Origin of the sequence: Nocardioides alcanivorans (assembly GCF_021555175.1) — a bacterium.
Classification (GTDB): domain Bacteria; phylum Actinomycetota; class Actinomycetes; order Propionibacteriales; family Nocardioidaceae; genus Nocardioides; species Nocardioides alcanivorans.
Genome location: NZ_JAKGRW010000024.1, coordinates 1 through 113,589 on the forward strand (window position 1 = coordinate 1; position 113,589 = coordinate 113,589).

The following is a 113,589-nucleotide window of genomic DNA, read 5'->3' on the forward strand; positions in this document are numbered from 1 at the left end:
ATTTGCGACGGTGAAGTGCAGGTGGTCGAAGTGCCCTCCGGTGACCGCGGCGGGGTCGTGCATGCCGCCTCCGTCGTAGGTGCGCCACCCTTCTGCCGATCTCGCGACGGACCAGATCTTCCCTTGCCAGATGAGGTATTCGACGCCGAGTTTCTTCGCGTTGGTCTTCATCCAGTTGGTGACCGTCCAGCCCAGGTCGAGGGCAGAGCCGGTGGCCTTGGTGCCGATGGAGTTGCCGAACGTTCCGTCGCAGGCACGGCCGAGGGAGTGCTCGGAGGGTTGGCCGGGACGAGGGAGTAGCAGGACCAGGACGTGCTGGGGAACTGTTGACGGACCTGCGCGAGCACAGCCGCGGTGCGTTCGGTGATCTTCCCGTCGGTGGTGGGGTCATCGACCATGCCATTGGGATTCGTCCCGTCGTACGGCGTCGCATCACCCTTGGGCCCGCAGCCACCCTTCTTGCTGGGTGACCCATTCGTCAGGCCGACGGCTCCTTGCGCTGCGAGCCATGGCGCGGGATCGACCGGTGCCCCGCTCGCGCTGGCGGGGCGTAGCTCGAAGTGCAGGTGGGGCCCGGTGGCGTAGCCGGTGGCGCCGACCGAGGCGATCTGTTGACCAGCGGTGACCCGGTCGCCAGCCTTGACCATGATGCTTGCCGCAGCCATGTGGGCGTAACCCGTGTCCATGCGCTGACCAGCGACCGTGTGCTCGATGAGGATCAGGTTCCCGTAGCCTGCCGACGGTCCCGCCGAAGCGACACGTCCGTCCGCCGTAGCCAGAATCGGTGTCCCTGACGGGGCGGCGAAGTCGGTGCCGCTGTGCAGTTTGTAGACACCGGTGATGGGGTGTCGTCGCATCCCGAACGCGCTGGTTTGGATCCACGTGCCTTTCGGCAGAGGGAGCACAACACGCGAGGACTCCCCAACCGGGAGAGCGGTAGTCGTGTCATCGTCGGAGAAGAACGTGAAGTTCACCGACGTTGCCGGCAGACAGGACGCTTCTGCGGCGGGATTCAGGATCGCCGTCAGCGACAGGAGGACGGCGGCCGGGCCGAGGAACAGCATGACCAGCCCGCCGATGATGACCTTCGACATCACGGGACTCGCCTACTCCAGGGGCTCGTTGAGCAGCGACAGTCGCAGGAGGCGGCACGCGTCGTACGTCGGCGCACAGACGATGAAGACGGTGAAGGTCACGTCGTGGCGGCTGGCGACAGGTTTGCCGTCCCAGATGCCGTCGCGGTGGCGGATGCCGCTGATCGTGTACGCCGTAGTGCCCGGAGCAAGCGTTGCGCTGCCCTGTTCGAGCGCGGTGGCCCACTTGGTCGGCACCTCGACAGACTCGACCTCGATCCACTGACGGGTTTCGTATTCGCGCAGTTCGATCCAAGTGGTCTCCGGGGAAGGTAGGCATCGACGTCGCTGATCAGTCCCGGGGACTCCTCGCCGGTCGGGTCGGCAATGGTCGCGATGCGTTCTAGGTACGCCGCTCGCGGAGCCAACCCGGTGGTGTCCCAGTCGAAGATCGCGTGTGCCACCACCTCGGCAAACTCCGCTGGGTCAGTTACGGGTGGCAGCTCGGGCAAGGTGCCGTCGTCCGGGACGGAGTTCGGCCCCGTCGCTTGTTGGGGAGCGGTGAGCCGATCGGAAGTGTCCGGCGGCGCGGTGTGTCTGTCGGTACGGGCGAGCAGCGCGTAGGTGGTGGCCGAGATGAGAAGAAGGCCGGTGAGGATCGCGAGGACGATGAGGCGACGTCGTCGGAGGTCGGGGTCGTAGGTGGAGGAGCGGAGCATGATCAGGTTCCTCCTCACGCGTCCGCGAGCGCATCGGTCGGTTGGTTCTCGCGCGCCTCGCGCGCGGTATCCGCGAAGGCCACCGATTCGGTGAGAGTCTGCTGGAAGGAGTCCCACTGCTCTTCGGTCAGTTCACGGCCGACCTTGACCGGGTCGTACCGGTTGACCCACCCGGCCAAGTCGTCCCACATCAACGTGAAGGAGTGCACCGAACGACGGGCGGCCTCGGCGGCCGCTTCACGCTTGATCCGGTTCTCCCGGATGCGCCGTGCGCGATCTGCTTTGGCTTGAGCCAACGCCCGAGCGGCCAGTTCTTCCAGGTCCTCGGCCGCCTCATCGTCGTCGTGTGCTTGTTCAGCTGCGGTGATGGCGGCTCGGACCCGCTGATAGCTGGGGTCGACCGCACCGCCTTCACGGATCCGCTCGAGTTCCTCCTCCGCAACCTTGCGCACGGCCCTGGGCGTCGATTCGTCGGCGGCGATGCTTTCGATCTTGCATATTTGCTCCAACCGCGTGTGCGATGCCGAGTTCGTGATCGTTTGGGCTGCTTGGCGAGCCGCTTTGCCGGCACCCACCTGCGGTGGTCCCGAATCGGGACCACCGTCGCCTTCTTCCCCGTCATCGGCGCCGAACCGGGTGGCCCGCTGCCGACGGGCAGCGTCCTCGGCCAGGAGCGCCTTCAGTTCCCGATACAGCGCAGCAGCATCCATAGGCGACAGGGGCCGGTGCATCGTGTTCTCATCCTGCTCGGCGAGGAGCTGCGTGAGATGGTCTGAGACCCCGGTGCGGACCCAGACCCGCAGCGTTGTCCAGCCCAGTTCCTTCACGGCCGCCAGCCGGCGGTGTCCGCACACCAGTACGCCGTCGGGAGTGATCGTGACGGGCTGCAACAGCCCGAGGCGTTCGATCGACCGCATGAGTGGTGCCAGATCCCGTTCGGGGTCGGACCGGTGCCGTAGGCCCACCTTGATGGAGTCCACACGACGCTCCAACTCGATGTGCCCGTGCGCTTCAGACATGGGAGACCCCCTCATGGCTGGGCGCGGTCGCCTCGAAGACATCGGCGAAACACGGCACGCCACTGAGTTCGCCCGGCAGGTAGCCAAGTGCAAGTAGCTGCAGTAGCCCGCGGCCCTCCCGAGCTCGTTCATGCGTGGGGAGCTGATTGCCCAGGAGCGCCTGCAAGACGGCGATCCAGTGCGCGTGCGACAGGTCGAGCAGCGCCTCGGCATGGTGATCGCGGGTCAGGCGGGTGTACGCCGTGGCCCGATTGCCCGAGCGGATCAGCTGACTGCAGACGTACTCGACGCAACCCGTGGCCGTGGGTTGCGGCCAACCGTTGTCGACCATGATCGCGGCAGCGCGCTCGGCCGCGACCCACGCGTTCGTCGGCTCGTCGACACCCGTCGCCTCCATTGCGCAGTCGTCGTGCCCGTCATCGAACTGGTCGATGGCGTGGAACGCCGGGTGGTAGTCGGTCAGATCGGTCTCGCGTTCACAGAACCGTTCCGCGTCGTGGTGAGCTGCGACCTCGGGACGGCGTGCCTGGTGGTTCGAGCACAGCAGCCCTTGGGCTCGGGCTTCGTAGATCAAGGTGACCTGGACGGCCCGGGTGACCACCGCCCAGGGGTCGATCGCCGTCCGGACCGCGCGGGTCCGCATCGCTTCGAACGCGGCGTAGGCAGCATCCTCGGGAGCCAGGTCGTACTTGCGTGCCAGCGCGGCGTACTTCTGAGTCGCGAACTGGATCAGCTCGTGCGCGTCGGGATCTTGTTTCCAGGTGCCGGTCGGTGAGTAGTGCAGTCGTACGAGCAGGAGCCGTAAGCCCTGCGCGGTGGTGAACGGTGGTGTTTTCACAGTTCCACTCCTTCGTGCGCCGCGGTGGCGGTTGGTCGGGCGATCGCCGACCGGGTCGTGCGACGCCCGGCGCTGGCGATGGAGGACGGGACGCGCCGCGCCCGAGTGGCCAGCGCTGTTTGCAGGTCGATGCTGCGGCCGGCGACGGGCGATCCGACGCGCGTGGCGAGGTCGGTGGGGCGCACCCAGGCGATGCCGTGGGCTTCTTGTTGGCTCGACGCGACCGGTTGCTGGCAGGGATCGCGCCGCACGGCCAACGCGGGCGGTTCAGCCGTCTGAGTGGCCTCGGGGCGCGGCGCGGCTTCATCAGAACGTCGGTCGAGTCGGCGGTCGTAGGGTTCAGGTCCGTTCATGGAAGGTTCCTCGTGAGATCTGGGTGGGTCGGCAAGGTCCGATGAGCGTCAAAGGCGCACCTCTTCAGCCGCTCGGGAAGGGCCCAGGCGCTCACCCGCTACAGACGGAGGTCCTAGACGGTTGGCGATGCGGTAGGCCGAGCGGATCGTGGTCATCGCCTCGCGCTCGGTCAGACCAGCAGACTGGGCAGCCTCGCCCAGCACGGTGGCGGCGATGTCGAACCGTTCTCCCGACTCGGCCATGCGGCACGAGGCCCAGAAGAGGCCGCGGTTCCTCTCGCCCTCACCGCGCGTGGCAACCCAGGAGGCGAGTCTGTCCGGGCGAGCTCCGATGTTCGGCAGATCAGCCGGGGCACGGGCTGATCGAGCTGGCTCCAAGAACCGACGGAGCGCGTTCGCGTCGACAGCATCAGGTTGGCGAGTGGCAACGTTGACGACCCGGTACGGGTGGACCTCGCCGTCGGGCTGGACGACGGTGGACGGCGGCAGCACCACGTACCCGCCGTCGCCACGGAAGTCGACGTGTCGTCCGGGAACCTGCCATGACCGCTGCTCGACCGCCCCGGCCCGAAGGAAGCACGCGTGCATCCCGCCCGAGGGGGTCGAGACCACCCACGCAGGTGTGCCCAGGAGACCAGCGGACCGGGCCGGCTGCAGCGCGTCGAAGCCGCTGCCGGAGGCATGCACGTCGATGTCCACGACGTCGACGCCGGAAGCGAAGCCAGTGGGCATGGCCACGTTCGCGTCTGGCCACTGGCGCCACCACTCGGCCACAACGGACTCCTTGGTCGTGGCATCGTGGAACCCGTGCTCGGTGAGCGGGTTCTTCTGAAACGGAACGCACGGGAACACCGGCACACCCGCAGACGCGAGCACCGCCGCAGCGCTCGCAGGCGTCGCAGCCTGCTCCAGATCAGCGACCAGCGCTGGCGACCAGCGTGGGGAACTGGGGACGTGGCGTGTCGAGTCGGTCATGGGCTCGACGATCCTCAGGAGCCGTATCCGACTTCGTACCCCTTACCGGCCGGTAGGTGTGGGGTACGCCCGTACCTCTATGCGTTTGCGCAGGTCAAAGGGCGTACCCCCAATTGAAAGGCCAGAAAGTGAAAGGCCAGAAAGGCCAAAACGGCCAGATTGGCCGGGGCTCAGGCCAGCACGGAGGGTGAGAGATCGTGATCCGGGACGAGTTCGTGGATGAGGTCGCGGACGCGGGTATCGATGTCGGCGGATGATGCGGCGCACCGGTGGCGTCGTTGGTGGATGCCGGCATCGTCGAGCGAGAACAGCCTGGACGCTGGGCCCACTACCGACTCATCGGCGACACACTCGCCGCTCTCAGTGACGCATTGTGTCCTGAGGTTTCTCAGGATTCTTGGCTCCTGGCCGGGGTCAGCTGCTTGATTGCCTCTGCGATGAGGTTAGGCAGATCGACGGTCCCCAGATTGTCGTCAGATCAGCGATGACTGCCTCATCGAGGTACTCGCGGCATGGTCGACGCGGGCGACTACGTCGAAGGGCGCGGCGGCGGTTGCGATCTCCACCACCCTTGCCGCTCGGTCTAGATCGCCCGCCTGAATTGCAGTGGCTTCGACATCGTGTGCGACGTCCACGATCGCGTAAGCGAAGATCTCGTCGTCAATCACGGGACTCGGCGTCGAGCCAACTCCAGCCGGTTTCGCGGAGGTTGAAGAACGGGGAAATCTGGTGCGAGCGTCGTCGCCAATCCACCTACGGGCTACTCCTACGTCGCAGCGGACCCCGTTCCTCCTCATCGAGAACACCTCGGCGGCTTGGAAAACTCCAGACGCTGGGGGAGCGATGGCCAAGAGAATCGTCGGAACTGACCTCTACCTCAGGTTGGTGAGGAGGTCACGGCAGGCTTGCTCGCAGCGGCGGCAGACTTCGGCGCAGATGCGGCAGTGCTCGTGCATGTCAGCATGGCTCTCGCACTCGTCGCCGCACGCCTTGCAGGTGGTCGCGCAGGCCTCCAAGAGCGTCCGGGTCACGTTGGCGTCGTACCCGGTGTGTCGCGACAACGCGTTCCCGGTGGCCACGCAGATGTCGGCGCAGTCCAGGTCGGTGCGAATGCACTTGGTCAAGTCGGCGACCATGTCCTCCGACAGACACGCGTCGGCGCACGCGGTGCAGACTTGGGCGCACTCGAAACAGGCCGCGATGCACTCGGCCAACTTCTCCTTATCGATGTTCCCCAGGTCCTTTGGGTAAGCCTCCAGCATCTTGGTGTGAGCCACGATTCCTCCTCTGGTTACGGCGGCGGGTCATCCGGCTGATGACCCTGCATGGGTCGCTTCTTCTCCCTGTACCCACCACACGCTGGATCATCCGCATAGCCGCACGGGTGTTGGGTACCTATGCGCTGTGACCGACGACGAGTTTGTGCGCTCCCGGGATGATGAGCCGGTCCAGATCACCGGTCGCGGTGACCGGCACGAGCATCCGGTCGATCCGAGACGGGTTGCCATGGCCCGCGAGCGCCTGCCGACGGCAGAGGAGGAGGACCGGCTTACCAGCGTGCTCTCGTTGATGGCCGATCCCACTCGTGCGCGACTGCTGTACGCCCTCGACGTGGTCGAGGAGCTCTGTGTGGGCGACCTCGCCATTGCGTTGTCGGTGAGCGAGGACGCGGTCTCCTACGGCCTTCGGGTGCTGCGTACCGCCGGGCTGGTGACACGACGCAAGGAGGGCCGGATCGTGTACTACCGGCTCGCAGAGGGCTTTCCCGAGCCACTTCGACAGCACTGCCTACGTCAGCTCATCGAGATGTCTCGCGCTCCGATCGACGACGACAGCTGACGCCAAGGTGAGCGACACCAATCACCGCAACCCACCCCCATCCGGAAGGACGATCCCCATGTCATCGCATCACACGCAGGAGCCGTCCGGTGCCAGCGAGCCCAGCGACCGGGAGAAGGAACACGACCAGCAGAAGGGGCACAAGTCCCACGAGCGGCGGATGTACGTGCGGTTCGGGCTGATGATCGCCACTTCCACCGTGGTGATGTTCGTCTTGATGTACTCCAACGTCTTCGCCTTCGACCACGTGCGGTGGAGCGAGGAGCGCTTCTACATGGCGCTGCTGATGGGCGGGGCCATGGCGCTGGTGATGTTCGCGTTCATGCGCAGCATGATGTACAAGAATCGCGTCTACAACGTCGTGCTCGTGGCGGTGGCGGTGTTGCTCGGTGCAGGTGGGCTGTACCTTTCGCGTTCCCAGGTGTTGGTCGACGACCAGGCGTACATGAAGGGCATGATCCCGCACCACTCGATAGCCATCTTGACCAGTGAGCGGGCCGACATCGACGACGTACGAGTCCGTGAGCTCGCCGACGGGATCATCAGGGCCCAGCGCAAGGAAATCAAGGAGATGGACTGGCTGATCGACGATATTGAGAAAAACGGTCCGGCCACCACTCAGGAGGAAGCCGATCAGCGTCCCGTCCCGGACTTCGAGGGAAGCGCCGCCGAGAACCTCGAAGATGTCAGCGATGCCCTGGCCGTGCTGGCCCTGTTCGGCGTCGAGCCGCAACCGGCCGCGCCGTGAGAGTCGGCGCTCGCACGGGAGTGGCTCAGGCGCAGCGGCCCAGATCGGTATCAGTAGTGCAGTCGCAGTGTGGATCAGTCGGCCAAATGGATCGCGGAGCGATCGGGATGGCGTCGGGGTGATCTTGATGCTTCCGCGGCTCCGAAACTCAAGCTGATGATGCACGCGACCCGGCTACCCAGACGGTGGGCGTGAAGCCCCGACATTGCACGAGCACGATGCAATGGTGTGCCAAAGTCTCGCCGAGCCCACGCGCTAACCGCCCCACAACGCCTTCCGAGCTCGCCTCGACGGTAAACCCCAGGCGCCGTCGATGGCCGAGACCGAACAGGATGACGGTCAGATCAACGACGCTGTCGAGCTCGCCGGTGGAGGCTGTCGCGCCTTACCGCTTCAGTGGCCAGCCAGATCGACTCGAGCCGGCCAAGGGTTGGCGACACAGCCGTCTAAGCCCTTCGTCTGCTGCAACATCACCGGCGCCAACGCACCCGGGGCAGAGCAGCCAACATGCCCGTACCCAAGGGCATGGCCGGTCTCGTGGTTGACCACGTAACGGCGGTACGCCTCTAACTGGCCGGTGTAGCTGTCCGCGCCGAACTGCCACCGCCAAGCATTGATGACGACGTTGCTGCCGTTGCGACACGATAGACGGCCGCCGGTGTCCAGGGGCGCACAGAGTGAATCAGCGGTCTCTGGGCTGGCGATGACGATGCGTAGGTCCGAATCGCCCTCGACGCGAGCGAGTGCGTGCCTGGATGTCCAGCCCCGGTCGTCGACCAAGGTTGCCTCGACGAACGAGGCGACCTCATGGACATCGAAGGGTAGGTCTCGCTCGACTTCGACTCGGTAGGTGGTGGCGCCTGGGGGTGCACTCTCGGCGGCCGAAGCGGTGTCAAAGACGCCTGGTCCCTGCTCCGGAACCACGGCGGGCTCAGGCGCAGTGACCCGCGGTGCTGGCTTGCGCTTCGAGCGCTTGGCGACTACCCCTTGAGAGGGAGCCGGCTGGGGCATCGCAGAGTCGAGGACTCTGGTCGATCCGACGTCGGTGGTCTCCAGGGATGAGGTCGGGACCGGACGGGGATCCCGGTCGACAATGACCACCGCGACGATGGCCGACAGGGATGCTGCCAGAAGTGCGATGACCCCGGCCTTGCCACCTGCCCGCCCCGGTGGGGCGGCGCGGCGAGCGCCAGCACGCGGCCGCCGCGCGGCTCTATGTTTGCTCATTGCCCTACTTGTCCGCTGAGCACCGTCATAGTTGGCGTGCCGTCAACGATGCGGGGAAGGCTTGCGTCGACGGCACGCCCGATCATGGGGGCGACTCCGCCTCAGTGGTCGAATGCCTTCATGAACAGCCACATCGTGGCCAGCATCGCCATACAGCCCAGAACCCATAGGAGTCCGCTGAAGCCGGCAATACTTCCAGCGACGATCAGAGCGCCGATGACCAAGAACACGGGCAGCCACATTCGCGGCTGCGCCCAACGACTGCCGTGCCGGGTCAACGTGCTTCCGGGCGATTGCTCGGTCACAGCCTCACGCGCGGTGGCGACGGCATCGCGCGGGTGGGAGTCGTGTGCACTCATCACGCCAGTCTTGCCGGGGACCATGAAGCATTCGGACGGGTTCGATGAAGGTCTGATCAAGGTCTTCGGTCGGCGAGCACTCCCGCGATCACGTGGTGGATGGCATGCTTACCCTTGCCGCATGAGTCATCTGGTGAGTCGTCGAGTCCTGGTGATGGGGCTACTGGGCGTCGGGACGGTCACGTTGGTGTCGGGATGTGGTGCAGAGTCCAACTCGTCATCATCCGCTGGTTCGACCCAGCCCGCGCCGCCCACCGCGTTGCCGGAGAACGTTGACAGGTATGGCGTCGATCCTGCGCTGCTGGCGTTCACGGTCTTCAAGGACCCCTCGTGTGGTTGCTGCGGGGGATGGGTCGAGCATGCGGAAGCGAATGGCTTCTCGGTCGCGATCGAGCATCCCGACGTGCTGGGCGACGTCTTCGCCGATCACGACGTCGCAGTGGATCTCCAGTCGTGTCACCTGGCGTTGAGCGCCGGTGGCGCGGTGTTCGTCGGACATGTCCCGGTGCCGTTCATCTTGGAATATCTCAAGGATCCGCCGGCTGGTGCGCGTGGCCTGACGGTGCCGGCGATGCCGGTGGGCACGCCCGGGATGGAGATGGGGGATGAGTTCGATCCGTACGAGGTGCTCGTCCTCACCGTGGACGGGCCGCCGGAGGTGTTCGCGAAGGTGACGAAGGCGTCGCAACAGAGCGTCTGACTCCGGGTCACGTGAGTGGGATCGCGAACGTGACCTTGGTTCCGGCTCCGGGCCCGGGGCTTTCGACGGTGATCCGCCCGTGGTGGGCCTCGATGATCGCCTTGCTGATGGTGAGTCCGATGCCGGATCCGTGGCCGGTGTGGTGGCGTGCGGCGTCGCCGCGGTAGAACCGTTCGAAGACGTGGGTCAACTGTTCGGCCGGGATTCCTGTGCCGCGGTCGATCACGGAGACTTCGACCACCGGCCCATTGATGCGAGCGGCGAGGGTCACGGCCTGACCGGATTCACTGTGGTGCAGCGCGTTGTCCAGCAGGTTGGTGAGCACCTGCCCGAGCCGATGAGCATCGGCACGGATGGCGCACGACCTTGACGGTCCGTTCCGTACTAGCTCGACGCCAGCGCGTTCGTACGCCGTACGGCTGGCGGCTACCGCGGATCGCAACAGCTCCCCGACATCAAGGGTTTCGAGATCTAGGGTGGTGCGTCCTTCCTCGGCGGCGGAGACGTCGGCAACGTCGGTGGCGAGCATGCTCAGTCGGGCGACCTGGTCGTGGAGGATGTCGCGGGTTTCCTCGTCCCAGACGCGGACGCCGTCGTCGATGGATTCCAGATACGCCCGCACCGTGCTGAGGGGGTCCTCATCTCGTGACCCAGGTCGCTGAGCAGCCGTCGCCTGGTGTCCTCGGTGTGTTCGAGCTGTTCGGCCATCGTGTTGAAGGCCGTGGTCACGGCGTCGAGTTCAGGGCCTGCCCCTGTGGCGGGTAGACGTACGTCGTAGCGACCGCCGGCCATGTCGGCCACTGCTTCCGCCAGTTCGCTGAGCGGACCTTGGATACGGCGGGCGAGGTACCAGCTCACAAGCAGCGAACAGGCGATGGCGACAATGACGGCAAAACCGAGCGCAACCAGATTCGCTTCTCGGTACGCCATTTCGATGTGGGCCAGTTCGGGTGAGTTCTCGGCATGGCCGGTCTCAAGGAGGTGCTGATGGAACAGGGACGGGCCGACGATCGCGGCAACGGCAGCGGCGGTGCTGATGCTCGCGACCAACACGAGGGCCTGCGCGGTGAGCAGGCGCGTGCCGATGGTGCGCCCCGCCGCTGGTCGCCTCTGTTCCTTCATCCCCTGCCCAATCGGTAGCCCACGCCGCGCACGGTTTCGATGAACCGAGGCGAGGCGGGGTCGTCGTTCAGCTTTCGACGGATGTGTCCGACGTGGACGTCGACCACATGCTCATCGCCCACCCATGACGGCCCCCATGCCGACTGCAGGATCTGCAGACGCCCAAACGCCATACGTGGCTGCGCTGCGAGCGCGGCCAAGACATCGAACTCGGTGCGGGTGAGGTCGATGACAGTTCCATCGAGCAGCACCTCCCGAACGTGGAGATCGATGCTCAACGGCCCGACTCGGACCGGGTCGGGAAGATCTGCTGCCGGAGCCGGTGCGCCGGCACGGGGGCGACGCATCAGCACCTGGACCCGTGCCACGAGCTCGCGCGGGCTGAAGGGTTTGGTCATGTAGTCGTCAGCGCCCACCGAGAGCCCGATCAGCTTGTCGAGCTCTTCACTGCGAGCGGTCAACATCAGGATGTAGCAATCCGATCGAGTCCGGATCTGACGGCAGACCTCGACGCCATCCAGGCCGGGCAGCCCCAGATCGAGGATGACGACGTCGGGATCCTGGGCGACCATCGCGACTGCATCGGGGCCAGTGTGCGCAAGTCGTACCGAAAAGTCAGCGGCCTCAAGATAGGAGGCCACCACCCGGGCGAGGGGCTCCTCATCGTCGACGACCAAGACATCGCCGGCGGTGGGCGCAGTGTCTGCAGGCGGGTGAGTCATGGGACCAGTCTCCCGGGTGAGCTGCCGCCACCCACGGCTCAGGGCAGGAATCTTGATCGGATCTTCGTCAAACGGGGATCCCTCCGTCAGAGGCGAGCGCGATAGTTGTCTCAGGTCAGGAACGAAGGGAGCCAAACCAAGATGTGGCACGACAACTACGGCATGGGCTGGCCGATGTGGGCGGTGATGATCTTGGGTTTGATCGCCCTGTGGGTCCTGGTGGCCCTGCTGGTGCGGCACTCCTTCAACGGAAGGCGCCCCGGGTCCTTCCCCTCGCGCAGTGCTTTGGCTGAACTCGACGCCCGCTTGGCGCGTGGGGACATCAGCACGGATGACTACACCGCCGCGCGGCGTCTCATCAGCGACGGCCACTGAAAGTCATCGGACATCGGCACCCGGAAGGAGTTCCACAGACTTGAATGCCAGCCGAGCCATTTCGCAGCCCGCTGCGTCGCGCCGTGCGTTCCTGCTCGGCGGTCTCGCCACCGCCGGCACGATGGTACTCGCGGGGTGCTCGAATGACCCGAGCCCCGCGGCCAGACCGATTGGCGCTACGCCCTCGCTGACTCCGTCCGCGGGTCAGAGGGTGGTCTCCCAGTCGCTGGTCGCCAAGCCGACCACCCTTGACCTGGGCGGGGTCACGGTCGATACCTGGGCCTATGGTGACACCGCGCCGGGCCCACTGCTGCGCGCGAAGGCCGGCGACATGCTTCGGGTCACCGTGGACAACCAATTGCCCGACGACACGACGATCCATTGGCACGGCATCCGACTGCGCAACGTCGCCGACGGTGTTCCCGGGCAAACGCAGGACCCGATCAAGCCAGGGACGTCGTACACCTATGAGTTCACCGCGCCTGATCCCGGCACCTACTTCTTCCATCCCCATGTCGGGGTGCAACTCGATCGCGGACTATATGCCCCGCTGATCATCGACGACCCGTCTGAACCCGGCCGCTATGACGCCGAATGGGTCGTCGTACTCGATGACTGGATCGACGGCACCGGCACCACTCCCGACGAGGTGTTCACCAAGCTCACCGGTGGACAAGGCGGCGGCATGGACCATGGAAGCATGGAGGGGATGGACCATGGGGCCATGCGAGGCATGGCAAGGGACGGCGCGCAGCCCTTCGGCGACGCTGGTGACGTCGCCTACCCCCACTACGTGATCAACGGCCGCGCCCCGGCTGATCCCGACGTGTTGCGCGCGAAGCCCGGCCAGCGAGTGCGGATGAGAGTCATCAACGCCGGTTCCGACACCATCTTTGCCGTCGCCATGGGTGGACACCAGATGACCGTCACCGCCACGGACGGGTGGCCAGTGGAGCCAGTCACGACGGACGCGTTCTACATCGGCATGGGGGAGCGGTACGACGTCGAGGTGACCCTGGACGACGGAGTGTTCCCGCTCGTCGCGACCCCGGTCGGAAAGAAGGGTATTGCCCGCGCCCTCGTCCGCACCGGCCCCGGACGAGCGCCCGCGGACGACACGACTCCACGCGAGCTCAGCGGACAGGTGCTGATGGGCACCGACCTCCGGCCCGCTGAATCCTCACGCCTGGACCCCAAGGATCCCGACGACCAACAGATGCTCCACCTCTCAGGCCAGATGCAGCCCTACTCGTGGGCGGTCAACGGCAAGCCCTTCGGGCAGAACACTCCGATCTCCCTCACGCGGGGAAACCGGGTGCGGCTCCGGATGATGAACATGACGACGATGACCCATCCCATGCACCTGCACGGCCACACCTTCGCCCTACCCAACGGGCTGCGCAAGGACACCGTCCTCATCGCGCCGATGCGCAGCATCGATGTCGACCTCGACGCCGACAATCCCGGCGACTGGATGGCCCACTGCCACAACATCTACCACGCCGAGGCCGGAATGATGATCGCTCTCAATTACGTGAAATAGCCAGGCACACATCAACCGGCCGGCAACAACTTGGCGTCCGATCCCACCAGAAGGAAGTTCATGATCAAGAAGCTCATGGCGCTGCTCATCGCGCTCACCACCGCATTCACCCTCGCCGCCTGCGGCAACGACAACAGCCAAGACGGCCACGGCGGCTCGGCCTCGAAGATCGCCGAGAACGAGGATTTCAATCAGGCCGACGTGGACTTCGCCACTGAGATGATCCAGCACCACGCGCAGGCGCTGAGCATGGTCGACCTGATTGAGGGGAAGCAGGTCTCACCCGAGTTGACGGCCCTTGCTGAGCAGATCCGCATGGCTCAAGGGCCCGAGATCGAGACGTTGGTCGACTGGCTCCAGGACTGGTCCCAGCCGGTTCCCGAGACGATGCGTGACCACGCAAACGCTCACGGTGACGGTGACATGGAGATGGATTCCGACATGCCGGGAATGATGAGCGCCGAGGAGATGGAGGCCCTTGGGGCCGCACAAGGGCCTGCGTTCGAACGAATGTGGCTGGAGATGATGATCGAGCACCATGAGGGCGCGATCGAGATGGCCAAGGCCGAGAAGGATGACGGCGAGTTTGCTGACGCGGTCGAACTGGCCGACACGATCATCACTGCACAGGACGATGAGATTGGCCAGATGAAGACGATGCTCGGCTCCTGACTCCGCCCGTAGCCGAAGGCTGGCGACCCGACCGTTGAGGTCCGGTCACCAGCCTTTCGTCATTCCAAGGGCCAGGCGCCCGCCGGGGGCCGGGTCAGCTCAGCCCGTAACCGGCTGCTTCGACGGCGGCAGCGACGCTGGCGCGCTCGACCGGCGTGGTCGCGTGAACTGTGAGCGATGAGGAAGCGACGTCGACCTCGGCGCGGTCGACGCCGTCCACCTTGGAGACTGCCTCGGTGACCTTGCCGGCGCAGCCGCCGCAGGTCACGCCGGTGAGGCTGAACTTCTCTGACCAGGTCTGAGTTGCCGCAGACGTGGCGATGTCGATGGATTGCGTTCCGGCGGTGGAGCAGTTGCAGGAGGTGCACATGGTGGTTCCTTTCAGTGGTTGCCGACCGGGAGATCAGGCGTTGCTGTCCTGGTGGGTGGTGGGAGAGAGGCGCCCGGGTACCAGGTCCAGGCGCCGCAGCAACTGGGCGTTGAGTGCCACGACCACGGTGGAGGCGGACATCAGGACCGCTCCGACCGACATCGGGAGCACGAACCCGATGGGGGCGAGCACGCCGGCGGCAAGTGGTACGGCGGCAAGGTTGTAGCCCGCGCCCCACGCCAGGTTCTGGATGCTCTTGCGGTAGGTCGCCTTGGACAGTTCGATGATCGACAAGACGGCGCGGGGATCGTCGGAGGCCAAGATGATGCCGGCCGACCCGATGGCGACGTCGGTTCCGGCTCCGATGGCGATGCCGACATCGGCCTGGGCCAGGGCCGGTGCGTCGTTCACGCCGTCGCCGACCATGGCGACGGTGCGTCCTTCGGACTGGAGTTCGGCGACCTTGGACGCCTTGTCCTCGGGGCGTACGCCGGCGTAGACCCTGTCGATGCCGAGCTCGGCCGCCACGGTGGTGGCGACTGCTTCGGCGTCCCCGGTGATCATGACGACCTCGATGCCCCGCTCGTGCAGGGCATTGATCGCGGCGCGGGACTCCTCGCGGATCTCGTCAGCCAGGCTCAGTCCGCCGACGACGGCGCCATCAACCACGACGTGCAGGATGATCGCGCCGTGCCGGCGCCATTCGTCCGCAACCGGCAGTTCGGTGACGCCCTCGCGAGTGAGGAGCGCCGGGCCGCCGACGTGCACGGTCATTCCGTCCACGACCGCAGTGACGCCTTCGGCGGGGTGTGATGAGAAGTCACTGGAGGAAGGTAGGGCCAGGCCCTTCTTCTCGGCGGCTCGGACGATGGCTCGGGCCAGCGGGTGTTCGGAGTCCGCCTCGGCCGCGGCCGCCAGGCGCAGTACCTCATCGGAGTTGAGTGTGGTGTCGGGGGCGGGCTCAATCGCGGTGACCGTCGGCTGTCCCTTGGTCAGGGTGCCGGTCTTGTCGAACAGGACGGAGTCGACGGTGCGCATCGACTCCATCTCGAGGCGATCCTTGACCAGTACGCCGGCCTTGGCCGCGCGTTCAGTCGAGATCGAGATCACCAGCGGAATCGCCAGTCCAAGTGCGTGGGGGCAGGCAATGACCAGCACCGTGATGGTGCGGATCAGCCCATCCTCGGGCAGACCGATCAGCGCCCAGACCAGGAAGGTCACCACGGCGGAGGCCAGTGCGAACCAGAACAGCCACCCCGCCGCCTTGTCGGCCAGGCGTTGGGCGCGCGATGTCGACGCCTGCGCGTCGGCGACCAGTCTCTGGATCCCTGCCAGAGCGGTCTGTTCGCCTACTGCGGTGACCTCGACGCGCAGGCCGGAGTCGGTGGCGATGGTACCGGCCACGACGGTGGCGCCCGCCTCACGGCGTACGGGTAGGGATTCGCCGGTGATCATCGACTCGTCCATCGACGCCGAGCCGCTCACCACCCGTCCGTCTGCGGCCACGCTGCCGCCGGGGCGGATCACGATGACATCGCCGACCGAGAGGTCAGCGGGGGAGACGACGACGATCTCGTCGCCCTCGACCCTCTCGGCCTCGTCGGGCAACAGTGTGGCCAGCGAGTCCAGGGCCGAGGTCGTGCGGACCAGTGAGCGCATCTCAATCCAGTGGCCCAGCAGCATGATTACCACCAGCAGTGCCAGCTCCCACCAGAAGTCGAGATGGTGGGGGAGCAACTCGAGGGTGGCGCCCCATGAGGCGACGAAGGCTACGGTGATGGCGAGAGCGACAAGCAGCATCATGCCGGGCTGGCGCGAACGGATCTCGGAGACGGCGCCGGTCAGGAAGGGGCGACCGAACCAGAAGTAGAGCACCGTCCCCAGAATCGGCGGCAGCCAGAAAACGCCGGGGAGGCCGGGCACCTGATAGCCGACGAGGTCGGCGAACATCTGCGATAGCAGAACCGTCGGGACAGCCAGCACGAGCGAGCCCCAGAACAAGCGACGGAACATGCCGACATGATCGCCATGCCCCGCGTGCCCTCCATGCTCCCCGTGGCCGCCATGTTCGGCGTGTGGGCCGTGACCCACATGTTCGAGGCCACCATGCCCACCGTGCGCGTGTTCGGCGGCTGTCTCGCCGTGGGCGCCGGCGTGGTGGTGATCGGCATCGCTGCCCGGTGCGGCCCGCCCGGCGTCAGGACCGGCGCCGTGGCCGTGCTGGTGAGACGTGCCCATGGTTGATCCCCTTCCATTGAACTGCTGCTTCTCCTCACTCACAACCATACCCCCAGGGGGTAATGTTCCGGCGGTTAAATAGTTGCTCCTACGAGTTGAGCAGTGGCTCGACACACTATCGACGGTTTCGAGGTCTTGACGTTTCGTCAAGCCGCCTCGCTGGCCTGTCTTGGAATCACTGCAGGACCATCGCAACGGACGCGGGCGCCGGAACGACAATGAACACCGTGCCTAGCGACGCTCCGAATCCGTGAAAGGTAGGGAGATCGCCGACGAATGCATGCAACCCGAGGACGACCGGATTGGCTTGAGCCCAATTCGCACTGGCGTGCTCGCCCATCGCGCGGTCGCGCGGTGATGCGTGGATCGGTTCACCCGTTCCCGTTGGACCGTCTGCCAGCCATTCGCTTGGCCAGGATCTCGGCGGTTCGTGCGGGGACATCGATTGGTCCCAGGTGATCGTCGGACCGGTTGTGGACGGCGGCGATGAGAAACTCGCGCGCCATGTCCTCATGTCCCTGCGCCACGAGGACAGCGGCGCAGTCCACCCGCGCAACCTCGTCGTAGGGCGACGCCCGCCGAGCTATCTCGACTGCACGCTCGGCTTGATTGAGATCGTCTGCGGAGAGGGCGGCGGCAACGACGTCGTGGGCGACGTCGACGATGGCACAGGCCAGAATCTCGTCCTCACGCGAGTCGGCATCCAGCAACCAGCTCCAGCCGGTTTCGCGGAGTTCGGAGAACGGCGCTGCTTCGACAAGCCGTAGCGCGGTGTCGAAGTCTTGTCGGCCTTCCTCACCCCGAGCCTGGCCCCTGGCGCGGAGACGGCGGAAGAGATCAGCATCGACGAGAACGTCATCGACTTGGTACGTCCAGACTCCTACTTCATTGGCAGCGCGGGTCTGTGCGGCAGGCGGCAGGTGAGGGCGTCCCGTGCGAGCGTTATCGCCAAGCCACTTTCGGACCACTCCCATGTCGATGCGTACCCTGTCCTTGCTCATCGAGAACGCCTCGGCCACTTGCCGGGAGGACACGCCTTCTGGGTGCAACGCCAAGTAGGTGAGGAGCTCGACGTAATGCGGCTTGCGGCGGGCGACTGCTGAAGGGTTGCCGTGAGCAGTCGCCCGCACGGGTCCCAGCAGATGAAGCTTGGGCACGCGACTGGTCGCGTCGAACCACTCGGCGACGTCGCCATCAAGGGTGGGATCGAGAACCTCCACAGCTTCCTGCAGCGAGGTATCAGTCTCTTCCTCAGGTTCTGATGCGCCGTCGTCGGCGCAACCGATCACCGTCACGGTCTCCTCGACGGCAGGAGGAGCGTCGGCGTACGCCGTGACGAGGCGACCCGAGCGGTCTGTAACGGCACGCCATGCCGGCTCTTGCGCGTGGTTGGCGGGTGGGGGTGCGGGTGCAGCATCGCGGGTGACCGCGACGATAGCTGCGGTCGCTGCGGCCTCGGCGACTGTGAGGCCGGCAGTTGCGAGGTCGAGACCGAGATCCGGGATGTGCAGTCTGCCGTCACTGGTCAGACGGAACGAGACACCGTCGGCGCCGGGGAGTGGTTCGCGGTCACGACGGTGGCGCCGAGTCGCTCGATGCTGTCTGTGATGACTCGGATGATCGGTTCGGCCGCATCGGCGTCGGTCGTGATGAGAGCGTGGAACACCTCAGGTTCGTTGTCGCCTCGGTTGGCGAGATCAGCTGCCAGGTGGTCGAGGAAGTCGAGATCGTTCGGCTCGTGGTGGCGGTGTCGCACCGGGTCGAGGTCGGCGAGTTCGGAGGCGATTCCGACGGTGTCGATGTCGGTGAGCATGCTCCACGGGCTGAGCGTGAGTTCTGCGGTCATGGAGCGCGCGAGCGCAGTCGCTGCCTCCGGGTCACCGGTGAGTGCGATGGTGCCGAGTTCTTCGAGGTTGGGAAGCACCAGGTGTCCGTCGTCGGTGGCGCCGATGGTGCACAGCAGCGGCCAGGGCGCCGGACTTTCGGGGTCGGGAAGTGGCTGGTCGCGCTCGAAGGTCCAAGCGTCGTCCGTGCCACCCCATCCGGGCGGGGGCGCGGCCGGTTCGGCGAGGTGGAGGGTCACCCGATGGTCGGCGAGTTCGATGTGCTGGAGGCGAGGCCGCGGCTGACGAGTCAACTCCAGCCCATCGGCGAGGTGCCGCAGCAGACGGTCGAGTTCCTGGAGTCGCGGCACGGTGCCGGCGCTGAGGCGTGCGGTCTTCTCGACAGCGACCAGCTCCTGAGGAGGTGGCTCGAGCACTTCGCCGGGGCTTCGGAAGCGCAGTTGGGTACGGCGGTGGGCACGCAGGACGAGAAAGAGAGATCCTGCGAGGACGGTGCCGGCGCCGGTGAGGCCGGGCAGCAGCCAGGTCGGTGTATTGCCGCTCTGGTCGACGTCGCTGGATTGCGCCTCGGCGGCCGTGTCTGTCGGTGCTTCGACATCGAGGGGCGGGGAGTGGGTGTGGCTTCCGGAGGGGCGGTCGGGGCAGTCTCCGACGGTGGTTCCGGGGTCGAGTCCTTGGGTGTGGTCTCGTGCGGCCTCATCTCGACCGGCGCGTCGTCGGGGATCTCGAGTTCCCAACCCGGGTAAATCAGATCGGGATCGGTCAGCGTCTGGCCATCGGGTTGGACGATGTCGTCCGAGGCTCCGAAGATCTCTTCGTATCGGGTCGAGTCGCCGAGCTCCTCGTCGGCGATGTCCCACAACGTGTCGCCGGGCTCGACCACGTAGGGGCTGTCCTCGGGATCGACGGCTGCGGTTGATTCGTTCGCCGGGAGTTGCAGCACCGTTCCCGCGGTGAGGAATCCCGGTCCGTCGGGGAACAGATCGGGGTTGAGGTCGACGATCTCGGTGAACCGAGTGCCATCGCCGAGGTGCGCTTCGGCGATCTTCCACAGGCTGTCATGGGCCCGGGTGGTGTACAGCTCTGTCGCAGGTGCGGGCTTCGCGTGCAGGACCAGCGACGGGGTTGCTTCAGCGATTGGTTCCGCAAGGGATGCAGCAGGAGGGGTGGTCTGGGCTGCGGTGATGTTGTCGGCGTGCGCTGGCGCTGCGGCGAGGGCGATGCTGAGGGGCTGCGCGACGGCGAACAGGACCGCGGCCGAAGCCACCAGCTGAGATGCCAGCTGCTGCCCAGCTCCGAGACCTCGCAATTGTGGGGCGCGCACACCACGGACCGCAGCGACGATCTCGGTGAGTAGGCAGAAGGCCATCACAGCCCACGCGATCCACGCGGTGGCGCCGATGATGATCAGAGCGACGCTGCCGTCGTCCGGGCTCAACAGCCTGAGCCGCAGATCGGCCAGGTCGACGGTCCACGGAGTGGCGCCGAGGGCGACGAGCAGCACCGGCACGCCGGCGAGCGCGGCCACGATCAGGAGGGCGGCAACAAGGCCTCGGGCACGGGACTGGGTGCGATTCATCGCTCGGCTCCTCCAGTTGTTCTGATCAGACGTGCTGACGCGTCACCGGTCGCCGTGAGATCTCCGATGCCGACCATCGAGAGGAAGGTCGGCTCGTAGGTGTCGGTGACGCGGACGATCAGGGTGGTGCCGCCGGTGATCGTGACGGTTCCCTTGACTCCGGCGGCTGCTAGGTACTGCTCGGCGGCGCGTTGGGCAGCGGCGGTGTCGAGGGCGACGTACCGGCCTTGCACCGCCGGGGCTGCCTCCACCTGCTGTCCACCGGCGCGGGCTGCTTGGGCGGCGACGTCGTGAGCGCGCTGCTGCGCGTGGACCTGACCGCCGAGGTCGACGGCCAGGCCGACCAGCGTCATCATCACGATGGTCGCGGTGACGACCCAGATGCTGATTGAGCCGCGTTCGTTGTGGCGTCGTGTCATGGTGACCGCTCCCGCCACGTGTCGATCGGGCTGGTCATCGTGGCCGAGATGGTCCGGGTGCCAGGTACTCCGGGGACGGACAGATCTGAGAGGTCGAGAAGGCACGACACGGTCACGTCGACTTGTGCTGGTGTGCCGACATCGTGGGAGAACTGTTGGGTGTCGATGTCGACGTCAATGCGGAGGCAGTTGATGCCTTGGTTGGCGAGGTTGGTGACGGCCGCGTCCTTGGCTGCTTTCTTGGCGTCGGCCTCGACGCGCAGGATGGAGGCCGAACGGGCTGCGTCCGCGGCGGCCGACTCCACGGAGTGACGCACGACGGCGGTGCGGCCGCCGAAGATGATGAGTCCCACGAACAGTGCGAAGGCCGGTACGACGATGGCGGCCTCGACCGACGCCGATCCCCGGTCGCCTCGGCGGTTCATGGTGCGGTCACCCGCTCGACGGGAACGGTGGCGCTCTGGCGGATCACCGGATTCCAGCCGGGGATGACGCTCAGGCTGCGCGCCTCGACAACCACGGTGGCGGTGGTCGCCGTACGTTCGGCTTGAGCGACGGCGTGTTGGAGTACGTCGTTTCCGATGTCGCCGATGAACGCGTTGGCAGCGTCGACACCGCGAGATTCGCTCCCGGTCTTCGCGCCGGCGGCTCGCGCGCCCTCTTGTGCGGCCGCGATCGCGACCGTTCGGGCGTGGTAGTAGAGCGCGGCCTGCATCCCGAGGAAGAGGACTGCGAACAGAGCCGGCAGCAGGATCACGAGTTCGACCGAGACCGAACCACGCTGATCCCGTCGTCGCTCAGTTGATCTTGCCGGCCTGGATCTCGACAAAGGTCTTCACCGCCGCGACCACGATCCCAACGATGGCGATCACCGCCACCGCCCACAAGACGTGCTCAGTGGTGACCGAGCCCCGCTCGTCACGTTTCAGCCGGTCCTCCCAGACGAGCATCAGCGTCGTGACCGCCGCCATCAATCGCTTCATGGTGTGCTTCCTTCCTTCTCACATTCAGGTGCCGCTGAACATCCGCAGCAGGGACGGCGCCACGAGCAGCGCCATGAAGATGACTCCGAGCAGGGAGCCGGGGATCGTCATCCGTTCGCCGACCACGTTGGCCTGGGCGACTTCGGCGTTGAGCATCGCCGTGCGCATGGCGGCAGACCGGGCACGCAGGTTGCCGTAGACCGCGGCACCCTCCTCGCCGGAGAGCCGCATGATGTCGGCGAAGTCCTCCAACTCGGGCAATCCGAGCTCCTCAGCCAACGCATGCAACGCATCCCAGGGCGGAAGGCCCGACCAGCGGGAGCGGCCGAGCTCCTCACTGAGCCGCCGGAAGACCCACGAGTCCGCGACCTCGGCAGCGGACTCCATCGCCTGGCGGACGCCGGAGCCGTTGTGGCGCTCCAGGGCAACCAGGTCGATGTAGGCACCAAGCGCCCGTGCGAACTCCACCCGCGCCCGCTTCGCGTCGTCGACGGCGTTGTAGTTCGGAATGAAGAAGCACACCGCCGCCAGCGCGACCGAGGCGAACGCCGGCACCATCACCGGCAGCCCGATGCCCAAGACCTCGAAGAAGGCGCCGAGCAGCGGCGGTGCCACCAGCCCGAGTGCGGCGAACGTGAGCTTGTCGCCATAGAACTTCGCCAACGGGATCCGCAGCAGCGCCAATTCCCGAGTCGGCGTGCGCACCCACATCCCGGGAGGAAGCACCCGGATCGCCCAGACCCCGAGGCGCTCCTTGCCTGAGGTCGACTCCGCAATGGAAGTGACATCGGTGTGCCGGGAGGGTGTGAGACGTCCGAGTGCTTCGGCGAGATCCACCTGAGCAGGCAGCAACCGGGCAACCAGCAGGACGCCGCCGAGCATCAACAGCGCGCCGGCCACCATCGCCAAGGGCAGCCCCGCGATCACGACGCCCGCCCCACAGGCCCCGGCGCACCGACGAGAAAGCGTGCCAACGGCTTGCCGACCGCCATCCGCTTCATCCACACCAACGTCGCGACGTACGCAGTCAACAGCGTCACCAAGATGACTTGGCCGAGCGGACTGCGGTAGGGCTCGACGTACGTCCCGGAGATCGCAAGGATCACCAGCACACCGACGCTGATGATCGTCACCCAGCGGGCAGTGGCGCGAGGCTTGGCCCGGTCGGCCTCGATCTGCCGCCGAGCCCGCACGTCGGCAGAGACCGACTCGGCCAGACTTTCCAGCACCTGCGCCAGCCCGACGCCCCGACGTCTCGCCGCGAGGATCAGATTCGCAGCCACCAGATCTCCGGTCGCATCGTCCAGTTCGTCAGCGAACGACCGGATCGCCTCCTCGGTGTTCCACCGCGAACGCAAACGCGCGACCAGTCGCTGTACCTCCGGCCGGATCGCACTCGGAGTCGACCGTTCAGTGGCCACCAGCGCCTGCTCCAGGCCGATGCCGACAGTCAGCACACCGGACAGCGACCGCGTCCATTCCTCCATGGCTTCGAGCCGGTCAATCCTTGCCGCGGCGCCGGAGTTGGACAACAGCATCGGCACGCCCACGCATGCCAGCGGAACGGCGATCAGCGCGAGGGCCCAACCCGTCACCAACCACGCCAAGCACCCGCCGACCACGCCCACCAGCAGCAGCCGCTTCGTGGCAGCGCTTATCGGCTTGCGCCGAACCGGACGAGACCGCGACGGACGCACCGGCGCCGGTTTCAGGCCGACGACCACCCCGATGATCCCGGCGACGATCAGGGATCCCGCAACGGCCGGTACCAAGGCGATCACGACAACACCTGCTGCTCGCTGAGGAAGCTGCCGAGGTCGAATCCGAAGGATGCCAGTGCCCGGTACTCCTCGGGAAGGATCGCGGGCCGTGCGGTGCCGGAGGCGTCGGGGGAGAACAGGTGTGTCGTGGCGTAGCCGGTCTCGCGTTCGCCCGACGCGACTGCGATCACTTCACGCACGCAGCGGCGCCGCTGGAACCCATCCGGCGCGCGCTCGGTGGTGAGATCCAGTTGCACGATCAGGTCGATGGTCGAGGCGAGCTTGCTCGTTGCCAGTTCGTGTGTGACGTGTGGGCCGGCCTCCATCGCGCACGTGACGAGCTTGCGGATCGCGGCAACGGCATCAGAGGCGTGGGTGGTGGAGATGGATCCGGTGCCGGACTCCATCGCCTTGATCATCGCCCAGATCTCCTGGCCGCGGACTTCGCCGACGATCTGGCGCGACAGGTTGAACCGGAACGAGTCGATCAGCGCCTCGTCGAGGTTGAACTCGCCGGCCAGGCGACCGTCGGCACCGCGCTCGCCGGAGCCGGGGCGTGCTTCCCAGGCATGCACGATCTTGTGACGGCCCAGTTCGTTGAGGTGGAGTTCGTACTCGGTCTCGAAGGTGCCGATCGCCTCGTGCTCATCGATCTCGCTGCACAGGGCACGCACCAGTGTCGTCTTCCCGGCACCTTGGCAGCCTGAGATCACGATGCTCTTGCGGGCACGGACGGCTGCACGCAGGAACGAGGCCAGCAGGGGTGAGAGCATTCCGCGCTCGACGAGGTCCTCCAGTGTCACCTGCATCAGCCGGTGTCGTCTGATCACGACCGATGGTCGGGGCGTTACCCACGCCGCAGCCGCCAATCGCGAGCCACCGTCAAGTCGCAGGTGTAGGCGAGGTTGTGCTTCGGAGAACCCGCGGGCGTTCACCTCGCTGCGTGAAGCGAGGAAGACCAGGAAGTCGATCAGTTCGGCATCGGAGTCGGCGACGGGTGGTCCCTCGATGAGCGATCCGTCGATGAGTTCGAGCATGACGTTGTCGTGGCCGGCGATGATGATGTTCTCGACCCGGTCGTCGTCGACCAGCGGCTGTAGCCTTCCCAGACGGAACAGGGAATCGAACACCGCCTGGGCGAGAGCGGCCTGGGCTGCTGAGCTCCACGCGCCGCGTCCGTCGTTGACTCGATCGGCCATCGTCGACTCGATCAGATCCAGCACGATGGCGCGGCCCAACTCGGTCTGCGCCGTCTTGTCCAGACGAGAAGATTCGGCGCTCACTGCTTGGCTCAACTGCTTTGAGGCGAGGGTGCGAAGTGAGGCGACGATGCCCCAGTCGATGTCCACGTCGTCGTACGACGACGCAAGCGGCGGTTCGGGCGGTCGCGTGGGAGTCGCAGCGGAGGTGCTGGGCAGCGGTTGGCCGAACAACGGTAGGTCGATCAGCCGCGGGTCTGCGTTGGTGGGGCGAACGAGGTGGTCACTGGACATCGGAGAGCACCTCCGCGCCGAGGCCATTGCGCCGGACGTTTATTGCGGCGTGGATCGCGGAGATCGCCGCTTGTAGGCTGCGCAGCAACGGACTGCGATCGAACCGGTCGGGGATCCTCACGCCGCGGTGCAAGACCGCTGCGGACTGAGGATCGTCGGCGACGACTGCATGGACCGGCAGCCCGAGGACGCTGTTGACCTCCTTGGCCGAATACGGCTGCCCCTCGCCCACGAGCATCACGCCGGGGTTCGCCCACGCAGGGTGCCCACGCTGGATGGCTTCGGCCCACGACCGGGTGGCTGCGATGGCAGGCAGGTGCGTTCGACACAGGATCAGCGAGAGATCTGACTCGGCGAGCACGGGCTCGGGCCATCCGACGAGCCCGAGTCGACCACAGTCGACGATGACGTCCTGGCCGGTCGTTTCGAGATCCTGGAGCGCCGTCATCAACGGACCCCAGAGTCCGGTGAGCGCCGGGGCCTGGGTGTGGGCCCGTGGGCCCGGGATGAACGCAGCGGTTGAGGAGCCGATCGGGTGGGCGATCCGGGGCAGCAGGTCGGCTACGTCGTCAGCTGAGAGGGCCAGCTCGACCAGGCCCTGGTCGTAGGATTTGATGCCGCGGAAGTAGCCCGCCAAGATCCCAGACCCGCCCGTGGCGTCCGCTTCGACCAGCAGTACCGGGCGGGGCCACAACAACGCCATCCCTAGGGCGGTCGTCGTGACCCCGGGCGAGCCGGACGCAGAGCAGAGCGCAATGACAGCCATGTCCTCACCGCGCCCTGGAGTCCAGCACGATCGCGACGTTCCCTGTCGCGATCTGGGCGGCCAGGGTGGCTGCCTCGGCATGGGGGACCAGGAGATCCACGACGAGTCGACCGGTGCCATCAGAGACTCGAACGCCGACCACCTCGGCCTCGCTGAACGAGGGAACCCCGGTCGGCGCATCGCTGCCCTCAGCCGGTGTCGCGACCACGCGCACTCGATCACCCGTCTGCAGATTCATCCCGGGTGCCTGTGACGACGTCAGGGCGACACCGACGACCGACAGGTTTTCGGCGGGAACCACCGAGTCGGCGTACGACGAGGGCGTCAGCAGCGAACCGGCTGCGATGTCGACGGCGGCTCGTTGTCCGACCACCGAGTCCAAAGAACTCGCACCGACGGGCTTCAAGGCGGGGTCGCTGGTGACCCGGACCCGGGTCAGGTCGTCGGCCTCGATGATCGCCCCGCGCTCGATGTCGGCACGTGCGGCGAGGACTTCCTGGGTGTTGGTCGTGGCGGTCCATGCCCAACCGCCGAGGATCGCGCCCAGACAGATCGCCACCACCGCGGCAGCGATGAGGGCCGGACGTCGCCGCAGCTTCGGAGGTGGAGGCAACGGTGGCTCGGCAGAGGACGGAGGGGGACCTGCGATCGTTCATACCGTGTCGCGGTGTTGCTCATCTTCGTCTGCCCTCTCGTCGCTGCCCGTTACTCCACGAGCACCTGTGCCTCTCCGACGGTGATCTCGACTGACCTCTGCAGGCCGTCGAGGCGGATGGTTCCGGTCTGTCCGGCGCCCTCCCACGTGATCACCCACGACGACGTCGCCGTCACCGTGTAGGTGCCACCGGGCTCTCCGGCGCTCGACTTCGTGTAGACGTGACCGCAGTCCGGTGACGGCTTCTTGCCGTAGGCGGCCTTGTACGGCGTCCCTGGCGTGCGGCACTCGACGGTGGTGCCGTCGCCCATCTGCCAGGCCACATTCTGGACGTTCGCTGTCGCGGTGATCGTGATGCCACCCGCGCTGGCCGTTGCGGTGATCGGCCCATAGGTGTGCTCGTCAGGATTCGCCGCCCACATCCATACCGGCATCCCGACCAACCCGATCCGGTTCGCCCCGGGCTGCGGGGTGATGCCGACGTCGATCGCACGTAGAGCCATGTCGTCGATGGCGAGTTGGGCGACGTCGCGGGGGTTCGGGCCGGCGCCCGAGTTCTCCGGGGGATTGTCAGCCCAGATGTGGATCAGCAGATCGGTCTGTGGCTGGTAGCAGTCGTAGACCGCCCCATCGCCAGGTTCATGCCCTTTCCATGCGGGATCACCGGCGGGCGGTTGAGGATCGAGGAGTCGGATGTAGCAGCGGTAGCTGTTCGACCAGTAGCCATACTCCGACGTGCAGGGCACGGGTCCCGGTGGCGGCTTGCTGATGCCCTGCTTCGTGCCGTCCCAGTAGCAGCTCTGACCGGAACCGGTGTCCTTCGGGCCGTCGTCGACGTTCTCGCTGCCCGGCACCTCGACGACCACCCACACCAGGCACTTGCCAGTGGTCGGGTGCGTCTGCTGACAGACGGTCTTGGAGTCGGCGACGGCCGGTGAAGCAGCGATGCCGATCAGGCACCCGACGAGGAGGGGCAGTAGCGCGAGGATCCGCGTACTCACCCGGCGCACGGGGTCTTCTCCAGGTCTTCGCCGCCGGCGACGCGCCAGCCAGTGTCGGGATCGGTGTCCCAGGTGTAGTTCGCGACGGTCAACCGTGTCCATCCGCGGTCAGCTCGGTCAGCGGGAACCATCGACTTGCCGGAGGCATCGACAACATTGACGTCACTGACGTCCCAGCAGACATCGATCGTCACCGACGGGACGCGTCCGGCATTCGGTTCCGAGTTGTCCAAGCTGACCGACTGCACCTTGGCCTCGACGATCTCCGTGTCACCACGCTGCTGGGTTCCGGTAGCTCGCTCGCTCGTCAGGAAGTTCTTCTGGGCCGAGAGCTGGGTACTGATCGCGACCTCCTCCAGGCGGTCGAGAGCGACCGCGTCGTCCTGGAGCAACAGATCGGTGAGCGCGTAGTAGTCACCAACGGTGACTTCGGCCGCAGCGGCTGCGGACTCCTCTGGAGTTCCTGGTGTCGAGGGTGCAGCGCTGGTCGGAGAAGACGCACTGGGGGTCGGCTTCGGCGCTGGCTCGGCGTCGGAGTCCGAGCCGCAGGCAGCCACCGCGGCGAGCAGAAAAACTGCCGTCGCGACCGAGAACGTTCCGGAGAATTTCGTCATGGCCGAGTCCGTCCGCCCCACCGGGAAGGTCCCGGGAGAGCAGTCGACGGCGCCCCGATAGCGGTCCCATCGAGATCACCGCCTGCAACTATTGAGCCAGTCAAATGTGATCTGCGCAACATTTGTTCCTCCTGTGTGCACCTCATCGACCAGGTGCACAGCCATTGCCTAACCGCCCGCATTCGCTTGGAATCGACTGCTTCGCAGCCTCCCGCTCAATCCGGTCACACCTCTGGCACAGCGAGGGGAACAGCCGGCGCACCTTGTGTTCGAGGAGGTGAACCGCGTGACGGTTTCGATGCGGAAAATGAGGCGCTCCTGACATACCTGTGGGTGCTTGAGCGCGTCTGAGAGAGCCGCACGCCGCTTCCTGTCTAGGTTTCTGAGTTGTCTAGAAACAGCAACCAGGCGCAGGAGAGCGGCGTGCGTGATGTCAGCCTATGGCGGAGTCTTCTTGGCGTCGAGAAGACGGTCATTGAGCGGGTCGAGTTCGACGAGGATGCCGACGCTTTGGTGGCGCACGTGCGGCCGGCGAGCCGGTATCGGGGACGGTGCGGACAGTGCCGACGACCGTGCTGCAGGTACGACGCTGGTCCGGGCCGGCGTCGGTGGCGGGCGCTGGATCTGGGCACCACGATCGCGTTCCTCGAGGCGGACAGCCCACGCGTGAAGTGCCCTGCCCATGGCGTGGTGGTCGCGCACGTCCCCTGGGCTCGGCACGACGCCGGACACACCCTGGCCTTCGACGACCAGGTCGCCTGGCTGGCTACCCGGGCATCGAAGACGACCGCTACGCAGTTTATGCGGATCGCGTGGCGCACCGTCGGAGCGATCATCTCGCGGGTGTGGGCCGACATCGACGCCCAGCACGACCGTTTGGCCGGGCTACGGCGGATCGGGATCGACGAGATCAGCTACAAGAAGGGCCACAAGTACCTGATGGTCGTGGTCGACCACGACACCCGACGACTGGTGTGGGCTGCGCCGGGCCGCAACTCGGCCACGGTGCGAGAGTTCTTCACCCTGCTCGGGGAGGAACGCTGTGCCCAGATCACCCACGTGTCGGCGGATGGCGCTGATTTCATCGACTCGATGGTGGCCCAGATGTGCCCCAACGCGGTGCGCGTCGCCGATCCCTTCCACATCGTGAAGTGGGCAACCAACGCCCTCGACGAAGTGCGCCGTGAGGCGTGGAACGACGCCCGTCGTCAAGCCCGCTCCGAACCCAAGCGCGGACGCGGCAGGCCGCCAGCAGACGCGCCACCACGCCCAGGCAGTGAACGGGCCAAATCGCTGAAGGGTGCCCGGTATGCGTTGTGGAAGAACCCCGAGGACCTCACCGAGAATCAACAGTTCCTGCTGTCCTGGATCGCGACCAGTGACCCGAAGCTGTACCGGGCCTACCTACTCAAGGAAGGCCTGCGTACCGTGTTCCGACTGCCTCACAAGGCCGCCGTCATCGCGTTGGACCGGTGGATCGCCTGGGCCCGTCGCTGCCGGATCCCGGCGTTCGTGAAACTCGCCAAGAGCATCGTCAAACACCGGCCCCGGATCCTCGCCGCCATCGAGCACAACCTGTCCAACGGGCTCATCGAATCAACCAACACCAAGATCCGACTCATCACCCGGATGGCCTACGGATTCCACTCCGCCGACGCCCTCATCGCCCTGGCCATGCTCAAACCTCGGCGGCCACCGACCCGCCCTCCCAGGCCGCAACTGACCCACAGAAGAGTCAGGAGAGCCGAAAATGACCCCTGGCCACGGCTGCAACTACCTGCTCAAGAGCGTCGTCGTCGGCGACGGCAACCGCTCGCTGAGAACTCCGATGACCCGCTACTACGCCGAGGCGGGCACACCGCCAGGCGAGTGGATGGGCTCCGGCGTGACCGAGTTCGGCAACGGCCAACTCGCGTCAGGGGCCGAGGTGACGCCCGCGCAGTTGGAGCTCCTGCTAGTCCACGGCCGTGACCCAGTGACGGGGGAGCAGCTAGGGCGGGCGTACCCGACGTACCCCTCTATTCAGGAGCGGATCGCCAAGCGACTTGGGGCCATCGACAGTTCGTTCACCAGTGAAGCGCGCGCGACAGAGGTTGCCCGGATCACCCACGAAGAGGAAGCCCGCGGGCCGAAGACCGCGGTCTCCGGATTCGACCTCACCTTCAGCGTCCCGAAGTCAGTGTCTGTGCTGTGGGGCCTCGCCGACGCAGACACCCAGAAACGACTCGTCGAAGCCCACCACGAGGCGGTCGCCGAGGTGCTCGCATTCTTCGAACGCGAGGTCGCAGTCACCCGTGCAGGAGCCAACGCACGCAACGGAGCCGTCGCCCAACACGAAGTCGCTGGCGTCGCCGCCACCGCCTACGACCACTGGGATTCCCGCTGTGGCGACCCGCAACTCCACACCCACGTCGTGGTGTCCAACAAGGTCCGCACCGTCTACGACCAGAAGTGGCGCAGCCTCGACAGCATCCCGATCCACCGCAGCGTCGTCGCGATCTCCGAGCACTACAACGCAGTCCTCGCCGACATCCTGACCCAACGATTCGGAGTGCAGTGGAACAGGCGTGACCGCGGCGCCGACCGCAACCAGGCACTGGAGATCACCGGTGTCAGCGAAGAACTGCTCGCTGAGTTCTCCAACCGCTCCCGCGAGATCGACATCGAGACCGACCGCCTCATCGAGGAGTACGCCGTGACCTACGGTCGCCGGCCATCGCCGAAGACCATCGTCGAACTCCGGGCGACCGCCACCATCGCCACCCGACCTGAGAAGGAACTGCATTCACTCGCCGAGCTCACCGACGGCTGGCGCCAACGGGCCGAAGCCCTTCTGGATGCGGGATCGACAGAGTGGGCACGTGGCATCACGACTGGAGCCTCCGCCCCAACCCTCCGTGCCGAGGATGTGCCTCTCGACCTGGTGGCGAGGATTGGCACGCAGGTCGTCGGGGTCGTGGGGAGAAGCGCTCCACCTGGCGGCATTGGAATCTATGGGCAGAAGCATCCCGGCAGACGATGGAGTGGCGCTTCACCACACCACGGGACCGTGAAGCCGTTGTGGGCATGGTCGTCGACGCAGCAACCAAGGCCTCACTGCGCCTGACGCCACCCGAGCTGGCCACTAGCCCCGACGCGTTCCGCCGGGCCGACGGCTGCAGCCGGTTCCGGCCCCAACACTCCACAGTGTTCAGTTCGGCCGACCTGCTTGCAGCCGAAGACCGGTTGCTCGTGCGGGCAAACACCCGAACAGCCCCCACCCTCAAGCCGTCGCTGATCAAGGCCGCCGTCAGCCGAGGCGTCCTCGGTCACCGGCTCACCGAAGGACAAGCCCAAGCACTAACAAAGATCGCCGGATCCGGCCGACAGGTCGACCTCCTCGTCGGACCAGCCGGCGCCGGCAAAACCACAGCCATGCGCGCCCTCCACACAGCCTGGACTTCCGCCCACGGCTCCAGATCAGTGGTCGGCCTAGCTCCGTCCGCCGCGGCTGCGCAGGTGCTGGCCGACGACCTCGGCACCGCATGCGACAACACCGCGAAGTGGCTCCACGAACACGACCACGGACGAGCCGAGTTCAAACCGGGTCAGCTCGTGATCATCGACGAAGCAACACTCGCCGGCACCCACACTCTGGACAAAATCACCGGACTCGCCACCGAGGCAGGCGCGAAAGTCCTGCTGGTGGGGGACTGGGCACAACTGCAATCCGTTGATGCAGGTGGAGCGTTCTCGATGCTGGCCGAGGCAAGCGACGACACCCCCGAACTCGTCGGGATCCTGCGCTTCGACCACGACTGGGAAGCAGACGCCACCGCCGCACTACGGCAAGGAGACACCGACGTCATCGGCACCTACGTCCGCAACGACAGAGTCCGCGAAGGCGACACCGACGCCATGACCGACGCCGCGTACGACGCCTGGCGACACGACATCCAAGCTGGGCTCGCCAGCGTGCTGGTCACCGAAGCTAAGGCCACTGTCGACAAGCTCAACCAGCGAGCCAGAGCTGAACGAATCCTCGCTGGCGAGACCGAACCAGGACGAGAGGTGGAGTTGGCTGACGGCAACCGCGCCTCAACCGGCGACCTGATCGTCACCCGCCGTAACCAACGGCACCTGCGTTCGCTCCGCGGTGGCTGGGTCCACAACGGCGACCGCTGGCGAATCACCGACGTCACGCCAGACGGCTCGGTGATCGCTGCACGCATCGATCAGAAGATCGCGGGGACGGTGGTGCTGCCCGCCGGTTACGTACGCGAACATATCGACCTCGGCTACGCCATCACCGCCCACCGAGCCCAAGGATCCACGGTGGACACCGCCCACGTCGTCGCGTCCGGTGTGACCAACCGCGAGAACCTTTACGTTTCCATGACGCGAGGACGGAAGGCCAACACCGTTTACGTGGCCCTCGACGACCCCGACGACACCCACACCCCGCCACAAGAAGGCGACGTGACCGGTCGGACGGTGCTGTACGGCATCCTCCAGCGCTCCGGAGCCGAGTTGTCCGCCCACCAGACGATCAAAGCAGAGCAGGACCAGTGGTCTTCCATCCAACAACTCGCGGCTGAATACGAGACCATCGCCGCCGAAGCCCAGTACGACCGCTGGCTTGACCTGGTCAGCGATTGCGGCCTCGGCGAAGCGGACGTCGAACGAGCTGTTGCGTCCGAGTCCTTCGGTCCGCTGACCGCCGAGTTCCGAAAAGCCGAAGCCAACGGCTACGACCTCGACACGTTGCTACCCAAGTTGGTGGCGAACCGTGGGCTCGCGGACGCAGTTGACGTCGGGGCGGTCCTGATCAGTCGATTGCACCACGCGACCGCACTGCCGCGAAGGAGTGGCCGACGCCGGATCGAGCCTAAACTCATCGTCGGACTCGTCCCAGTCGCAACTGGCCCGATGGACGCGGTGGACCGACGAGCCCTCGGCGAACGCCAGCGCCAGATGGAACAGCGTGCCGTCGCGCTTGCCGATCAAGCCGTCCAGAGCAGCGAGTCCTGGCTGCGCGGCCTCGGTTCCCGTCCAGAGAGTCCAGCGGACGCCAATCACTGGATTTCCGAGGTGATGGTCGTCGCCGCCTACCGCGACCGCTACCGCATCCTCGGATCCAGTCCGCTCGGTCCGCGCCCTGTCGACGAAAGCCAGAGGTCCGACCGAGACCGGGCGCAAGCCGCATGGCGTCGTGCCGTGGAGCTCGTTCGTGTTGGCGAAGTATCTTCGCGCTCCGCGGCACCGACTGTGGGACCAAGCATCGGCCACTGAGGTTTCCACAGCGGCGCGCGGGTCACGGTTGTCCCCAGGTATCGAACTTGGAGAGCGCAGCGGACTGAATCCCGACTACGCCTGAGGAACAGGCACCACCCGAGGTGCCGTTCCTCGAAAGGTCGATCGTCATGATCCTCGCGCTCTCGTTCCGCCTCGCCGGAAGCATTCACCGGTACCTCTTCGCGTACGCGCCCAGCAACGTTCTGATCCGCTATCTGCGGAGCGCAACCGGTCGGAGGTGGGCATTCCCAATCTCGGCTGTACTCACCGCGGGCTACCTCGCGGCCACAGCCGGACTCACCACGATCCTCGAGGCCGGTGGCCCGGGCTGGTTCAGTCTGGTCGCGCTCACCTGCGCCTGGAACGCCATCAAGTTCGCCTGGGTTGGGGTCGCTGCGTTGGCGGCGGCGACGAGTTCAAGGGTTCGCGCTCTACTCGGACGTACCCGTCGTGCGAGGTTCGCGGATCACTCGTCGGCTGATGTCAGCGGACCCGACAAAACCGGGATCACCTTCGGTTAGGCTGGTCCATACCCAGTTAAATCCGGTTTCGCTGATGCGAGAGGTCGCGCCGACATGTCTGAACCTTGGTTGTCCGCCGACGACATCGCTGCCCATCTGGGTGTCACGAAAGACACGGTCTACGCGTGGATCTCTGACAAGGCGATGCCAGCTCACAAAGTTGGGCGCTTGTGGAAGTTTCAGGCCAGCGAGATCGACGAGTGGGTCCGGCGTGGCGGAGCAGCGGCGCCGGAGTCGAGCTCATGAGACAGGTCTTGTCGGTGGTCTCTGCTCTGATGAGCTTCATGGAAGTAGGAAACTCATGGGTAAGTTGAGCCTGAAGGCCGTCGAGGACCGTGTCGCGCCCCTTGCGGGCCGCGACATTTACGATCGCGAGTTCATCTTCGATCTGCTTCTGGCCTACGGGAAGCCGCAGGGCAACGTCACCCGGCTACGTAACGGATCACTCAGCGTCGCCGTCGACCCGAGCACCGAGGTGGCGCAGAAGAACGTCGTCTACTTCAAGGAAACTACCGGCGACCCTCTCGCTGTAGCCGACGAGTTGAAGACCTCGCCCGCGGTGGTGCGCTACAGCACCAGGTTCGTGATCGTCACCGACTATGCCGAGGTCGTCGCCACCGACACGAAGACCGGGGAGACGATCGGGTTTCCGATCCACGAGATCGACCAGCACTTCACGTTTTTCCTGCCTTGGGCAGGCATGGAGAAGGCGCAGTATGTCGCCGAGGCCCATGCAGACGTCAAGGCGGCCGAGCGCATGGGCAAACTCTTCGACGAACTCCTCGGCGCGAACCCGGGAATGCTCGATACGGCGGGTGGCCGTCACGCGCTGAACATCTTCTTCACCCGGCTGCTGTTCTGCTTCTTCGCCGAGGACACCGGCATCTTCGCCGACAACCAGTTCACCAACGCCGTCGGTTCCCACACTCAGACAGATGGATCGGATGTTGCCGAGTTCCTCACTGACCTATTCACCTCGCTCGACACGGAACGCGTTGAGGATAAGCCCAAGCACCTGACAGCGTTTCCCTACGTGAATGGTCGCCTGTTCACGATGTCGGCGGAGCATGTCGTACCGCGATTCACGAAGAAGGCTCGCGAACTGCTGGTCGAGTCGGGGACACTGATCTGGCGCGAGATCAACCCCGACATTTTTGGGTCGATGTTCCAGGCCATCGTCACTCCGGGCAGGCGTTCTGATCTGGGACAGCATTACACATCGGTGCCGAACATCCTGAAGACGATCGAGCCCCTCTTTCTCGACGGGCTGAAGGACCAGTTCGGCGCCGGGTTCGGCTCCGCCAAGAAACTTGAAGCCCTGCTGACGCGGATTAGCGAGATCAAAGTTTTTGACCCAGCATGTGGATCAGGCAATTTCCTCGTCATCGCGTACAAAGAGCTGCGTCGCTTGGAGCACGCGATCCTGGAACGTCTCGCCGACCTTGATCAGAGACATCAGGTGCTCTACGCCGAGTCGAAAATCAGCATTGAAAACTTCTTTGGTATCGAAATCGACGACTTCGCCGTCGAGGTCGCGATTCTCTCGTTGTGGATTGCTAAGCATCAGATGAACAGTGAGTTCAAGGACAAGTTTGGCGTCTCTATCCCGCTGATCCCGCTGAAGGAGACCGGGCAGATCCAGCAGGGCAACGCCATTACAAGCGATTGGTTTGTGGCCTGCTCGAACGGAATTTCCGACGAGACATACGTACTCGGAAACCCGCCTTACCTAGCCCGGATTGTTCACGGCGCTCGGGTGTGATCGGCGCGTAGAAGCACGGAAGTGCCTGCCCAGCAGGGGAAACTTGTGATTGCGACGTCCCAAGTTCTCCGAGTTGGAAGGCACTCCGTAGGTGAAGCGTACTTCGTGGTCTGCCGGTCTGTCGGTGTCCGCTGATGGTGTCGGCGTGGTGGCCCACGCGGGCAGCGTCGCGACTCGGCTCCTGGCCGACCGGACCGGCCTGACGGGCGAGTTGTCCAAGGTGATGATCCGCCGCAACTTCAACCCTGGTCATGACCGCGGCCGGGTGCTGGCCGATGTCGCGGTGATGCTGGCCGATGGTGGTGAGGCGATCGCCGACATTGACGTGCTGCGCCACCAGGCCGGCGTGCTGGGCCCGGTCGCGTCGCCGCCGACGGTGTGGCGGACGCTGGACGAGGTCACCCCGGGTCGGTTGACGAAGATCCAGAAGGCGCGAGCCCGGGCCCGCCGCCACGTCTGGACGCAGTTGCCCGGCGGCGTGCCGGCCAGCCGGGTCGCCGGGAGCGATCTGGCTGAGGACCTGATCGTGCTCGATGTCGACGCCACGATCGTGGTCAGTCACAGCGAGAAGGAGAGCGCGGCGGCCACGTTCAAGCGGACCTTCGGATTCCACCCGCTCGGGGTGTGGTGCGACAACACAGAGGAGTTCCTCGCCGCCAAGCTCCGTGCGGGGAACGCTGGGTCGAACACCGCGGCCGACCACATCGAGGTGCTCACCGAGGCAATCGCCCAGGTCCCCGGCAGCCACCGCCGCAAGCTGCTGATCCGTTCCGACGGCGCTGGTGCATCACACAAGCTGCTGGACTGGCTCACCGAGCAGAATCAGGTCCGCGGCCGCAGCGTGGAATACAGCGTGGGGTTCGCGATCACCGAGAAGCTCCGCGACGCGATCGACCTGGTCCCGAAGAAGGTCTGGGCCCCGGCGCTCGATGCCGACGGCGCGATCCGTGAGGGCGGCGATGTTGCCGAACTCACCGGCCTGCTCGACCTCACGAAGTGGCCGACCGGGATGCGCGTCATCGTCCGCCGCGAACGCCCGCACCCGGGTGCGCAGCTGTCGCTGTTCGAGGAGCGCGACGGCTGGCGATACCAAGCCTTCGTCACCAACACCACGACCGGGCAGCTCGCCTTCCTCGAAGCCCGCCACCGCGCCCATGCCCGGGTCGAGGACAGGATCCGGCACGCCAAGGACTCCGGCCTGGGGCGGTTCCCGTCAAGGAAGTTCGACATCAACGAGGTCTGGCTTCTGCTGGTCCAGATTGCCGCGGACCTGACCGCCTGGACCAGGTTGCTCGCACTGACCGGCGACGCGAAGGTCCTCGCGGCGTGTGAGCCGAAGGCGCTGCGCTACCGCTTCCTGCACGTGCCCGCCCGGCTCACCCACGGCGCTCGTCGACGACGGCTCCGGATCCCGGACTCGTGGCCGTGGGCGACTGCGATCGTCGCTGTCTTCGCGAACATCGCTGCGATCCCACAACCCGCCTGACCAGACCCTCCCGACCACGACATCACCACCCGGAGAACCGCAGACCGGCCGCGCCAGCCGGACCGTCGTCGTACCTGCGGACCATCACCGACTCACCTCACGCAGCGATGCCGTGGCCGCCGGCGCCATGAAAGACCGGGGCTAGGGAGTCGCAACCAATCCGCCGAGCAGAAGCGTGACCTTGCCACTGTCACCCCGAAGTATAAGAGCCTCGATTATGTATCTGCATGGCTGATCAAGGGTGCTGATTACATACGAGGCACTGCTGCGAAACTGGCGTTTGTAACTACGAACTCGATCACTCAAGGCGAGCAGGTCGGGATCCTCTGGCCGCAGGTTCTCGGCGAAGAACTAGAGATCGGCTATGCCTACACATCCTTCAAATGGTCGAACCATGCCAAGAACGCGGCCGGTGTTACCTGTGTGGTTCTGGGCCTACGGAATGCATCGGCAGACCCGAAGCATATCTTCAGCGACGACATCCGACTCGATGCAAAGCGCATCAACCCGTACCTGGCCGATGGCCCAGACATCTGGATCGGGCGACGCAGTAGCCCGTTGTCGGCCCTACCTAAGCTGGGATTTGGCTCGATGCCCAACGATGGTGGCAATTTGATCCTGAGCGACGCCGAGAAGGATGATCTGATGGCGGAAGCACCACAACTTAAGTCATACGTTCGCGGTTTGAGTGGTTCAGATGAGTTCATCAAGGGCAAGACGCGCTGGTGTCTTGTGATCCCCGATGAGGGCCTCGCCGAAGCAACGAAAGTTGCTGTAATTGAGCGACGTCTCGAAGGCGTCCGCGCACACCGAGAGAATAGCACCGAGAAGTCGACGCAAGCGATGGCTTCGACTCCGAATCGCTTCTACTTCTGGGCCCACGAGGAAGCAGAATCCCTCATTGTCCCCGCGACTTCCTCGGAACGTCGCGAATATATCCCGATCGGCTATCTCGGTCCCGAAACCGTGATTTCCAACTCCGCGAACGCTGCTTATGGGGTTGAACCATGGGTTTTCTCTGTCATCACGTCTAGAAGTCACATGGTCTGGATGAAAGCTGTGGGCGGGAAGATGAAGACTGACTACCGTTACTCGGGGACGATTATCTACAACAACTTCCCTGTCCCGCCACTTACTGAGGCGGTGAAGGAGCAGCTGGTGGTCGCGGCGCTGAGGGTACTCGATGTGCGTGAGTACCACTGCGAGAAAACGCTCGCTGAGTTATACGATCCCGACCTCATGCCAGCCGATCTTCGTGCCGCGCACGCCATGGTCGACGAGCTTGTCGATTCGATCTATTCGAGGCGAGGATATGAGACCGATGAGCAGCGGCTCTCTGACCTGTTCGCAATGTACGAACGCATGACCGCTGAGGAAGCCGCGAAGGCTCCGGCGAAGAAGAGCAGGAGCACGAAAAAATGAATGCGATCAAGAAGCCGGTCAACATCGTTGATGTGACCTACGCTCGCACGAAGGCTTCGGTTAACACCGATTCGATGGGTATGCGCGAGATGCAGCAGCGCGTCTTCGCCAAGCGCGACTCACAGCACCTCCTCGTGAAGGCCCCACCCGCCTCAGGCAAATCGCGGGCGCTCATGTTCGTCGCTCTAGACAAGCTCTACAACCAAGGTCGCAAGAAGGTGATCGTCGCCGTCCCGGAACGCTCAATCGGAGCATCGTTCTCCTCGACGAACCTCACCAAGTTTGGATTTTTCACCGACTGGGAAGTCAAGGACAGACACAATCTATGCGACCCCGGCTCCTCGCAGGGGAAGGTGGGTGCGTTCATCGAATTCCTGAACGACTCCTCTGCCACGACGTTGGTGTGCACGCACGCAACATTGCGGTTCGCATTCGAAAAGCTTGCTCCCGAAGCGTTCGACGGCACGGTGCTTGCGATTGACGAGTTCCACCATGTCTCTGCCGATATTGAAGCCAACCGGCTTGGTGCGCTGTTGCGTGAGGTGATGAATGGCTCCGACGTGCACATCGTCGCGATGACCGGCTCTTACTTCCGTGGCGATTCGGTGCCGGTGCTCTCGGCCGAGGAGGAGGCACGTTTCACTCCGGTCACGTTCAACTATTACGACCAGCTCAACGGGTACGAGTATCTGCACTCGCTCGGTATCGGCCACCACTTCTATCAGGGCCGCTACACGGACGCGATTGGCGAAGTGTTCGACCTCGACAAAAAGACGATCGTGCACATCCCGAATGTGAACTCAGGCGAGTCCACCAAGGACAAGATTGAAGAGGTCGGGTTCATCATCGACTCGATCGGTGTCGTCGACCACGTCGATCCTGATACCGGGATCATCGCCATCCGTCGCCCCGACACGGGGCAGCTGGTGCGAGTTGCTGATCTTGTGGACGACACGGACCAGAAGAAGCGCGCCGACACCCTGCACTACCTCTCCACGGTCGCTTCCAAGGACCGCGATGCAGTAGACGTGATCCTTGCGCTGGGCATGGCGAAGGAAGGGTTCGACTGGCCGTTCGCTGAGCATGCCCTCACCGTTGGCTACCGGGCATCGCTGACCGAAGTAGTTCAGATCATCGGTCGTGTCACCCGCGACTCTCCGGGCAAGGAACATGCTCAGTTCACGAACTTGATTGCTGAGCCCGACGCATCCCAGGGAGAGGTGAAGGTTTCGGTGAACAACATGCTGAAGGCCATCACCGCGTCGCTGCTGATGGAACAGGTGCTCGCGCAGAACTTCACCTTCAAGACCAAGCGCACAGGCGACGATACGCAGGCTCCAGGTGTGATCAAGATCAAGGGATTCAAGGAGCCCTCGACCGAGCGGGTTAAGCAGATTGTCGAGACAGACCTTAACGACCTGAAGGCGACAATTCTCCAGGATGACACCTTCACGAAGGCCGCTGCCGGTTCGATAGATGCGGAGACAACGAACAAGGTGCTGATCCCGAAGATCATCCGAGAGCGGTATCCCGACCTGGACGAATCGCAGATTGAGGAGCTGCGACAGCAGGTGGTGGTGGACTCAGTGATCAAGAATGGCGAGGTTCGTCAGGTTGGCGACAAACGGTTCATCAAGATGGCCGAGAAGTTCGTCAACATCGACGACATCAACATCAACTTGATTGACTCGGTCAACCCGTTCCAGCGCGCGTTTGAAGTGCTGTCGAAGTCGGTGACGCCGAGCGTGCTGCGGATCATTCAGGACTCGATCACCGCGACCCGGCTCGAGATCACCGAGGACGAAGCTGTCGCGGCGTGGCCGAAGATCCAGCAGTGGGCCAAGCTCAACGGTCGACCTAATGTGCGGTCGGAGGACCCGACCGAGAAGCGGTACGCCGAGATCCTGCTGTGGCTTCAGCGCCAGAAGCAACAGCGCGCCGCCGAGGCGCGTGCTAATGAGATGGCGGATGAAGCATGAGCAACCCCGATGCAAGCGGTGTAGGTCCAATCGACTTCGCGTTCCCTGCAGGCTTGGACGCCATCTTCGATTCCGATGATGACGGACTCCTAGATGCGCCGGAGAAGACCAGGAAGGTCACCAGTTCCGACAGGCTGGAGCGAGCGTTCCTGGAGATCGTCGAGTTTCGCCGTGCACATGGCCGGACCCCTGACCCGCAGACTCGTGAGATTGCCGAGCGCAAGCTAGGCGCCCGGCTCGACGGCATTCTCGGCAACGACGAGAAGTTGAACGCGCTGAAGCCTCTCGACACTGAGTTCGGCTTGCTGGAACCTCCAGACGCGCCGGCGTCGCTCGACGACCTGCTCGGTGGAGACGATCTGGACCTGTTGGCGGATGAGACCGGGCTGCTGGATGTCTCTGACCTGCCTGTGCGAAATACACCGAACGAGATTGACTCGGTGGCGAAGCGCAAGAAGTGCGAAGACTTCGACCAGTTCGAGCACCTGTTCAGAGCTAAGCACGCGGAGTTGGCGCAGAGTGGCGTGCAGCTTGCGCCGTTCAAGGGGCTCAAGACTGTTGCCGAGGGCCGGTTCTTCGTTCTCAACGGGGTGATGCTCTTTGTCGCGGAGGTTGGGGAGAACCGCGAGATGGTCGTGGGAGGAAAGCCGGAGCAGAAGCAGCGACTACGGGTGATCTTCGAGAACGGCACCGAGTCAGCGATGTACCGCCAGTCCCTCTCAATCCGGCTGTTTGAGCAGGACGGTCAAGCCGTCGTCCAGACCGGGTTGCCTGACGATGAGATTCTCGACGGCAACGACATCGCTAGCGGGTACATCTACGTCCTTCGTTCACGCAGCGATGATCCCCAGATCGAGCAGCTGAAGGATCTCCACAAAATTGGGTTTTCCCGTGGCCCGGTCGAGAAGCGAATCCAGAACGCAGAGAAGTCACCGACGTATCTAATGGCGCCGGTCGAGGTTGTCGCGAACTATCAGACGTTCAATCTCAACGTCGTGAAGTTTGAGAACCTTCTACACCGTGTCTTTGCTGAAGTCCGACTCGACCTCACACAGATCGATCGCAAGGGTCGCGACTACGACCCCTCCGAATGGTTTGTTGTCCCACGGAACGTAATTGACCAGGCCGTTGACTTGATCGTTTCTGGCGAGATCGTGAACTACGTCTATGACGTGCAGGCGCAGCGGCTCGTCGGGCGTAAATCCGGGACCTGAGAGAACCGCTGATAGCTTGGCTTCATTGAAGGCCTCGGCGTGGACGAACGTGGCGAGCCGTCGTGATTCGTTGTGCTGGTCAGGCAGAGTTCGCCATCACTGTGCCAAGACTGATCAGAAGGCGCCGGGCAGTGCATCCCTGGGCCTGCGGCCAACATGCCGATACTGACGTCCTCGGCCACTAGCCAGTTCTATCTCGAGATCGTCTACCGTCCGAGCATGATGTCGACTGCTCGCGCTGGGCTGAGGCGCACTGTGTCCTGCGGCATCGAGGGCACCTCGACCTGCACCTCGTAGACCTCGATCCGCTGTCCGGGCAGGCAGACCCGTGCAAGGCGGTCACGTTCAGCGCTAGAAGCCGCGAACAGCGTCAGCGGGGCAAGCCGGGCTCGGACTGATCCGTTGATCCGGCTAGCGACAGGTGCGATGACACCTTGCGGCATGTCGTGGACGAAAAGCGGGATACCCATTGCCCAGTCTGGTGAACGGTCGCGTACGCCCACGTACCCACGCGCCTCATGACTGATCAACTCGACAGCATGCGGGGTCAACGCCTCTTGGCGGGCTTCCAGTGCAGCAATCGCGGCAAGATGCCCTTGCTCCTCTTCGCGCCCTGCTTCACGTTGGGTTTTCCGCCCTTCTTCACGGCCTGCGGCGACCGCTGTTGCGTCGAGCTGTTCCTGTTCAGCGTGCCAGTGCGGCCGGGTTGTCCACAGCACGTTCCCAGGCTCGTGCCGTCCCAATGCTTGGGGCGGGCGGGTTCGGACATCGTGTCGCCGTACAGTGCCGGCCAGCACGTGGCGGACGAACTGTGCGAGGGCCAGCACCACAGTAGGGCGACCCCATGAGCCATGTCCGCTGCAGGGTCCCTCATCACGCCCGTAGAGGCCGTGCTGGGCGCAGATGGTGCATGCGCTTCGCGGATCACACCAGTCGGATTGGAAGGCGCCGATGCCGTCGATCACCGTCGGTTCCGCGGACCGTTGACCTGACGACGGCCCTGAGTTGTCCGAGTCGTCGGTACGGATCCGGATGCTTGGAACATGCCCGAGAAATGGCCTGTCCTTGTCGGTTATCCAGCACACCGAGACGCCATCACGCGCCATTGCCGCTGTTCGTTCGTCAAGGTCGGCGCTGGTGGCTGCGGCGAGTTGTGCCTCCCACGCCATTCGTATTCCACTGGTCGGACAGGTCGCCAACACATCGGCACGCCATCCATGCCCTGGGATTTCCAGTTCGGCGTGCCAACCGGCGCTGCGAATGGCGGACGCCAGCTCCATCTTCAGCAGCCGGTGGGCCACGCTCTCGCCAGCCGAGCCACACGCAGGCGCGCCTGCATCGTGCGCGAAGAACCGCATGCCGCCTCGTGAGACTTTCGCGTGGACTCCGTGCCCGCACTCACGACAGGTCAGGGGCGCTCGCGGACGCACCTTGTGCAAGGCTGCCCAGGAGAGTTCGTCCTCTGTACTGGAGCCTCCAGTAAGCATCTGACTGGTGAGGTCAAGGAACCCTGCAGTCCGGTGGAGGGCTGTCAACGGCATAGGGCCCATCGTGCCCTGCGGCACCGACGCTGTCAGCGGAATTGAGCCGCAAAGCTAAGGCACACCGCGGGCGATCTGTTCTAGGAAGGCTGTCGATGCGTTCCGCTCCGCCGGAGAGTCATGACCGATAGGCTTCAGTTCTTGACACTCAACCGGGAACGGACTTGTACCGTGAAGCTGAGCTCCAGCGACAGTGACGTCGTCGTCGGTGCCGCTATCGAGGACGTGTTCTGGCACGCCGATTTCCCGGCTGGCCCTGAGCGGGTTCGTGGTGGGCGTGTCTGACAGGGTTGCGCTGATCGACTTTCGAATCCATGTAATCCGAACTGGGAGCGACGAAGGTGGTCGCACTGACTTCCATCGGATGCTCTCGGCCCTAGTCGGGCAGGTTCATCCGACCGCAACGGACGTTCGCGCCGATCCGGGAGATTGGGGTATCGACGTCTTTGTCGGCAGTCTCGTAGACAAGGTCTCGATCTGGCAGTCGAAGTACTTCTACACCGAGATCGGGAAGTCACAGAAGGCCCAGATCCGGGAATCGTTCGCTTCAGCCATGAAGCACGCCGAAGCCGAGGGTTACGACGTCGAGTCCTGGACGCTGTGCGTTGCCTGTGAACTCAGCGCCCCGGAACGGAGGTGGTGGGACACGAAGAAGCGCGAGTGGGAAAGGCTCCATCCCCACCTGAACATCGATCTTTGGGATGCCCCCGTCCTTCGGCGGCGGCTAATGGCACCTGAGGCCGCCCCGGTTGTGGCGTCGTTCTACGCTGAGAACGGTGCTCAGCACTCGGGCACGACTATTTCGTCCCGGCCCCTTCCGGTCTCCTTTGAGGAGCCCCCGGGTTATGAATCGGCGTTATTTGTGCGTCAGATGCGATCTGCAGGGATCAGCGAGCTAGACGGCCAACGTGCCGCGTACTTCAATGCCGATCTGCTGGTCCGCGACGTTGCAGCACGGAAGGTGCCCGCCGAACTGGCGGCTGTTCGAGAAATCGACGTGACCCTGGTCGGGCACTGGGAAGACTCGGTCGCCGATCCAGCGACGTCTCCGAGTGTTGAAGAGTACGAGATTTCTGCCCGCCGCCTATTCGCTCACGTGATGGGCGCAACGCATAAGCAGTCGCCGCCAGTCGAGCTCCCTGTGCGCCCGCTCCACCTGCGCGGCTTCATGCATCGGGTTGTAGAGGACTCGCGCGCTGGCTGGGTCCACGACTGGCGGGACATCGCGCGTGAGCACGCTAGCGAACGCGAAATCGAAATGCCTGCTCAGACGGAGATCGAACCTGAAGCACACATCTATGACGGCACAGACGAACATCCCTCGAACGAGGGCCTCGCCGCTGACGGTTCCTCGACTAGTCATGACGCAGAAGGAGAGTTCGTATGACCGCGGGAAACGACTACGCTGCCGGGTGGTCGGCAGCCCAGTCCCGCGCCCCCGAAGAGCACACCACTTTCCGGCTCACCCAACTCGTCATCCTCCTTGGTGAGGTCGCTCCTGCCAACGGACGGACTATCGACCTCGAAACGCTCGGGTACTACGACTTCTTCGCTGCCAACCCGTTCGTAATAGTTCAGCGGGAAGACGCCCGCGATCGAGCGAGGCTCCACCAGGCAGCGTTCGACGAGCGCCAACTCACTTACGCTTCGTCGGGGTCCAGGTTCGCGAATCGGCGAAAGCGGCTACAGCACGACTGCGCACTCCTGGTCGCATACGGTCTCGGGGAACGGCTGGCTGACGGGTACGCACAAACTGACCGCGGCGCCGAGTTCGTCGAGGGTCTGACCGCCCTGTATGTCGACCAGTACCGCGAGTCGGTCACTGTCGTTCATGCCCGCCTGAAATCGCTGAGCGCGCCTGCGCTCGCTCGCAAAGCACGCGAGTGGCTGAGTACGCCGTCGCTCGTCTTGGACTTGTATGGCTCGACCGAGCAGCCCGACCCCGGAGAAGCCCAATGAGCAGTGACGTCACACCGACCCCCTCTTCGCAAGACCATGACGACACACCGACTGGCGCCAGTCCAACGGGCAGTGTGAGCGCCCTTCCGGGTATCGACCGTGGCCTCCGCATTCGCCGCCTGCTTCTCCTCGGCCCTGGTGGTCCCTTCAATGTCGATTTTGCCGAGTACCCCGAACCTGTCGCTGGTGACGCCGAGTCCGAAGGCGATGGTGCTGAGACAGGACGGATGCCCGCAGAGGTTTGGCCGCTTAGCGTCATCGCAGGCCGCACGAATACTGGCAAGACAAGCATCCTGCGATTTATCGAGTACGTCTTGGGCGCCAAGGACTTCCCAAGCCACCGTGAGGTCCTTCGACAGGTCCGCTCGGCGGTACTCGAGGTACACACCCCCGACGGTCTCTTCACAATAGAACGTGCACTTGAGGCGAACCGAGTTCATGTCTATCCCGGTGGCTACGACAGCATCGATCCGCTCTCTGCGACCTCGCTCATTGTCGAACCGACCAGCGACCCCGAGTCGATCTCGCAGTTCGTGCTTTCAACCGTCGGCCTCCAGGACGTCGACCTCAAGGAAGCACCGACACAGGACGAGTCGGGGGTGGACCGGCTGAGCTTCCGCGACCTGATCTGGACCTGCCTGTACCTCAACGAACGCGTCGGCAGTCAGCAGCTTCTCCACGCCGGCAACGTAATGAAGAACCTTAAGATTCGCCAGGTCGTCGATGCCATCTTCGGGGTTCATGACAATGAGCGAGCGGACCTAGCCCGACGAGTCAAGGACGCCGCCGCGAACCTTGAGGCTCAGCGGCGTGCTCTCGAACACCTCACCGAGTTCGTCTCACAACAGGAACCGAAGAATGCCGAACAGCTTGCCGTCGAAGCCCGAGAACTCGGCTTCGAGCTGGATCAGGTTGTGGACCAAATCAACGAGCTCGAAGCGCGCGAACGCGCAGCATCGAATTTCGCCAGCGAGATGCGCGCCTTCCGCGCGACGCTCGCCACACGCGCAACCAGATCGACTGCCCGGGTCCGCGATCGCGTCAGCCAGCTCGACCGCTTCGGTTCCCTACGTGCCCAGTACGCCGATGACATACGCAAACTCACGATGTTGGTCGAGGCTGAGAATCTGTTCGATCAGCTCTCCGTCACCGTGTGCCCCGCATGCTTCAGTAATCTGACCGAGGCTCCTTACCTCGCGGGCGGTGTGTGCAGTCTCTGTCACACCGATACTCGACCCGCGACAGCAAAAGGGGACGACACTGCTTCGGGAACCCCGACCGCGGCAGCCGCACAGGTTGGCTCAGTCGCGACGGCGGCAAAGGAACTCCGGGCCGCGAAGCGCCGCTACAAGGAGCTCGACGAGTATTGGCGACGCCTGTCTGGCGAACTCGCCGCGTTGCGTGAGATTGCGGAAGCTGATGTGGCCGCGGAAGCTGATGCGGCCGCGAGACTCGACGCTGCTACTAAAGACGCACTGAGCCCGTTTATTGCCGAACGCACTGAACTCGGCAGGCGGCGTCAAGCGGCCTTGGTCCAACGCTCCCAAGTGTCTCAAGGCATCAAGCTCCATACCGGACTCGAAGCTCGCCAAACGACGTATGTGCGTGCCGACAAGCACCTCGGAGCTCTGCGTAAGCAGCAACGCGACGCAAAACATCGTCCCGATCGTGACCGCGTCATCTCCGACATCTCGGCCCGTTACCGATTCATCCTGGAAACCATTCAATATCCGAAGGTCAATGAGGTCGGCACGCTCCCGCCCTACATCGACAGCAACCTGGTGCCCTACGTGCGTGGACAGCACTTCAAGGAGGCCAGCAGCGGTGGACAAGTCCTCGTTACCCTCGCCTGGGCGCTTGCTATCTTCGAGGTTGCCTACGAAACAGGTGCAGCCCACCCCGGTGTCCTGATGATCGACACGCCGCAGAAGAACCTTGGCGGACAGGCAGACGACACCGAGTTCGCCGACATCCACCTCGTCGAGGGGATTTACGATCACGTCCTGCAGTGGCTCGACAACGCCGGGAGTGGTGCGCAGGTCATCATCGTCGATAACACGCCCCCAGCGAACGCAGATGACCACATCCGGGTTCGATACACCCGTGACCCGAACAAGCCGCCGTTCGGTCTCATTGCCAACGAGGTTGGGTACAGCGATGAAGCCCACGACGGCACCCCGGACGCAACAGTGGACTCCAGCGCCGAGCCGGAAGCGGCTCCGTAGCCTCGCTGCAGTGCGCGCATGTCCGCCGCTTCGTCCGGGTCTGCTCAAGCTGACCAGACCTTGCGACGGTGCGCTGGCGAATATCTCTCGTCCGACGTTGGGGCGGTGTTGAGCGCGCCGAAATCGAGACCCTTCAACTGGGCTTTCCCCATCGTTGTGATGAACCAAGCCGGCCAGGGCCGATCAACCTTCCGTGCTGACGGATCTTGTGCTTCGGTTCACGTTAAGTTGACGGATCTTAAGATCGAACACGCCGATCAATGACTGAATCGGGCACAGAACTGAAGCATGTGGCATGATGGGCACCTCAACGAAGGTGAGGAACGCCCGTGAGTGATTGTCAAGGGCCAGTAGGAATTGCCCAGGGGCGGTCATGAAACCTGCCCGGTGACGGTCACGAGATCTGCCCGGTGGTGGCCATGGGATCTGCCCATAGGGGCTGGGTGGCCACCACCGACCAGGGGACTCAGCTCAACGGGCTCACCCCTTGTCCGGCGAGTGCTTGGGTGAGTCGTACGGAGTCGCCGGTGGTTTGGCAGACGTGGGCGTGGTGCAGCAGCCGGTCGACGGTGGCGGTGGCCAGCGTTTTGGGCATCAGTTCATCGAATCCGGCGGGGTGCAGGTTCGAGCTGATCGCTATCGACCGCTTCTCGTACGCGGCATCGACGAGGCGGTACAGCCCTTCGGCCGCGTCGGCGGCCACCGGAAGGAGGCCGATGTCGTCAACGACCACGAGGTCGGCGCGCAGGATCCGGGCGATGGCCTTCGACACGGTGTCGTCGGCGCGGTGACGACGCAGCATGACGCCGAGGTCTTCCAGGGTGAACCAGGCGACCTTCAGCCCTTCCTCGACGGCCTGTTGGCCGAGCGCTTCGAGTAGGAACGTCTTTCCGGTGCCTGATGGCCCACACAGCACGAGGTTCTCGCGGCGATGCACCCACTCAAGGGTCCGTAGTGCTTGCTGGGTCGGTGCCGGGATCGAGGACGCCTCGGGCTGCCAGGCGTCGAACGTCTTCCCGGTGGGGAACCCGGCTGCCGCACGGCGGGTGGCGAGTGCGGAGCGTTCCCGGCCGGCGACTTCCTCGGCGAACAGGGCCTTCAACACCTCGGCGGGTTCCCAGCGTTGGGCCTTCGCGGTCGCGACCACTTCGGGTGCGTGACGACGGATGTGCGGCAGCCGCAACCGCCGTAACAGGTCCTCCAACTCGTCCGGCAGTGGTGGTGCGGTGGGGGTCTTCATTCGTCTGCCTCCTCGTCGTTGCCTGATGGGTTCACCGGCTGGCCCAGGCGTGCCCACGCTGCGGTGCCTTGAGTCAGTGAGGACTGCTCGCCGGCACGGTGCTCACCGGCGGCTGGGCGGGTGGCGTGATGGTCCAGGATCGAGGCCAGGTCTGCTTCGGCGAACCGACTGTGCACAGCGGCATGTCCCAGCGCCCAGTCGACCTCGACGGGGTCGAACAGCTTCGCCAACGCCAGTGCTTCTGCCATCTTGACCCGCATCTTCGTGATCCCTGCCGCGGCCGCCTCGACGAGCCACAACGCTGCGCCTTCGCCCAGATCAAGAAACTCCGACTCGGCCGCGCTTTTTGCCCGCGGCCGACGCTCCAACGCCCCCGGTGGCTGGGGTGGGAAGTGGTCGTCGTTGATCTTCGGGCTGCCCGGTGTGGCCCGAGCGTGGCGAGCCATCTCAACGGGCCCGTCGTCGCCGACGTGGACGATGACGACCTGCTCGGCCTCACCAACACCTTGAGTACGGACCCACACCGTTTCGCCGAGCAACTGGTGTGGGACCGAGTACTGGCCCGATTCGAACATCACCATCGGCGTGTTCGCCGGCACCACCCGGGTGGTGCCGAACGCCACCGTGTGCGGCAACGCCGGAACCGGGTGAAGCCGCAGACGCTCCTCGGCGAGCATCTCGACTGGCGGCCGCTTCGTGGTCCGGTGAGGTCGGGTGTTGACCTTCTCGCAGAACGCAGCACATGCCTGCTCGAGGTCGGCGAACGAGGCGTACTCCTCCAACAGGTTCGTGTCCTTGGGCACCAGGTCCGCCTTGCTGATCTTCACCGATGCCTCAGTGCCGCCCTTCGACGCCGGGTCCACCGGGACACAGGTGTGCACCACCACCGAATAGTGCTCGGCGAACCCCACCAGTTGGCCGTTGCGGACCGCGATCCCGGCGATGTGCTCGGTCGTGACGGTCTTCTCGTTGTCGGTCAACACATACGTGGGGACCCCACCCAACCGTCGGAACGTCTGGTCCAACGCGGCGAACACCGAGGGCATGGTCTTGTCCCGCAACGCGATCACCACCCGGAACCGCGACCACGCCAGCCACGCCACGAACAGCACCGTCTTGATGCCGTCGATCCTGGGTCCGTCGCCGTAGTCGTACTGCAACCACATGCCCGGCTCAGTCACCCACGGCCGGTGCACGCGCACGTTGCCGGCCCGGTACGACTTCTTCACCGCCGCGACCCCCGCCGCGTGGTGCGCTCCGACCCCGTGTAGCCCAACGCGAGCAGCTTCTCGTGGGCGACATCGGCACGGACCTTTCCCTTCGAGCGTTCCACCCACTCCTCGACCTTGTCCAGGTAGGCATCGATCAACTGCGGCCGCGGCGCGGCCCGGTCCAGCACACCAGCCGCAGCACGCCGCTCGACGTAGTGCTTGACGGTGTGGTGAGAGCAGCCGGCCAACTCACCGGCATCACGCAACGACCCGGTCAGGTCGTAGGCATCCAAGATTTTCATGATCTCCTCGGCAGACTTCACATGTCCCTCCTCAGGACGACGGGCGCTTCAGCACCGCCGATCGCACCTGAGGAGGGGCCTCAACCTGGGAACCGGTGAGGCAGACGACGTCGTGTCGGGCAGATCCCATGACCGCTACCGGGCAGGTTTCATGACCGCCAGCGGGCAACTTCGTGGCCGTCTACGGGCAGAATTTCATGGCCGCCAACAGTGATTTCATGCAGGACTTCTTCGGAGAGCGCGCGGCAGAAGCCGAGGTTGCGCTCGTCGACATTGCGAGGTCGGCCCACAGGAAGTCCGTCCTGGCTCACGAAGCTGCAGAGTCAGACACCAATGATGTGTTCGGAACCTCGTTCTGGGGCGCATTACACCGGCACAGCATCGCCCGCATGTGTGATGCTGTGCCCGGGGCGACTCTGACGAAGCTCACTGGTTTCCGCTATCAACTGGTGACCTGGAAGAACCAACTGATCGTCCCCGTCAAGATCAAAGACATCGTTGACCTCCAACCCGGCACCATTCGGGTGGGCGCCTCCGACTTCCGCCGTCATCTCGGGGACCTTGGGGCACCTTTATTCGTGGAGGTCGACCTTTTTGATGACGCGCAGGAGTTGGAGTCTGAGCAGGTAGCCATGCAACGTGCACGGGACCGCGCGGAGTTGGCTCAGAGCCTGCTGAACACCAACGCCAGCGGCGTCGTGTTCGTTGCGGTCTTGGCATCCGTGACCGGTGGAGTCCGACTCATCCATGTTGGAGAGGGAAAGCTCGACCAAGACGGATTCATAGTGTGGGGTCCCAGCGAGACTCTGAACCTCCGCGCTGAGGTCACTCAGAATCCGGGTCTGGTCACCGCTTCGACGTCGTTCGCCGACACGCCCACCCCGATGCCCGCTCTCTCTTGTGCGCAAGGACAAGACGAACGAGGGCGACAAATGATGCAGGACTCGCGTACCGCTGTTGGGCGGGCGTGAGTATGTTTGCGTTCCAACCCGATCGCTTGCGTCAGGCGCGTCAACTCGCCCTATTGACGAAGACCGAGGTCGCCAAGCTGAGTGGAGTCACGCCCACCGCCGTCGGTCAGTACGAATCCGGCGTCTCGGTGCCGCGTCCCGACACGTTGGCCAAGCTAGCCATGGCATTGGACGTAGACGAGGAGTTCTTCGCGGCTGGACGTCCTCTGCTGAGGTTGGAGGTCGGCGACACGTATTTCGAGAGCTTGCGTGCCACCACTGCGAAGCAGCGTCTTCACGCGACGGCGTTCGCTGAACAGCTGTGGGAAATTTCTCATGCGCTGGAGACGTACGTTCGCTTCCCAGACGTGCGCCTCCCCGAGACACCACTCGGTTCGAGCGGTCCCGAACGCGCCCAGCGAGCAGCACAAGCGGTCCGCGCTGCCTGGGGTCTGGGGGTCGAACCGATGGGGCACCTCGTCTCCCACATCGAGTCCAACGGGATCGTCGCCGCACTCGCACCCCGAACGGAGCAAACCAAGGCACGGATCGACGCCTACTCGACTCTGACGTTCGGACGTCCGTTGATGGTGCTGACCCCAGATCGAGCAGACGACGTGTTCCGGCACCGGTTCAGTGCCGCGCACGAACTAGGGCACCTGGTCCTGCACAACGGCGAGTTGACGGGCGACGTGTGGTTGGAGAAGGAGGCCGACGCCTTCGCCGCTGAGTTCCTGACCCCTTCTGCTGTCATGGCTGGGGTGTTGCCGCGGCGACTGAACTTCGCTCAGTTGACAGAACTAAGTGAGCGGTGGGGTGTTTCGGTGAAGATGCTCGTCTTCCGAAGCCAGGAACTCGGATTGATCAGCGAGAGCACGGCACGCCGGGCCTATATTCGGCTCGCGCAGAACCCGGTCCAGCATCGCCCGATCCGCCTGTATGAAGGCGAGGTGCCGTCCATGTTGAAGGCTGCCTTCGATCTCGCTGAAACCGGAGGGCTCACTCAGGTTGGACTCGCCAAACAATTGGGGTGGAAGCCTCGACGTGTCCGGCAGATCCTTGGTGATGACGACTCCCGACCCCGGCTGGTCGTCATTAGGTGACGCGATTGGGATAGGAAAGCGGTCGGCCTCACCGGCTATGAATCGCGATTTCCAGCAGCAGGGGCGCCATTGGCTGCTACTCGAGCTGCGATTACACGCAAACCACGGAAGCTCGAAGCGAATTCGAGTCGATCTTGGGTTGAGGAAGGCGAACCATTCGAGGGGTGCCGGGGACTGCTACGCGATCAGATGGGAGTTGCCCCCATACTATCCGCAAACGGCTGATTTGCTGAGCAAATGCGGTACCGCCCCGCGATCGGTTGCACAGACTCTTGACGGTTTCATGTTCCCGAGCACGAGGAGGTTTGTGAATCATCGGTCCAAGCGGTGAGGTTTGGAATGCTTTGGTCGGTGATGAAGGCGACGCTGTGCCTGGCACGGGTGACACCGATGTAGAGGGCGCAGGCGGCTAGGCCCTCGAGCTGGATGCCAACGGTAAGGAACTTGAGTGCCTTCGCGGTCGGGTAGATCACCACGTGGTCGACGGTGCGGCCTTTGGCTACGCCGAAAGTGAGGAAGGGAAGGTCCAGATGCTTGGCAACTGCCTTGCTGTGACGGAGGCAGAGCGCCGCGTGCCTTTGGGTGTACTCGACGGCGTCGGATTCCCGGACGGTGAAGAGCCCGGCGTGCGGATGCGTGTCTGTTGATGCCGAGACGGTCGGTGCGTAACCGAGAGCCGGATCGAAGATGGAGTCCGACAGAGTCGCTATGATCTGGCTTGAGCGGTAGGTCGTTGGTGCCTGTGTGATCTTGAGAAGCTTCCTGCTTTCCATCAACTGGAACCAAGCAAAGATCTTATCTTTGCGGTATTTCGCGTTCTTGGGGTCTCTGACGTTGGTGGACAGCAGTGCCTGCCGCATGTCGCCGACCATCGTGATGGTCAACCTTGACCGCAAAAGGGCTTCCACGACGTCAAGATCCCACCCGCCAAGATCTTGCACCTCGTCGATGTAGATCTCGTCGTAGATGTTTTCCAAGCGGTCAATCGCGGCGCTGTTGCTGGCTGCCATGACGTCGTGGGCGAGCTTGGCTAGATGAAGTTTGTAGGCACGGTTGCTGGCATCAAGGAACCGCACTTCGCCCTTCGCATAGCGTCCGGGATCACCATCGAAGTTGAGTCCGGCTAATCGACGATCTGGGTAGAGGAGGGGAGGTAGGGGCGGACTAGGTGTTGGAGGAGGAAGGCGAACCAACCCATCACCTCTATCCGCCGGCCATCGGCGCCGGCCGCCCTGATGCGAGTCGCGAGCTCGTCTTGGCTTGCTGTGGTGTAGCCGAGCACCAGGATACGGCGGTCGTCTGGACACGACTTGCAGTCGTCGACGATCGACTGGGTCTTACGTCCGCCAGCGACAGCCAAGATCGCGCGGTTCATGCGAAGTGCTCGATCGCCTGCTTGATGTAGTTCGGCATCACCACTGCCTCCTGTGACTCAAGGATTCGCAGGGCGCCTTCGGTCTTGTGGTTCGGCATCCATGTCTCTGGATTGTCCTGCTTGCGCAGCCCAAGCACCGTCCGCATGTGTTCGACGCCGTTAGCTGTGATCAGCTGTGGTTCAAGTGTCTTGCCGAGCGAAGGGTCGCCGACGAACATCCGTCGGATATCCGACATGTGCTCGGTGAGTTCCTGAAGGATCTCGGAAACTGGGCTCCCATCGTTGTCCTGGAGAGCTACGACGTCGCGGTCGAGGCGAGCGCAGAGTTCAAGTGCCCGCTTGAAGGTAATCCCGTTCATGGAGATAACGTCGATGCCATCCGACTCGGGAGACTTCTGGAACCGGTCGAAGTAGCCCCGCTTGAAGATCATCTCGTCGGACGGGCCCTCAACGAGAACTAGCCGGGTAGCTAAAGCGAGACGCAGAGTGTCGTAGCCCGATAAGTGCTTGAAGTAGGAGACGGTTCCATCGTCCAGGTCGCTGATGCGGGTTGGGTCGTCGCCGCGTAGGCAGATCAACTTGTTGAGGCCAAGACGGTTGAGGACGAAGGAGCTATGAGTGGTCACGAACAGTTGCTGGCTCTCGCCTGCGAGGGTCTCGACCCGGTCGATTAACTTGTGGAGGCGGCTGTAGGCAAGATGAGTTTCGGGTTCCTCGATCAGCACTGTGCGGGCAGATTCGGCGCGCCGTTTCATCGCTAACGCCACCTTGATCGAAGCCTGCTGGCCCTGCCCGGACATGGCGAACGGAATGTCGTCTACCGCAGGGACTACCCCGGCCTCCCAGGACGCGCGAGCGGACTGGTCCATCGTCAAGCCGAGTGGGGCATCGTGAAGTTTCTCAGACCCCTCACGCACCTTCTCATTGAGGCCTTTGAGGGCTGAAGAAGTCAACTCGTAGCGTGACTTGCGATGGGCCACCGAGATCGCCGCCCGCTCCTTCGGCTCGAGGAACGAGCTGAGTATCTCTCGTGTGTGGTAGTCGACTCCTGCCTTCGACCGGATCGTGCGTGAGTCGATCACCGACAGTCCCAGGGCGGTCGGGCGCCGGCGCAGCGGCATGTCGTTGAAGTCCTTCCACAATGCCTCGAAGTACTCAGTCGGCAGGACATCCGGTCGGTCAGGATCCGCCATGTAGGCCGCGAACTCCTCGTCATAGTCAGGGTTGAGGACGACCTCAAGTTTGGTCCCAGGAAAGTCAAGTCGAAGGGAGTTGTGGACCCCGCGCATCCGCTGAACGTCGGAGTCCAAGGAGTCGAAGTAGAGTTCGATGCAGATCGTCGGCGCGGGCACCTGCGAGTCCTTCGCGTAGGCATCGAGGTAGTCGCGCACCGCATCGGCGTTGAACCAGTACGGATTGAGCTCCTCGTTTGCCCAACGGCCGTCGATCCGTCCGCTGAGAGCCAAGGTGATTGCCTCTAGCAAGGTCGACTTACCGGTCTCGTTGTCGCCGACGATGATGTTCGTCGTTGGATCGGGCGTGATGGCGAACTGACGGAACTTGCGGTAGCCGTGAATAACAACCTTTGAGATCATGATGGCTCTATTCTCGGAGGTTCCTAGCGCCCTGAGCGTGTGCCACGCCGCGACCTCAGTTCTGGACGACGAGCCCTGAGCAGCGCACTTTAAGCCTGCCTGAGCTCCAGGTCGACGTCGGGGACGAGGTCGAGTCGGGTGGCTGGTGATGCGGAAAGATGTCGCCGCGCCACGAGACGCGCGAGTGCGCGCTCCAAGAGGCTTACGGGTGGCCGACGGCGGTAGGGGATGTTCATGACGTCAACTCACATTCCCATCGCTGGGCGTGTGGTGCCGTGCTCTGCTGACGCCTGAGGCGCCACGAACGCCTCCGCTGCTCGCTCCGTCGAGAGCGACTTCGACGGCTCCCACTGATGCGGATGCATGCCGGTCTGGACGGCTGCGGCCACGAGATTGGCGAGGGCGTACGAGCTGTCTTGGGGGACTTGGTCGAGGGCGCACCAAGCCAGGGCGCCGTTTCCATTTTGCCAGGCCGCGAAGCCCAGCAGCGAGGCGGGAGCAGCGCGGACTTCATCGGGCGCCCTGCTGGTCAGATCTGTCCACAGTGCGGTGTGAATCGCACTGGGTTTCGTTCCGCTTGATCAGTCAGGATGGGAACGATGGCCAGGTATACGAACGAGATGCGTGAGCGGGCAGTGCGGATGGTCGCTGAGGTCCGCCCGGAGCACCCGCACGAGACGGCAGCGTTGCGGCACGTCGCGGGGTTGCTGGGGATGAACGTCGAGACCCTGCGGCTGTGGGTCCACCGTGCTGAGGTCGACGCCGGGAAGCGGCCCGGGACCACGACGGATGAGGCGGAGGAGATCAAGCGCCTCAAGCGTGAGGTAGCCGAGCTCCGCAGGGCGAACGAGATCTTGAAGTCCGCCTCAGTGTTTTTCGCCAAGGAACTCGACCGCCCCACGACGAGATGATCCGCTACATCGACGAGCACAAGGATCAGTTCGGGGTCGAGGCCATCTGCCGGGTGCTGCGTCCGGCAGTTCGTGGGTTCATCACCTCCCGTGGCTACCGGGCCGCGAAGACCAGAGCCCCGTCGGCGCGGTCGTTGAAGGACGAGTTGCTGGTGCCGGAGATCGCCCGGTTGCACGTCGAGAACTACGGCGTCTACGGGGTCCGGAAGATGCACGCCCTGATGCGACGCCAGGGCTGGGAGATCGGTCGCGATCAGACCGCTCGGCTGATGAAACTCGCCGACGTTCGTGGGGTGAAGCGGTCGAAGAAGGTGTTCACCACGAAGCCGGATCCGGCGGCGGTGAAGCCGGCCGACTTGGTCCAACGGCGCTTCCACGCGCCCGCGCCGCGGCGGCTATGGGTTGCCGACATCACCTACGTCGCGACCTGGTCGGGGTTCGCCTACGTGGCGTTCGTGACCGACGTCTACTCACGCCGGATCGTCGGGTGGAACGTCGCCGCGACGTTGAAGGCCGACATCCTCCCTTGCAGGCGCTCGACATGGCCGCGTGGGACGCAAAGCGCGAGGGCGCGGTCGATCTGACCGGGCTGGTCCATCACGCCGACCACGGCTCGAACTACCTCTCGATCGTCTACACCGACCGAATCGGCGAACTCGGCGCGAAGCCCTCCACGGGCACCGTCGGCGACTCCTTCGATAACGCGCTGGCCGAGGCCGTCAACGGGCTCTACAAGACCGAACTCATCAGACGGCGCGGGCCGTGGCGCACGATCGAGCAGGTCGAGCTCGCGACGCTGGAGTACGTGTGGTGGTGGAACAACCAACGCCTTCACGGGGAGCTCGACATGCGCACCCCGCTCGAGGTCGAGGCCGCGTACTACGCTGCCCAAGAATCATCCCGGCCAGCACTCGCTGTCCAAGGGAACGCATAGGAACGAAACCCAGTGCGATTCAGTGTGCGAGCCGGCGTTGTCGCGGCCGATGTCGTTCCAGAGGGCGTCTCGGATGGGGATGGATTCGGCTGCGACAAGGAGACGGGCCGCGTCACGGTCGGTGAGTCGGATGCCGTCCGCGTGGAATTGTTGGAGCCGCCCAAGGGCCCACTGCCCTTCCCTGTTTTGCGTGCTCTGAGCGGACTCCGCCCGTGTCTCGGGCATGAGGTTCGCTACCGGCTCGCGGTCGCGAACCAACGAGGCGGCGATGGCGTCACGATTGCTCACTGGCTGCGCTCGCCCGGCCAGCACGGTGGTGGCGGCCAGTTGATCGCGAGCTGATTCCGTCTGTAGGCCGGAGTCGTCGCTGTCGAGGTCGTACCAGCGGGTGTCATCGGCCGACAGCTTCAGCGGCGTGTCGATGCCGATGCCAGCGAGTCGGACGGCGAGGTCGTGGCCAATGAGTTCGGCGGCCTGCTGGTCGTGGGTCATGCAGACGATGGCGACACTGGCGCCGGGTTGGACGTACCGACTGAAGGCGCCGCGGATGGCACCCCAGACTTCATCGCGTTGGCGGGCGGTGGTGGGCAGATCGACTCGGGCGAGAGGCAGGTCGGGACGCAGTGGTACGAACACGATCGACTCCTCGGCTTTGAATCCGAGCAGGTGCGGGACGGCGGCGATCAGCTCATCGGGGGAATGAATGGAGAGGGTCATGCCTGTCAGGTGCGCGCCACGTTCCGTGCCATGCGAGCACTCTCTGGGGCCGCAGTGGGGCCGCAGGCCACCGAAAAACGGCCCCTGACGCTGACAGACGCCGAAAGACGTTTGTGCAGTTCAGGGGCCGTTTTTGACAACTACTGACAGAGGGTGAAAACCCCTAAATCAGATGTCGTAATAGAGCTCGATCTGGCCCTCTCAGGTCAGCGTCCCCGGTGTCGGCGCAGAGTCCGAGGCGGCGTCCGTCCTCGTCATCGAGGTGCGAGTCGCATCGTAGGCAGGCGACACCCCTGAACAGGATGCTCGGCTGATCTCGATCTGCCTGAACCGGTGCTGACTCATAGATGTCACCGAACCGCGTTGTCAGATGTGTGTGGCGCCGGCCGAGCATGCAATGCACCTTCGCCTCGGTGCGCGGCGGATTCTTGGCAACCCCCGCGAGCAGGCTGACGCCTTCTTTATACGCGTACTCCGTGAACCGCAATGCCATGAAGTAGTCCGGGTTGACCGCGCTCATCTCGCTCGCGGCCAAGTCCTCGAAAGCGAAGTCGTCGACGTCGATCGTGATCAGATACCGCGCTCCAGCCCGGACCGAATCCGCCACGACCTGACGAAGTTCAATCGAGACCGTCACCAGTCCCTCCGTGCTGGCCGCGGACGGCGACAACTCCATGCCCAGGATGTCGGCTCGCACCGTCGAGATCCGTGACGCCGCAACTCGCGCGTGACGGTCCGCCTCCGCCTCGACGTGAGCCGACCAGGCGACCCGGAATCCGTCGGCGCGGGCACCAGCGACCACAAGGGTCCGGGTGACCGGTGAGGCGAGTGTGTTCGCGTCCAGGGAACAGGACCGCGGACTCACTCACCGAACAGCTCGGCCTCGATGTCCGTGGCCTTTGCCTCGGCCATCTGTCGCATCAACTTGTGGCTGTATCGCTCGAACTCGGCCAAGGAGATGCGGTGGTGCGTGCCGACCTTCGTTGCAGCCAGGTCGCCCTCGGCAATACGTCGCAGCACCGTCGACCGGGACATGCCCAATTGCTTGGCGACCTCGGCGGGAGAGAGCAACTCGACCCGAGCCGAGACGTCGACGACCTCGCCGCGTGACTTGGCTGACTCCACAAAGGCCCGCAGTGCCGCCCAGTCCGAGTCCGACAGGTGCGCCGGATTGATCGTCATCGACTCGCTCATGAGAGCCATGATAGCCCAACGCTGGTCACTTGGCATCGCTTAAGTGACCACGCTTGCGACGTGCTCCACGAGCGCCAAGGTCGCGTCGTGCCACGCTGGGCGAAGGCGAAACCCCGGCGATGTAACCGAGGCCAGTGATGGTTCCGGGGTCTTCATGGAACACGCTACCGGCGTCACCACAAATTCGCCCTTTATCCGAGCACTGCGGGTCAGACAGGGTTCTCTCCTGTTGGAAGCCATGCGGAACACGCCGAAAGGTTGTGCGAGAGCATCTCGCCCCGGTCTTCCACGTTTCCGACCAGGTGCGCGCTCGACACCACTCAACGGGTCTCGACCCGGCTCGTGCACTGAGCGAACTCGTCCATCCTGTTCCCGGCCTGGAGCCAGAGTTTGCGGTGTCGGAGCCCGCTGCCCATCTGGGCGTCCCGATCGAGACCGTCCAGATGGTCTGTCGGCATGACGCCGCCGATCCTGACCTGCGCCACACTGGGTGCGGGCGCCTCGGCATCCATGTCGCGCGCGATCTCCGGTTCCGGCTCTCGGGAGTCAGCTGAGGATGACCAACAACTCGCCGAGTGCGAGCAACGTGATCGCGACGGTCAGCGTGAGGGCGGCCCGTCCACCGCGCCCACGGGGCCGCATCGTCCGGCCGGTGGAGTGGCGGTAACGCGCGGAACTCTCAACGACGACCCATAGCCCGAGCACTGCGGCCAAAACCAGCATGATCAGGACGAGGGTGCCGGCGTCGTCCGCGGTCAACCGGGCCACGATCGCTGCACCGGCCACCAACGATAAGGCGGTCCGTTGCCAGGCCAGGGCTGTGCGTTCGTTCGCGAGGCCTGGATCGTGCTTGGACAATTCAGCGCAACCCGGTCATCGCGATCACCGCAACGACGGCCACGTGCGCGGCGAACGCACCTGCAAGCCCGAAGGACGGCAGCGGTTCGTGTCGTCGCATTGCCCGCTCCGCCCAGGCCCAGCGCCCCCAGGAGGCGCCCGCGGTCAGCAGGCCGGCCACGACTAGAAGCACCGCCAGCAGACGCTGAACTGAATCGTTCAGGGTCAGGTCGACGACGTCGACGGCAACACCGGCCGCGAGGAGGGCGAGAGAGGTACGTATCCATGCGAGGAACGTGCGTTCGTTGGCGAACGAGAACCGGTAGTCCGGCTCCTCGCCCTCGTCGTACACAAACCGGGGCCACCGGTGGCCATTACTCATCGCGCGCTCCCGTCGTCGAGACGATATTGAGCGTCGCCCGGTGCCGGGACGCCCGTCATATTGGACTCGCCCAGATCAGGCCTCCTGGTAGATCACCTTGCGGGCCGGGGCCGGGTCGGTGCGAATGCGGTACCAGCGTTGACCGCCCCATTGCGCGGCGATATAGCGCTCCAATTCGCGCATCCGCCCACGCCTACAACTAGGCGCTTGCCGCAAACGCCTGACAGATCGCCACAGTGGGCGAGACGCTGAGTGAAGAACCCTGCGTCCCACTCGCGTGCTCAAACCCTCCGCTACCGTTCTGCGCCTGTGCTGGAAGGAAGTCGTTCGAAGATGCTTTCCTCGCTCATCGGCCCGCGTAGTTGCTTCATCAAGGCGATGTTCGCTCGAATGGCGCCGGCGGGGTATGCCCCCAGATGAGCGGCGACTTGACGGGCGGTGGCGAGTACGTCGCCGTCCGGTACTGATTGGGAGGCCACGGCGAGCCGACGTAAGTCTTCGCCGAACCAAGGTTTGCCTTCCAGTATCAGCTGCATGGCTGTTGAGCTGCCGTAGCGGCTAGCGAGCCAAGCCAGATTCATCGGGATTCGCAGCCCCATCGACAGTTCGAAGATGCGCAGGAACGACGTCTCGCCGGCGATCACCAGGTCACCGGCCAAGGCGAGCGCTGCGCCGCCGTTGATGGCTGCCTTCTCAAGTGCCACGACGATGGCTTGGTCGGTCCGAGCCAACTGCGCGTGGACCGACAACAGGGCTGGATAGATCAGCTCGTCCGGTGCCTGTTGGGGGTCGATCGAGGAGAGGTCGAGCCCCGAGCAGAAGCAGCCGCCGGCGCCACGCAAGAGGATGACCTCCACCGATGAGTCGGCAGTGATCTCCTGGAGTCGGTCCCGGAGCATTGCGATCATCTCCAACGAGAGTGCGTTGCGTTGGCGTGGCCGGTTGAGTACCACCTCGGCAACCGCAGGGCTGGGCCGTTCGACCAGCACAGTCGGTTCGTCGGGGTATGCGATCGCAGGGGAGGTGTTCTGGCTCGTCGGCATGCTCATCGTGACCTCGGCAGACTGTCGTTGGGTTCGGTTTCGTCGCTGAACTCGTTGCCACTTTGAGAATTCTCAGCACCTGAAGTTCGGTGGTTGGAAGGCGAAGGGACCTCGGTCGCCTCGGGGCGCACCATCCTGGCAGCGGCACCGTCGACGGAACCTTGTGAGATCAACTCGGCAGGTTCACCGGCAGCACCGCGGCGCCACGGGACGAAGCGCAGGAGTACTGCCAGGACGGTGATGACGAGAATGGTCATGGCAATCGGACGGCCCAGCAGGTAGGTGCTATCGCCAGCCGAGAACGCCATGGTCTGGCGCATCGAGAGCTCGAGGGTGGGGGCGAGTACGACGGCCAGCACGAAGCCGGTCATCACGAAGCCGGAGCGACGGAGCAGGAAGCCGATCAGGCCGGATGCCAGCAGGACGCCGACGTCGAACATCGAGTTGTTCTCGGCGTAGACACCGACCATGCACAACCCGATGATCATCGGCATCAGCAGCTGCGGCGGAATCGCAAGCAGCCGGGTGAACAGGCCCACCAACGGCAGGTTGAGCACCAGCAGCATCACGTTGCCCATGTACATCGCAGCAATGACGATCCAGAAGAGCTCCGGCTGGTCGGCGATGAAGGTCGGCCCGGGCACGATGCCGTTGAGCAGCAGGGCGGCCAGGACCAGCGCCATGGTCGGAGCGAACGGGATGCCGAGCACGAGCAGCGGCACGAAGGCGGCTCCGGCGGCCGCGTTGTTGGCCGCTTCGGGGCCGGCCACGCCTTCGACGGCACCCTTGCCGAACTCTTCGGGGTGCTTGGAGAGCTTGCGTTCGGTGAGGTAGGAGGCGAACGTCGACAGCACCGAGGACGGTCCGGGGAGCAGACCGAACAGGAAGCCGAGCACGGAGCCGCGCAGCGCGGGGGAGGGCGCGGCGTCCTTCCTCCTTGGTGGGGAGCAGCTCGCGCATGGTCGGTGCCTTGACCTTCTCGGGGTGCCACTTGCGGGCGGCGATGGTCAGCGCTTCGGAGACGCCGAAGACTCCCATCACCAGGGCCATGAAGCTGAAACCCTGGGCGAGGTTGGTGGAGCCGAAGGTGAAGCGCAGCGACCCGGAAGTGGGGTCGATGCCGACGGTGGCGATGGCGAGTCCGGCAGCGACCATGGCCACCGACTTGGAGGTGGACCCGGTGGACAGGGCCACCAGCAGCACCAGACCGGCGATGCAGAGGGCCATGTACTCGGGCGGGCCGAGTTTGACGGCCAGGTCGCCGAGGATCGGGGCGAAGAACATCAGCATGACCACGGCCATGGTCCCAGCGATGAAGGACGACACGGCAGCGATGGTGAGTGCCGCGCCGGCTCGCCCCTTCTTGGTCATCGCATGACCGTCGATGGCGGTGACGACCGACGTCGCTTCGCCGGGGACGTTCATCAGGATGGAGGTCGTCGAGCCGCCGTACGTCGAGCCGAAGTAGATGCCGGCGAACAGGACGAGCGAACCTTCCGCGCCGACCTGGGTCGTGACGCCGAGCAGGACGGACATGGCACCGATCGGGCCGATGCCGGGCAGTACGCCGACCAGGGTGCCGAGGGTGACGCCGGCGAGGGCGAGCAAGAGCAAGGTCGGGTCGGTGAAGGCACCGAAACCTGCCCCCAAGTTTCCGAAGATGTCTGTCATCGGATTCTCCTAACGCGAGACATGGGAGGTCAGACCGTTCCGAAGAGGCCGACGGGGAGCGGGATGAACAGCCAGTAGACGAAGACGAGCCAGGAAACGACCCCGAAGGAGACGGCCAGGATCAGCGGACGCCGCCAGCCAGTGACGCCGGCAACCTTGGCCATCGCGAACAGGCCAATCGAGATGCCGGTGATGAACCCGGTGATCGAAGCGAGCGCGGCGACGACGGCGGCGACGGCGACGACTCCGATGACGCGACTCCAGTTGGCCGAACCGCCGAACTCCTCGTCCTCGTCCGACAGTTGGGTGGCGGAGTTGCGGAGGTCCTCGAAGACACTGCCGAGGGAGGCAAGGACCAGGACGACACCAACCACGAGTGGGAAGAAGCCCGACTCCGGTGCATCCATCGACCCGATGCCCTCTTTGCGGGCCGCGATGACGAACGCCACGCCGGAAGCAAGGAGCACGCACGAGGTGATGAGGTCCACGACCCGAACCCCGTGGCCAGCCTGGTCGCTCGGACCGGCCACGGGGGTGTTGCTGGGTGAGGTGGTCACTTCAGGTACTCCGCGGCAAGGTCGTACTTCTCCTTGACAGCGGCAGCTGCTTCGGCGCCGGTGCTGGCGGATGCGGTCATGCCCATGTCGCCAGCGGCCTTGACGAACTTGTCACTCTTGACTGCGTTGGTGAAGGCCTCAGTGAGCTTGTCGTGGATGTCGTCGGGCAGGCCGGCCGGCGCTGCGACCACGTAGAACGCGGCCCACTTGAGGTCGAATCCCTGGGAGGCGAAGGTCGGGATCTCCGGGGCGAGAGGATTCGCTTCGGGCGACATGATGCCGAGCGCCCGCAACTTGCCGGCCTTCAGGTGGGGCAGCGCGCCGGCCAACTGCATCATCGATGCGTCGAGGTTCTTGCCCAGCAGCGCAGTGACCGACGAGCCGTCACCGTCGACCGGGATCGACTTGAAATCGACATCGACCGTGCGCTCGATCATGTTGAGCGGGACCGTGTAGTTGAGCGGACCCTCGCCCATGGTGAGCTTCCCGGGGTTGGCCTTCGCGGCGGCGAACAGGTCGTCGAGCGACTTGTACGGCGCGCTGGCGGGGACGACGATCATCACCGATGACTCGACGACGGTGGTGAGCAGGTCCAGCTTGTCGGGGTCGAAGGAAAGCTTCTCGACGTGGGGAACCAGGGTCAGCGGCCCGTCTGGGAGCATGCCGATGGTGTAGCCGTTCGCCTTGGCATTGGCGACGGCGCTGGTGCCGACCGTGCCGTTGCCGCCATCCCGGTTGACGACCTGGATCTTCTCGCCAAGATCGCCCTCGGCGTTCACGGTCTCGGCGATCAGCCGGGAGACGGTGTCGGTGCCGGAACCGGCCGGGTAGGGGATCACCATCTCGATCGGACGGTTCGGGAAGCTGGAGGCGCTGTCCTCCCGGGCGCAGCCGGTGAGAGCCAGCGCGGAGATGAGCGCGAGCGCGGCGCCCGACTTGAACAGACCGGACTTCAGCAGTGGGGTGCGTGACATGGAATGCCTCCTCAGGCGGGGATGAGCGTGTTGTTGTGAGCGACGAACTCGGTCATGAGCCCGGCCGCAGGTGGGTGCGGGGTGTAGACGCTGGCGCGGGTGATCAGATCGCCGTATCGGTCGTTGACGGCTGTGGCGACCTCGGTGGGAGTGCCGAGCGCGGCGAAGGTGTGCAGCATTTCCTCGGTGATCAGGTCACCCATCTCGTCCCACTTGCCTTCCTTCGACAGTGCGTTGAGAGCCGGCTGCAGGTCGCCCCAGTCATGGGCCTCCAGGACACCGACGTAGGACGGCGTCGAGGCGTAGAACGCGATCTGCTTGCGCAGAGCGGCAGCAGACTTGGCGTACTCCTCATCGGTTTCGGCCAGGCCGATCATCATCATGCCGGTGCATTCGAACGAACTCAGGTCGCGGTTGCCGCGCGCTGCGCCCTCGGCCAGGGCAGGAAGGGTCACGGCTCGTAGGTAGTCGGGGCTGGTGAAGGGGTGACAGATCACGCCATCGGCGAGTTCGCCGGCCACCCGGGTCATCGACCCACCGACCGCGGCAAGCCGCACCCGCGGGGCGCCGTACTCGTGCCGAGGTGGGGTGAACATCGGCGTCATCAGCGTGTGCGTGTAGTACTCGCTGCGGAAGTCGAGCTTGGTGCCGTTCTCCCACGCCGACCAGATCGCATTCAGGGCTTGCAGCATCTCGCGCATCCGGCTGGCCGGCTTGCCCCACGGCATGCTGTAGCGCTTCTCGACGTGAGGCTTGATCTGAGAGCCGAGGCCGAGGACGAATCGTCCTCGGCTGATCCGCTGCAGGTCGTAACCGATGTTGGCCAGGGTCATCGGAGTCCGGGCAAACGCGATGGCGATCGCCGTTGCGAGTTCGATCTTCTCGGTGGTGGCCGCGGCCTGGACCAGGGGGAAGAACGGGTCGTGCTTGGTCTCCGAGACCACGAATCCGGCATAGCCGTCGCGTTCGGCCACGCGGGCCTGGTCGGCCGCGGAGTCCACGTCGTCCATCTCGAGGGCAACGTCAATGAGCATGGGGAGCCTCCTCAGGCGTCGAGCAGTTGGTGGGCGAGACGAGCACGGTGCGTTTCGGGGCGCCCCAGCAACTGCATGGAGGCGTGGGCCCGACGTACGTGGAGGTGGCAGTCGACCTCGACGGTGAAACCGATGCCGCCATGCACCTGCAACGAGGTATGGGCAGCAGCCGTGTAGGTCTCGCTGGCGACGACCTGCAACAGCGCGGTCATCTCGACGGCCTCCGCAGCATTGGCTCCGACCAGGTCGGCGGTACGGCGCAGCGCGATCTCGGCGCTGTGCAGTTGCTGGAGGGTGTCGGCCAATCGGTGCTTGATCGCCTGGAAGGATCCGACGGCGCGGCCGAACTGGTAGCGGTTCTTGGCGTAGTCGACCGCGTCCTGGAGGCAGCGGGCGGCGCCCCGAGTTGGCTGGCGGCCAGGAGCACTGCGGCCACCGGCTCGATAGCGGCGAACAGCTCGGGGTTGCCGAGGGCACGGGCCGGAGCGTTGGCCAGGTCCACACGCACTTCGGGACGGCGCAGGTCGAGGCCGGTCTGTGCGGTGACCTGCAGGCCGGGGGCACCCGCCGCCACGGCCAGGATCGCGACGCCATCGGGGCCGTCGACCGGGACCAGGAAGACGGACGCGTCCGCATCACCGAGCACACCGGCCGCGGTGCCGGTCGCCGTGCCGGAAGTCGGGTCGAACTGGATGCTCGCGGGGCGAGGTGACCAGGCAATGACGGCGTCGCCAGCGAGAGCCTGGGCGAGGAGATCGCTGCCCGACTCACCTGCGCCGAGCAGCAGACGCAGCCCGATCACGTGCGGCAGCAGCCGGTCCTGGGCCACGGCTCGGCCGAGCTCGGTGAAGACGATGGACAGGTCGGCGAGACTGCCGCCGGCGCCGCCGTGCTCCTCGTGGATCCCGATGCCGGCAACGCCGAGGTCCTGACTCAGTGCACGCCACACGGTGGCGTCGTCGGACCCGTCGACCAGGACGTCGCGCAGCGCCTCGGCGAGGCTCGTCTGTTCGAAAGTGGGAAGCAGATTCATGGAGGTCACCTCAGGAAGTCGTGGTGCCGACGCGAAGGTCGCGGAAGGGCACCTGGTCGTTGGAGAACGGGTCACGGGGAGGCCGAGCACCTGCTCGGCCAAGCCGTTCTTCATCACCTCGTCCGTGCCACCGCCGATGGACAGCGCACAGGAGTCGAGGACTGCGAAGGTCCACTGATCACGGTCATCGCCGGGGCTCCACGAAGTGCCGCCGGCGTAGGCAACCCGGGAGACCAACGAGGTGGCGCGGCGGCCGTTCTCGGAGCGCCACAGTTTGCCCATCGAGGTGCGTGCTCCGAGCGGCTCGCCGGCGTGGACCAACTGGGCCTGGTGCTCGTCGAAGAGGTTGGCCAGCCGCTGGCCGATCCAGCAGTCGGCCAACTGGGCACGGACCGCCGGGTCGTCACGCAGGTCGCTGGTGTCGACCAGATCCAGCAGTGCCGGGAAGGCGACCGGCTGACGCCCGCCACCGCTGCCGATCGACTGCCGCTCCTTCATCAGCAGGGCGACCGCCACGCGCCAGCCGGCGTCCACTTCGCCCACCACGTGGTCAGCCGGAACCAGAGCGTTGTCGAGGAAGATCTCGTTGAACTCGCTGACGCCGGTGATCTGCTGGATCGGACGGATGGTGACACCAGGCTGCTCGAGGGGCAGCACGAACATGGTGATGCCCTTGTGCTTGGGCACATCCGGGTTGGTGCGCGCCAGGCAGATCGCGAACTGGGACTCAACTGCTCGCGACGTCCACACCTTCTGACCGTTGAGGACCCAGCCTTCGTCGGTGCGGGTGGCCCGCGTCTGCATGCCGGCCAGATCGGAGCCGGCACCCGGCTCGGAGTACATCTGGCACCAGATCTCCTCGCCGCGCAGGGCGGGCTCGACGTACCGCTTCTTCAGTTCCTCCGAGCCGTGGTCCAGCACGGTGGGAATGGCCATCCCGAGGCCGATCAAGAACAGGTCCGCCTCGGGCGGCAGTTTGCCCCGGGTGAGGGAGCTGAAGGTGGCCACTGCGGCACCGTCCAGGCCGGCGCCGCCGTACTCGGTGGGTACGTCGAGTCCGGCGAGTCCGGCCGTGTGAAGGGCGGTGCGGTAGGCCTTCGCCCGCGGAACCAGACCGTCGACCCCGTCAAGGGCAGCGGGAATGGTGTCGAGGAAGGTGTTGATCCGCGCGACGAGTTCGTCGTGGTTCACGGTGATTCTCCTGAGGGTCAGCGGCTGCGATAGCCGGTGTACTGCGGCTGCCGGCGTTCCAGGATCGAGCTCCTGGCTTCGCGGCAGTCGGCGGTGTGAAGGGCGAGCATTTGGGTGCGCATCTCCAGCAACATCGCCTGGTCGAGGCTGGTGGCGTCCTGGTTGGCGCGGGCCACCTGCTTCGTCATGGCGACGGAGAAGGGCGAGTGTGCGGCGATCGAGGTGGCCAGGTCGAGGGCGGTGGTTTCCAGTTCGTCGTCGGCCACCACCGAGGTGACCAGACCGATCCGTTCGGCCTCGTCGGCGTCGACCATCCGGCCGGTGAGCATCAGCTCCATCGCCCGACCGTTGCCGACGAAGCGGGGAGCAGGAACGAGGTGCCGAGCTCGCAGCCGGAGAGGCCGTTGCGGATGTAGGCGTCGGCGAACCGGGCGCTGGCACCGGCGACCCGGATGTCCGCGAGCAAGGCCAGCGAGAGCCCGCCGCCGACGGCGATCCCGTTGACTGCGGCGATCACCGGCAGGCTGGAGTTGCGCACCGACATCAGGGCGGCCGTGACGAACTCGCCCCATTCGGTGCGTCCCTCAATCGGGTCGCGATCGTCGAGGAACGGCTCGAATCCGGGCGTCTTCAGGTCGACGCCGGCACAGAACCCGCGGCCGGCCCCGGTCACCACCAGTGCGCGGCAGTCGCGGTCCCGGTTGGCCTCGGTCACCGCGTCGGTGAACTCGGCGAGCAGGTCCAGCGTGAAGGCGTTCATCGAGTCGGGCCGGTTCAGCGTGATCCGGCGGACGTGGGGACGCGGGTGATCCACCAGGATGTTCATCGGGCCACCTCCACGGTTCCGTCGGCGACCAGTTGATCGATGTCGGCATCGGTCAGGCCGATGCCGGTCAAGGCCTCATGGGTGTGCCCGCCAGCCTTCGGCGAGTTCGCCGAGTCGAAGGCGCGTCCGTCGAAGCGGTACGGCATCCGTGGCAGTGGAGTGCTGACGCCGCGGCCGTCCTGGGTGTCCGCGAACATGTCGGCTTCGTGGACCGCCGGAGTGGCGAGTACGTCGGCCAACGTGTTGATCGGTGCGGCCACGATGCCGTTGCTGCGCAGCATCGCTAGCGTTGCGGTGCGATCGGTGGGGCCGAGGGTGGCTTGCAACTCGGACCGCATCGCAGCCCGGTTGGCTACTCGGTCGGAGTTGGTCGCGAAGCGCAGATCTGACTCGAGTTCGGGTCGGCCGATGCTCTGGCACAGCCGGCGCCAGTGCTCCACGGTGTAGGCCGAGAGCACGATGTCGCCGCCCTGGAGGGTGAAGACATCGGCAGCCGGCGCGACGGTGGCCTGGCCGTTTCCCGAGCGGCTCGGGAGCACGCCGGTGCCGGCGTACTCGGCCCAGCTGGCGCCCTGGAGGTGGATCGCCACCTCGAGCAGCGAGAGCTGGACGTGGGCGCCTTCGCCGGTGCGCTCCTTGCGGAACAGTGCTGCGAGGATTCCCTGGGCGAGGAGGTCGGCGGTGGCGGCATCCACGACGGGGAAGCCGACCCGCTGCGGTTCGCGGTCAGCGGTGCCGGTCAGCGACATCATCCCGCTCTCGGCCTGGGCGGCGATGTCGAGCCCGACCCGATCGGCCGAGGCGGTCCCGGCGGGGTAGCCGCTGACGGAGGCGTAGACGAGGCCGGGAAACTCCGCTCGCAACTCCTCGGCGCCGAGGCCGAGCTTGTCCATCCCACCCGGTCGCATGTTCTGGACCAGCACGTCACTGGTGGCAACCAGTCGCTTGGCGAGGGCGCGGCCTTCAGCCGAGCGAAGGTTCAGGCAGACCGACTGCTTGCCGCGGTTGTAGGTCCGGCCGATGGCAGCGCCGTACGGGCCCATGTGGTGTGCGGACTCGCCGCCGATCGGCTCGATCTTGACCACGGTGGCGCCCAGCGCGGCCAGCGCGTTGCTGGCGCCAGGCGCCGCGATGAGCTGGCCGAACTCGACCACGCGAACACCCGCCAGCGGACCCTGGCCGGGCCGTTCTGTGGAGTTCGGGTGGGTGGCGTGCTCAGACATTTCTCGGTCCTCCTGAGGGACGTACTGCCCGGGCGGGAATCGGTGCACGGGCTCTCTGGGTGTGAAGTAGAACACCAACGAGTGGGAGAAATCAAGCCCTAAGTTAGTTTGTCTTCGGTCTTGACAAAGTGCCCACGGAGCGGGCTAAGTAAGTACATATTCGTTGGAAGTGAGGAATTATGTCCGGAGATGTACGTGTGGTCGGCGTCGGGATGGTGCCGTTCGCCAAGCCTGGGAAGTCGGAGTCCTATGACGCGATGGCAAGTACCGCGTTGCGGGCTGCTCTGAGCGATGCGGGGGTGCCGTGGAGCGCGGTCGGGCAGGTCTATGCCGGCTACGTTTATGGCGACTCGACGTCGGGTCAGCGGCCGGTCTACGAGGTCGGCCTGAGCGGCATACCGATCGTCAACGTCAACAACAACTGCGCGACCGGATCGTCGGCGTTGTGGTTGGCACGGCAGGCCGTCGAGAGCGGTGTCGTGGAGTGCGCGGTGGCGCTCGGTTTCGAGCAGATGGTCCCCGGTGCCTTGGCCTCGGTCTGGGGGGATCGGCCAGACCCACTGGGTCGTTTTCTGGCGGTTGTCGATGACGTGATGGGGCCGAGCGACGCCCCGATGGCGGCGCGGCTGTTCGGTGGTGCCGGGCAGACGTACGTCGACCGTTATGGTGTCGATCCGTCGATCTTCGCCAAGGTGTCGGTGAAGGCTCGCCAGCATGCGGCCAACAACCCGTTTGCGGTGTTCCGCGACGCGGTGACCGAGCAGCGGGTGTTGGAGTCACCAGCGATCTTCGGGCCGTTGACGCGGCTGCAGTGCTGCCCGCCGACGTGCGGTGCGGCCGCCGCGGTGGTGTGTACGGCTGAGTTCGCGCAGCGCCATGGTCTGGACGGTCGGGTGCGGATCGCCGGCCAGTCGCTGGTCACTGACACTCCGGCGACGTTCGAGTCGGGTGATCTGATGCGGGTGGTCGGCTACGACATGACGGTCGAGGCGATCCGTCAGGTCCAGGAGCAGAGCGGCATCCGGGCCGACGAGGTCTCGGTGGTCGAGTTGCACGACTGCTTCACCACCAACGAAGTCTTGACCTACGAGGCGCTGGGCCTGACCCCGGAGGGCACGGCGGAGAAGTTCATCCTCGCTGGTGACAACACCTACGGCGGTCGGGTGGTCACGAACCCGTCGGGTGGCCTGCTGTCCAAGGGGCACCCGCTCGGCGCCACCGGTTTGGCGCAGTGCGCCGAACTGGTCTGGCAGTTGCGTGGTCAGGCTGGTCCGCGGCAGGTTGAGGGTGCGCGGGTGGCGTTGCAGCACAACCTCGGCCTCGGCGGTGCGTGTGTGGTCACGGCGTACGAGGCGGTGGACCGTTGACCGCGGTTGGAGCTGGTCTCGCTGTCGGGCAGGTCCTGCCCGCTCGGACCCGGCCGATGGCGGTCGAGCGTGGTCGGTTGCGGTTCTTCGCCACGGCGATCGGGGAGACCGCCCCACGTTGGTCTGACCTGAACGCCGCTCGTGCGGCAGGTCATCCGGATCTGCCAGCACCGCCGACGTTCCTGTTCGGGCTTGAGTTGGAGAGTTTCGACTTCTTCGGCGAGCTGGAGGCGGCCGGTGTGGACATCGCCAAGATCCTGCACGGCGGCCAGAGGTTCGATCACCTGTTGCCGGTCCATGCCGGTGACGAGATTTCCTTCGAGGGCGAGGTCACCGGTGTCGAGTCCAAGCGCGGCGGTGCGCTGACCTTCATCACCCGGCGTACCCGCGCGTTTCGTGGCGATGACGTCGTCGCCGTCCTGACCAACACTCTGGTGGTGACCGCATGACCTCGATCGGCACTGGCACCGATCCCCGGATTGTCACGTGGCAGCCGTTGCGTCCGGGCCGGATCAGCCGCACCACGCTGGCCCTGTTCGGTGGCGCCTCGGGGGACCACAACCCGATTCACCTCGACCTCGACTTCGCCCGTGCGAACGGCCGCGATGACGTGTTCGCGCACGGCATGTTGTCGATGGCCTATCTCGGTCGGCTGCTGACCGATCATGTCGAACCGGGCGACATCGAGTCGTTCCAGGTCAGGTTTTCTGCGATCACCGAGGTCAACGCCGAGCCGGTCTGCACCGCCGAGGTGCGGGCGGTGGAGGACGGCATCGCCGAGCTCGAACTCAAGGTCGAGGTCGACGGGGTCGTCACCCTGATCGGTGATGCGCGGGTCCGCGTGCCCGCCGCCGGCTGATTGCTGGTTCCACACCCATCCACGCGCGGCCCACCACCACAGACAGAGCACAGAGAGCGATCACCTGATGAAGAAGTTGGACGGACGTACGGCACTGGTCACCGGCTCGGGACGTGGCATCGGTCAGGCGGTGGCCTCAAGTTCGCCCAAGAGGGTGCCCGGGTGGTGGTCAACGACCTCGACGAGGCGCCTGCGCTGGAGACCGTGGAGCTGATCAAGGACCTCGGCGGTTCGGCCGTGGCCTGTGTCGGCAGCGTCACCGACGGCGACTTCGCGGACCGCTTCGTGCAGGCGGGCGTGGACTCGTTCGGTGGTGTCGACATCGTCGTGAACAACGCTGGCTACACCTGGGACTCGGTGATCCAGAAGATGAGCGACGAGCAGTGGGATGCGATCCTCGACATCCACCTCAAGGCGCCATTTCGGATCCTGCGAGCCGCCCAGCCGTGGTTCAAGAAGCTCCCGGTCGACCACCACCGCAAGGTGGTCAACGTGTCTTCGATCGCAGGCCTCAACGGAAACGCTGGGCAGGTCAACTACTCTGCGGCCAAGGCGGGAATCGTCGGGATGACCAAGACCTTGGCCAAGGAGTTCGGGCGGTACAACGTGAACGTGAACGCAGTGGCCTTCGGCCTGATCAGCACCCGCCTGACCGAGGCGCCTGCCGGCGACGGCAGCATCGACATCGACGGGCGCTCCATCAAGGTCGGCGTGAACCCCGACCTACTGGCGGCCTTCGAGCGCGGTATTCCGCTCGGCCGGGCCGGACGTCCCGACGAGGCCGCCGGTGCGGTCTACTCGCTGTGCATCCCCGAAACCGACTACGTCAGCGGCCAAACCCTCGTGTGCGACGGCGGTGGCATGTGACCGCGGCCCCGGGAGTGGACCCTGGAGGCGGTGTGGAACGTCAGATCGTGCGGCGTCCCAAGAACCGACGTGCCCAGATCAAGCAGGTGGCGTCCGCCCAGTTCTACAAGTCGGGCTACCACGACGTCACGATGGAGTCGATCGCGAAAGAGGTGGGGATCACGGTTCCCGGTCTCTACCGACACTTCGACAGCAAGCAAGCCCTTCTCGACGAGGTCGTGCACGACGAAGGTGCTGACTACCGGCAGACGGCCGTGGGTTCGGACGCATTGCCGCTGGCCGAACTTGCCGGACGGATGATCGACCGTTCCGTTGATCGTCATGGTGTGGCTGCCCTGGCCTACACCCACCTGCGGGAGTGCTCGCCAGCGATGGCCGAACAGATCAGGGCGGCAGTCGTCGACAACAGTCGGAACCTGGGCGCGGCACTACACCGCGAGCGTCCGGAGCTTTCGGCTGACGACATCCGACTTCTCGGGCGGTCGATGTTGACGGTCTGTGACAGCCCGGCTCGCTACCGGACCCGGGTCGGTGCGGCACGTCAGGCTCGGGTGGTTCGGGCAGCGGTCGATCGCATGTCCCGTCTGGAGCTGAGCCAGGCAAGGCGGGCGGGACAGGCCGAGCCCGCCGTCGCCGACCTGCCGCAGGTGTTCGGCGACGGGCGGCGCGAGCAGATCCTCTCCGCCATGGTGACCCTGACCAGAGCACGGGGGTTCCACGGGGTCACCATGGAGTTGCTGGCCTCGACTCTCTCGATGGCTCCGTCCAGCCTCTACAACCATTTCGATTCGAAGGAGGGCGTGCTGAAGGCTGCCCTGAGTCGGATCGCGGGTCGGATGCGGCGGGACCTGGACGACGCCATCGAGAACTCGCCGGCCGATGCCGTCGAGGTGACGATGCGCAACTACGTGCGCTTGGCGCTCGCCCCAGACAGCCCGGTGCCACTCCTGATCTCCGAAGGCAAGGTGCTGCCTCGTGAGTCTCGACGGGAGCAGGTCGACCATGTCACGAAGTGGATCGAGATCCTGCCTGGTGACCCGAGTGAGTCTCAACTGCGGCTGCACGCTGCCCTCGGCATTGTCAACGTGATCGCCCAGGTGGAGTCGATGCGGACGAGACCACACATCATTGATGACACCGTGACGATGGCACTTGCCGTGCTCGACGTACCGCGCTCCGACAACGCTCCAGGAATCGTTTCCGCGGAGGCCTGACCAGGCGGCATCCGCTGACGATGCCCCATCCCATCACCGACCCTTGAGACTTCGGCATTCCCGGAGACTCTGCGAGGAGGACCCATCATGACCGGACCGCTGACCGGAATCAGTGTGATCGAGCTCGGGGGCATCGGCCCCACCCCATTCGCCGGCATGATGCTGGCAGACCTGGGCGCGACCGTGACGCGGGTCGACCGACCCGAACGTGCCGGACAGTTGGGCCACCCCGTGCTCACTCGGGGCAAGCGGAGCATCACCGCGGACCTGAAGAATCCCGATGACGTGGCAGCGATCCGTCAATTGGTGCAGGACGCAGACGTGCTGATCGAGGGCTTCCGGCCGGGGGTCGCCGAGCGCCTCGGGCTGGGGCCGGAGGACCTTGCCGCGGTGAATCCCAGGTTGGTCTACGGCCGGATGACCGGCTGGGGCCAGGACGGACCTCTTGCTGCCGAGCCAGGCCACGACATCAACTACATCGCAGTCGCCGGTGTGTTGGGCACCATGGGGAGCCCGACCGCGAGCCGACGGTGCCGCTCAACTTGATCGGCGACTTCGGCGGAGGAGCGATGTTCCTCGCGCTCGGTGTCGTGTCTGCGGTGCTGGAGGCCCGGACGAGTGGGCAGGGTCAGATCGTCGATGCGGCCATGGTCGACGGTGCCGGCATGCTGATGGCGATGCAGTATGGATTCCTGGCACAGGGGCGTTGGCAGGACCGTCGCGGCGTGAACATCCTCGACGGTGCCGCCCCGTTCTACCGGACCTACCGGACCAGTGACGATGGGTTCATGGCGGTCGGCTGCGTCGAACCCCAGTTCTGGGAGGCCATGCTGGGCACGCTGGAGCTTACCGATGATCCCGTGCTCGCCGCACAGAACGATCAAGCCCAGTGGCCGGCGATGTCTGCTCGTCTGGCCGAGGTCTTTGCCGCGCGCGCGAGGGCGGAGTGGACCGAGACGTTCGCCGGGGTGCCTGCCTGTGTGACACCGGTGCTGTCGATGCGCGAAGCAGCGGACCACCCACTCAGCACGGAGCGTGGCGCGCACCTGCCGCTTGCCGACGGTCACGTGCAACCGGCGCCGGCACCGCGGTTCTCACGCACCGCTCTGCAGGACGACCGGACCCCGCCCGTGATCGGGAGCGACAACGATCTGGTCCGCCTTCCAAGCTGAACCCGGCGACATACGCGACGGTCAGGGATTCCATCGCGCCACCACTGCGACTGAAGGCCGTCCGTCACAGCCATACGCCAAGACAGGGGCTGTGAAGGAAGTCGATTCAGAAAAATCGGACACCTGGTCCGTCAGCAGCGGGAAACCCGATGGGACGCCGGGCTGGGCGGTCGGCGAGGACCCAGTCTTGACGCTACCTATAATCGGGAGATATCTTCTGGTTATGCGTAGTGATGGGCCCGCTCTGATGCCGGTGTTCCGGTCGCAGCACCAGGCGGAACTGCTGATGTGGCTCATGCTGCACCCTGAGCAGGAGTACGGCGTGAGCGACCTCGCCACGCGCTTGGATGTCCCGCTATCCACCCTTCATCGCGAGGTAGTGCGGCTCGATGAGGCGGGTTTGATCATGAGCCGCACGCTCGGCCGTAACCGCCTGCTGCGTGCGAACCCCAGCCACCCCGCTGCGGGCGCCCTCGCTCAGTTGCTGGAGGTCACGTTCGGACCGAGGGTCGTGATCGGCGAGGAGTTCGTCATTCCCGGCGCCGAGCAGGTAGTGATCTTCGGGTCGTGGGCCGCTCGGTACGCTGGCGAGGCGGGACCCCCGCCTCGTGACATCGATGTCCTTGTGGTCGGCAAGGTTGACCGCGCCGACCTCTACGATGCAGCGGACCGGGCACATGTCCGTCTCGGCATCGAGGTCAACCCCGTCGTCCGAACCACCGAGCAATGGAGTGACCCGTCCGATGCACTCGTCGCTCAGATCACGGCATCGGCACACGCCGTTGTGTTCGACGCTCATGGGTTGGTGACCTCCTGATGGCGCGCTGGAAGCTTGGCGAATCCGACATCGAAGCCCTCATTGCATCCGGTGAACTACAAAAGCTCACCGGCGACGCTGCGAACGGCGAGCGCTTGTTGAAGAAAGCCGCCGTCACGCTGGAGACAGCACGCTCCGCGATCGATCGAGACCCGGATTCCGCGTTCGTCCTTGCCTACGACGCCGCACGGCAGGCGGTGACGGCGCTGCTTGCACACCAGGGTCTCCGGCCCACGACCAAAGGTGGACACTATGCGGTCGAGCGAGCCGTACGCGCGCAATTCGGCCAAGGCTTCCGGCAGTTCGGCGCGTTGCGCCGGCGACGTAACGAACTGGAATATCCCGAGCGACCCGGTGACGATGCCAGCGTGGCGGAGGCCGCAGAGGCCGTTGACCACGGTGGGGCCATCGTCACTGCGGCCGAAGGTTTGATCGAACAACTTGGTCTGTTCTGATCAACCGCGCGCTCACCACCTATTAACCACTTATTCGGGCAAATGGGCGCGTACAGGGGCATATGCAGTCCAAGCCAGGGCGGACTCCGAGTGTATCGGCGCAGGTCAGAGCGTGTTTGGGCAAGATCGAGCAAAGTCGCCGGGGAGGCGTTCTAGAACAAGGGGTCGCAGGTTCAAATCCTGTCAGCCCGACAGGTAAAGATGCAGGTCAGAGGCCGTTTCCGCTCGTAGCGGGGACGGCCTCTTCCTGATTTCGACTCGTTGTGTGTGCACTGTGTGTGCACCCGCCTCGTCGGGAAGTTTCTCGGGGCGATCTGGTCAGAGATACGGGCGCCCAACTGTCGGGGTGCTTGCTGCGAGGGAACGCTGCACGGTCGCGCTCGCATGTCTCCTCTGATAAGTACGGTACATACTTAGATTCATGGTGGACTTAGGCGGGCCAAATCGGGCTAATCATGCTGCGGTGTTTCCGGGGCCGTGGGTGCGGGCGCTGTTGCCGACAGCCGTGTTGGCGTGCGTGGATGCTGGTCCGCTGCATGGGTATGCCATCGCCCAAGCCTTGGGAGAGCTGGGGTTCGGTGTGCCGAAGGGAGGGTCGCTCTATCCGGCATTGGCACGGTTGGAGGAGGACGGTGCGCTCGAAGCAGCGTGGGTGCCGGGGCCGTCAGGGCCGGCGCGTCGTGAGTACACGCTGACCGCTCAAGGCTACGAGAGGCTCGAAGGAGAGCGGGCTTTGCTTGCGATGTTTACTGCTCGCCTGGACGCCTCTGTCAATCGACACGACGGCGTAACCCAGACCGCCGTTGTCGTGACAGGGAGCGCGTTGCGGAAGGGAGCGAGCGATGTCCGATGAGAGTGCCGATGCTTTACGGAAGGATCGCCCGGCGGGACCGGAGCTGGCCCGGATACACGAGGTGTTCTTCCAAGCGCGCGGGCGCGAGTCCGACATCGATTGGGCGGATGCGGTGTTCATCCGGCTGGTGATGGACGATGTGCGCATCGATGTCGCCGAGCAAGTGCTCATCGATGCGGCCGAGACGGTCCGTGACTCGCAGGTCGATCCCGGGGAAGCCTATGGCCCGCCGCAGGAGTGGGCGCGGGAGCGGGTCGCCGAGTTGTACGAGGCGGGGCTGGACGTCTTCGACGATGCGTTGATACTTGATGTGCGTGAGAGCGTTGTGTCGGCACTCGAGGTGGCAGCCGGTCTGAGCCTGTTGTTGTTCGGAAGTCAGCTGCTTTCGTTCCTGCCGTTCGCCGACCCTGCCACAGAGCTCACCGTGGGGATGGCCCTTATGCCAGTGCTGGTGGGCGCGATGATCATGACCCTGATCGCGGTCTACAAGCGTGCAGGTGCGCGGTGGGCATTCGGCATCACCGTGGGTATCTCCGGGTTGACTGTCATCGTCGGAAGCGTGGCGATCGCGGGACTGATCGTGTCGCTCGGACAGGTCGGCCCACGGGTCAGCGGCTTCTGGTCGCTGGCCCTCGTACCGGTGTACGGAGTGGCCGCGTGGACAGTGGCGCAGCTGTGGCGTCCACGCCACGTTGATCCGCCCGCGTTGACCGTCGAGTCGATCCTGCGCAGCGCAACCGTGGACGATGAGTCCTGGCTTGAGGGTGCACGAGTTGCACTCCGTCGACGCGGAGACCTGACCGAGGTCCGAATCGAGGCGGTGCTGAAGGAGGCCGCCGCGCACACCCGCGACACCGGGCTCGATCTGGCGCGCGAGTTCGGATCACCGGAAGGCTACGCACAAGCACTACCGAGAGATCCGCGCACCGTTCCTCGCCGCTTGACGCTCCTGTGCTGCGCACTGTCCGCGACATGGGCGGGCCTCGGTCTCGGCCATGCGATCAGCACCGGCGACTTGTTCGCGTGGACCGTCTTGGTGCACGCGGTCCTGACGATCCTCTCCGCCGGCACAGCGATCCATTACGCCAGCCGCTGGCGCAGAGCTACACGTCCGTAGCGGACCAGGCGCAGCATCTGCTCCGATCCGCGCACACACCGAAGCGAATGACATCCGGCCCCGAACCGCTGCCCTCGCCCCACCGAACGATCACTACGCTCCCAGCCGGCCATGCTGGTGGAGGCCGAGTGCGACGATCTCGGTTTGTGGTTCAACCCGGCGGCCCCCAGATGAGGGGCCAAGGTAGGCCTACGTTGCGACTCGTATCGGTGCGACCAGTCGTACTAGGTGAGTCGTGGCTGCTGCACGTGGCGGACGTTTGGCTGATGGGCTGTCATCCTGTCGGGAACGGATCGATGGTCCAGTTCGGCGACGTGGTGTCCCCGTCGTACTCGGCCCATCCGTCGTGGTCCCATGGGGCTCCGGCGGGAGGGTCGGCGTCATCCCAGCGCCATTGTCGCCAGTCGAGCGGCAGCCCGGAGCCGTACCGTCGTGCTGCGGCCCCCAGATGGTGGCCAGCGGGCGTCCGGTAGGACCACCAGTAGGAGGCTGCGTCTGCGCCACCCCAGGTGAAGCAGCGGCGGCTGAGCATCCGCTGTTCGATGAGCTCGTGGGCCTTCCCAGGCCATCCTTCTGGCAGTACGGAGGGCAATATCGCTTGGGAGAGGATATGGCTGTCAAGGTCAGCGGCGAGGAAGTAGAGCTGGTCGAGGTGCCGATCATCGTTCAGTCTTCCATGGCCGTCTACGCCCGTCTGCTGCGGTGCTTCGATCTCGCACTGCCTGCGGTACTTCCGGGCGGCCTTCGCGGCACGTGCTTCGAGGTATTCCACCAGGGCTCCCATCAACACGAGGCTCTTCGTTGAGGTGACCTTCGTGCCGAACGACAGGTCCCGACCGTGCGCAGCGCCGTGCCGGGAGAGCTTGCCGTAGAAGCCGGTCGAATCGACCGTCTCCCTGAATGGTTCTCGCACGGTTGGCAAGTTCGTAGCGATACCGGCCAGCGTTGAGTCATCGAGGTAGGGATCGTTCGTTGCGTTGGAGAAGAAAGTGGCACCCGTGATGTCTCGTGTGAGCCCGTCGATCTGCGCGAGCGTGAGAAGCGTCGCGGCCGCATAGTTGCCGGCCTTGTGGCACTTCACGGCCTGGTCGATGAGGTTCCCACGTTGGAACTGGAGCCGTTGGAACTGGTGATCGATGTCCTTGCCGTACCGGCGAAGGGGGACCGCGACGTTCCGAAGGAACACTTCGCTCTCAGTGTGCCACTGCTCGGTGACCAGAGCGTCAATCTCGGCGGGGTCAGCGCCGCGGCGAGCGGACTCCACGATCTGTTGAGTGCCGCGCTGATGCCACAGCCCATATGACGCCCACCCCAGCGGTGCGAGCACCTCGACCGCACGCCCGAGCAAGGCTTCCCGAGACAGCGCGAAGTACGTCATCCATCGATTGTCCCAACTCACACGACCCGGGCCGACAACGACGCCCTGACGTGCACTACCCATGGCCGTTCGCTCGTGGCGTATCCCGTGAGCTTCCCGGGAGGCGTGCGCAATCGCTCCTGCCATGAGTGCTGCGCAACGTGCTTCGCGGTCGCACCGAGTTTTCTCAAGGACCAATCAAGTGCGTGCGCGATGTCGTTCTGGGTCGTGACCGAGACACGAGGCTCGGGCTTCACAGCTTGGGCGTGCCTTGAGACAGCCGGGGCTCAGCCAGTTGATGAAGGAGGGCTGATCTTCAGCTGGGACTGTTGACGTGACCCGTCCCTTGTCCAGGTCATCCAGCCCAGCCTGAACGGGGTCACGGAAGGCCTCGGCCTTGGCCTCGTGTGTCCGACGGTTTGCTTCGGTCTTGCGTAGTGCAAAGTCGGCGACCTCAGCGGCATCCTTGGCTTCGCTGTCCTCTACGGTGGCAGGGACGTACTCATGACCGTGTTCGGTGAGCGGGATGTCCTCGTCACGCCAATAGACCATGGGGCGGTAGGCCCAGGGTGTCGTCAGCCGCGGGGCAGGTTGCGCATGTTGCTGCGCACCATGCTGACCGCTTCACCGGCACCACGATTGAGCACCACCTTGGACATCGCGGTGGCAAAGCCGAAGACCTGCTCCCCGGTGATCTTCGGGGGATCGAGAGTGCGTTGGGATCGGTGATGACCTCGACCAGCGCGGGACCGGCGTGCTGGAAGGCGGCGCGATATGCCGACTCCAGATCCTTGGGATCGGAGACCCGCTGCGCGTGGAAACCGATCGCTTCTGCAATCGCAGCGTAGTGCGTGTCTGGTACGTCGACACCGAAGTCGGGCAGCCCGTCGACGAGCATCTCCAGCTTGACCATCGCGAGTGTGGAGTTGTTGAAGACCACCACCTTGACGGGCAAGCCTTGGGTGGCCACCGTGATCAACTCGCCGAGAAGCATGGACAGACCCCCGTCGCCCGAGACGGAGACGACCTGCCGGTCGGGGAAGGCCAGTTGGGCACCGATCGCGTGGGGGAGAGCATTGGCCATCGACCCGTGCAGGTAGGAGCCGATCAGTCGCCGGCTGCCCAACGGGCGGATGTAGCGCGCCGTCCACACGTTGCACATCCCGGTGTCGGCAGTGAAGACCGCGTCGTCGGCGGCCACCTCATCGAGCACGGAGGCGGCGTACTCCGGGTGGATCGGCACCAGCTTGTCGGCCTTGCGGGTGTAGGCCCCAACGGACTTGTTCATCAACTTGTCGTGCTTCTTGAGCATCCGCTCAAGGAAACGGTCGTCGCTCTTCTCCTCGACCAGAGGCAGCAGGACGCGCAGTGTTGGGAGAACCTCGCCGTGGACCGGGAACTCCACGTGGGTACGCCGGCCGATCCGCTCGGGCGCGCGATCCACTTGGGCTGTGCGCGCGTCGGGCAGGAACTGGTCGTAGGGGAAGTCGGTGCCGAGCAGGATGAGCAGGTCGGCGTCCTCGATTCCCTCCGCAGCCGCTCCGTAGCCGAGCAGGCCGGTCATGCCGATGTCGTAGGGATTGTCGTACTGGATGAAGTCCTTGCCACGCAGCGAGTGGCCGATCGGCGCCTTGGCGCGCGCCGCAAGGGCGATGACCTCGTCATGGGCACCCTCGACGCCCGCTCCGGCGAAGATGGCGACCTTCGACGCGGCATTGATCGCATCGGCGAGCCGCTGCACCGAGCTCGGGGACGGGGTGAGCTCGCCCGGCTCGATCGGCCTGCAATCCGGTGTCGGGGCCGTCGCCTCCAGATCGGCGATGTCTCCCGGCAGCGTCACCACCGCCACACCCCGCCGGCCGAGAGCGTGGCGGATCGCCGCCTGGACGACGCGCGGCGCCTGGTCGGTGGTGCTCACCAACTCGGAGTAGACCGAGCACTCGGTGAAGATCCGATCAGGATGGGTCTCCTGGAAGTAGCCGCTGCCGATCTGGCGACTGGGGATGTGTGAGGCCAGGGCAAGGACTGGAGCGCCCGAGCGGTTGGCGTCGTAGAGGCCGTTGATCAGGTGCAGGTTGCCAGGACCGCAGGATCCGGCACAGACAGCGAGTCGCCCGGTGAGTTGGGCCTCCGCGGCGGCGGCGAAAGCGGCGGTCTCCTCGTGGCGGACGTGCACCCAGTCGATTCCGCCCCGGGCCGCGCCACCGGTGCGTCGTACGGCGTCAACGATCGGGTTGAGGCTGTCGCCCACGATGCCGTAGATGCGTTGCACCCCGGCTGCCTGCAACTGCTCCACGAACTGGCTGGCGAGTTCCTTGGCCACGGCAGGTCCTTTCGCTGGATGCCCACCACTCAACCACAGGTGGTCCGAGGGGAGGAGGGGAAAGCTCCGGCAGTTGGCGACGCCGCCGATGGCGTGAGAGACCGTCGCGCCATGACTCGGCGTGAGCTTCCTTGACCCATCCGTCAGGGTTGAACCATGACCTCCGCCGAGAGCACCTTCCTGACCGTCGCTGGCCCGAGCCAACTCCAGCAGGGGCGTGAGACCCTCACCGACCCGGGGCCTGGCCGTGTCTTCGTCGACATCACCTACACCGGGGTCTGCGGTACTGACGTGCACGGCTACACGGACGGATCGATGCTGCCACCGGCCGTCTTCGGCCACGAATGGACCGGCACGGTCAGCGCCATTGGCACCGGCGTCACCACCGTAGCCGTGGGACAGCGCGTCGTCGGGGGCGTGGGACCCGCCTGTGGACACTGCGCCCAATGCGTCGCGGGTCACGCCCGACAGTGCGACACCGTCTTCGCCGAGGCCAACGGGGTCGACCCCGAAGCACCTGCCCACGGCGCCTTCAGCACCCGCGTCGACGTGTCGCAACGGCGTGTCATCCCGGTTCCCGACGAGGTCACCGACATCGAGGCCGCCTTGGTGGAGCCGACTGCGGTGACCTTCCACGCCGTACGTCGGACCGCGGCCGAGCACGGTGCCGTCGTCGTGGTCCAGGGTGCCGGACCGATCGGCCTGCTCACCGCGCAGCACGCCCGTAACGCCGGTGCTGGGCATCTCATCGTCTCCGAACCCTCTGCTGCGCGGCGCGAGGTCGCCACCGGCCTCGGGTTCGCTGACGTCGTCGCCCCTCGCGACCTGCGCACCCGACTCGGCGTCGTCTCCAACGGCCTCGGGGCGGACGTCTTCTACGAGTGCGCCGGTGTCGCCTCCCTGCTGCAGCCCTCCGCCGAGTTCGTACGTCGAGGCGGCACCTTGGCGCTGCTCGGCTTCCCACTCACCGAATCGACCGTCAGCTATGGCGACTGGCAGCAGCGGGAGCTGCGGGTGGTCAGCTCGTTGGCCTACAACCACGAGGACTTCGTCGGCGCCATCCGTTCGATCGCCTCCGGTCGCGTCGATGTGACACCCCTGCACACCGGCACCTTCGCGCTCGATGACCTCGCCACCATCCTTGATGAACTCGACAGTGGGAAGAGCAACCACGCCAAGGTGCTGATCGATCCGCGACGCTGATCGGCAATCGACGGGTGGGATGGTCGCGCCGACGCCTTGGCGGGCGCCGGAGGGACCAGACCGACAGTGCTCAGTGGTGGGACGGCGCGGCGCCAGCACCTGGGACCTCGAACAGGAGGTCATCGGCGTAGCACCACCACCAGTCTTCCCCGGGTTCGAAGGAGCGCACGAGGGGATGGGAGGCGTTGCTGTGCCAGTGCGCGGTCGCGTGTCGGTTCGGTGAGCTGTCGCAACACCCGACGTGGCCACACGTCATGCACATCCGCAGATGCACCCACGTGTCCCCGCTGCGCAGGCAGTCCTCGCACCCGTTCGCGGATGGGGTCGTGTCCCTGACCAGCTCGAGATGTTCGCACGGGGTGCCCATGGGCTCTCCTCCACTGGTCGACGGATCTCGACAGTAGCGCGGAACGGCCGACGGGAACCACCGTCCTTCGTCGCGATCATCCTGCCTGGGCGAGGTTCTGTTCGGCCCGGAACGACCCGGTGACCAGCCCGACCGGGGTTGTCGGTACGCCGGTCTGCCAGCGCACCAGTGGTCCACCTCGGGGCCGACGACATGCGCAACGAGCGCGCAGGCGCGCTTGCGAGGTGACGCTTTCGCGACAAGACCGGGTGCAGTGAGGCTCAGCGACCTGCGAAGTGCAGGAAGACTGCCGCTACCCAGAGCCATCCGGGAACGATGAAGGCCCGTTGGATGAGACCGGTCCTTGGCGCGTCCCGTTCCCAGGCCTTGCCAAAGGCATCGAACGCGAACACCAAGGCGGCGGCAACGATTGCTGAGAGGGCCGTCCATGCCAGCCCTGGCATCACGAACGCTGCGACTGCCGCCGCAGCGGGGAGCGAGAGGAACACCACCGCCCCTGCGTGGTCGTGCAGCTGGTGCTTCGTGGATAGGTCCACCGGGTCACCGTCGGCCGTGCCTGGCGGGTAGCCGCGCATCGGATCCATCCGGAACAGCCCCGAGGCCACCAGCGCGATGCCGAATATCGCCAAGATCGCGCCCAGCAACCAGCTTCGACCCGAAACGGCGACGGCAGCGCCACCGGCAGCGATCGCGCCACCGCAGAGGACAAAGTTCAGTGTCTGGATCCAGCCTCGACGGCTGAGGGCCAAGGCGCTGACCGGGTGCCGCAGCGGTGAGTAGCCGGACCGCGTCAGCCCGTCAACAAGGAAGATCAGCACGAAGAGCAGCGCGCCGCCGGCGCCGACGAAGTAGACCATTGGTGCTCCGTTTGCTCTTGGTCAACCTCTTTGCGGGTCAGGACCGGGGCTGCGCTCGTTCCAGGGTCTTCGTAGGAGATCCTACAGATGAAGCCGGACGAGCCCCGCGCCGTGCCGTGAGTCAGGTGGACAACCCGGCGACCATGAACGACAAGACGTCGCCCATGAGGTCGCGACTGGGCAGACCCAGCAGGAATGGCGTGGGCTGGCCGTCACTGAGGCGCGGCCCAATGCGCTGAGCTACGTCGTGAAAGCCAGTGGTGCTCCTCGGGCGACATCCGCGGGTGGTCCCTACTCAGCAGGACCGCCCGCCGGCGGGCCATCGGGGAGTCCTTCGCCGTTGGGGCGTTGGCCGGCCGGGTCGCCACCGGGACCACCCATGCCCATGCCGGCCACGGCCTCGCCCGCCGTGGTGGTGCCGACGGTGGTGAGTCCGTCGGTCGATCCTCCGGTCGACAACCCGGTCTCGTCGCCGGGGTCGCCGGACATCACCTCGTAGTCCTCGCCGTTGGTGATCTCGTCGCTGGACACGATGACAGCCGATGCAGCGCTGTCGACGACGTACCGCACGACGACGGTGCCGTCGGCGCCCACCACGGCGATCTGCTGGCCTGCGGCGACGCTGCTGTCGAGGTTCGCGGCCACGAATCCCTGCTCGGAATCGCTTGCGGGGAGTCTGCGAGGCCGCCCAGCGCCACGAGGGTTCCCCGTTGACGGCCAGGGCGCCGTTGACGTCGATACTGCCGTCGCCGCCACCGCGTGCGGCGGTCGACACGACCGTCGTACCCCCGGTGATGATGGTCGACCCGTTGGAGTCGATGCCGTCAGAGCCGGCAGTGACGGCGACGTCGCCGCCGGTGATCGAGATGAGTACGCCGTCCTGCGCCGCCTCGGTGGCCTCGCTTCCGTCGGTGGCGTTGAGCCCGTCGTCGTTCGCGGTCACGTCGACCGTTCCGCCGGCGATCGTGATCGTCGCAGCTTCAAGGCCCTCTTCGGACTTGATGACCCGCAGCGTGCCACCGGCGACGTTGATCGCACCGATGGCGTCGACCCCGTCGTCACCCGCGTCGATGATGACCGTGCCGGCGTCGAGCTGCACCCAGCCGAGCTCGCCCTCGGTCTCGTTGTCCGACTTCAACCCGTCGCCACCAGCGACCACGGTGACCGTGCCACCCTCGATGACCAGGTAGTCCTTGCCGCGAACGCCGTCGTCGGTGGCGGTGACCTCGACCTCGCCCGAGAGGATGACCAGACCGTCCTTGCTGGCGATACCGTCGTTGCTGTTGCCGCTCACCTGCAACGAGCCGGTGCCGGCGATGGTGAGGTCGGCCATCGAGAACAACGTTGCGTTGGGGGCGTCGTCCTCTTCGTCGTCGGCGCCCGAGACCTTCGAGTCGGCGAGCTCATTGGTCGAGCCGTCGGCCAGGATCACCACGGCCTCGTCAGCCTCGGCGATCACCATGGGCGAGGTGTCGGACGAGGTGATGTCGACACCGTCGAGCACGAGCTTGACCTTGCCCTCGCCGGTGCTGTTGACCACCACCTGGCCATCGGTGAGCTCTCCGGAGAGTAGGTAGGTGCCGGCTGCGGTGATCGTGACGACATCGCCGTCCACACTCGCGCCGGAACCGTCGACCTTGCTGGCTCCGTCGGCCAGCGTCACGGTCGTGGCGCCGTCGGCCGACCAGTCGCCGTCGTCGGAGTCGGCGTGGGTGTCGGCGACCTCGACCGTGTTCGCGGTCAGCGAGGTGGCCGAGACGTTGCTGACCCCGCCGTGTGCCTGGATGCCCTCTGAGTCGGGGAGTCCGCGGCTCCCGCGCCACCACACGCACTTGCCAACATCAGCACCGCGATGGTGGACAGCGCGGCGGTGCGATGACGCCACGACGTACGTCGGGAGGTGGGAGGCGGGGACTGGAAGGTGTCGTTCATGGGATTGCTCCTTCGTGGTTCGGGTGGCGCTGCAGGCAGGGGAGGATCAGGTGGCTCGGCGCAGGCCGAGGTGGCGGTCGAGGACGCGGTGCCACTTGAGGCGAGGAGGGACGAATCGAGCCCGGCCATGCCCACTCCGTACTTCGAGATCCGCAGGGGGCGGTGGCCGCGGGTCCAGAGGATCCGGTCGACGACCGACGGAGTCGAGCCGGTCTTGGTCTCGACGATCGCGAGACCCGGACGCTCGAGGTCCTGCGCGGTGCGCAACGAACTCCAACCCAGGTCCACGTCCACCGTCACCCGGCTGGCCGACGCAGGCAGGAAGAACGTGCTGCGCTGGTATCCCGTGGCGAGCACCGGGCGCAGTACGTCGGCGTGGCGGGCGCCGATGATGTCAGCGACGAAGTCGCGCCCCGCCGAGTTCAGCCCACTGACGCCGTACGCCGACCGGGCGGCGCTCGCGGCGGAGACGGTCTGGGCATCCGGATGGGCGATGCGTTGCTTGACCGTCTGGCCGCGACCCGCGCGGGTCTTCACTTCCAACCAGGTCGATGTGGTGCTGCCGAGCTCGTCGAGGTAGGCCCGGGTGCGCACCTTCCACCGCAGCCGGTGAGAGCGTCCGGCGCTGAGATAGCTCGCCAGGTTCGGGGTGTCGAGGTAGGCGGAGCGATAGCCGAAGGAGCGACGCCCGTCGATCTCCAACACCCGGGTGATCTCGGGCAGGTCGGCCAGCACCGCGTGTGCCTCGTGCAACGAGACGACGTACTTGCGGTCGACGCGGGTGAGCAACTCGGCGCGCTCGACCAGTTCCTCGAGGCCGATCGGCTCGAAGCCCGACAAGCACTCGGCTGCCAGCGTCGTCATCGGATCATCTCCCGGGCGGGAGCCGTGTCCGGAGTGCGTGTGGTGTCGGCCGAGCGGTGGCGAACGTCGACCAGCGTGGTGTCGTTGACCAGATCGGTGCGCAACACCTTGACGCCGAGCACCGTGGTGGCGAGCAGCTTCTCGAGGTGTGCGACCAGCGCCGTGCGGTCGACGTACGCCCGGTCCAGCAGGAGCTGCTGCGAGCTGGCCCGCACCAGCAGCGGGCTGTCGCCGACCAGGACCGCGGCCACGACGCCGCCGACCAAGGCCAGGTGCGACCAGGAGGCCGTGCCGCCGAGCCCGCAGAGCAGGCCGATCGCGAGCGAGGCGAAGTAGTAGGCGACGTCGCTGTGGCTCAACTCCTCCGAACGCAGTCTGATGATCGACAGGACGCCGAAGAGGCCCAGCCCGAGACCGGCTCCGATCGCCGAACTGCTCAGCACCGACGCCACCGCCAGCACCCCCACATTGACGGTGAGGAAGGCGACGATCAGCTCGGGGCGCTTGTGGCGGGGCAGGAACAGGCCGAAGACGAGCACACAGATGGCGACGAGGTCGAGTGCGTAGAGCGAATATGAAGGCATGGTTTCGGGACTCCTGATCGACGTTTCGTTGAACAATCAGAAGTAAGCCAGCGATGGATGTCCTTGAGCCCTCACCTGCCTGTGCGCTTCCTGTGCGTCGGGTTTCTTGGCGGGTGGCAGGCGGGGTGCGGGGTGTGCGCCTGACCCGGGTCTCGTTGGTGGGGCAGCCCGACGGTCGTATGCCGAGGGTGGCGAGCCCGGGGCTGCCGTCGCCGAGAGACTCGGGAGGAGCAGGGCATCACCCAGAAGGAACTCGCCAACCGAATGGCCATCACGCGGCCGGCGATCTCCACCCTCAAGTCCGGTGACCTGGACCGTTCGGGCATCGCCACGCTCAAGGCCCAGATCGAGGCTCTCAACGGGCTGTCGAGGTCACTGCTCCCGAACGTCCGGCACCGCGACGAGACTTGAACGGCGGGCCAAGGATTCAGCACCGGCCACTCCCACCAGCGATGCGGCGACGGCGGCCCGAACGGGCACCATGGGTGCCGCTCCCGATTCGACGGTGTTGCGGAAGGCTTGGAGCATGAGGACAGTTCCTTCGTGGTGACGGCCCACTGGTTGGCCATTGAGCTCGACCCGAGTGGCGCGGCGTGTCTCCTCCACAGCCTCGCTCTGGTCGACGCTCCAGCCTTCCTTTCTCAAGCGGACGTCCCAGGCCGCCTCGCCGGGTGCGCGCGATGACTCGATCAGGCCCGTGGAACCGCGCACCGACAGCCAGCTCCAGTGACTCTCTGACTCGCCCTGGAGAAACCCGTGACGCGTGATGGCCAGCGCACCCGTGGACAGACGGACCGCCATGACCACTGCCGGTCGCGGATCTGTGTCGTCCACGGGGAAGGCGGAGACCTCTAGTGGCCACGCGCCGGTGAGGTGGAGGATCGGTGAAAGGGTGTGTGTGCAGTAGGCCGCCGGCGAGATGCGACCGCGCCAAGTGGTGCTGTTGCGGATCAGGGAGTCCACGGTGCTCGGTGCCATGGCGTGTAGGTAGTCGGCCTCGATGAGTTGCACCGATCCCACCTCGTCGGCCGCCAGTGCGTCGGCGATCACCCGAACGTGCGGGTGTGCGACGTAGTTCTCGGCGAACGAATAGGTCACATGGGCCCGGTCCGCAGCTTCGATCAGTGATCGCCCCTCGGCCTCGCTCGTGCAGGCAGCCGACTCAGACAGGACGTGGATGCCCGCGTCGAGAAACGCGATGGCCATCGCTGCGTGCGCGTCGAAGTCGTTGACCAACGCCACTGCGTCGAGGTCGTAGGACAGCAGATCCTGCCACCGGCTTGTCAGTCGGGCGCCGGGGTGGTCCGAACCAGCTGACTCCAGCAGATGCTTGTCGTGGTCGCACAGCGCCACGACGTCCATACCGGCCTGGCCGGCCCAGTGGGCCAAGTGTCGCCCCTGGCCCAAGCCGATCACCGCCAGTCGCATGGTCGCCTCACCTTTCACCGCGGGGCGCTCCGAGCGTCACGTGACTCTCGGAGCCGTCCCGAGCGGAGTGCTCGATAGCTTTGTCGAAATCCGTCGTGCTGGTGTCGAGAATCCTCTGTCGCAACACGAGCAGGCCGTACCCGCAGCTCGCTGGCGTGGCAAGCACGGTGATGAGGGCGATCGCTGGCGTCGGGTCTCCGCCGTTGGCGAGGAGCAGTTGGGTCGGACCTTGAAGAGCGGCGGTCGTGCACCCCACCCACGTGACGAGCCAGGCCGTACGTGGCCATTGCGTCATCGCACCGAGGATCGGTGCCATCAGCCCGGCGATGCACAGCAGACCAGTCACCACGAGGGCGGTCCTTTGGGACGGAGTGTCCATGGCCTGGGGGCCGGCCTCCCCAGGCCCGAACAAGCCCCACCACACCATGGCTGTGCCGAACGGCAGCATGCCCAGGGCTCCGACGGTGATGGTCCGGGCACTGGGAAAGCGCGGAGGGGCAGCGAGGACGCGTTCCCAACGAATCAGCGCGTATTGCCACGCAAGCACCGCGATCGCGATCGCCAGAAGTCCGAAGCCGCCGTACGCCAAGGCGAACACCCAGGGGGACATGTTGTCCATCCCACTGGTGTGCACATCTGCCCGGACCGCGAACTGGATGAGGCTTCCGAGAGGTAGGCCGAGAAGGATCGGAGCCAGGAGGCCGGTGGCGCCACCCGCGAGGCACAGCACGATCCATGCAGGAGCCCGCAGACCCCACGGCCGGGTCAGGGCCACCGCCAGGCCGACGGCCAGCAGCTCCAGGAGCATGGTGACGATGTTGCCGACGACCATACGGGTGCTCTGGACCTCTGCCACCGCTGCAGGCTCGCTCATCCCGATGGTGGAGCCACTGAGCCACAGCAACTTCAACACCATGTAGGGAACGACCGCAACGGCGACGAGCCCGAGAGCGATCGGCTGAATCTGTGGACGCATGCGCTTTCCTTGAATAGAGATGGCTATCTAGATGGCAGTCTCTACCCTGCGATAGTCTGCGTGCATGGTCAAGCCCGCCCGGTTCACTACCGACCAAGTGCTCGATGCGGCGACTGCCGCAGTGCACCGGCATTGGAGAGCTGCGACCGTTGCGCACGTCACGACGCTGCTGGACGCCCCGTCCGGCTCGATCTACCACCGATTCGCGTCGCGCGACGCGCTCTTTGCCTCAGCCTGGATCCGCGCAGTCCGGCGCTATCACGCCCAGTTCGATGAGATCCGCGAAGTTCGTGACCCGATCGAGGCGATCGTCGAGACCGGCATGCTCATTCCGCACTTTTGTCGTCAGCATCCACAGGACGCGCGGATGCTGACAGTGTTTCGCTACCGCGACCTTGTGGCCGACCCGCCCGCAGGGCTCTTGGATGACCTCCGCGACCTCAACGCACCTGTGGCCCAGTTGCTGTCCTATCTTGCCGAACGCCGCTATGGCCGGGTGAGCCAACGTGGCCTCGACCTGGTTGCACTTGCTGCTCGAGACACCCCGCTCGGGATGGTGCGGAGTCTCATCGGTGAACCGATTCCGGAGTGGCTGGACGAGCCGGTGCGAACAGCATGCAAGGCGATCGCCCGACTTGAGGACTGATGATCAGCTCCCGGCGATGCCCGCCCCAAGAACTGGCCGCCGTACCTCGAGTCGCGTATCGGCCCTCCAACGAGCACGAGAGGGCGGCCACCCGGCTGCCCGGGGGCGGCGAGCGTCTTGAAACGGGGTGATAGCAATTGCCGGATGCGGACCAGTCCCATCGGCTCGATCATCGGCGCAGCCGGGGACTGACGTTCGTTGTCGTCAATGCCGGTGCCGTTCCAGCCTCCCTTGTCTGGCGCGTCGCGGCGGTCGTCGGTTTCGTCGTCATAGCGTCGTGGGGCATGTTCCGCGGACCAGAGGTCGGCCAAGCGCCACCAAGCCGCAGCGCGAGGCGGACCTACGTGATCAGCGTCATTGCCATGGCTGTGGCCATTCCCGTGGGAGCGGCGATCATCACCAACGTGTTCTCCAAGCCGACCGTCGTCCTCCCTTGGGTCGTCTTCGTTGTCGGGGCGCACTTCCTGCCATTCGCCCGGGCGTTCCAACTGCCAGTCTTCCGCTGGCTCGCGGTGAGCCTGATTGCCGTCGCGGTCATCGGTGCGGCCGTCACGTTGGCGTCCGAGAGCAGGACTGCTGCCGGCTGGACCGGAGTCGCCGCAGGATTCGCGCTGCTTGTCTTCTCCGCGATCGGGAACTTGCGCGTCGCTGTTGCCGGAGAGGTTCGGGCACCCGCGGAGCAGGTGCGGCACCCACCTTCGACCACGTGCTGAACGACATGGTGGTGGTCACGGTGGGCTCATCGGATGCAGATGGACGGTGTGCGTTGGACTCATCTCTTCCCGCTGGCCAGGGCATCCACTGCTCCGGTGTCCATGCGGCGCGTTCGACGGTGCATCGCCCAGCCGAGCAGCAGGATCAGCGCCAGATAGGTGGCGTTCTGGGTGATCTTCTCCGGCCACGTCGTGTCCTGGGGGAGTGGCGCCAGGAAACCGGTGACGGTGCGGGTCAGGAGTGCGCCAAGGGTGAGCGCTGCGAGGTGACGCTGCGTCCAGCCGGGTGAGCCCGACCACCGGGCGACCAAGAGCAGTCCGAGGCTCAGTGTGACCGCGAATACCGCCAGCCCGATGAGAGACAGTGGCACGAAGTCCAGCACCGCCATGCCCACGACGCCGACCGCAAGGCAGACCGCCAGTGGCGGAGTGCGGCGCGCGCGGCCTGGGTCAAGCGGTCGGCCAAGCGGCGTGAACGCGAGGACGACGAGAGTCGCGATGATGACGGACGAGACGACGTAGTCGGCAGGGCCGGCGTCGATCGCGTAACTCGTGGCTTGGTCGTGATGGATCACCGCGGCCATCCCGATGAACGCCAGCCCGGTGATGACCAGGCCGAGCTTCCCGAGCCAGGGGCCCGGATGCCGGGCGAGTGTCTCGCCGACTACGACCGGTGCCGTCACGCTCATCAACACGTGTCCGGCCACCCACGTGATCGCGGCGTACCAACCGATCCCGCCCAGCGAAACCGCGGAGACGATGGTGCCCCAGTCGTCGATGTCGTCGCGAACCGGTGTGAAGAGGGACAGGTCGATGATCGTCGGCATGGCCACACCGAAGGCCGCCGCCAGCAGCAACCGGCCGCGCCACCCACGACCGGTGCGGACCGAGACCTCGCGAATCAGCAACGCCATCCCGCCGTACAGCGGGGCGAAGAAGAGATCCACGAAGACCAGTCCGCCGATACCGCCCAGATCGCCGAGGTAGGCCTGCAGCAGCTCTGCGGTGACGGGCGCAAGCAGGAGGATCGTGAGGACTCCGATGACTTTTCCACGCATGGCTCTGACGCTAGGTGAGGTGCTCGCGGGACCGCATCCGTCCGGAGTATCGGACACGGCATACCAAGGTCGCGCTTGAGGTTCGGGGCTACGCCCATCCCAACTCACGCAGACGCGCCTCGGACAGCCCCATCGCATGCCCGATCTCGTGGACCAGCACGGTACGGACCCGAGCGGGCACCTCTTCTACGGTGGTGCAGGCCTTGACGATCGGTGCTCGGAAGAGGGTGATCGTGTCCGGCAGTGTGCCAGGGGTGCGCCCGTAGTGGCTGGTGCGAGGAATGCCGCGGTAGAGGCCCAGCAGCAGGACTCCGGGACGGCGTTCGGACTCGGCCTGCTCGTCCTCGACAAGGACCGCGATTTCGGAGACCACTGCTTGCACCCAGGTCGGCAACGAGTCGAGCGCGTCGACGACCATTGCCTCGAATGCGTCGCGCGTGACCATGGCGGGGTCCATGGATCGAGTATGCGCGCATCTTGGCTGGACCCGCACCGAGTCAGGTGGGCACGGGCGGGCTGAATGAGTTGACCCAGGTGAGGTTCGGCGCGTCCGGTTTGCGGTGAAGTGACGCGGTCAGTGTGAAGGTGCGTCCGATTCTGAGACACTGTGAGCATGTCCGCCCTGATGCTTCGGAACCGTGAGGCGATCGCGCGCGCCTGTGAACGGTACGGGGTGGCGCGTCTGCGCGCCTTCGGCTCTGCGGTCACCGACCAGTTCGACCCTGAGCGCAGTGATGTCGACTTCCTTGTTGACTTTCTCCCCGAGGTCGATGATCTGTTGGGCAACTACCTTGCGCTGAAGGAAGACCTGGAGGCGATCACAGGGCGCAGCGTCGATCTGGTCATGTCCGACGCCGTCGAGAACCCCTACTTCGCGGCATCGGCTCTCCGCTCGGCCAAGGACGTTTATGCAGCCTGACTCGGCCGCGCTCCTGTGGGACGCTGCGACCGCAGTGAGACGCATTCAAGGATTCGTTGTAGCCAAGTCGTGGGACGACTACAGCAACGATCTCCTCCTTCGCTCGGGTGTCGAGCGGCAGTTCGAGATCGCGGGCGAAGCGATGAACAGGCTTTGACGCGTCGATTCGGAGACCGCTGACCTCGTCCCCAACGTGCACAAGCTCATCGGGATGCGCAACGTCCTCATTCATGGCTATGCGCAGGTGAACAACCTCACGGTCTGGCGTACGGCCACACAGCACCTCGACGACGTGCTCTCCGTAGTCGAAGCGCTGCTTGCAGCGACTGAGCAACCAGACCCACCAGCCTGACCCAGGCAGGGCGTTTCGCGGCGATATGGGCTAGGCCAGGTGGCTACCCGTTCAAGTCAGGCTATCGAGAACGCCCCGCTGACACCGAACTGCACCAGCGTTGCGGCGAAGTGGACCGCAGCCTTTGCCTCCTCGGGCGTCTCATCACGCGTTAGGTTGACCCCTCCGTGACGGGAGGTCTGGCCCTCCCACAGCATCCTCATCATGGAGAGCATGGTCTCGACCCCGCCGACAGAACCGCCAGCGATGACGAACTCCCACTTAGCGGGCTTCGCTGCGACGTCGCGGATCATGGTGCCGAGAGTCTGCTTGTCATTTTGTGGCGACACACTCTGAGCGAGGGCGGCCTCGACGGCCTTAATCGACTCGCTGTAGGACTTCACGGGATCTGCCTCGCGGCCATACGCCTCATTCCACGCGTTTGTGAGGTGACCTCCCGCCGATTCCGTGGCCGCCGCGATTACCGCTTCGACCTGGGCCTTCACCTCCGGCTCGACCCGCATCTCGAGCCGCTTGGCTTCCGACGAAACGGCGTAGGCCGAGTTGGCCAGTCTCAGCATCTCCTCGAGCGCCAGCGCGGATGAGATGTGCACCGACGGTAAGAGGTACTCGACAACCCGCAGGTGCTCCTCGGGCTGCTGACACTTCTTGAGGATGTACATGCGCATGTCGGCGTCCTTGGTGGAGTTCGACGCTACCTTGGGAGCTTGGGCATAGTCGTATCGCATGTGGTTCGCGATGGCGCGAATCCTCTCTATGCCGTTGGCATCTCGACTGTTTAGGTATCCAGCCGTCCACTGCGTGAGCTGGTGCGATAGGTGGCGCGGTACGTCTTCGTACAGCGGCTCGAGCTCACGGGACATCGCGTGTTCGCCAGGTCGGAAGGGCACGGGTGCAACCCTAGAGCTGACTGCCGACACGATGCGGACTTACGCGGCGAAGTGACGCGGGTGTGCCGCAGGTCGATTGCGCCGGGCTCGGCGCCTCGGCCCGTCGTGGTCACCGTTTCCCAGCCTCCACTTGCGCGTGCGGCGGGTCAGACGGCTGCGCCAACTAACTAACGGCACGATATGTGCGTGTTTGTTTTCATCTTCGGAGCAGGGGCCTCATTCGACAGCGATCCTCGGAGGCGCTACTCATCCGATGAGCATGACGAGTATATGCAAGACGGAGGGTGGTGACCTCCACTGGCAACGAGTCTGTTCGAGCCGTCAAGCGACGAGGCGAAGGAGTGCGCGCGGGAGTTTGTCCGCGCCACTCCGCTCCTTATGCATCTCAGGAACGCGGCAGCGGCAGGAGAAGACATTGAGGAGGTTCTGGAGGCATACCAGGAGGAGAAGCGCGCATTCAGCGCATTGCATCCTCAACTGACGGCTCTGCGGGCGTACCTGTCAAGCCTCCTTACTCAACTCCCGAATCGTTGGCACGAGGACGCGGTGGGTCAGACGAACTATGTGTCCCTTCTAAACGAGTTGGCGGCCTCGCTCGAATCCAGCGGTCAAGCCGCGAGCCTCGTTACTTTCAACTACGACCGATTGCTGGAGTACGCCGTGCAAGACGTCTACGGCAAGCGATTCAGGGAGATCGAAGACTACATCTCGCCGGTAGACCTTCGGCTGTACAAGCCACACGGATCAGTCAACTGGAGCCAAGCGGCGAAGCTTCCTTCGAATGCTTGGCTGGGAGACCAAGATCCTGAGGATGTGCTTCACCTGCTCATTGAGCAAGCTGGCAGTCTTCAGTGGCTGCCCGATGAGTATCGGGTCGACGATCCCGATGATGGCGATCCGTATAGAGACGTCCAGAACCAGATGTACTGGCTGCCGGCGTTGGCGGCACCCGCCAGACACAAGGCAGGCTTCTCATGCCCCCAGTCTCATCTCGATGCCCTCGCGAAAGACCTTAGCGAGGTCGATACCGTTGTCGCCATTGGCTGGCGCGGCCGGGAGAAGCACTTCTTGGACCTACTCGCAACAAGCCTGCCGGGCGAGTGTCGGTTGTTCGTTGTGTCCGAAAGTGAGACCTCTGCTATGGCGACTGTCGATGAGTTGTGGTCGACGCGGAAGTTCTCCCGCTATGCGATCTCGGCGGATGGGTTCTCGGGGTTCGCCAGCCCCCGAATTGGTATGCCCGCGACGGTGGCTGGAATGTCCGCTCCAACTGCGACCGACTTACTCAGTGGCAGTCAAGCCGTTCCATGGATCGTTCGCTCGGCACACAAGTAGGACCATGTGGAGGTCAGCTCTTGCTGCTCCGGTTCGTGGTTCATGAATGCAGTGGCATGCCCTTCTGGACGAAGGGTTGATGTGTCAGCGACCAACTGCCGTCGGCAGCAAAAGTGGCGGCCTTGGCGCGATCGCGCTCGAGCAACTCGAAGGGGGATGCCGCCTTCGAGTGCGATCACCGTCGACAACACCGCAGGTCGATAAGCCCTCTCAGCAGCCTGTTCATCGAGGCTTCCTAGTACTTGGGGCCGCTGGGTGATCGACGGAGGTGACGAGGACAAGGCCGCGGACTGACCGACCTCGTCGAAGGGGCCGGGTGGGTGAGGCCAGGTTACCGGCCGTGCGCGTTCGCGGGCGCCGGTCATGCGCCGATGGTTGAATACGCACAGGTCGAGGAGTCGAACATCCCAGAGCCTTACGACGGCTACTGGAAGCTCCGCGACTACGGCGAGGAGGCAGAGCGGGCAGATGCGCTACGCGGTGACATCCATAAGGACACCGCGTAGCCGCACCCGCACCGAGACGACGTCCTACATTGGTCACTACTACGTCGAGGCCATGATCGTGAAGAATGGCGTCTGCGTTGCCCAGAGCCGCCAGGACGTCATCGTCATCTGAGCGCGTCAATCTGGGTGCAAGGGACGCAGGACGTTCACACTCCAGCGACGTAGGCGGTGAGGAAGTGGACGCCGTGTCGGTCGAGGTTTCCGCGGGCGCGGTCGTAGTGCTCGGTCGTGCGTGGGTCGGCGTGGCGCGCCAGGATCTGTGCGTCGCGGAGCGGGACGCCAGCGTCGAGGGCGTTGGTGATGGCGGCGTGACGCAGCGAGTGCGGGCTGATGTGCCGAGGGATGCCCGCGACCTTGGCGACCCTCACAACCATCCGGTAAACGTCTCGGCGATCGATCGGCTTCCCCGTGGTCGGTCTCAGGACGAGCGGCCCATCGGAACGCTGTCCTCGGCAGGCATCAAGGACACGCAACACTGGGATCGTGATCGGCATGGTGGCGGGCTTGTTCCCCTTACCGACCAGGTGCAGGACTCGGTGACCCCGCAGCGTGTCGGCGTAGTCCTCGATGCGAACTGCGGCTGCTTCGGAAGCGCGCAGGGCATTGATGCCGAGAAGGAACGCAAGCGCCCCGTGGTGCACCGTGAGGGTCTGGGCGACTTGGAGGAAGCGGATGAGCTCGAGCCGGTCGAGTCCCTGGGTGCGGGATTCGTCGTGCTGGATCTTCGGTAGACGGGCGTAGACGGCTGGATCGGCAGTGATCAGACCGTCAATGTGTGCGAACCGGAAGAAGCCGCGGACGCCGTGCATCATCGTGACGATGGAGGAATCCATCAGGCCGGTTTCGCCGAGGTGGTGGATGTACAGCTCGACGTGGGCACGCTGGATCCCTAGCAGGGGATCCAGTCCGTTTTGCTCGCACCAGGTGAACCAGCGCCGGAGCTGGTAGGCGTAGAGCCTGTGCGTGCGGCCCGAGTAGCGGGCAAGGTAGGAAACGGCTGCGAGCTGCGCCGTGGTCATAGTGATGGGGTGGAACGGGAAGACGGTCGAGTCGGACATGGAACGCTCCGTGCGGCGACTGACGTGGCTCAGCCCGCCCGCCGCAAACGCGCCGAGCTCTTGGGCCTGCGACGCTAGTCCGAGGGGTTGGGCACCGCGTCCGCAGGCGGGGAAAGGACGCAATCCCGCGCCTGGTGCGTGGGATGCGCTCGCGGGGGGTGGGGGAAGCAGCCGCCTCGTGGTGGAGTGCCGCGCATTGGCGTGTGTCGATGGCCACGAAGCGCGGTAACGCCGGCGGGCGCCAGTTGGGCCTTGCTTTAGCGCAATCCGCACGGCTATGGGCTCAAACAGCGTGTACCGTGCTCGTGTCGGCAGGGCAATTTGAGAGGGTCAATCGTGGAGATCGTAGAGATCAGCGTTGAGCAGATGCTCAAGTTACTTGCCCGACCGGAGGGTCACTTCCTCGATTTCAAGGCGATAGAGGTCGCGCCTGGAAAACTAACTAGGTCTCTTTCTGCGTTTACGAACTCCGACGGCGGGGACCTGTACGTCGGTATTGACGAGTCAGACGGCGTATTCTCTTGGCGCGGATTTTCGGACGCAGAGGATGCGAACGGCCACATTCAGGCCTTCGAAGATGTGTCACCGTTTGGAGAGGACATTTCAGGCGAATTCTTGCAGGTAGATGGTTACACAGGTCTTGTGCTTCACGTTAATGCACGTAAGTCGCGATTCGTTCGCAAAGCCACGAGCGGAGACGTATACAAGCGACTCAGCGCGCAGAATCTGCCTGTTCGGTCGGACGAGGCACTGCAAGCACTGCGTCGTCAAAAGGGCCTCGAGTCATTCGAGGACGAGACGCTTTCGATACCGCTGTCGGAAATCACGAATTCGCTTCCAGTTTTGGAGTATCTGATGGAGGCTGTACCGTCCGCTGAGCCCGAGATCTACCTACGCGGTCAGTATCTAATTCATGGGGACCGTCCGAGCGTGGCGGCGGCGCTACTTTTTGCCGAGAACCCCCAGGCTGCCCTCCCGAAGCGTTGCGGGGTCAAGATCTACCGCTATGCGAGCGACGAGATGTCGCGCGACCGCCTCGTTCAGGATCCTGTGACTGTTGAGGGGCATCTTTATAGTCAGGTGTACTCCGCAGTCGCTGAGACGGTCGAACTCATCTCGAAAGCTGCCGTACTGGACGAGGACGGACTGCGGACAGTTCGATATCCTCAGGAAACGTTGCACGAAATCATTACCAATGCGGTCCTTCATCGCGACTACAGCGTGACGGATGACATTCACGTAAGAATCTATGAGACTCGAGTTGAAGTGGAGAGCCCGGGCCGGCTTCCTGGGCACATCACGAGCGCCAATATCCTGAACGAACGCCTGAGCAGGAATCCAAACATTGTCCGGCACCTTAACCGATTCCCGGATCCCCCAAATAAGGATGTCGGAGAGGGCCTCGATACAGCCTTTGAGTCCATGCGCAAACTGAATTTGCGTGAGCCGGAAGTCGTCGAGCGAGATCACTCGGTTTTGGTGGTGATTCGACACGAAAGTTTGGCTAGCCCAGCCCAACAGGTTGTCGAATACTTGGAAACGAATCCTCAGATTCGAAATGAGCAGGCCCGTAAGCTCACTGGACTGAACTCGGAGAGCAAGATGAAGAAGACTTTCGAGGCTCTGATCCAAGCCGACGAGATCGAGCATGTCCCGGGTACGAGTGGTCGGGGTCACGCCTACCGGCGTAAGAGGACCTGAGTCGACCCCAAGTTGGCCCGGCCGTGCGTCACTCCCACGCCTGTGCGTCACAGTGGTCGAAGTGGGCTCCCAAGGTATGTGGGGGACACGTCGCTGAGTCAGCGCCGAGCGATCTCGCTCTCGACCAAGGGGTCGAGGGACTCGATGGCGTCGAGCACCTCGTGCTCGTGCTGGACGGCAACGGCGCGCGTGCGCGGGATGAACAGCGCGGCGAAGGCTGCCACGAGTGCGCCGCCGCCGACGATCCAGAAGGAGGTGGTGAAGCCGTCGTCGCTGGGCACCATGCTTCCTGCGACGACTGACCCGGCCAGCACGGTTGCGGCCACCTGGGATCCGATCGATGAGCCGACGGTGCGGATGAGGGCATTGACGCCGGTGCCTTCGCTGAGCTTGTCGGCGGGGACGGCGGCCATGATGATGTTGGGCAGCCCGGCCATGCCGAGACCGATGCCGATGAAGGTCAACGTCGCGAGCAGGGCGACGCTGAGCTCTGATCCGTGGGCGAGGGCCATGCCGCCGAGTCCCGCTGCGGAGATCAGCGCGCCGATGACGAGTGGGATCTTCGGATCCATGCGGATGATGAGTCGTCCGGCGACGACGGCGGCGACGAGCATCGCGAGACAGCCGGGGACCAGGAGCAGGCCCGAGCCGGTGGCGCCGAGTCCGAACCCGTGGCCGGTCGCCTCGGGAAGTTGGGCGATCTGCGGAACGAGGGCGAAGACGCCGAACATGCCGAAGCCGAAGAGCAGGGTCGTGACGTTGGCAGCCAGCACCGCGGGCCGACGCAGGACACGCATGTCGACCAGCGGGTCGCTGGTGCGCAGCTCGAAGAGGACGAACAGCACGAGGAAGAGCGCGCCGAGTGCGAACAGGCCGAGCGTCCGGCTGTCTCCCCATCCCCAACTGGCGGTGTGACTGAGGCCCAGCAAGGGGGCGGTCACGCCGACCGCGAGCAGTACGACGCCCATGAGATCGAGCCGCCCGGGCGCGCGTACCGGAGACTCCGGAAGCCTGAACGCCCCGATCAGGGCCACTCCGGCCATGAGGGCGCCGCTCCAGAAGATCCAGGGCCACGAGAGGCGGTCCATGAGCACGCCACCGAGGACGAGTCCGGCACCCGCGCCGATGCCGGCGAGCGCCGAGATCAGTCCGAGAGCCGTGGAGCGCTTCTCGTGGGGGAACGTGTCGCCGATGATGCCGTAGCAGAGCGGGAAGATGCCGCCGCCCGCACCTTGGATGACTCGTGCCGCCACCAGGACCCAGATGTTGGGGGCGAGTGCTGCAACGACGCTGCCCGCGGTGAAGAGCAGCAAGGAGACCAGGAGCATCCGGCGCTTGCCGAACATGTCACCGAGGCGTCCGAAGACAGGAGTGAGGATGGCCGCGGAGATCAGGTAACCGGTGAGCACCCAGCCCACCTCGGCGGCGGATGCGTTGAGTTCGTGGCTGAGGACGCCGAGGCCGGGGACGACCGTGGTCTGGGCGAGGACGAACGCACCTGCCGCCAGCGAGAGGACGAACAGCCCAGCGCCCGACCTCTCGTGATCGACCTGGTCCTCGTGGGTTGCCACTCGTGCTGTCGTCACGCGCCTGCCTTCCGCATAGAAACGGACCATGTGGTCCGGTTGCAATCTAGCCCTCGGCTCAGTGTGTGTATGCAGCAAGCGAACGTGAGGTCGGTCACGCCGCCGCCCAGACTTCCGACGACGATGGCGGCGGAGCGGCGGGAGGTCGCGGTCCGTCAAGGACGATCAGGGCCGAAGCGCGGCCATCGTGAGCCGGGCGTACCGGTGCCACAACGCGGGGTCTCGGATGTCCAGCCCCAGGAGGGCGCGGACGAAGCCCGAGACGAGAACCCGGATGTCGAGTGGGGTGATGTCGTTGCGAATGGTGCCCTGCGCGCGTCCGTGCCCGAGTATCCGGTCGAGCTTCTCGGTCGCAGCTTCGCTGTCGACGCCATGGGTTGCCTGTGCCATGACGTCGCTCATGAGCTTGTTCTCCGCGAGGCGTCCCGCCACCGCGTGCAGGTACGTGCCAAGTGCTGCGTGGGCATCTGTCTCGGCCGCCTGCATGGCTTCGTCCAGTGCATCGGAGAGCCACACGACGTGCACCTGCGCCAGCGCGTCCACGAGATGAGCCTTGGTGGGGTAACTCCGGTAGACGGTCGCCTTCCCGACGCCGGCGAGTGCAGCGACCTCTGGGATGGTGGCCTCGAGGCCACGCTCGGTGAAGACCTCGGTGGCCGCGGCCAGGACCCGATCGTGGTTGCGCCGAGCATCGGCCCGCCTGCCTGACCAGACATCACCGTCGGCAGGTCGGGAATCGGTCACTGATGCTCCTCGGGCTGGACTGGGAGGGTCCATTCAAGCAGTGCAGTCGGTTGCGGGCGCTCGGCGCTGGTGCGAGATCTCAGCCGTTGTCGTTGCTCGTGTGCATCACGTCGATCACCAGGCGTGAGGGGGCAGTGAGGGTGAGGACCCGAAAGGGGGCGGGCGCGCCGTCGATCCCGGCGATCACCTGGGTGGTGCCTTCGAACGTGCCGCCGACATGTACGGCGGTGACGGCGTCGCCGTTCGCGGTGATCTGGGTCGGGCCGTCGTAGTAGTCGGGTGCCGGCCAGGTGGTGTCCGAGGCATAGATGTCCAGGGACGCTCGTCCGTCCAGCTCGACGACTTCGCCGCTGCCGTCGAGCACGGCTTCATCGACGTAGTTGACGACCCAGCCCGGGGTCCCGGTGCCGCTGAACTCCAGCACGATCCGGTCGTAGTGCTCAGCCGCGGCGACGCGCACATCGACGAGCACCAGGTCCGATGCCTTCGCTGCCCCGCCCGTCCGGGGCCTGGTGCCCTCGGAGAACGCTGGATCCGGCTCGGGCGTGGTCGACACGGTGGTCTCGTCAGTCCTGGAGGCGCCGGTGGGTTCGTCGTCGGCGTCCGGTGTGCACCCTGCCATGAGCAGCAGGGCGACGATCGTGCTGAACAGGGCAGCTGCTCCGCGTGGCATCGTCGCTCCTTCGTCTGGGTGAGTGGTCGTGTGCTCACTCATGAGGACGCCCGACCAGCGCTCCGGGTTGACGAGACGGCCTGCGGCTCACTCCTCCGGCGGTGCGGGGCTCTTCTTCAGCGAAGCCGGGAGGGCGGGGTCGGTCCAGATGTCGGCGGCAGCACGCCAGTCGTCCAGCAGCTCCGCGAACTCACCAAACCTGGCAGTGGCTGCGCACTCCCTGAGGGTGGCGGCAGCCTCGACGCAGAATGCATCCTGATCGTGGGCGGGGAGGTGGGCGACCCAAGGCAGCGCGGCAGCGAGGGTGGCGGCGAACCGCTCCTTGTCTGCATCGTCGCGCGCGAGCGCCAGCAGCGCTGCCGGACCGACGCCGGAGTCGTCGCTGTCGTCTGGTTCGGAATCGATGGCGGTGCTCCTTGGCCGGGATGGAGTCGAGGCGGCAGTTCGAGCAGCACCCCTCGCTGATGGCCACGTTAGTCGACGCCGACGCGGGGTCACACGGCTGCGGGGGAGGGAGCGTCGACGAGGAGGTGGACCCCGACGCCGACGAGCATGGTGCCTGTGGCGCGTCGTTGCCAGGGGAGCCAGTGCGGACGACCACGCAGGAGCGCCGCGATGCTGCCGGCGCCGAGGATGATCAGCGTGTTCACGACGATGCTGACGGTGATCTGGACGCCGCCCAGGACAAAGCCTTGGGCGACGACGTTGCCACTGCTCGGCTCGAGGAACTGCGGAATGAGGGCGACGTACATGATCGCGGCCTTCGGGTTCAGCAGGTTGGTGGCCAGCCCCATCCCGAACAGCCGTACGTTGGAGTCGCGCGCGAGGTCGTGGGCCTCGAAGAGGGCCGGACCACCCGGCCGGAACGCTCGCCATGCGAGGTGCAGCAGATAGACCGCGCCAGCGACCTTGATGAGCGTGTAGAGCCAGGGCACGACGATGAACACCGCCGCGAGGCCGAGATTCGCCATCGTCATGTAGGCGACGAAGCCGACCGCGGTGCCCCCGAGCGACACGAGCCCGGCGACCGAACCCTGCGAGAGGCTCCGGGACACCAGGTAGAGCATGTTCGGTCCAGGTGTGAGCACCATGCCGAGCGCCACCAGCGTGATTCCGATCAGCGCATCGCCTTCAACGAGCACGTGGCCCTCCGTCCCTTCCGCGACGAACCCGGGTGGGCATCAACCGTCGCTCGCCGCCCACCCATGTTGTTACGCTTTGAAGATCTGAGCCAAAGTGTTCCAACACGCTTTCGCGAGACGGGAGGGATCGTGCGCCCACCCCCAGGCTGGACGCCCCGACTGGCGGAGGGGGCCGGTCCCGTCTCCACCCGGCTGGTGGCGGCGCTGGCGACGGACATCGTGGACGGCGTCGTCATCGAGGGCGAGCGGCTACCGCCACAGCGGGCCCTGGCACACCAGCTGGGCATCGCGCTCGGGACCGTGTCGAAGGCGTACGCCGAACTGGGCCTCCGAGGTCTGGTGCGTGGATCACCAGGGCGCGGGATGTTCGTCAGCTACCGCGCCGAGAGCGGGACTGGGGACATCGACCTGGCCATGAACATGCCTCCGCCGATGTTGGCCGACACCGTGATCACGGACGCCCTCGTCGAGAGTGCCCGGCGGGTGGACGCCGATGCCTTGTCCAGCCACGGTCCGCCAGGCGGTCGGCTCAGGGACAAGCGCTCCGTGGCCAACTGGCTGGCTGCGACCGGCCTCGAGCTCGCGCCCGAGGAACTGGTGCTGACGCAGGGCGCGCAGCAAGGCATCGCGGCCGCTCTCCTGGCGGCGTCGCAGTCGGGCCCACGGGCGACCGTGTTCACCGAGGAGGTCACCTTCCCGGGTGCCTTGAGCTATGCGCGGTTGGCCGGCCACCCCGTGTGGGGCGTGCCGATCGATCATCAGGGCATGCGTCCCGAGCTGCTGGACGCGGCACTCGTACGGCGCGGGCGTTCCGGCGGTCCGCGGCCGGTCGTCTACGTCACCCCGACCCTGCACAACCCGACGGGTGCGACGATGCGCGGTGCTCGGCGCCGCGCCATCGTGCAGGTGGCGCGCAGGCACGACGCACTCATCATCGAGGACGACGTCTATGCACTGTCCGAGGACCGCCCCGCACGTGCCCTGGTCTCGCTGGCTCCCGAACGCACCTTCTACGTCAGCAGCGCCTCCAAGGCGATCAGCCCGGCGATCCGGCTGGGGATGATCAAGGCGCCGATCGGCTATCGGCAGGGAACCGTCGAAGCGGTCCGCACACTCGGCCTGCCGGTCTCACCCCTGATCTGCGTGCTCCTCGACGTGCTCGTGGGGGCGGGGGTCGCGACGACCGTCCGTGCGGCGATCAGGAACGAGGGAGCACGGCGCACCGACCTGGCTCGCGAGATCTTCGGGCGTGCACTGTTCGGGACGGATCAGGCGGGATACCACGTCTTCCTGCCGCTCCCAGCAGACCGAGCCCGCTCCGTCGTTGCTGCCGCGACCGACCAGCGCGTCCGGCTCACCGATCCTGCCGCCATGATGGTCGACCCACGGCAGCGAGTCAGCGGCGTACGGCTCTGTCTCGGCGGCCCGACCATGGCGGATCTGTCACGAGGGCTCGAGATCGTGCAGCGGCTCGTGGCCGACCCGCGCAGCCGAGCGGTCTGAGACCCGAGTTCGACGTCAGCGAGGCACCTTGGCGCGGGTCTGGGCGTCGCCGACCATCGGCACCTCAAGCACCTTCTTCTCGCCGACGAACCGTTTCTGGATCCAGGTCGCGAGCAGGGTGAGGAGCAGGTTGACCACGATGTAGATGCCTGCCACGACGATCATGGTGGGCACCCGGTTGTTGAACTCCAGGTAGATCTGGCTGGAGACCTTGGTGAGACCCGGAGCCAGGATCCAGGTGCCGAGAGCGGTGTCCTTCAGGGCCACCACACACTGACTGATGATCGCCGGCAGCATGATCTTGACGGCCTGCGGCATCAGCACGATCCAGACCACTTGGGTCTTGCGCATGCCCAACGCGTAGGCAGCCTCGGCCTGCCCCTTCGGGACGGCCAGCAGACCGGCCCGAAGCACCTCGGCCAGCACCGCGCCGTTGTAGAGCGTCAGGGCGATGACGACGGCCAGGAACGACGAGTTGTCCTCCTTGATGCCCAGGGCGTACCAGACGAACACCATCAGCAGCAGCACCGGGACCGCGCGGAAGAACTCGACCACCAGCCAGGACGGCCACCGGATCCAGGCATGGTCGGAGAGCTTGCCGATGCCGAACACGAAGCCGAAGACGACGGCGAGGATGATCGCGAAGAACGCCATCTTGAGCGTCTCGACCAGGCCGTCGACGAGGAGCACCCGGAGGTAGTCGGGATCGGTGAAGACCACCCACTTGTCGTGGGTGAACTGATCGGCGTCGTACAGGCGCCACACGACCCAGCCGAGTGCCAGGACGACGGCGGCAGCGCTGATCACCGAATAGAGCCGGTGGCGCCGTACGGTGCGCGGGCCGGGCGCGTCGAACAGGACTCCGGTGCTCATCAGACCACCCTCCAACGTCGCTCGAGCCGGTTGCTCATGAACGAGAAGAGCTCGACCAGCACGACGTAGCCGATCGCGAAGCAGATGAAGATCTCCGTGCGCTGGGAGGCGAAGCCGTTGTTCAGGTCCCGCATCTGCGAGGTCGCCTCCGCGACGCCGAAGACGGCAGCCACCGAGGTGTTCTTGATCAAGGCGATCTGGACGCTGGCCAGCGGCGGGACCGAGGCCCGGAACGCCTGGGGCAGGATCACCTGGGTCATCACACCCGAGAACGGGAGACCGATCGCTCGGGCGGCCTCCGCCTGCCCGAGCGGTACGGCGTTGACTCCTGAGCGCAGTGCCTCACAGACGAACGCCGAGGTGTAGAGGCTGAGTGAGACGACTGCTGCGGTGTAGAACGCGGTGAAGTCGAAGGTGCCGATGTGCACGGACACCCATCGGAAGTTGAGCCGTTGCCACAGCATCGGGGCCATGAAGGAGAAGGTGCCGAACACGATGACCAGAGGCGTGTTGCGCACCAAGGTCACCCACGTGCCGGCCGCGACTCGCAGCACGGGCACCGGGCTGACGCGGCAGGCAGCGAGGAAGGTGCCGATCACGGTGGAGAGAACGGCAGCGAAGACGAAGAGCGCCACCGTGTAGCCGAAGGACTTCAGATAGAGGTCGAAGTTGTCGAGGACCGCCTGCACGTCAACTCCTCTCGGGTGCGCGGTGGGGGCTGGAGGGCGGAAGCAGGCGGCCCAGAGGCTCGGGGGCCGCCCGCTTCCGGTGGATCACTGGCAGGGCTGCAGCGTGGGCGGGTCGGGGGTCTCCACGCCGGAGGGCCCGAGCGTCAACTCGAACGCCTCGGCCCAGGATCCGTCCTCGAAGGAGCTCTCCAGGACGCTGTTGATCCACTCACACATCTCGGGGTGGTCCTGGCTGTAGCCGACGCCGATCAGCTCCTCGGAGAACGGCTCGCCGACGACCTTCAGCTCGCCCTCGTTCTCCGCTGCGTAGCCGGCGAGGATCGAACCGTCGGTGGACATCCCCTCGACCGTGCCGTCCAACACCTTCTGGACACATTCGGAGTAGGAGTCGAAGCCGACGCCCTTGGCGCCCTCGGCGTTGATCCGGTCGATCGAGGTCGAACCGGTGACCGAGCAGACCTCCTTGCCCTTCAGGTCGGCGATGCTCTCCACTGCGCTGTCGGACTTCACCAACAGCTGCTGGCCGGTGACCATGTAGGGGCCGGTCTGACCAACCACCTTGCGTCGGTCATCGGTGATCGAGTACGACGCCAGCACCAGGTCGACCTTGCCGCTCTCCAGGAACGGCTCGCGGTTGTCGGAGACCGTCTCCTCCCACACGACGTCGGAGCCGTCGGGGTTGAACCCGAGCTTGGAGACCAGGATCTTGGCGATCTCGATGTCGAAGCCGGACGGACGGTCGGCGGTGGCGCTCTTGAAGCCCAGGCCGGGTTGGTCGAACTTGACGCCGACCACGACCTTGCCGGAGTCACGGATCTCTGCCATCCGGCTGCCTTCGGGCAACTCGCTGGCGGCGTCGGTGTCGGCGTCGACCTCGCGGCCGCTGTCATCGCTCCCCGCATCACCACATGCAGCGACAGTCGCGAGTAGCGCCACGCAGGCCAACGCCGCTCTTGCTCTCTTCAACTTCATTTCTTCTCCTGTCGGTCGGGCATCGGGAGAGCCGGTGGTCCAGGGTCTGGGCCGCGCCCCCAGGTTCAGTGCTTGAGAATCTTGGAGAGGAAGTCCTTGGCTCGGTCGGACGTCGGGTTGGTGAAGAACTCCTCGGGCTTGTTCTCCTCGACGACCTGGCCGTCGGCCATGAAGAGGACCCGGTCCGCCGCCGTACGGGCGAAGCCCATCTCGTGGGTGACCACGACCATCGTCATGCCCCGCTCGGCCAGCTCGACCATCACGTCGAGGACCTCCTTGATCATCTCGGGGTCCAGGGCCGACGTCGGCTCGTCGAAGAGCATGACCTTCGGGTCCATGGCCAGGGCTCGAGCGATCGCGACGCGTTGCTGCTGACCGCCGGAGAGCTGCGCCGGGTACTTGCGCGCCTGGGCGGCAACCCCGACGCGTTCGAGGAGCTCCTCGGCGTGCTTCACGGCTTCAGCCTTGGGCTGCTTGCGCACCTTGATCGGGCCGAGCGTCACGTTCTCGAGGATCGTCTTGTGTGCGAAGAGGTTGAAGCTCTGGAAGACCATGCCGACCTCGGCGCGGAGCTGAGCCAGCCCCTTGCCCTCCTGCGGGATCGGTCGGCCGTCGAGAGAGATCTCGCCACGGTCGATCGTCTCCAGCCGGTTGATGGCGCGGCACAGCGTCGACTTGCCGGAGCCCGAGGGGCCGATCACGACGACGACTTCTCCGCGCGTGATCGTGAGGTCGATGTCTTGAAGCACGTGCAGGTCGCCGTACCACTTGTTGACGTCCTTGAGGACGACGAGGGGCTCGCCGTGTCCTGCTCTGACGAATCCGGACTCCGTGACAGTCATGCCGTGACCGTAACGCCGCAAATGTGAGCGACGCCACAGTGAAGGAGTGGTCGTTACGGCTACGTGACCTCCCGGTGCTGGCTTCAGCCGATCGGGAAATCGGGGTAACGCTCCTCGGCGTCCGGGTCGCGGATGCTGTCGGGGTCCGGCTCCATGACGACCGTGATCCCGGTGGGATGCGACTCCTCGTCGTCGCTGTGGACGATGACCGTGCCACCGACGACGGGCGCATCTCGCTTCGCGACCCGGATCTCCTCGGTCACCAGCCTGCCGGCCCGGGGCGGTACGTCGAGCCGGGCGGTGACGTTGAAGTGCAGCTCTTCGCCCGTGTAGGTGTTGAGCCACTCGATCTCGGTGACCGGCGCCCGCGTGCGGATGCCTCTCTCGCGCAACTCGACCCTGCGGAGGTGGGCGGCGTGACTGTGGCGGAGGTCCCACCTGAAGTAGCCGATGCCCAGCCCCGCCGCCAGGCAGGCGACGACTCCGAGACCTCCCAACGACAGCGCGATCCACCAGCGGGTGAAGCCCACGGCGGCCACCATCAGGCCGACGCCGATGCCCGCCATGCCGCTCAACGTGCCCACCAGCCCTGACGCGCCGCCACTGTCGCGCCAGGGTTCGCGGACCAAGGTCAGCTTGCCCAGACCGATGCCGAGCACCAGCGGCCCCAGGACCAGCGCCAGGACCCAGGGCGAGTCGATCGCCGGCCACGAGCTGTCGAAGAGTCCGGTGAGGACGGGATTGCGATCCTGGCCGCGCGGGCAGATGGTCGATCCCGCCGCGTCGGTGTGGCACTCGACGTCCCACAGCGGCAGCAGCAGGGCCACGGCCGCCCCCACCGCGATCGCCCACAGCCCGGCACCGGCCACCGCCGGCACGACGACGCTCCACCACCCGCCGCGGGGCTCCGGGAGCGGCGCGCGTCCTCGCCGTCGCGACGTACTGACCTGAGTTGGGGTCACCTGCACCTCCCGCGGCCCGAACCACCGTGAACTCCTTGGCTCCTGCAGGCTCTCACATCTGCTCGACCGGTCGAGGAGGCCCGGCCGAGGCGCGATAAGGTCACAGCAGCCAGTCGTACTCCGCCACAACGGGGTCAGGGAATCCGGTGCGAATCCGGAACTGACGCGCAGCGGTGAGGGGACGGGAGGGCACGCCGGAAACGGCAGCCACTGAGGTCGTTCGACCTTGGGAGAGCGTCCTCACCCGGTTGATCCGAGTCGAAGACCTGCTGGCCCTGGCGACAGCCGTCGTCGGGTCAAGGTGGGTCCCGCGTACGGGCCCGGACTCAGACAGGGTGAGTGACACCGGTGGACCGGATCCGAGGCCGACCGCTGCCCGGGCGCGCTGCGTCCGTGGCCCGCAGCCGACGGACTGCTCGTGCGGCTCAGGCTCCCCGGGGGCCGGGTCACGTCGACGCAGTTGCTGGCCCTGGCCGAGGTCGCGGACCAGTACGGCGACGGTCGCGTCCATGTCACCGGTCGCACCAACCTGCAGGTGCGCGCGATGCCCGCGGCGCCGGGCGAGGAGCTGCTCACCGAGCCGGCGCTGGCCGCACTGGAGGCGACCGGCCTGTTGCCGAGCCGGACCCACGACCTCGTGCGCAACGTGATGGCATCACCCCGGACCGGACTGGCCGGAGGCCAGGCTGATCTGCAGCCCGGTCGTCGCGGCACTCGACGCGATGCTGTGTGCGGATCCGGCGCTCCGGCGACCTGCCCGGACGCTTCCTCTTCGTGCTCGACGACGGCCACGAGGACCTGCTCGACCGTGCGGGTGACCTCGGGCTCGTTGCCCTGGACGAGGCGACGGCTCAGCTCCGCGTCGGTGACGGGTGGGGCGCGGTCGTGCCGCTCACGTCAGCCGCGCACGCGCTGGCCTCGCTCGCTCGCGACTTCGTGGCGCGACGCGGCCACGGGCCCGCCGCGGCCTGGCACGTGCAGGAGCTCACCGAGCCGCTTGCGCCCCTGAGTGCCGCCTCGCCGAGACTGCCGAAGCCGAGCCGCCCCCGCCGTACGGGCGCATCGCCGGCGGTTTCCACGAGGCCGTCCCCGACTCCGGCCTGAGCCGCGCAGCTGTCGAGACGACTCAGCGCGGCCGCCACCGAACTCATCGTCACCCCTTGGCGTGGCGTGCTCATCCCCGAGGAGCCCTCGTGACCATCTCGTCCGACCAACCCCGCCGCCCGGAGCGGCACTACCACTACGTCGACCGCGGCCCGGCGATCTATCTCGACTCCTTCGCCACCATCCGGCGCGAGGCCGACCTCTCGCGGGTGCCATCGAGCGCCGAGAAGGTGGCGGTGCGGATGATCCACGGCAGCGGACAGGTCGACCTCGTCGACGACCTCGTGGTGCATCCGGAGCTCGTCGCTGCGCGCGCGGCTCTCCAGGCCGGCGCGCCGATGCTGTGCGACGCGACGATGGTCGTGAAGGGGGTGACCCGCACTCGGCTGCCAGCCGACAACGAGGTGCTGTGCATGCTCAACGAACCCGAGGTGCCGGGGCTGGCTGCTGCCTGGGGGACGACGCGTACCGCGGCTGCGGTCTCCCTGTGGGAGCCACACCTCGAGGGGCGGTCGTCGCCATCGGCAACGCCCCCACCGCGCTCTTCCACCTGCTGGAGATGCTCGTCGACGGCGCACCGCGCCCGGCGGCGATCGTCGAGGTGTCCCGTCGGATTCATCGGCGCGGCCGAGTCGAAGCAGGCCCTGGAGGAGTTCCACGCCGTCCACGGCATCGACATCCCGTTCGTCACCGTGCGGGGTCGTCGCGGTGGCTCCGCGATGACGTCGTCAGCACTCAACGCACTGGCCCAGGAGCAGGAATGAGCGTCGAAGCGACCACGAGGGCAGGGCACTTCGCCGGCGTCGGCGTCGGGCCGGGTGACCCCGAGCTGATCACCCGCAAAGCGGCGAGGCTCATCGAGAACGCGGACGTGATCGCCTACCACGCAGCGCGCGGCAAGGCCTCCAACGCCCGGCGGATCGCGGCCGATCTCTTCCCCGCGGGCGCGATCGAGGAGGAGCTGACCTACCCCGTCACCACCGGGACGACCGCCCACCCGGGTGGCTATGCAGGGGCGCTGGCCGACTTCTACGAGGAGTCGGCCAGACGGCTGGCCGACCATCTCGACGCCGGACGCGACGTGGTGCTCCTGTCCGAGGGTGATCCGCTCTTCTACGGCTCCTACATGTACATGCACGACCGGCTGGCGCTGGACTACGACACCGAGGTGGTGCCCGGGGTACCGGCCTTCCTGGCGGCGACGGCGGCTGTCGCCTCGCCCCTGGTCCGGCAGACCGACGTGCTCACGGTGCTGCCCGGCACGTTGCCCGAACCCGAGTTGGCTCGCCGCCTGGCCGACACCGACGGCGCGATCATCATGAAGCTGGGGCGCACCTTCCCAGCGGTACGCCGCGCACTCGCCGCAGCGGGCCGGCTCGAGCACGCGCTGTATGTCGAGCGGGCCTCGATGCCCGAGGCACGTTGGCTACCGGTGGCCGATGTCGACGAGCGTTCGGTGCCCTACTTCTCACTCATCGTCGTGACCGGCGACAGCCTCAACGGTCGGCGCTCACGTGACGAGCAGGCGTCGGTGGCGGGCTCGTCGACGTGTGCCGATGCCCGCGAGCTGCTGGTCGTCGGGCTCGGCCCCGGCCCGGACGGCTGGCTCACCCCGAGGTGAGTGCCGCGCTCGCCGAGGTCGATCACGTGGTCGGCTACGCGCCGTACGTCCACCGGGTGCCGCAGCGGGAGGGGCTCACCCGGCACGCGTCGGGCAACACGGTCGAGGTGGACCGCGCGGCCTTCGCGCTCGATCTGGCGCGACGTGGCGAGCGGGTGGCCGTCGTCTCCGGGGGTGATGCCGGTGTCTTCGGCATGGCCGCCGCCGTGTTCGAGGCCGCCGAGGACCCGGCGTACGCGGGTGTTGCGGTGCGGGTGTTGCCGGGAGTGAGCGCGGTGCAGGCAGTGGCGGCGCGGGCGGGTGCCCCCGTGGGAGCCGACTTCGCGGTGATGAGTCTCTCCGACCGCCTCAAGCCGTGGGAGGTCGTCGAGAAGCGACTGCGCGCGGTCGCTGAGGCCGACCTGGTGCTCGCGATCTACAACCCGGCCTCGCGCAGCCGCCGCGAGCAGATCGCGATGGCGTGCAAGGTGCTGCTCGAGCACAAGTCCGCGGAGACGGTCGTGGTGGTGGGACGCGACGTGGGACGCGCCGAGGAGTCGCTGAGCGTGACGACGTTGGGCGAGCTCGATCCGCCGAGCATCGACATGAAGTGCCTGCTGATCGTGGGAGCGTCGTCGACGCGGGTCTCGCCCGCGGGTGTCTGGACGCCGAGGTTCGTGCGATGACCGTGCACTTCGTCGGGGCCGGCCCCGGGGCAGCCGACCTGTTGACGGTGCGGGCGACGCGGCTCTTGGCCACGGCCGACCTGGTGCTGTATCCGGGCACCTACCTGGATCCCGAGGTGTTGGCGCACTGCGGCCCGCGGGCGAGACTGGTGGACACCCAAGGGCTCGACCTCGACGAGATCACCGAGTTCCTGGTCGCCGCTTCGCGGGCCGGCGAGCGGGTGGTGCGACTGACCTCGGGCGACCCGTCGCTCTATTCAGCGCTGCACGAACAGACCGCCCGACTGACCGCGGCCGGAGTTGCGTGGCAGGTCACGCCCGGGGTGCCGGCGTACGCCGCCGCGGCTGCGCGGGTGGGCAACGAGCTGACGGTGCCGCTCGTCGCGCAGTCCGTGGTGTTGACCCGGACCCGGGCGCGCTCGACGGCCATGGGTGCGGGGGAGTCGTTGGCGGAGTTCGCCGCCACCGGAGCCACGCTGGTGCTGCACCTGGCGATCACCCGAACCGGTGAGCTGATGGAGGAGTTGGCACCGATCGTCGGCGCCGACTGCCCGGTCGTGGTGGTGCACCGCGCCAGCCAGCCGGAGGAACTGGTCCTCCGGGGCACGGTCGGGACCATCGCGCCGTTGGTCGCGGAGGCCGGATTGCGCCAGGCTGCTGTCATCCTGGTGGGGCGGGCGCTCGAGGCAGGCGACGCGGGCGAGTCGTATCTCTACAGCGCTGATCGTGAG

Annotated in this window: 110 protein-coding genes, 14 pseudogenes and 1 riboswitch (1 of these 125 only partly in view); of the genes and pseudogenes, 49 read left to right on the forward strand and 75 right to left on the reverse strand. The window is 65.5% G+C overall.

The genetic code is table 11. The features are described 5' to 3' along the window. The 9 genes and pseudogenes from L1066_RS29280 to L1066_RS13220 all read right to left on the reverse strand — a co-directional run. Positions 1–309 (reverse strand): VldE C-terminal domain-containing protein (locus L1066_RS29280; RefSeq protein ID WP_512699721.1); only part of this gene is annotated, 309 nt, incomplete at its 3' end. Positions 310–527: 218 nt separating this feature from the next. Further along, positions 528–1,094, reverse strand: a pseudogene (locus L1066_RS29285) (M23 family metallopeptidase); the annotation flags it as partial. A 12-nt stretch (positions 1,095–1,106) separates the two neighbouring features. Further along, entirely contained in the window at positions 1,107–1,331 is a 225-nt protein-coding gene (locus tag L1066_RS13190; RefSeq protein ID WP_235736766.1) for a hypothetical protein, read from the reverse strand. 475 nt (positions 1,332–1,806) lie between these two features. Next, positions 1,807–2,853 (reverse strand): ParB N-terminal domain-containing protein, encoded by a 1,047-nt coding sequence (locus tag L1066_RS13195; protein WP_312007739.1) that lies wholly within the window; start codon positions 2,851–2,853, stop codon positions 1,807–1,809. Then, a complete protein-coding gene (locus tag L1066_RS13200) occupies positions 2,804–3,649 on the reverse strand; it encodes a serine/arginine repetitive matrix protein 2 (protein ID WP_235736768.1) in 846 nt (281 codons plus the stop codon). The genes L1066_RS13195 and L1066_RS13200 overlap by 50 nt, the downstream gene beginning before the upstream one ends. Next, positions 3,646–4,002 (reverse strand): hypothetical protein, encoded by a 357-nt coding sequence (locus tag L1066_RS13205; RefSeq protein ID WP_235736769.1) that lies wholly within the window; start codon positions 4,000–4,002, stop codon positions 3,646–3,648. Before L1066_RS13205 ends, L1066_RS13200 begins: the two co-directional genes overlap by 4 nt. A gap of 48 nt (positions 4,003–4,050) precedes the next feature. Then, the gene (locus L1066_RS13210; protein WP_235736770.1) at positions 4,051–4,977 is read right to left on the reverse strand and encodes a bifunctional DNA primase/polymerase; all 927 of its coding nucleotides are present in this window, start codon (positions 4,975–4,977) and stop codon (positions 4,051–4,053) included. A 473-nt stretch (positions 4,978–5,450) separates the two neighbouring features. Next, complete coding sequence (locus tag L1066_RS13215) at positions 5,451–5,645, reverse strand: hypothetical protein (RefSeq protein ID WP_235736771.1); 195 nt, start codon at positions 5,643–5,645, stop codon at positions 5,451–5,453. A 204-nt stretch (positions 5,646–5,849) separates the two neighbouring features. Beyond that, on the reverse strand, positions 5,850–6,254 hold the full coding sequence (locus L1066_RS13220; RefSeq protein ID WP_235736772.1) for a four-helix bundle copper-binding protein: 405 nt from the start codon (positions 6,252–6,254) through the stop codon (positions 5,850–5,852). A gap of 229 nt (positions 6,255–6,483) precedes the next feature. On the opposite strand from L1066_RS13220, the gene L1066_RS13225 reads away from it, so the two are divergent. Next, entirely contained in the window at positions 6,484–6,816 is a 333-nt protein-coding gene (locus L1066_RS13225) for an ArsR/SmtB family transcription factor (protein WP_235736773.1), read from the forward strand. A 160-nt stretch (positions 6,817–6,976) separates the two neighbouring features. After that, entirely contained in the window at positions 6,977–7,564 is a 588-nt protein-coding gene (locus L1066_RS13230; protein ID WP_235736774.1) for a DUF305 domain-containing protein, read from the forward strand. 393 nt (positions 7,565–7,957) lie between these two features. Here the strand turns inward: L1066_RS13230 and L1066_RS28660 are convergent, their stop codons facing one another. Continuing rightward, positions 7,958–8,791, reverse strand: coding sequence for a DUF3152 domain-containing protein (locus tag L1066_RS28660; protein WP_376707677.1), 834 nt, complete (start codon positions 8,789–8,791; stop codon positions 7,958–7,960). Between the two features lie 101 nt (positions 8,792–8,892). Beyond that, positions 8,893–9,150 (reverse strand): hypothetical protein, encoded by a 258-nt coding sequence (locus L1066_RS13235; protein ID WP_235736775.1) that lies wholly within the window; start codon positions 9,148–9,150, stop codon positions 8,893–8,895. A gap of 121 nt (positions 9,151–9,271) precedes the next feature. Here L1066_RS13235 and L1066_RS13240 point away from each other — a divergent pair, with 121 nt between their 5' ends. Then, entirely contained in the window at positions 9,272–9,850 is a 579-nt protein-coding gene (locus L1066_RS13240) for a DUF411 domain-containing protein (RefSeq protein ID WP_235736776.1), read from the forward strand. A gap of 7 nt (positions 9,851–9,857) precedes the next feature. On the opposite strand, the gene L1066_RS13245 is transcribed toward L1066_RS13240, so the two are convergent. The 3 genes from L1066_RS13245 to L1066_RS13255 are packed head-to-tail and all read right to left on the reverse strand — an operon-like array spanning position 9,858 to position 11,694. Further along, on the reverse strand, positions 9,858–10,472 hold the full coding sequence (locus tag L1066_RS13245; protein WP_235736777.1) for a sensor histidine kinase: 615 nt from the start codon (positions 10,470–10,472) through the stop codon (positions 9,858–9,860). Then, on the reverse strand, positions 10,382–10,972 hold the full coding sequence (locus L1066_RS13250; protein ID WP_235736778.1) for a HAMP domain-containing protein: 591 nt from the start codon (positions 10,970–10,972) through the stop codon (positions 10,382–10,384). Before L1066_RS13250 ends, L1066_RS13245 begins: the two co-directional genes overlap by 91 nt. Next, complete coding sequence (locus L1066_RS13255) at positions 10,969–11,694, reverse strand: response regulator (protein ID WP_235736779.1); 726 nt, start codon at positions 11,692–11,694, stop codon at positions 10,969–10,971. Before L1066_RS13255 ends, L1066_RS13250 begins: the two co-directional genes overlap by 4 nt. 141 nt (positions 11,695–11,835) lie before the next feature. Here L1066_RS13255 and L1066_RS13260 point away from each other — a divergent pair, with 141 nt between their 5' ends. From L1066_RS13260 to L1066_RS13270, 3 genes are all read left to right on the forward strand, one after another. After that, positions 11,836–12,069 carry a hypothetical protein gene (locus L1066_RS13260; RefSeq protein ID WP_235736780.1) on the forward strand — a complete coding sequence of 78 codons (234 nt, stop codon included), beginning with the start codon at positions 11,836–11,838 and terminating at the stop codon, positions 12,067–12,069. Positions 12,070–12,190: 121 nt separating this feature from the next. Continuing rightward, complete coding sequence (locus L1066_RS13265) at positions 12,191–13,612, forward strand: multicopper oxidase family protein (protein WP_235736876.1); 1,422 nt, start codon at positions 12,191–12,193, stop codon at positions 13,610–13,612. A 75-nt stretch (positions 13,613–13,687) separates the two neighbouring features. Further along, a complete protein-coding gene (locus tag L1066_RS13270) occupies positions 13,688–14,284 on the forward strand; it encodes a DUF305 domain-containing protein (RefSeq protein WP_235736781.1) in 597 nt (198 codons plus the stop codon). A 94-nt stretch (positions 14,285–14,378) separates the two neighbouring features. On the opposite strand, the gene L1066_RS13275 is transcribed toward L1066_RS13270, so the two are convergent. Both L1066_RS13275 and L1066_RS13280 read right to left on the reverse strand, forming a co-directional pair. Beyond that, positions 14,379–14,654 (reverse strand): heavy-metal-associated domain-containing protein, encoded by a 276-nt coding sequence (locus L1066_RS13275; protein WP_235736782.1) that lies wholly within the window; start codon positions 14,652–14,654, stop codon positions 14,379–14,381. 33 nt (positions 14,655–14,687) lie between these two features. Then, on the reverse strand, positions 14,688–16,667 hold the full coding sequence (locus L1066_RS13280; protein ID WP_235736783.1) for a heavy metal translocating P-type ATPase: 1,980 nt from the start codon (positions 16,665–16,667) through the stop codon (positions 14,688–14,690). A gap of 6 nt (positions 16,668–16,673) precedes the next feature. On the opposite strand from L1066_RS13280, the gene L1066_RS13285 reads away from it, so the two are divergent. Then, entirely contained in the window at positions 16,674–16,898 is a 225-nt protein-coding gene (locus L1066_RS13285) for a hypothetical protein (protein WP_235736784.1), read from the forward strand. A gap of 365 nt (positions 16,899–17,263) precedes the next feature. On the opposite strand, the gene L1066_RS13290 is transcribed toward L1066_RS13285, so the two are convergent. From L1066_RS13290 to L1066_RS13355, 14 genes are all read right to left on the reverse strand, one after another. After that, the gene (locus L1066_RS13290; RefSeq protein ID WP_235736785.1) at positions 17,264–18,187 is read right to left on the reverse strand and encodes an AfsR/SARP family transcriptional regulator; all 924 of its coding nucleotides are present in this window, start codon (positions 18,185–18,187) and stop codon (positions 17,264–17,266) included. 230 nt (positions 18,188–18,417) lie between these two features. Further along, complete coding sequence (locus L1066_RS13295; RefSeq protein ID WP_235736786.1) at positions 18,418–19,086, reverse strand: hypothetical protein; 669 nt, start codon at positions 19,084–19,086, stop codon at positions 18,418–18,420. Continuing rightward, positions 19,026–20,315 (reverse strand): LysM peptidoglycan-binding domain-containing protein, encoded by a 1,290-nt coding sequence (locus L1066_RS13300; RefSeq protein WP_235736787.1) that lies wholly within the window; start codon positions 20,313–20,315, stop codon positions 19,026–19,028. The genes L1066_RS13295 and L1066_RS13300 overlap by 61 nt, the downstream gene beginning before the upstream one ends. After that, the gene (locus L1066_RS13305) at positions 20,312–20,734 is read right to left on the reverse strand and encodes a pilus assembly protein TadG-related protein (RefSeq protein WP_235736788.1); all 423 of its coding nucleotides are present in this window, start codon (positions 20,732–20,734) and stop codon (positions 20,312–20,314) included. The genes L1066_RS13300 and L1066_RS13305 overlap by 4 nt, the downstream gene beginning before the upstream one ends. Further along, the gene (locus tag L1066_RS13310) at positions 20,731–21,159 is read right to left on the reverse strand and encodes a TadE family protein (protein WP_235736789.1); all 429 of its coding nucleotides are present in this window, start codon (positions 21,157–21,159) and stop codon (positions 20,731–20,733) included. Before L1066_RS13310 ends, L1066_RS13305 begins: the two co-directional genes overlap by 4 nt. Further along, positions 21,156–21,563, reverse strand: a complete 408-nt coding sequence (locus L1066_RS13315) for a TadE/TadG family type IV pilus assembly protein (protein WP_283095419.1) — start codon at positions 21,561–21,563, stop codon at positions 21,156–21,158. Before L1066_RS13315 ends, L1066_RS13310 begins: the two co-directional genes overlap by 4 nt. Next, on the reverse strand, positions 21,532–21,717 hold the full coding sequence (locus L1066_RS13320; RefSeq protein ID WP_235736791.1) for a hypothetical protein: 186 nt from the start codon (positions 21,715–21,717) through the stop codon (positions 21,532–21,534). The genes L1066_RS13315 and L1066_RS13320 overlap by 32 nt, the downstream gene beginning before the upstream one ends. A 24-nt stretch (positions 21,718–21,741) precedes the next feature. Further along, the gene (locus L1066_RS13325; RefSeq protein WP_235736792.1) at positions 21,742–22,644 is read right to left on the reverse strand and encodes a type II secretion system F family protein; all 903 of its coding nucleotides are present in this window, start codon (positions 22,642–22,644) and stop codon (positions 21,742–21,744) included. Continuing rightward, complete coding sequence (locus L1066_RS13330) at positions 22,641–23,498, reverse strand: type II secretion system F family protein (RefSeq protein WP_235736793.1); 858 nt, start codon at positions 23,496–23,498, stop codon at positions 22,641–22,643. The genes L1066_RS13325 and L1066_RS13330 overlap by 4 nt, the downstream gene beginning before the upstream one ends. Continuing rightward, positions 23,495–24,970, reverse strand: coding sequence for a TadA family conjugal transfer-associated ATPase (locus L1066_RS13335; protein ID WP_235736794.1), 1,476 nt, complete (start codon positions 24,968–24,970; stop codon positions 23,495–23,497). Before L1066_RS13335 ends, L1066_RS13330 begins: the two co-directional genes overlap by 4 nt. Continuing rightward, complete coding sequence (locus L1066_RS13340; RefSeq protein WP_235736795.1) at positions 24,960–25,736, reverse strand: CpaE/TadZ family protein; 777 nt, start codon at positions 25,734–25,736, stop codon at positions 24,960–24,962. Before L1066_RS13340 ends, L1066_RS13335 begins: the two co-directional genes overlap by 11 nt. A 4-nt stretch (positions 25,737–25,740) precedes the next feature. Beyond that, positions 25,741–26,349, reverse strand: a complete 609-nt coding sequence (locus L1066_RS13345; RefSeq protein WP_235736796.1) for an SAF domain-containing protein — start codon at positions 26,347–26,349, stop codon at positions 25,741–25,743. A 92-nt stretch (positions 26,350–26,441) separates the two neighbouring features. After that, entirely contained in the window at positions 26,442–27,392 is a 951-nt protein-coding gene (locus L1066_RS13350) for a hypothetical protein (RefSeq protein ID WP_235736797.1), read from the reverse strand. Then, positions 27,389–28,006 (reverse strand): hypothetical protein, encoded by a 618-nt coding sequence (locus L1066_RS13355; RefSeq protein WP_235736798.1) that lies wholly within the window; start codon positions 28,004–28,006, stop codon positions 27,389–27,391. Before L1066_RS13355 ends, L1066_RS13350 begins: the two co-directional genes overlap by 4 nt. A gap of 423 nt (positions 28,007–28,429) precedes the next feature. Here L1066_RS13355 and L1066_RS13360 point away from each other — a divergent pair. From L1066_RS13360 to L1066_RS13405, 10 genes and pseudogenes are all read left to right on the forward strand, one after another. Next, positions 28,430–29,729 (forward strand): annotated as a pseudogene (locus L1066_RS13360) (ISL3 family transposase). 27 nt (positions 29,730–29,756) lie between these two features. After that, positions 29,757–31,112, forward strand: coding sequence for a MobF family relaxase (mobF, locus tag L1066_RS13365; RefSeq protein ID WP_235736799.1), 1,356 nt, complete (start codon positions 29,757–29,759; stop codon positions 31,110–31,112). Next, complete coding sequence (locus tag L1066_RS13370) at positions 31,073–33,277, forward strand: ATP-dependent DNA helicase (protein ID WP_235736800.1); 2,205 nt, start codon at positions 31,073–31,075, stop codon at positions 33,275–33,277. The genes mobF and L1066_RS13370 overlap by 40 nt, the downstream gene beginning before the upstream one ends. A gap of 131 nt (positions 33,278–33,408) precedes the next feature. Continuing rightward, positions 33,409–33,801: a hypothetical protein gene (locus L1066_RS13375; protein ID WP_235736801.1), complete on the forward strand. Its 393-nt coding sequence runs from the start codon at positions 33,409–33,411 to the stop codon at positions 33,799–33,801. Positions 33,802–33,855: 54 nt separating this feature from the next. Then, positions 33,856–34,047: a helix-turn-helix domain-containing protein gene (locus L1066_RS13380; protein ID WP_235736802.1), complete on the forward strand. Its 192-nt coding sequence runs from the start codon at positions 33,856–33,858 to the stop codon at positions 34,045–34,047. A 55-nt stretch (positions 34,048–34,102) separates the two neighbouring features. After that, positions 34,103–35,563 (forward strand): DNA methyltransferase, encoded by a 1,461-nt coding sequence (locus L1066_RS13385; protein ID WP_235736803.1) that lies wholly within the window; start codon positions 34,103–34,105, stop codon positions 35,561–35,563. A 91-nt stretch (positions 35,564–35,654) separates the two neighbouring features. Then, complete coding sequence (locus tag L1066_RS13390; protein ID WP_235736804.1) at positions 35,655–37,049, forward strand: IS1380 family transposase; 1,395 nt, start codon at positions 35,655–35,657, stop codon at positions 37,047–37,049. 21 nt (positions 37,050–37,070) lie between these two features. Further along, the gene (locus L1066_RS13395; RefSeq protein WP_312007787.1) at positions 37,071–38,471 is read left to right on the forward strand and encodes a type IIL restriction-modification enzyme MmeI; all 1,401 of its coding nucleotides are present in this window, start codon (positions 37,071–37,073) and stop codon (positions 38,469–38,471) included. After that, the gene (locus L1066_RS13400) at positions 38,468–40,450 is read left to right on the forward strand and encodes a DEAD/DEAH box helicase (protein ID WP_235736806.1); all 1,983 of its coding nucleotides are present in this window, start codon (positions 38,468–38,470) and stop codon (positions 40,448–40,450) included. Before L1066_RS13395 ends, L1066_RS13400 begins: the two co-directional genes overlap by 4 nt. Next, a complete protein-coding gene (locus L1066_RS13405; protein WP_235736807.1) occupies positions 40,447–41,664 on the forward strand; it encodes a GIY-YIG nuclease family protein in 1,218 nt (405 codons plus the stop codon). Before L1066_RS13400 ends, L1066_RS13405 begins: the two co-directional genes overlap by 4 nt. 206 nt (positions 41,665–41,870) lie before the next feature. Here the strand turns inward: L1066_RS13405 and L1066_RS13410 are convergent, their stop codons facing one another. Continuing rightward, positions 41,871–43,022, reverse strand: a complete 1,152-nt coding sequence (locus L1066_RS13410; protein ID WP_235736808.1) for a competence protein CoiA family protein — start codon at positions 43,020–43,022, stop codon at positions 41,871–41,873. A gap of 547 nt (positions 43,023–43,569) precedes the next feature. Here L1066_RS13410 and L1066_RS13415 point away from each other — a divergent pair. The 3 genes from L1066_RS13415 (at position 43,570) to L1066_RS13425 (ending at position 47,389) form a co-directional block, all read left to right on the forward strand. Beyond that, positions 43,570–44,592 carry a hypothetical protein gene (locus L1066_RS13415; RefSeq protein ID WP_235736809.1) on the forward strand — a complete coding sequence of 341 codons (1,023 nt, stop codon included), beginning with the start codon at positions 43,570–43,572 and terminating at the stop codon, positions 44,590–44,592. Continuing rightward, positions 44,589–45,164: a hypothetical protein gene (locus tag L1066_RS13420; protein WP_235736810.1), complete on the forward strand. Its 576-nt coding sequence runs from the start codon at positions 44,589–44,591 to the stop codon at positions 45,162–45,164. The genes L1066_RS13415 and L1066_RS13420 overlap by 4 nt, the downstream gene beginning before the upstream one ends. A 74-nt stretch (positions 45,165–45,238) precedes the next feature. After that, complete coding sequence (locus L1066_RS13425; protein ID WP_235736811.1) at positions 45,239–47,389, forward strand: GumC domain-containing protein; 2,151 nt, start codon at positions 45,239–45,241, stop codon at positions 47,387–47,389. A 466-nt stretch (positions 47,390–47,855) separates the two neighbouring features. On the opposite strand, the gene istB is transcribed toward L1066_RS13425, so the two are convergent. Further along, the gene (gene istB, locus L1066_RS13430; RefSeq protein WP_235736812.1) at positions 47,856–48,629 is read right to left on the reverse strand and encodes an IS21-like element helper ATPase IstB; all 774 of its coding nucleotides are present in this window, start codon (positions 48,627–48,629) and stop codon (positions 47,856–47,858) included. Then, positions 48,626–50,163 (reverse strand): annotated as a pseudogene (gene istA / locus L1066_RS13435) (IS21 family transposase). Before istA ends, istB begins: the two are co-directional and overlap by 4 nt. A 152-nt stretch (positions 50,164–50,315) precedes the next feature. Between istA and L1066_RS13440 the strand changes: the two are divergent. The 3 genes and pseudogenes from L1066_RS13440 (at position 50,316) to L1066_RS13445 (ending at position 52,195) form a co-directional block, all read left to right on the forward strand. After that, complete coding sequence (locus tag L1066_RS13440; RefSeq protein ID WP_235736813.1) at positions 50,316–51,113, forward strand: hypothetical protein; 798 nt, start codon at positions 50,316–50,318, stop codon at positions 51,111–51,113. 2 nt (positions 51,114–51,115) lie between these two features. Continuing rightward, positions 51,116–51,292, forward strand: a pseudogene (locus L1066_RS28665) (helix-turn-helix domain-containing protein); the annotation flags it as partial. Between the two features lie 36 nt (positions 51,293–51,328). Further along, positions 51,329–52,195: an ImmA/IrrE family metallo-endopeptidase gene (locus tag L1066_RS13445; protein WP_235736814.1), complete on the forward strand. Its 867-nt coding sequence runs from the start codon at positions 51,329–51,331 to the stop codon at positions 52,193–52,195. Between the two features lie 281 nt (positions 52,196–52,476). On the opposite strand, the gene L1066_RS13450 is transcribed toward L1066_RS13445, so the two are convergent. The 4 genes from L1066_RS13450 to L1066_RS13465 form a co-directional block, all read right to left on the reverse strand. Beyond that, on the reverse strand, positions 52,477–53,271 hold the full coding sequence (locus tag L1066_RS13450) for a UvrD-helicase domain-containing protein (protein WP_235736815.1): 795 nt from the start codon (positions 53,269–53,271) through the stop codon (positions 52,477–52,479). A 47-nt stretch (positions 53,272–53,318) separates the two neighbouring features. Next, on the reverse strand, positions 53,319–53,570 hold the full coding sequence (locus L1066_RS13455) for a hypothetical protein (RefSeq protein ID WP_235736816.1): 252 nt from the start codon (positions 53,568–53,570) through the stop codon (positions 53,319–53,321). Beyond that, complete coding sequence (locus L1066_RS13460) at positions 53,567–55,165, reverse strand: ATP-dependent nuclease (RefSeq protein WP_235736817.1); 1,599 nt, start codon at positions 55,163–55,165, stop codon at positions 53,567–53,569. The genes L1066_RS13455 and L1066_RS13460 overlap by 4 nt, the downstream gene beginning before the upstream one ends. Positions 55,166–55,410: 245 nt before the next feature. Beyond that, complete coding sequence (locus tag L1066_RS13465) at positions 55,411–55,722, reverse strand: DUF4192 family protein (RefSeq protein WP_312007789.1); 312 nt, start codon at positions 55,720–55,722, stop codon at positions 55,411–55,413. 33 nt (positions 55,723–55,755) lie between these two features. On the opposite strand from L1066_RS13465, the pseudogene L1066_RS13470 reads away from it, so the two are divergent. Then, positions 55,756–57,010 (forward strand): annotated as a pseudogene (locus tag L1066_RS13470) (IS3 family transposase). Here the strand turns inward: L1066_RS13470 and L1066_RS13475 are convergent. The 15 genes and pseudogenes from L1066_RS13475 to L1066_RS13540 form a co-directional block, all read right to left on the reverse strand. Then, positions 56,972–57,727, reverse strand: a complete 756-nt coding sequence (locus L1066_RS13475; protein WP_235736818.1) for a DUF4192 family protein — start codon at positions 57,725–57,727, stop codon at positions 56,972–56,974. The pseudogene L1066_RS13470 and the gene L1066_RS13475 sit on opposite strands and share 39 nt — an antisense overlap. 163 nt (positions 57,728–57,890) lie before the next feature. Further along, positions 57,891–58,424: a hypothetical protein gene (locus tag L1066_RS13480; protein ID WP_235736819.1), complete on the reverse strand. Its 534-nt coding sequence runs from the start codon at positions 58,422–58,424 to the stop codon at positions 57,891–57,893. A 164-nt stretch (positions 58,425–58,588) separates the two neighbouring features. Then, a complete protein-coding gene (locus tag L1066_RS13485) occupies positions 58,589–58,921 on the reverse strand; it encodes a helix-turn-helix domain-containing protein (RefSeq protein ID WP_235736820.1) in 333 nt (110 codons plus the stop codon). 546 nt (positions 58,922–59,467) lie between these two features. Beyond that, positions 59,468–59,779 carry a DUF202 domain-containing protein gene (locus L1066_RS13490; RefSeq protein ID WP_283095421.1) on the reverse strand — a complete coding sequence of 104 codons (312 nt, stop codon included), beginning with the start codon at positions 59,777–59,779 and terminating at the stop codon, positions 59,468–59,470. A gap of 1 nt (position 59,780) precedes the next feature. Next, entirely contained in the window at positions 59,781–60,140 is a 360-nt protein-coding gene (locus L1066_RS13495; protein ID WP_235736822.1) for a YidH family protein, read from the reverse strand. A 293-nt stretch (positions 60,141–60,433) separates the two neighbouring features. Continuing rightward, a complete protein-coding gene (locus tag L1066_RS13500; RefSeq protein ID WP_235736823.1) occupies positions 60,434–61,183 on the reverse strand; it encodes an enoyl-CoA hydratase/isomerase family protein in 750 nt (249 codons plus the stop codon). A 2-nt stretch (positions 61,184–61,185) separates the two neighbouring features. Continuing rightward, positions 61,186–62,854 (reverse strand): annotated as a pseudogene (locus tag L1066_RS28670) (tripartite tricarboxylate transporter permease). A gap of 29 nt (positions 62,855–62,883) precedes the next feature. Further along, complete coding sequence (locus L1066_RS13510) at positions 62,884–63,411, reverse strand: tripartite tricarboxylate transporter TctB family protein (protein WP_235736824.1); 528 nt, start codon at positions 63,409–63,411, stop codon at positions 62,884–62,886. Continuing rightward, positions 63,408–64,385: a tripartite tricarboxylate transporter substrate binding protein gene (locus L1066_RS13515; RefSeq protein ID WP_235736825.1), complete on the reverse strand. Its 978-nt coding sequence runs from the start codon at positions 64,383–64,385 to the stop codon at positions 63,408–63,410. The genes L1066_RS13510 and L1066_RS13515 overlap by 4 nt, the downstream gene beginning before the upstream one ends. A gap of 11 nt (positions 64,386–64,396) precedes the next feature. Beyond that, a complete protein-coding gene (locus L1066_RS13520) occupies positions 64,397–65,419 on the reverse strand; it encodes a TIGR03617 family F420-dependent LLM class oxidoreductase (RefSeq protein WP_235736826.1) in 1,023 nt (340 codons plus the stop codon). A gap of 11 nt (positions 65,420–65,430) precedes the next feature. After that, positions 65,431–65,766, reverse strand: a pseudogene (locus L1066_RS13525) (acyl-CoA dehydrogenase family protein); the annotation flags it as partial. Between the two features lie 476 nt (positions 65,767–66,242). Further along, a pseudogene (locus L1066_RS13530) lies at positions 66,243–67,643 on the reverse strand (acyl-CoA dehydrogenase family protein); the annotation flags it as partial. Positions 67,644–67,660: 17 nt separating this feature from the next. Then, the gene (locus tag L1066_RS26770; RefSeq protein ID WP_283095428.1) at positions 67,661–67,981 is read right to left on the reverse strand and encodes an enoyl-CoA hydratase/isomerase family protein; all 321 of its coding nucleotides are present in this window, start codon (positions 67,979–67,981) and stop codon (positions 67,661–67,663) included. Then, a complete protein-coding gene (locus L1066_RS26775) occupies positions 67,972–68,469 on the reverse strand; it encodes an enoyl-CoA hydratase-related protein (RefSeq protein WP_283095423.1) in 498 nt (165 codons plus the stop codon). The genes L1066_RS26770 and L1066_RS26775 overlap by 10 nt, the downstream gene beginning before the upstream one ends. Next, complete coding sequence (locus L1066_RS13540) at positions 68,466–69,692, reverse strand: CaiB/BaiF CoA transferase family protein (protein WP_235736827.1); 1,227 nt, start codon at positions 69,690–69,692, stop codon at positions 68,466–68,468. Before L1066_RS13540 ends, L1066_RS26775 begins: the two co-directional genes overlap by 4 nt. 179 nt (positions 69,693–69,871) lie before the next feature. Here L1066_RS13540 and L1066_RS13545 point away from each other — a divergent pair, with 179 nt between their 5' ends. The 10 genes and pseudogenes from L1066_RS13545 (at position 69,872) to L1066_RS13585 (ending at position 78,413) form a co-directional block, all read left to right on the forward strand. Beyond that, the gene (locus tag L1066_RS13545; RefSeq protein ID WP_283095424.1) at positions 69,872–71,059 is read left to right on the forward strand and encodes a lipid-transfer protein; all 1,188 of its coding nucleotides are present in this window, start codon (positions 69,872–69,874) and stop codon (positions 71,057–71,059) included. Further along, positions 71,056–71,508: an FAS1-like dehydratase domain-containing protein gene (locus L1066_RS13550; RefSeq protein WP_235736829.1), complete on the forward strand. Its 453-nt coding sequence runs from the start codon at positions 71,056–71,058 to the stop codon at positions 71,506–71,508. The genes L1066_RS13545 and L1066_RS13550 overlap by 4 nt, the downstream gene beginning before the upstream one ends. After that, positions 71,505–71,918: a MaoC/PaaZ C-terminal domain-containing protein gene (locus tag L1066_RS13555; protein ID WP_235736830.1), complete on the forward strand. Its 414-nt coding sequence runs from the start codon at positions 71,505–71,507 to the stop codon at positions 71,916–71,918. The genes L1066_RS13550 and L1066_RS13555 overlap by 4 nt, the downstream gene beginning before the upstream one ends. Then, positions 71,919–72,785 (forward strand): SDR family NAD(P)-dependent oxidoreductase, encoded by an 867-nt coding sequence (locus L1066_RS13560; RefSeq protein ID WP_249224810.1) that lies wholly within the window; start codon positions 71,919–71,921, stop codon positions 72,783–72,785. Between the two features lie 32 nt (positions 72,786–72,817). Next, positions 72,818–73,999 carry a TetR/AcrR family transcriptional regulator gene (locus L1066_RS27765; protein ID WP_235736832.1) on the forward strand — a complete coding sequence of 394 codons (1,182 nt, stop codon included), beginning with the start codon at positions 72,818–72,820 and terminating at the stop codon, positions 73,997–73,999. A gap of 159 nt (positions 74,000–74,158) precedes the next feature. Next, positions 74,159–75,171 (forward strand): annotated as a pseudogene (locus L1066_RS13570) (CaiB/BaiF CoA transferase family protein). Between the two features lie 91 nt (positions 75,172–75,262). Further along, entirely contained in the window at positions 75,263–75,988 is a 726-nt protein-coding gene (locus tag L1066_RS13575) for an ArsR family transcriptional regulator (RefSeq protein WP_235736833.1), read from the forward strand. Further along, on the forward strand, positions 75,988–76,443 hold the full coding sequence (locus L1066_RS13580) for a hypothetical protein (RefSeq protein ID WP_235736834.1): 456 nt from the start codon (positions 75,988–75,990) through the stop codon (positions 76,441–76,443). The genes L1066_RS13575 and L1066_RS13580 overlap by 1 nt, the downstream gene beginning before the upstream one ends. A 421-nt stretch (positions 76,444–76,864) precedes the next feature. Further along, complete coding sequence (locus L1066_RS28675; RefSeq protein WP_376707678.1) at positions 76,865–77,296, forward strand: PadR family transcriptional regulator; 432 nt, start codon at positions 76,865–76,867, stop codon at positions 77,294–77,296. Beyond that, entirely contained in the window at positions 77,286–78,413 is a 1,128-nt protein-coding gene (locus L1066_RS13585) for a hypothetical protein (RefSeq protein ID WP_235736835.1), read from the forward strand. The genes L1066_RS28675 and L1066_RS13585 overlap by 11 nt, the downstream gene beginning before the upstream one ends. A 274-nt stretch (positions 78,414–78,687) precedes the next feature. Here the strand turns inward: L1066_RS13585 and L1066_RS13590 are convergent, their stop codons facing one another. Together L1066_RS13590 and L1066_RS13595 are read right to left on the reverse strand one after the other, a co-directional pair. Further along, a complete protein-coding gene (locus L1066_RS13590; protein ID WP_235736836.1) occupies positions 78,688–79,791 on the reverse strand; it encodes a hypothetical protein in 1,104 nt (367 codons plus the stop codon). A 554-nt stretch (positions 79,792–80,345) separates the two neighbouring features. Beyond that, positions 80,346–82,132 (reverse strand): annotated as a pseudogene (locus tag L1066_RS13595) (pyruvate dehydrogenase). A 117-nt stretch (positions 82,133–82,249) separates the two neighbouring features. Here L1066_RS13595 and L1066_RS13600 point away from each other — a divergent pair. Further along, positions 82,250–83,296, forward strand: a complete 1,047-nt coding sequence (locus L1066_RS13600) for a zinc-dependent alcohol dehydrogenase (protein WP_235736837.1) — start codon at positions 82,250–82,252, stop codon at positions 83,294–83,296. Positions 83,297–83,366: 70 nt separating this feature from the next. Here L1066_RS13600 and L1066_RS26790 read toward each other — a convergent pair whose 3' ends face one another. The 5 genes from L1066_RS26790 to L1066_RS13625 all read right to left on the reverse strand — a co-directional run bounded on the left by L1066_RS26790 (position 83,367) and on the right by L1066_RS13625 (position 87,900). Further along, the gene (locus L1066_RS26790) at positions 83,367–83,663 is read right to left on the reverse strand and encodes a UBP-type zinc finger domain-containing protein (protein WP_283095425.1); all 297 of its coding nucleotides are present in this window, start codon (positions 83,661–83,663) and stop codon (positions 83,367–83,369) included. Between the two features lie 260 nt (positions 83,664–83,923). Beyond that, the gene (locus tag L1066_RS13610) at positions 83,924–84,520 is read right to left on the reverse strand and encodes a DUF998 domain-containing protein (RefSeq protein WP_235736838.1); all 597 of its coding nucleotides are present in this window, start codon (positions 84,518–84,520) and stop codon (positions 83,924–83,926) included. Between the two features lie 295 nt (positions 84,521–84,815). Beyond that, positions 84,816–86,348 carry a carbohydrate-binding domain-containing protein gene (locus L1066_RS13615; RefSeq protein WP_235736839.1) on the reverse strand — a complete coding sequence of 511 codons (1,533 nt, stop codon included), beginning with the start codon at positions 86,346–86,348 and terminating at the stop codon, positions 84,816–84,818. Continuing rightward, positions 86,261–87,316 (reverse strand): polyphosphate polymerase domain-containing protein, encoded by a 1,056-nt coding sequence (locus L1066_RS13620; protein ID WP_235736840.1) that lies wholly within the window; start codon positions 87,314–87,316, stop codon positions 86,261–86,263. The genes L1066_RS13615 and L1066_RS13620 overlap by 88 nt, the downstream gene beginning before the upstream one ends. Further along, a complete protein-coding gene (locus tag L1066_RS13625) occupies positions 87,313–87,900 on the reverse strand; it encodes a DUF4956 domain-containing protein (protein ID WP_235736841.1) in 588 nt (195 codons plus the stop codon). Before L1066_RS13625 ends, L1066_RS13620 begins: the two co-directional genes overlap by 4 nt. A 225-nt stretch (positions 87,901–88,125) precedes the next feature. Between L1066_RS13625 and L1066_RS13630 the strand changes: the two are divergent. Then, positions 88,126–88,311 (forward strand): annotated as a pseudogene (locus L1066_RS13630) (helix-turn-helix domain-containing protein); the annotation flags it as partial. Here L1066_RS13630 and L1066_RS13635 read toward each other — a convergent pair. Both L1066_RS13635 and L1066_RS13640 read right to left on the reverse strand, forming a co-directional pair. Next, entirely contained in the window at positions 88,273–89,328 is a 1,056-nt protein-coding gene (locus L1066_RS13635; RefSeq protein ID WP_235736843.1) for a Gfo/Idh/MocA family protein, read from the reverse strand. The pseudogene L1066_RS13630 and the gene L1066_RS13635 sit on opposite strands and share 39 nt — an antisense overlap. A 7-nt stretch (positions 89,329–89,335) precedes the next feature. Beyond that, a complete protein-coding gene (locus L1066_RS13640; protein ID WP_235736844.1) occupies positions 89,336–90,304 on the reverse strand; it encodes a hypothetical protein in 969 nt (322 codons plus the stop codon). A 64-nt stretch (positions 90,305–90,368) separates the two neighbouring features. Between L1066_RS13640 and L1066_RS13645 the strand changes: the two genes are divergently transcribed. Both L1066_RS13645 and L1066_RS13650 read left to right on the forward strand, forming a co-directional pair. After that, positions 90,369–90,950, forward strand: a complete 582-nt coding sequence (locus tag L1066_RS13645; protein ID WP_235736845.1) for a TetR/AcrR family transcriptional regulator — start codon at positions 90,369–90,371, stop codon at positions 90,948–90,950. 344 nt (positions 90,951–91,294) lie between these two features. Beyond that, positions 91,295–91,663 (forward strand): hypothetical protein, encoded by a 369-nt coding sequence (locus L1066_RS13650; RefSeq protein WP_235736846.1) that lies wholly within the window; start codon positions 91,295–91,297, stop codon positions 91,661–91,663. 59 nt (positions 91,664–91,722) lie between these two features. On the opposite strand, the gene L1066_RS13655 is transcribed toward L1066_RS13650, so the two are convergent. Together L1066_RS13655 and L1066_RS13660 are read right to left on the reverse strand one after the other, a co-directional pair. Further along, the gene (locus L1066_RS13655) at positions 91,723–92,721 is read right to left on the reverse strand and encodes a hypothetical protein (protein WP_235736847.1); all 999 of its coding nucleotides are present in this window, start codon (positions 92,719–92,721) and stop codon (positions 91,723–91,725) included. Positions 92,722–92,809: 88 nt separating this feature from the next. Further along, positions 92,810–93,178, reverse strand: a complete 369-nt coding sequence (locus L1066_RS13660) for a metallopeptidase family protein (RefSeq protein ID WP_235736848.1) — start codon at positions 93,176–93,178, stop codon at positions 92,810–92,812. A gap of 156 nt (positions 93,179–93,334) precedes the next feature. Here L1066_RS13660 and L1066_RS13665 point away from each other — a divergent pair, with 156 nt between their 5' ends. Together L1066_RS13665 and L1066_RS13670 are read left to right on the forward strand one after the other, a co-directional pair. After that, positions 93,335–93,640: a nucleotidyltransferase family protein gene (locus tag L1066_RS13665; RefSeq protein ID WP_235736849.1), complete on the forward strand. Its 306-nt coding sequence runs from the start codon at positions 93,335–93,337 to the stop codon at positions 93,638–93,640. A 193-nt stretch (positions 93,641–93,833) separates the two neighbouring features. Continuing rightward, positions 93,834–93,992 (forward strand): HepT-like ribonuclease domain-containing protein, encoded by a 159-nt coding sequence (locus L1066_RS13670; protein ID WP_235736850.1) that lies wholly within the window; start codon positions 93,834–93,836, stop codon positions 93,990–93,992. Positions 93,993–94,048: 56 nt separating this feature from the next. Here the strand turns inward: L1066_RS13670 and L1066_RS13675 are convergent, their stop codons facing one another. Beyond that, positions 94,049–94,882, reverse strand: coding sequence for a hypothetical protein (locus L1066_RS13675; protein ID WP_235736851.1), 834 nt, complete (start codon positions 94,880–94,882; stop codon positions 94,049–94,051). A 378-nt stretch (positions 94,883–95,260) separates the two neighbouring features. Between L1066_RS13675 and L1066_RS13680 the strand changes: the two genes are divergently transcribed. Next, positions 95,261–96,217 (forward strand): SIR2 family protein, encoded by a 957-nt coding sequence (locus L1066_RS13680; protein WP_235736852.1) that lies wholly within the window; start codon positions 95,261–95,263, stop codon positions 96,215–96,217. 363 nt (positions 96,218–96,580) lie between these two features. Further along, entirely contained in the window at positions 96,581–96,835 is a 255-nt protein-coding gene (locus L1066_RS28680) for a nucleotide-binding domain-containing protein (RefSeq protein WP_376707679.1), read from the forward strand. A 34-nt stretch (positions 96,836–96,869) separates the two neighbouring features. Here the strand turns inward: L1066_RS28680 and L1066_RS13685 are convergent, their stop codons facing one another. After that, on the reverse strand, positions 96,870–97,781 hold the full coding sequence (locus tag L1066_RS13685; protein ID WP_235736853.1) for a tyrosine-type recombinase/integrase: 912 nt from the start codon (positions 97,779–97,781) through the stop codon (positions 96,870–96,872). A 336-nt stretch (positions 97,782–98,117) separates the two neighbouring features. Here L1066_RS13685 and L1066_RS13690 point away from each other — a divergent pair, with 336 nt between their 5' ends. Beyond that, complete coding sequence (locus tag L1066_RS13690; protein WP_235736854.1) at positions 98,118–99,482, forward strand: RNA/DNA-binding domain-containing protein; 1,365 nt, start codon at positions 98,118–98,120, stop codon at positions 99,480–99,482. Between the two features lie 98 nt (positions 99,483–99,580). On the opposite strand, the gene L1066_RS13695 is transcribed toward L1066_RS13690, so the two are convergent. The 5 genes from L1066_RS13695 to L1066_RS13715 all read right to left on the reverse strand — a co-directional run bounded on the left by L1066_RS13695 (position 99,581) and on the right by L1066_RS13715 (position 103,627). Continuing rightward, complete coding sequence (locus tag L1066_RS13695; RefSeq protein WP_235736855.1) at positions 99,581–101,068, reverse strand: MFS transporter; 1,488 nt, start codon at positions 101,066–101,068, stop codon at positions 99,581–99,583. A gap of 165 nt (positions 101,069–101,233) precedes the next feature. Beyond that, a complete protein-coding gene (locus L1066_RS13700; protein ID WP_235736856.1) occupies positions 101,234–101,812 on the reverse strand; it encodes a TetR/AcrR family transcriptional regulator in 579 nt (192 codons plus the stop codon). Between the two features lie 79 nt (positions 101,813–101,891). Further along, complete coding sequence (locus tag L1066_RS13705; RefSeq protein ID WP_235736857.1) at positions 101,892–102,485, reverse strand: AMIN-like domain-containing (lipo)protein; 594 nt, start codon at positions 102,483–102,485, stop codon at positions 101,892–101,894. Positions 102,486–102,572: 87 nt separating this feature from the next. Continuing rightward, entirely contained in the window at positions 102,573–102,983 is a 411-nt protein-coding gene (locus L1066_RS13710; protein WP_235736858.1) for a hypothetical protein, read from the reverse strand. Continuing rightward, positions 102,980–103,627 carry a LysE family translocator gene (locus L1066_RS13715; protein WP_235736859.1) on the reverse strand — a complete coding sequence of 216 codons (648 nt, stop codon included), beginning with the start codon at positions 103,625–103,627 and terminating at the stop codon, positions 102,980–102,982. The genes L1066_RS13710 and L1066_RS13715 overlap by 4 nt, the downstream gene beginning before the upstream one ends. A 129-nt stretch (positions 103,628–103,756) precedes the next feature. On the opposite strand from L1066_RS13715, the gene L1066_RS13720 reads away from it, so the two are divergent. Beyond that, a complete protein-coding gene (locus L1066_RS13720) occupies positions 103,757–105,130 on the forward strand; it encodes an aminotransferase-like domain-containing protein (protein WP_235736860.1) in 1,374 nt (457 codons plus the stop codon). A 15-nt stretch (positions 105,131–105,145) separates the two neighbouring features. On the opposite strand, the gene L1066_RS13725 is transcribed toward L1066_RS13720, so the two are convergent. The 5 genes from L1066_RS13725 to L1066_RS13745 form a co-directional block, all read right to left on the reverse strand. Continuing rightward, positions 105,146–106,003 carry an amino acid ABC transporter permease gene (locus L1066_RS13725; protein WP_235736861.1) on the reverse strand — a complete coding sequence of 286 codons (858 nt, stop codon included), beginning with the start codon at positions 106,001–106,003 and terminating at the stop codon, positions 105,146–105,148. Further along, positions 106,003–106,692, reverse strand: coding sequence for an amino acid ABC transporter permease (locus L1066_RS13730; protein WP_235736862.1), 690 nt, complete (start codon positions 106,690–106,692; stop codon positions 106,003–106,005). The genes L1066_RS13725 and L1066_RS13730 overlap by 1 nt, the downstream gene beginning before the upstream one ends. Before the next feature lie 84 nt (positions 106,693–106,776). Continuing rightward, entirely contained in the window at positions 106,777–107,664 is an 888-nt protein-coding gene (locus L1066_RS13735; protein WP_235736863.1) for a glutamate ABC transporter substrate-binding protein, read from the reverse strand. Between the two features lie 65 nt (positions 107,665–107,729). Continuing rightward, positions 107,730–108,506, reverse strand: a complete 777-nt coding sequence (locus tag L1066_RS13740) for an amino acid ABC transporter ATP-binding protein (protein WP_235736864.1) — start codon at positions 108,504–108,506, stop codon at positions 107,730–107,732. An 83-nt stretch (positions 108,507–108,589) separates the two neighbouring features. After that, on the reverse strand, positions 108,590–109,468 hold the full coding sequence (locus L1066_RS13745; RefSeq protein WP_235736865.1) for a hypothetical protein: 879 nt from the start codon (positions 109,466–109,468) through the stop codon (positions 108,590–108,592). 93 nt (positions 109,469–109,561) lie between these two features. Further along, positions 109,562–109,756: riboswitch (cobalamin riboswitch) on the forward strand. 130 nt (positions 109,757–109,886) lie between these two features. Between L1066_RS13745 and L1066_RS27770 the strand changes: the two are divergent. The 5 genes and pseudogenes from L1066_RS27770 to L1066_RS13775 form a co-directional block, all read left to right on the forward strand. Next, positions 109,887–109,964, forward strand: a pseudogene (locus L1066_RS27770) (ferredoxin-like domain-containing protein); the annotation flags it as partial. 233 nt (positions 109,965–110,197) lie between these two features. After that, positions 110,198–110,572: a hypothetical protein gene (locus L1066_RS27775; protein WP_235736880.1), complete on the forward strand. Its 375-nt coding sequence runs from the start codon at positions 110,198–110,200 to the stop codon at positions 110,570–110,572. Positions 110,573–110,667: 95 nt separating this feature from the next. Further along, a pseudogene (locus L1066_RS13760) lies at positions 110,668–111,336 on the forward strand (precorrin-8X methylmutase). Beyond that, positions 111,333–112,858 (forward strand): annotated as a pseudogene (locus tag L1066_RS28685) (precorrin-2 C(20)-methyltransferase). Before L1066_RS13760 ends, L1066_RS28685 begins: the two co-directional pseudogenes overlap by 4 nt. Further along, a protein-coding gene (locus L1066_RS13775; protein WP_235736868.1) for a cobalt-precorrin-4/precorrin-4 C(11)-methyltransferase crosses the window boundary here: on the forward strand, positions 112,855–113,589 show its 5' portion. Its footprint extends 36 nt past the window's final position; the window shows 735 of its 771 coding nt (coding positions 1–735); it begins with the start codon at positions 112,855–112,857; the stop codon falls past the right edge of the window. Before L1066_RS28685 ends, L1066_RS13775 begins: the two are co-directional and overlap by 4 nt.

What these genes read in the sequence shown, in the direction of transcription:
- L1066_RS13620 (WP_235736840.1), bottom strand. Translation starts at nt 87,316, where the DNA reads ATGACGACGCTGGCAGCCGAGTGCTTGTCGGGCTTCGAGCCGATCGGC.
- L1066_RS13655 (WP_235736847.1), bottom strand. Translation starts at nt 92,721, where the DNA reads ATGCGTGGAAAAGTCATCGGAGTCCTCACGATCCTCCTGCTTGCGCCC.
- L1066_RS13420 (WP_235736810.1), top strand. Translation starts at nt 44,589, where the DNA reads ATGACCGCGGGAAACGACTACGCTGCCGGGTGGTCGGCAGCCCAGTCC.
- L1066_RS13375 (WP_235736801.1), top strand. Translation starts at nt 33,409, where the DNA reads ATGATCCTCGCGCTCTCGTTCCGCCTCGCCGGAAGCATTCACCGGTAC.
- L1066_RS13665 (WP_235736849.1), top strand. Translation starts at nt 93,335, where the DNA reads ATGTCCGCCCTGATGCTTCGGAACCGTGAGGCGATCGCGCGCGCCTGT.
- L1066_RS13520 (WP_235736826.1), bottom strand. Translation starts at nt 65,419, where the DNA reads ATGCTCATTGACGTTGCCCTCGAGATGGACGACGTGGACTCCGCGGCC.
- L1066_RS13275 (WP_235736782.1), bottom strand. Translation starts at nt 14,654, where the DNA reads ATGTGCACCTCCTGCAACTGCTCCACCGCCGGAACGCAATCCATCGAC.
- mobF (WP_235736799.1), top strand. Translation starts at nt 29,757, where the DNA reads ATGACCCCTGGCCACGGCTGCAACTACCTGCTCAAGAGCGTCGTCGTC.
- L1066_RS13280 (WP_235736783.1), bottom strand. Translation starts at nt 16,667, where the DNA reads ATGTTCCGTCGCTTGTTCTGGGGCTCGCTCGTGCTGGCTGTCCCGACG.
- L1066_RS13740 (WP_235736864.1), bottom strand. Translation starts at nt 108,506, where the DNA reads ATGACTGTCACGGAGTCCGGATTCGTCAGAGCAGGACACGGCGAGCCC.
- L1066_RS13590 (WP_235736836.1), bottom strand. Translation starts at nt 79,791, where the DNA reads ATGACGTACTTCGCGCTGTCTCGGGAAGCCTTGCTCGGGCGTGCGGTC.
- L1066_RS28680 (WP_376707679.1), top strand. Translation starts at nt 96,581, where the DNA reads ATGCGCCGATGGTTGAATACGCACAGGTCGAGGAGTCGAACATCCCAG.
- L1066_RS13385 (WP_235736803.1), top strand. Translation starts at nt 34,103, where the DNA reads ATGGGTAAGTTGAGCCTGAAGGCCGTCGAGGACCGTGTCGCGCCCCTT.
- L1066_RS13210 (WP_235736770.1), bottom strand. Translation starts at nt 4,977, where the DNA reads ATGACCGACTCGACACGCCACGTCCCCAGTTCCCCACGCTGGTCGCCA.
- L1066_RS13285 (WP_235736784.1), top strand. Translation starts at nt 16,674, where the DNA reads ATGATCGCCATGCCCCGCGTGCCCTCCATGCTCCCCGTGGCCGCCATG.
- L1066_RS13255 (WP_235736779.1), bottom strand. Translation starts at nt 11,694, where the DNA reads ATGACTCACCCGCCTGCAGACACTGCGCCCACCGCCGGCGATGTCTTG.
- L1066_RS13500 (WP_235736823.1), bottom strand. Translation starts at nt 61,183, where the DNA reads ATGCCGACGAGCCAGAACACCTCCCCTGCGATCGCATACCCCGACGAA.
- L1066_RS13240 (WP_235736776.1), top strand. Translation starts at nt 9,272, where the DNA reads ATGAGTCATCTGGTGAGTCGTCGAGTCCTGGTGATGGGGCTACTGGGC.
- L1066_RS13645 (WP_235736845.1), top strand. Translation starts at nt 90,369, where the DNA reads ATGGTCAAGCCCGCCCGGTTCACTACCGACCAAGTGCTCGATGCGGCG.
- L1066_RS13250 (WP_235736778.1), bottom strand. Translation starts at nt 10,972, where the DNA reads ATGAAGGAACAGAGGCGACCAGCGGCGGGGCGCACCATCGGCACGCGC.
- L1066_RS13540 (WP_235736827.1), bottom strand. Translation starts at nt 69,692, where the DNA reads ATGTCTGAGCACGCCACCCACCCGAACTCCACAGAACGGCCCGGCCAG.
- L1066_RS28660 (WP_376707677.1), bottom strand. Translation starts at nt 8,791, where the DNA reads ATGAGCAAACATAGAGCCGCGCGGCGGCCGCGTGCTGGCGCTCGCCGC.
- L1066_RS13195 (WP_312007739.1), bottom strand. Translation starts at nt 2,853, where the DNA reads ATGTCTTCGAGGCGACCGCGCCCAGCCATGAGGGGGTCTCCCATGTCT.
- L1066_RS26770 (WP_283095428.1), bottom strand. Translation starts at nt 67,981, where the DNA reads ATGGAGCTGATGCTCACCGGCCGGATGGTCGACGCCGACGAGGCCGAA.
- L1066_RS13335 (WP_235736794.1), bottom strand. Translation starts at nt 24,970, where the DNA reads ATGTCCAGTGACCACCTCGTTCGCCCCACCAACGCAGACCCGCGGCTG.
- L1066_RS13555 (WP_235736830.1), top strand. Translation starts at nt 71,505, where the DNA reads ATGACCTCGATCGGCACTGGCACCGATCCCCGGATTGTCACGTGGCAG.
- L1066_RS13725 (WP_235736861.1), bottom strand. Translation starts at nt 106,003, where the DNA reads ATGAGCACCGGAGTCCTGTTCGACGCGCCCGGCCCGCGCACCGTACGG.
- L1066_RS13205 (WP_235736769.1), bottom strand. Translation starts at nt 4,002, where the DNA reads ATGAACGGACCTGAACCCTACGACCGCCGACTCGACCGACGTTCTGAT.
- L1066_RS13735 (WP_235736863.1), bottom strand. Translation starts at nt 107,664, where the DNA reads ATGAAGTTGAAGAGAGCAAGAGCGGCGTTGGCCTGCGTGGCGCTACTC.
- L1066_RS13640 (WP_235736844.1), bottom strand. Translation starts at nt 90,304, where the DNA reads ATGCGTCCACAGATTCAGCCGATCGCTCTCGGGCTCGTCGCCGTTGCG.
- L1066_RS13235 (WP_235736775.1), bottom strand. Translation starts at nt 9,150, where the DNA reads ATGAGTGCACACGACTCCCACCCGCGCGATGCCGTCGCCACCGCGCGT.
- L1066_RS13230 (WP_235736774.1), top strand. Translation starts at nt 6,977, where the DNA reads ATGTACGTGCGGTTCGGGCTGATGATCGCCACTTCCACCGTGGTGATG.
- L1066_RS13300 (WP_235736787.1), bottom strand. Translation starts at nt 20,315, where the DNA reads ATGAATCGCACCCAGTCCCGTGCCCGAGGCCTTGTTGCCGCCCTCCTG.
- L1066_RS13460 (WP_235736817.1), bottom strand. Translation starts at nt 55,165, where the DNA reads ATGATCTCAAAGGTTGTTATTCACGGCTACCGCAAGTTCCGTCAGTTC.
- L1066_RS13340 (WP_235736795.1), bottom strand. Translation starts at nt 25,736, where the DNA reads ATGGCTGTCATTGCGCTCTGCTCTGCGTCCGGCTCGCCCGGGGTCACG.
- L1066_RS13225 (WP_235736773.1), top strand. Translation starts at nt 6,484, where the DNA reads ATGGCCCGCGAGCGCCTGCCGACGGCAGAGGAGGAGGACCGGCTTACC.
- L1066_RS13310 (WP_235736789.1), bottom strand. Translation starts at nt 21,159, where the DNA reads ATGAACCGCCGAGGCGACCGGGGATCGGCGTCGGTCGAGGCCGCCATC.
- L1066_RS13475 (WP_235736818.1), bottom strand. Translation starts at nt 57,727, where the DNA reads ATGACCCTCTCCATTCATTCCCCCGATGAGCTGATCGCCGCCGTCCCG.
- L1066_RS26775 (WP_283095423.1), bottom strand. Translation starts at nt 68,469, where the DNA reads ATGAACATCCTGGTGGATCACCCGCGTCCCCACGTCCGCCGGATCACG.
- L1066_RS13485 (WP_235736820.1), bottom strand. Translation starts at nt 58,921, where the DNA reads ATGAGCGAGTCGATGACGATCAATCCGGCGCACCTGTCGGACTCGGAC.
- istB (WP_235736812.1), bottom strand. Translation starts at nt 48,629, where the DNA reads ATGAAGACCCCCACCGCACCACCACTGCCGGACGAGTTGGAGGACCTG.
- L1066_RS13635 (WP_235736843.1), bottom strand. Translation starts at nt 89,328, where the DNA reads ATGCGACTGGCGGTGATCGGCTTGGGCCAGGGGCGACACTTGGCCCAC.
- L1066_RS13405 (WP_235736807.1), top strand. Translation starts at nt 40,447, where the DNA reads ATGAGCAACCCCGATGCAAGCGGTGTAGGTCCAATCGACTTCGCGTTC.
- L1066_RS13600 (WP_235736837.1), top strand. Translation starts at nt 82,250, where the DNA reads ATGACCTCCGCCGAGAGCACCTTCCTGACCGTCGCTGGCCCGAGCCAA.
- L1066_RS13355 (WP_235736798.1), bottom strand. Translation starts at nt 28,006, where the DNA reads ATGACGAAATTCTCCGGAACGTTCTCGGTCGCGACGGCAGTTTTTCTG.
- L1066_RS13265 (WP_235736876.1), top strand. Translation starts at nt 12,191, where the DNA reads ATGGTACTCGCGGGGTGCTCGAATGACCCGAGCCCCGCGGCCAGACCG.
- L1066_RS13410 (WP_235736808.1), bottom strand. Translation starts at nt 43,022, where the DNA reads ATGCGGTTCTTCGCGCACGATGCAGGCGCGCCTGCGTGTGGCTCGGCT.
- L1066_RS13610 (WP_235736838.1), bottom strand. Translation starts at nt 84,520, where the DNA reads ATGGTCTACTTCGTCGGCGCCGGCGGCGCGCTGCTCTTCGTGCTGATC.
- L1066_RS13660 (WP_235736848.1), bottom strand. Translation starts at nt 93,178, where the DNA reads ATGGACCCCGCCATGGTCACGCGCGACGCATTCGAGGCAATGGTCGTC.
- L1066_RS26790 (WP_283095425.1), bottom strand. Translation starts at nt 83,663, where the DNA reads ATGGGCACCCCGTGCGAACATCTCGAGCTGGTCAGGGACACGACCCCA.
- L1066_RS13680 (WP_235736852.1), top strand. Translation starts at nt 95,261, where the DNA reads ATGCATCTCAGGAACGCGGCAGCGGCAGGAGAAGACATTGAGGAGGTT.
- L1066_RS13370 (WP_235736800.1), top strand. Translation starts at nt 31,073, where the DNA reads ATGGTCGTCGACGCAGCAACCAAGGCCTCACTGCGCCTGACGCCACCC.
- L1066_RS13545 (WP_283095424.1), top strand. Translation starts at nt 69,872, where the DNA reads ATGTCCGGAGATGTACGTGTGGTCGGCGTCGGGATGGTGCCGTTCGCC.
- L1066_RS28675 (WP_376707678.1), top strand. Translation starts at nt 76,865, where the DNA reads ATGGTGGACTTAGGCGGGCCAAATCGGGCTAATCATGCTGCGGTGTTT.
- L1066_RS13270 (WP_235736781.1), top strand. Translation starts at nt 13,688, where the DNA reads ATGGCGCTGCTCATCGCGCTCACCACCGCATTCACCCTCGCCGCCTGC.
- L1066_RS13705 (WP_235736857.1), bottom strand. Translation starts at nt 102,485, where the DNA reads ATGCCACGCGGAGCAGCTGCCCTGTTCAGCACGATCGTCGCCCTGCTG.
- L1066_RS13380 (WP_235736802.1), top strand. Translation starts at nt 33,856, where the DNA reads ATGTCTGAACCTTGGTTGTCCGCCGACGACATCGCTGCCCATCTGGGT.
- L1066_RS13415 (WP_235736809.1), top strand. Translation starts at nt 43,570, where the DNA reads ATGCTCTCGGCCCTAGTCGGGCAGGTTCATCCGACCGCAACGGACGTT.
- L1066_RS13685 (WP_235736853.1), bottom strand. Translation starts at nt 97,781, where the DNA reads ATGTCCGACTCGACCGTCTTCCCGTTCCACCCCATCACTATGACCACG.
- L1066_RS13625 (WP_235736841.1), bottom strand. Translation starts at nt 87,900, where the DNA reads ATGCCTTCATATTCGCTCTACGCACTCGACCTCGTCGCCATCTGTGTG.
- L1066_RS13260 (WP_235736780.1), top strand. Translation starts at nt 11,836, where the DNA reads ATGTGGCACGACAACTACGGCATGGGCTGGCCGATGTGGGCGGTGATG.
- L1066_RS13455 (WP_235736816.1), bottom strand. Translation starts at nt 53,570, where the DNA reads ATGAACCGCGCGATCTTGGCTGTCGCTGGCGGACGTAAGACCCAGTCG.
- L1066_RS13580 (WP_235736834.1), top strand. Translation starts at nt 75,988, where the DNA reads ATGGCGCGCTGGAAGCTTGGCGAATCCGACATCGAAGCCCTCATTGCA.
- L1066_RS13585 (WP_235736835.1), top strand. Translation starts at nt 77,286, where the DNA reads ATGTCCGATGAGAGTGCCGATGCTTTACGGAAGGATCGCCCGGCGGGA.
- L1066_RS13305 (WP_235736788.1), bottom strand. Translation starts at nt 20,734, where the DNA reads ATGACACGACGCCACAACGAACGCGGCTCAATCAGCATCTGGGTCGTC.
- L1066_RS13400 (WP_235736806.1), top strand. Translation starts at nt 38,468, where the DNA reads ATGAATGCGATCAAGAAGCCGGTCAACATCGTTGATGTGACCTACGCT.
- L1066_RS13495 (WP_235736822.1), bottom strand. Translation starts at nt 60,140, where the DNA reads ATGAGTAATGGCCACCGGTGGCCCCGGTTTGTGTACGACGAGGGCGAG.
- L1066_RS13320 (WP_235736791.1), bottom strand. Translation starts at nt 21,717, where the DNA reads ATGAAGCGATTGATGGCGGCGGTCACGACGCTGATGCTCGTCTGGGAG.
- L1066_RS13515 (WP_235736825.1), bottom strand. Translation starts at nt 64,385, where the DNA reads ATGTCACGCACCCCACTGCTGAAGTCCGGTCTGTTCAAGTCGGGCGCC.